This is a genomic window from Pseudodesulfovibrio pelocollis (genome assembly GCF_030282845.1).
GTDB lineage: Bacteria > Desulfobacterota > Desulfovibrionia > Desulfovibrionales > Desulfovibrionaceae > Pseudodesulfovibrio > Pseudodesulfovibrio pelocollis.
Map to the genome: position 1 here is coordinate 112,180 of NZ_JASTWE010000001.1, position 89,062 is coordinate 201,241.

General features: G+C 63.7%; 83 protein-coding genes and 2 tRNA genes (1 of these 85 cut by a window edge). 43 read left to right on the forward strand and 42 right to left on the reverse strand.

What is annotated here, in order from left to right; all coding sequences use genetic code 11:
• Positions 1-1,457 carry the 3' portion of a response regulator gene (locus QQS14_RS00595; protein WP_285904936.1) on the forward strand. Its footprint begins 1,153 nt before the window's first position, so the window shows 1,457 of its 2,610 coding nt (coding positions 1,154-2,610); the start codon falls outside the window, past its left edge; the stop codon is at positions 1,455-1,457.
• A gap of 17 nt (positions 1,458-1,474) precedes the next feature.
• On the opposite strand, the gene QQS14_RS00600 is transcribed toward QQS14_RS00595, so the two are convergent.
• From QQS14_RS00600 to QQS14_RS00615, 4 genes are all read right to left on the reverse strand, one after another.
• Complete coding sequence (locus QQS14_RS00600) at positions 1,475-2,239, reverse strand: flagellar motor protein MotB (protein ID WP_285904937.1); 765 nt, start codon at positions 2,237-2,239, stop codon at positions 1,475-1,477.
• Between the two features lie 13 nt (positions 2,240-2,252).
• The gene (locus tag QQS14_RS00605; RefSeq protein ID WP_285904938.1) at positions 2,253-3,017 is read right to left on the reverse strand and encodes an OmpA/MotB family protein; all 765 of its coding nucleotides are present in this window, start codon (positions 3,015-3,017) and stop codon (positions 2,253-2,255) included.
• Positions 3,018-3,100: 83 nt separating this feature from the next.
• Positions 3,101-3,853: a motility protein A gene (locus tag QQS14_RS00610; protein WP_285904939.1), complete on the reverse strand. Its 753-nt coding sequence runs from the start codon at positions 3,851-3,853 to the stop codon at positions 3,101-3,103.
• 8 nt (positions 3,854-3,861) lie between these two features.
• Complete coding sequence (locus tag QQS14_RS00615; protein ID WP_285904940.1) at positions 3,862-4,980, reverse strand: FapA family protein; 1,119 nt, start codon at positions 4,978-4,980, stop codon at positions 3,862-3,864.
• A gap of 243 nt (positions 4,981-5,223) precedes the next feature.
• Here QQS14_RS00615 and QQS14_RS00620 point away from each other — a divergent pair, with 243 nt between their 5' ends.
• The 3 genes from QQS14_RS00620 (at position 5,224) to QQS14_RS00630 (ending at position 6,673) form a co-directional block, all read left to right on the forward strand.
• Positions 5,224-5,601 (forward strand): flagellar protein FlaG, encoded by a 378-nt coding sequence (locus QQS14_RS00620; protein ID WP_285904941.1) that lies wholly within the window; start codon positions 5,224-5,226, stop codon positions 5,599-5,601.
• Between the two features lie 153 nt (positions 5,602-5,754).
• A complete protein-coding gene (locus tag QQS14_RS00625) occupies positions 5,755-6,036 on the forward strand; it encodes a hypothetical protein (protein ID WP_285904942.1) in 282 nt (93 codons plus the stop codon).
• Positions 6,037-6,058: 22 nt separating this feature from the next.
• Entirely contained in the window at positions 6,059-6,673 is a 615-nt protein-coding gene (locus QQS14_RS00630; RefSeq protein ID WP_285904943.1) for an FMN-dependent NADH-azoreductase, read from the forward strand.
• Between the two features lie 70 nt (positions 6,674-6,743).
• Here QQS14_RS00630 and QQS14_RS00635 read toward each other — a convergent pair whose 3' ends face one another.
• The 3 genes from QQS14_RS00635 to QQS14_RS00645 form a co-directional block, all read right to left on the reverse strand.
• On the reverse strand, positions 6,744-10,334 hold the full coding sequence (locus QQS14_RS00635; protein WP_285904944.1) for a PEP/pyruvate-binding domain-containing protein: 3,591 nt from the start codon (positions 10,332-10,334) through the stop codon (positions 6,744-6,746).
• A 233-nt stretch (positions 10,335-10,567) separates the two neighbouring features.
• Positions 10,568-14,269, reverse strand: coding sequence for a pyruvate carboxylase (locus tag QQS14_RS00640; RefSeq protein WP_285904945.1), 3,702 nt, complete (start codon positions 14,267-14,269; stop codon positions 10,568-10,570).
• Between the two features lie 75 nt (positions 14,270-14,344).
• Complete coding sequence (locus QQS14_RS00645) at positions 14,345-15,244, reverse strand: biotin--[acetyl-CoA-carboxylase] ligase (protein ID WP_285904946.1); 900 nt, start codon at positions 15,242-15,244, stop codon at positions 14,345-14,347.
• A gap of 75 nt (positions 15,245-15,319) precedes the next feature.
• On the opposite strand from QQS14_RS00645, the gene QQS14_RS00650 reads away from it, so the two are divergent.
• From QQS14_RS00650 to QQS14_RS00660, 3 genes are all read left to right on the forward strand, one after another.
• Complete coding sequence (locus QQS14_RS00650; protein ID WP_285904947.1) at positions 15,320-16,429, forward strand: HD domain-containing protein; 1,110 nt, start codon at positions 15,320-15,322, stop codon at positions 16,427-16,429.
• A gap of 105 nt (positions 16,430-16,534) precedes the next feature.
• Complete coding sequence (locus QQS14_RS00655; RefSeq protein ID WP_285904948.1) at positions 16,535-17,446, forward strand: BTB/POZ domain-containing protein; 912 nt, start codon at positions 16,535-16,537, stop codon at positions 17,444-17,446.
• A gap of 18 nt (positions 17,447-17,464) precedes the next feature.
• Positions 17,465-17,869, forward strand: a complete 405-nt coding sequence (locus QQS14_RS00660) for a response regulator (RefSeq protein ID WP_285904949.1) — start codon at positions 17,465-17,467, stop codon at positions 17,867-17,869.
• Positions 17,870-17,878: 9 nt separating this feature from the next.
• On the opposite strand, the gene QQS14_RS00665 is transcribed toward QQS14_RS00660, so the two are convergent.
• Positions 17,879-18,646: a hypothetical protein gene (locus QQS14_RS00665; protein ID WP_285904950.1), complete on the reverse strand. Its 768-nt coding sequence runs from the start codon at positions 18,644-18,646 to the stop codon at positions 17,879-17,881.
• A gap of 114 nt (positions 18,647-18,760) precedes the next feature.
• Between QQS14_RS00665 and sucD the strand changes: the two genes are divergently transcribed.
• Positions 18,761-20,836, forward strand: coding sequence for a succinate--CoA ligase subunit alpha (sucD, locus tag QQS14_RS00670; RefSeq protein ID WP_285904951.1), 2,076 nt, complete (start codon positions 18,761-18,763; stop codon positions 20,834-20,836).
• 74 nt (positions 20,837-20,910) lie between these two features.
• On the opposite strand, the gene QQS14_RS00675 is transcribed toward sucD, so the two are convergent.
• The 4 genes from QQS14_RS00675 to QQS14_RS00690 form a co-directional block, all read right to left on the reverse strand.
• Positions 20,911-21,366, reverse strand: a complete 456-nt coding sequence (locus tag QQS14_RS00675) for a metal-dependent hydrolase (RefSeq protein WP_285904952.1) — start codon at positions 21,364-21,366, stop codon at positions 20,911-20,913.
• A gap of 16 nt (positions 21,367-21,382) precedes the next feature.
• Positions 21,383-21,970 carry a TetR/AcrR family transcriptional regulator gene (locus tag QQS14_RS00680; RefSeq protein WP_285905020.1) on the reverse strand — a complete coding sequence of 196 codons (588 nt, stop codon included), beginning with the start codon at positions 21,968-21,970 and terminating at the stop codon, positions 21,383-21,385.
• 209 nt (positions 21,971-22,179) lie between these two features.
• The gene (locus tag QQS14_RS00685; RefSeq protein ID WP_285904953.1) at positions 22,180-23,340 is read right to left on the reverse strand and encodes a SufB/SufD family protein; all 1,161 of its coding nucleotides are present in this window, start codon (positions 23,338-23,340) and stop codon (positions 22,180-22,182) included.
• 22 nt (positions 23,341-23,362) lie between these two features.
• Entirely contained in the window at positions 23,363-24,133 is a 771-nt protein-coding gene (locus tag QQS14_RS00690; protein WP_285904954.1) for an ABC transporter ATP-binding protein, read from the reverse strand.
• Positions 24,134-24,284: 151 nt separating this feature from the next.
• Here QQS14_RS00690 and QQS14_RS00695 point away from each other — a divergent pair, with 151 nt between their 5' ends.
• A complete protein-coding gene (locus QQS14_RS00695; RefSeq protein WP_285904955.1) occupies positions 24,285-25,019 on the forward strand; it encodes a Smr/MutS family protein in 735 nt (244 codons plus the stop codon).
• A gap of 85 nt (positions 25,020-25,104) precedes the next feature.
• On the opposite strand, the gene QQS14_RS00700 is transcribed toward QQS14_RS00695, so the two are convergent.
• Entirely contained in the window at positions 25,105-25,644 is a 540-nt protein-coding gene (locus QQS14_RS00700; protein ID WP_285904956.1) for a chemotaxis protein CheW, read from the reverse strand.
• A 287-nt stretch (positions 25,645-25,931) separates the two neighbouring features.
• On the opposite strand from QQS14_RS00700, the gene QQS14_RS00705 reads away from it, so the two are divergent.
• Both QQS14_RS00705 and QQS14_RS00710 read left to right on the forward strand, forming a co-directional pair.
• Positions 25,932-26,008: transfer RNA gene (locus tag QQS14_RS00705), tRNA-Pro, on the forward strand.
• A 61-nt stretch (positions 26,009-26,069) separates the two neighbouring features.
• Positions 26,070-26,145: transfer RNA gene (locus tag QQS14_RS00710), tRNA-Thr, on the forward strand.
• Positions 26,146-26,208: 63 nt separating this feature from the next.
• On the opposite strand, the gene QQS14_RS00715 is transcribed toward QQS14_RS00710, so the two are convergent.
• The 3 genes from QQS14_RS00715 to ilvB form a co-directional block, all read right to left on the reverse strand.
• The gene (locus QQS14_RS00715) at positions 26,209-27,054 is read right to left on the reverse strand and encodes a flagellin (protein ID WP_285904957.1); all 846 of its coding nucleotides are present in this window, start codon (positions 27,052-27,054) and stop codon (positions 26,209-26,211) included.
• Positions 27,055-27,169: 115 nt separating this feature from the next.
• Positions 27,170-27,448 (reverse strand): acetolactate synthase small subunit, encoded by a 279-nt coding sequence (ilvN, locus tag QQS14_RS00720; protein WP_285904958.1) that lies wholly within the window; start codon positions 27,446-27,448, stop codon positions 27,170-27,172.
• Positions 27,441-29,114, reverse strand: a complete 1,674-nt coding sequence (gene ilvB, locus QQS14_RS00725; protein WP_285904959.1) for an acetolactate synthase large subunit — start codon at positions 29,112-29,114, stop codon at positions 27,441-27,443. The genes ilvN and ilvB overlap by 8 nt, the downstream gene beginning before the upstream one ends.
• Positions 29,115-29,472: 358 nt before the next feature.
• Here ilvB and QQS14_RS00730 point away from each other — a divergent pair, with 358 nt between their 5' ends.
• A complete protein-coding gene (locus QQS14_RS00730) occupies positions 29,473-30,072 on the forward strand; it encodes an NAD(P)H-dependent oxidoreductase (protein WP_285904960.1) in 600 nt (199 codons plus the stop codon).
• Positions 30,073-30,164: 92 nt separating this feature from the next.
• Here the strand turns inward: QQS14_RS00730 and QQS14_RS00735 are convergent, their stop codons facing one another.
• The 5 genes from QQS14_RS00735 to QQS14_RS00755 all read right to left on the reverse strand — a co-directional run bounded on the left by QQS14_RS00735 (position 30,165) and on the right by QQS14_RS00755 (position 35,911).
• On the reverse strand, positions 30,165-30,332 hold the full coding sequence (locus QQS14_RS00735) for a hypothetical protein (protein WP_285904961.1): 168 nt from the start codon (positions 30,330-30,332) through the stop codon (positions 30,165-30,167).
• A 92-nt stretch (positions 30,333-30,424) separates the two neighbouring features.
• Positions 30,425-32,977 (reverse strand): Lon protease family protein, encoded by a 2,553-nt coding sequence (locus tag QQS14_RS00740; RefSeq protein WP_285904962.1) that lies wholly within the window; start codon positions 32,975-32,977, stop codon positions 30,425-30,427.
• A 14-nt stretch (positions 32,978-32,991) separates the two neighbouring features.
• Positions 32,992-33,402: an Hsp20/alpha crystallin family protein gene (locus QQS14_RS00745; RefSeq protein WP_285904963.1), complete on the reverse strand. Its 411-nt coding sequence runs from the start codon at positions 33,400-33,402 to the stop codon at positions 32,992-32,994.
• Between the two features lie 151 nt (positions 33,403-33,553).
• On the reverse strand, positions 33,554-33,736 hold the full coding sequence (locus tag QQS14_RS00750; RefSeq protein WP_285904964.1) for a hypothetical protein: 183 nt from the start codon (positions 33,734-33,736) through the stop codon (positions 33,554-33,556).
• A 39-nt stretch (positions 33,737-33,775) separates the two neighbouring features.
• Positions 33,776-35,911 (reverse strand): putative bifunctional diguanylate cyclase/phosphodiesterase, encoded by a 2,136-nt coding sequence (locus tag QQS14_RS00755; RefSeq protein WP_285904965.1) that lies wholly within the window; start codon positions 35,909-35,911, stop codon positions 33,776-33,778.
• Positions 35,912-36,101: 190 nt separating this feature from the next.
• On the opposite strand from QQS14_RS00755, the gene QQS14_RS00760 reads away from it, so the two are divergent.
• The 5 genes from QQS14_RS00760 (at position 36,102) to epsC (ending at position 40,490) form a co-directional block, all read left to right on the forward strand.
• Positions 36,102-36,362, forward strand: a complete 261-nt coding sequence (locus QQS14_RS00760; RefSeq protein ID WP_285904966.1) for a DUF493 family protein — start codon at positions 36,102-36,104, stop codon at positions 36,360-36,362.
• Between the two features lie 212 nt (positions 36,363-36,574).
• A complete protein-coding gene (gene nifU, locus QQS14_RS00765) occupies positions 36,575-37,426 on the forward strand; it encodes a Fe-S cluster assembly protein NifU (RefSeq protein ID WP_285904967.1) in 852 nt (283 codons plus the stop codon).
• Positions 37,427-37,429: 3 nt separating this feature from the next.
• Complete coding sequence (nifS, locus tag QQS14_RS00770) at positions 37,430-38,626, forward strand: cysteine desulfurase NifS (RefSeq protein WP_285904968.1); 1,197 nt, start codon at positions 37,430-37,432, stop codon at positions 38,624-38,626.
• Between the two features lie 2 nt (positions 38,627-38,628).
• Positions 38,629-39,573 (forward strand): cysteine synthase A, encoded by a 945-nt coding sequence (gene cysK, locus QQS14_RS00775; RefSeq protein WP_285904969.1) that lies wholly within the window; start codon positions 38,629-38,631, stop codon positions 39,571-39,573.
• On the forward strand, positions 39,570-40,490 hold the full coding sequence (gene epsC, locus QQS14_RS00780) for a serine O-acetyltransferase EpsC (protein WP_285904970.1): 921 nt from the start codon (positions 39,570-39,572) through the stop codon (positions 40,488-40,490). The genes cysK and epsC overlap by 4 nt, the downstream gene beginning before the upstream one ends.
• 69 nt (positions 40,491-40,559) lie before the next feature.
• Here the strand turns inward: epsC and QQS14_RS00785 are convergent, their stop codons facing one another.
• The gene (locus tag QQS14_RS00785; RefSeq protein ID WP_285904971.1) at positions 40,560-41,192 is read right to left on the reverse strand and encodes a tetratricopeptide repeat protein; all 633 of its coding nucleotides are present in this window, start codon (positions 41,190-41,192) and stop codon (positions 40,560-40,562) included.
• A 231-nt stretch (positions 41,193-41,423) separates the two neighbouring features.
• Here QQS14_RS00785 and ileS point away from each other — a divergent pair, with 231 nt between their 5' ends.
• The 7 genes from ileS to QQS14_RS00820 all read left to right on the forward strand — a co-directional run bounded on the left by ileS (position 41,424) and on the right by QQS14_RS00820 (position 47,713).
• Positions 41,424-44,252, forward strand: coding sequence for an isoleucine--tRNA ligase (ileS, locus tag QQS14_RS00790; RefSeq protein WP_285904972.1), 2,829 nt, complete (start codon positions 41,424-41,426; stop codon positions 44,250-44,252).
• A 4-nt stretch (positions 44,253-44,256) separates the two neighbouring features.
• Positions 44,257-44,745 carry a signal peptidase II gene (lspA, locus tag QQS14_RS00795; RefSeq protein WP_285904973.1) on the forward strand — a complete coding sequence of 163 codons (489 nt, stop codon included), beginning with the start codon at positions 44,257-44,259 and terminating at the stop codon, positions 44,743-44,745.
• Positions 44,746-44,771: 26 nt separating this feature from the next.
• Positions 44,772-44,999, forward strand: a complete 228-nt coding sequence (locus QQS14_RS00800) for a PLD nuclease N-terminal domain-containing protein (RefSeq protein ID WP_285904974.1) — start codon at positions 44,772-44,774, stop codon at positions 44,997-44,999.
• Positions 44,996-45,925, forward strand: coding sequence for a tetratricopeptide repeat protein (locus QQS14_RS00805; RefSeq protein WP_285904975.1), 930 nt, complete (start codon positions 44,996-44,998; stop codon positions 45,923-45,925). Before QQS14_RS00800 ends, QQS14_RS00805 begins: the two co-directional genes overlap by 4 nt.
• Before the next feature lie 53 nt (positions 45,926-45,978).
• A complete protein-coding gene (locus QQS14_RS00810) occupies positions 45,979-46,419 on the forward strand; it encodes an NIL domain-containing protein (RefSeq protein ID WP_285904976.1) in 441 nt (146 codons plus the stop codon).
• An 86-nt stretch (positions 46,420-46,505) separates the two neighbouring features.
• Complete coding sequence (locus tag QQS14_RS00815) at positions 46,506-46,961, forward strand: PilZ domain-containing protein (RefSeq protein WP_285904977.1); 456 nt, start codon at positions 46,506-46,508, stop codon at positions 46,959-46,961.
• 14 nt (positions 46,962-46,975) lie between these two features.
• The gene (locus QQS14_RS00820) at positions 46,976-47,713 is read left to right on the forward strand and encodes a protein phosphatase CheZ (protein WP_285904978.1); all 738 of its coding nucleotides are present in this window, start codon (positions 46,976-46,978) and stop codon (positions 47,711-47,713) included.
• An 80-nt stretch (positions 47,714-47,793) separates the two neighbouring features.
• On the opposite strand, the gene mgtE is transcribed toward QQS14_RS00820, so the two are convergent.
• A complete protein-coding gene (gene mgtE / locus QQS14_RS00825) occupies positions 47,794-49,125 on the reverse strand; it encodes a magnesium transporter (protein WP_285904979.1) in 1,332 nt (443 codons plus the stop codon).
• Between the two features lie 173 nt (positions 49,126-49,298).
• On the opposite strand from mgtE, the gene nadC reads away from it, so the two are divergent.
• The 3 genes from nadC to nadB are packed head-to-tail and all read left to right on the forward strand — an operon-like array spanning position 49,299 to position 52,833.
• Positions 49,299-50,168, forward strand: coding sequence for a carboxylating nicotinate-nucleotide diphosphorylase (nadC, locus tag QQS14_RS00830; RefSeq protein ID WP_285904980.1), 870 nt, complete (start codon positions 49,299-49,301; stop codon positions 50,166-50,168).
• Positions 50,169-50,179: 11 nt separating this feature from the next.
• Positions 50,180-51,217 carry a quinolinate synthase NadA gene (gene nadA / locus QQS14_RS00835; RefSeq protein WP_285904981.1) on the forward strand — a complete coding sequence of 346 codons (1,038 nt, stop codon included), beginning with the start codon at positions 50,180-50,182 and terminating at the stop codon, positions 51,215-51,217.
• 14 nt (positions 51,218-51,231) lie between these two features.
• A complete protein-coding gene (gene nadB / locus QQS14_RS00840; RefSeq protein ID WP_285904982.1) occupies positions 51,232-52,833 on the forward strand; it encodes an L-aspartate oxidase in 1,602 nt (533 codons plus the stop codon).
• Positions 52,834-53,005: 172 nt separating this feature from the next.
• On the opposite strand, the gene QQS14_RS00845 is transcribed toward nadB, so the two are convergent.
• The 6 genes from QQS14_RS00845 to QQS14_RS00870 all read right to left on the reverse strand — a co-directional run bounded on the left by QQS14_RS00845 (position 53,006) and on the right by QQS14_RS00870 (position 59,216).
• Positions 53,006-54,463: a TrkH family potassium uptake protein gene (locus QQS14_RS00845; protein WP_285904983.1), complete on the reverse strand. Its 1,458-nt coding sequence runs from the start codon at positions 54,461-54,463 to the stop codon at positions 53,006-53,008.
• Positions 54,464-55,828 (reverse strand): Trk system potassium transporter TrkA, encoded by a 1,365-nt coding sequence (gene trkA / locus QQS14_RS00850; RefSeq protein WP_285904984.1) that lies wholly within the window; start codon positions 55,826-55,828, stop codon positions 54,464-54,466. It abuts the gene before it with no gap.
• 167 nt (positions 55,829-55,995) lie between these two features.
• Positions 55,996-56,643 (reverse strand): nitrite/sulfite reductase domain-containing protein, encoded by a 648-nt coding sequence (locus QQS14_RS00855; RefSeq protein ID WP_285904985.1) that lies wholly within the window; start codon positions 56,641-56,643, stop codon positions 55,996-55,998.
• Positions 56,644-56,733: 90 nt separating this feature from the next.
• A complete protein-coding gene (locus QQS14_RS00860) occupies positions 56,734-57,051 on the reverse strand; it encodes a cupin domain-containing protein (protein WP_285904986.1) in 318 nt (105 codons plus the stop codon).
• A gap of 15 nt (positions 57,052-57,066) precedes the next feature.
• Positions 57,067-57,864: an ATP-binding protein gene (locus QQS14_RS00865; RefSeq protein ID WP_285904987.1), complete on the reverse strand. Its 798-nt coding sequence runs from the start codon at positions 57,862-57,864 to the stop codon at positions 57,067-57,069.
• A 26-nt stretch (positions 57,865-57,890) separates the two neighbouring features.
• Positions 57,891-59,216: a 4Fe-4S binding protein gene (locus QQS14_RS00870; RefSeq protein ID WP_285904988.1), complete on the reverse strand. Its 1,326-nt coding sequence runs from the start codon at positions 59,214-59,216 to the stop codon at positions 57,891-57,893.
• Between the two features lie 83 nt (positions 59,217-59,299).
• Between QQS14_RS00870 and QQS14_RS00875 the strand changes: the two genes are divergently transcribed.
• Positions 59,300-59,980, forward strand: coding sequence for a Crp/Fnr family transcriptional regulator (locus QQS14_RS00875; RefSeq protein WP_285904989.1), 681 nt, complete (start codon positions 59,300-59,302; stop codon positions 59,978-59,980).
• A gap of 94 nt (positions 59,981-60,074) precedes the next feature.
• Here QQS14_RS00875 and rpsT read toward each other — a convergent pair whose 3' ends face one another.
• The 9 genes from rpsT to QQS14_RS00920 form a co-directional block, all read right to left on the reverse strand.
• Positions 60,075-60,341, reverse strand: coding sequence for a 30S ribosomal protein S20 (rpsT, locus tag QQS14_RS00880; protein ID WP_285904990.1), 267 nt, complete (start codon positions 60,339-60,341; stop codon positions 60,075-60,077).
• 102 nt (positions 60,342-60,443) lie between these two features.
• On the reverse strand, positions 60,444-62,555 hold the full coding sequence (gene glyS / locus QQS14_RS00885) for a glycine--tRNA ligase subunit beta (protein ID WP_285904991.1): 2,112 nt from the start codon (positions 62,553-62,555) through the stop codon (positions 60,444-60,446).
• A gap of 39 nt (positions 62,556-62,594) precedes the next feature.
• Positions 62,595-63,464 (reverse strand): glycine--tRNA ligase subunit alpha, encoded by an 870-nt coding sequence (gene glyQ / locus QQS14_RS00890; protein ID WP_285904992.1) that lies wholly within the window; start codon positions 63,462-63,464, stop codon positions 62,595-62,597.
• Between the two features lie 13 nt (positions 63,465-63,477).
• Entirely contained in the window at positions 63,478-64,236 is a 759-nt protein-coding gene (gene recO, locus QQS14_RS00895) for a DNA repair protein RecO (RefSeq protein ID WP_285904993.1), read from the reverse strand.
• A 30-nt stretch (positions 64,237-64,266) separates the two neighbouring features.
• On the reverse strand, positions 64,267-65,265 hold the full coding sequence (locus QQS14_RS00900) for a helix-turn-helix domain-containing protein (protein ID WP_285904994.1): 999 nt from the start codon (positions 65,263-65,265) through the stop codon (positions 64,267-64,269).
• Positions 65,266-65,293: 28 nt separating this feature from the next.
• On the reverse strand, positions 65,294-66,232 hold the full coding sequence (locus QQS14_RS00905; protein WP_285904995.1) for a SurA N-terminal domain-containing protein: 939 nt from the start codon (positions 66,230-66,232) through the stop codon (positions 65,294-65,296).
• A 91-nt stretch (positions 66,233-66,323) separates the two neighbouring features.
• A complete protein-coding gene (locus QQS14_RS00910) occupies positions 66,324-67,469 on the reverse strand; it encodes a peptidylprolyl isomerase (protein ID WP_285904996.1) in 1,146 nt (381 codons plus the stop codon).
• Between the two features lie 13 nt (positions 67,470-67,482).
• Positions 67,483-70,959 carry a transcription-repair coupling factor gene (gene mfd, locus QQS14_RS00915; RefSeq protein WP_285904997.1) on the reverse strand — a complete coding sequence of 1,159 codons (3,477 nt, stop codon included), beginning with the start codon at positions 70,957-70,959 and terminating at the stop codon, positions 67,483-67,485.
• Positions 70,960-71,060: 101 nt separating this feature from the next.
• Positions 71,061-71,561 (reverse strand): chemotaxis protein CheW, encoded by a 501-nt coding sequence (locus QQS14_RS00920; RefSeq protein WP_285904998.1) that lies wholly within the window; start codon positions 71,559-71,561, stop codon positions 71,061-71,063.
• A gap of 296 nt (positions 71,562-71,857) precedes the next feature.
• Between QQS14_RS00920 and QQS14_RS00925 the strand changes: the two genes are divergently transcribed.
• Positions 71,858-72,073, forward strand: coding sequence for a hypothetical protein (locus QQS14_RS00925; protein ID WP_285904999.1), 216 nt, complete (start codon positions 71,858-71,860; stop codon positions 72,071-72,073).
• Between the two features lie 81 nt (positions 72,074-72,154).
• Here the strand turns inward: QQS14_RS00925 and QQS14_RS00930 are convergent, their stop codons facing one another.
• Complete coding sequence (locus QQS14_RS00930) at positions 72,155-73,492, reverse strand: UDP-glucose dehydrogenase family protein (protein ID WP_285905000.1); 1,338 nt, start codon at positions 73,490-73,492, stop codon at positions 72,155-72,157.
• A 166-nt stretch (positions 73,493-73,658) separates the two neighbouring features.
• On the opposite strand from QQS14_RS00930, the gene QQS14_RS00935 reads away from it, so the two are divergent.
• From QQS14_RS00935 to cimA, 7 genes are all read left to right on the forward strand, one after another.
• The gene (locus tag QQS14_RS00935; protein WP_285905001.1) at positions 73,659-74,384 is read left to right on the forward strand and encodes a pyridoxine 5'-phosphate synthase; all 726 of its coding nucleotides are present in this window, start codon (positions 73,659-73,661) and stop codon (positions 74,382-74,384) included.
• Between the two features lie 22 nt (positions 74,385-74,406).
• Complete coding sequence (locus tag QQS14_RS00940) at positions 74,407-74,790, forward strand: holo-[acyl-carrier-protein] synthase (RefSeq protein WP_285905002.1); 384 nt, start codon at positions 74,407-74,409, stop codon at positions 74,788-74,790.
• Between the two features lie 102 nt (positions 74,791-74,892).
• Complete coding sequence (locus QQS14_RS00945; protein WP_285905003.1) at positions 74,893-76,467, forward strand: NAD(P)H-hydrate dehydratase; 1,575 nt, start codon at positions 74,893-74,895, stop codon at positions 76,465-76,467.
• Complete coding sequence (locus QQS14_RS00950; protein WP_285905004.1) at positions 76,461-76,913, forward strand: CBS domain-containing protein; 453 nt, start codon at positions 76,461-76,463, stop codon at positions 76,911-76,913. Before QQS14_RS00945 ends, QQS14_RS00950 begins: the two co-directional genes overlap by 7 nt.
• Positions 76,914-76,923: 10 nt before the next feature.
• Positions 76,924-77,433: a tRNA (adenosine(37)-N6)-threonylcarbamoyltransferase complex ATPase subunit type 1 TsaE gene (gene tsaE / locus QQS14_RS00955; protein ID WP_285905005.1), complete on the forward strand. Its 510-nt coding sequence runs from the start codon at positions 76,924-76,926 to the stop codon at positions 77,431-77,433.
• The gene (locus QQS14_RS00960; RefSeq protein ID WP_285905006.1) at positions 77,430-78,662 is read left to right on the forward strand and encodes an aspartate kinase; all 1,233 of its coding nucleotides are present in this window, start codon (positions 77,430-77,432) and stop codon (positions 78,660-78,662) included. The genes tsaE and QQS14_RS00960 overlap by 4 nt, the downstream gene beginning before the upstream one ends.
• Positions 78,659-80,263 carry a citramalate synthase gene (gene cimA / locus QQS14_RS00965; protein ID WP_285905007.1) on the forward strand — a complete coding sequence of 535 codons (1,605 nt, stop codon included), beginning with the start codon at positions 78,659-78,661 and terminating at the stop codon, positions 80,261-80,263. The genes QQS14_RS00960 and cimA overlap by 4 nt, the downstream gene beginning before the upstream one ends.
• A 69-nt stretch (positions 80,264-80,332) precedes the next feature.
• Here the strand turns inward: cimA and QQS14_RS00970 are convergent, their stop codons facing one another.
• The 3 genes from QQS14_RS00970 to surE form a co-directional block, all read right to left on the reverse strand.
• Positions 80,333-81,580, reverse strand: a complete 1,248-nt coding sequence (locus QQS14_RS00970) for an EAL and HDOD domain-containing protein (protein WP_285905008.1) — start codon at positions 81,578-81,580, stop codon at positions 80,333-80,335.
• A 211-nt stretch (positions 81,581-81,791) separates the two neighbouring features.
• Positions 81,792-82,775, reverse strand: a complete 984-nt coding sequence (gap, locus tag QQS14_RS00975) for a type I glyceraldehyde-3-phosphate dehydrogenase (protein WP_285905009.1) — start codon at positions 82,773-82,775, stop codon at positions 81,792-81,794.
• Positions 82,776-82,854: 79 nt separating this feature from the next.
• A complete protein-coding gene (gene surE, locus QQS14_RS00980) occupies positions 82,855-83,616 on the reverse strand; it encodes a 5'/3'-nucleotidase SurE (protein WP_285905010.1) in 762 nt (253 codons plus the stop codon).
• Positions 83,617-83,784: 168 nt separating this feature from the next.
• Between surE and QQS14_RS00985 the strand changes: the two genes are divergently transcribed.
• The 7 genes from QQS14_RS00985 to QQS14_RS01015 all read left to right on the forward strand — a co-directional run bounded on the left by QQS14_RS00985 (position 83,785) and on the right by QQS14_RS01015 (position 88,955).
• Positions 83,785-84,813: a 3'-5' exoribonuclease YhaM family protein gene (locus QQS14_RS00985; RefSeq protein ID WP_285905011.1), complete on the forward strand. Its 1,029-nt coding sequence runs from the start codon at positions 83,785-83,787 to the stop codon at positions 84,811-84,813.
• Positions 84,789-85,430, forward strand: a complete 642-nt coding sequence (tmk, locus tag QQS14_RS00990) for a dTMP kinase (RefSeq protein ID WP_285905012.1) — start codon at positions 84,789-84,791, stop codon at positions 85,428-85,430. Before QQS14_RS00985 ends, tmk begins: the two co-directional genes overlap by 25 nt.
• A gap of 134 nt (positions 85,431-85,564) precedes the next feature.
• On the forward strand, positions 85,565-86,413 hold the full coding sequence (locus QQS14_RS00995) for an amino acid ABC transporter permease (protein ID WP_285905013.1): 849 nt from the start codon (positions 85,565-85,567) through the stop codon (positions 86,411-86,413).
• A 139-nt stretch (positions 86,414-86,552) separates the two neighbouring features.
• Complete coding sequence (locus tag QQS14_RS01000; RefSeq protein WP_285905014.1) at positions 86,553-87,395, forward strand: transporter substrate-binding domain-containing protein; 843 nt, start codon at positions 86,553-86,555, stop codon at positions 87,393-87,395.
• A gap of 76 nt (positions 87,396-87,471) precedes the next feature.
• Positions 87,472-88,299, forward strand: a complete 828-nt coding sequence (locus tag QQS14_RS01005; RefSeq protein WP_285905021.1) for an amino acid ABC transporter permease — start codon at positions 87,472-87,474, stop codon at positions 88,297-88,299.
• A 69-nt stretch (positions 88,300-88,368) separates the two neighbouring features.
• Positions 88,369-88,620, forward strand: a complete 252-nt coding sequence (locus tag QQS14_RS01010) for a glutaredoxin family protein (protein WP_285905015.1) — start codon at positions 88,369-88,371, stop codon at positions 88,618-88,620.
• Between the two features lie 2 nt (positions 88,621-88,622).
• Positions 88,623-88,955, forward strand: coding sequence for a ferredoxin-thioredoxin reductase catalytic domain-containing protein (locus QQS14_RS01015; protein ID WP_285905016.1), 333 nt, complete (start codon positions 88,623-88,625; stop codon positions 88,953-88,955).
• Positions 88,956-89,062: the final 107 nt, after the last annotated feature.

An 89,062-nucleotide genomic window follows, 5' to 3' on the forward strand; every position in this document is an offset into this window, starting at 1 on the left:
GCCCGGCCTACGAAACCATCTGGGGCCGTACACGGCAGTCGCTCAAGGACAACCCCGAGTCGTTCTTCCTGGGCATCAGGCCGGACCACCGGCTGACCGTCATCGAAGCCTTCAACGCCCTTCGACTGGAAGGCGTTGAAGTGGATGCGGAATTTCTGATCGTCCTCCCTGGCGGCCGGGAGCGTTGGGTTCGCGCCCAGGCCTTCCCGATCTACAACGACCAGGGCGTCAGGGTGCGTCTGGCCGGCGTTGCCGAGGACATCACCGAGCGCAAGGCGGCGCAGCACGCCCTGCTGGAGGCCAAGCAGGACGCCGAGGCGGCCAGCCAGAGCAAGACCGAGTTCCTGACCAACATCAGCCACGAACTGCGCACGCCCCTGAGCGGAATCCTGGGCATGCTCCAGCTCACGCGCGAATCGCGGCTCACCCGGGAGCAGGCGGAGTATATCGACACAGCCATCAGTTCGAGCAAGGTACTGCTCAACGTCATCAACGACATCCTGAACATCGCCCAGATCGAGGCGGGCAGACTGACCCTGAACAGCCAGCCCTTCCTGACCCACGAGGTGCTCAACACCATCTACCGCTTCTTCAGGCACAACGCCAAATCCAAGAACATCGAACTGACCATTGAGACCGAGTCGGATTTTCCGCCCATCCTGGTGGGCGACGAGGTGCGCATCCGTCAGATCCTCTTCAATCTGGTGGGCAACTCGGTCAAGTTCACCGACAAGGGCCACATCCGCGTCTGGGCGGGCGCCCTGCCCCGGCGACGCGACGACGGGACCGTGGACATGCTGCTCATGGTCGAGGACACGGGCATCGGCATCCCCGCAGACAAGCTCGACTATGTCTTCGAGTCCTTCACCCAGGTGGACGGCACCTACACCCGCCAGTACCAGGGCACCGGGCTCGGCCTGGGCATCGTCCGCAGCCTCGTGCGCTCCATGCACGGCAGCATCACCGTGGACAGCGAGGAGGGCTCGGGCACCACCATGTACGTCACCCTGCGCCTGAGGATGCCCGCACAGGAGACCACGCCGCGCACCCGACGCGTGGCGGCCCACAGCAAGCCGGAGCGCACAGGGCTGGCCTTTCTTCTGGTAGAGGACGATCGCGTCAATCAGATGGCCATCAGCCGGATGCTTGAAAAGCTGGGCCACCACGTCACCTGCGCGGACAACGGCAGGGCCGCCCTCGACCTGCTCAAGGCATCCCGATTCGACGGTGTTTTCATGGATATTCAGATGCCCGAGATGGACGGCATGGAAGCCACCAGACAGATCCGCACCGCCCCGGAAATGACCGGGGTTGCCGATATTCCCATCGTGGCCCTCACAGCCCACGCCATGCCCAAGGACAGGGACGCCTTCCTTGAGGCGGGCATGACCGACTACCTGTCCAAACCCGTGACCTTCGAGGAACTGGCCCGGCAGATCGACCGGCTGCCCCTCTGAGCCGGGGGCGCACATCGTCACCAGTCGGCGCGGCCTGCCGGGAGATAGAAAAACTCGACCCGCCTGTTGATCCGCCTGTTCTCCTCGGAGGTGCTCGGCACCAGCGGTTTTGCGCTGGCATAGCCCACGGCCTTCATCCGTCTGGCCGGGACATTCGAGTGTTCGAGGATGAAGCGCAGGCAGGCGGCGGCCCGGGCAGCCGAAAGCTCCCAATTGGAGGCATAGAGGCCACTCTGGGGCCGTTCGCCATCGGTGTGGCCGCGGATGACCAGGTTGAAGTCGCTGCCCTCCATCCCGGCGATGACCACGGCCAGGGCCTCGCGCGCCTGGGGAGTCAGTTCGGCCGACCCCTCGCGGAACACGGTGCTGTTGTCGAAGCGGAGCATGACCCCGGACTTGTCCGCGCTGACCCGGGCCATGTGGGTCAGGTCCCTGGCCCGAATGAAATCCTTGAGCCGCGCACCCACTTCCACGATTTCCCGATTTTCGCGCACGCTGCGGCGCTCGGCAAAGGAGGCGTCCGCAAAGGGCGCGGAGAGCGCGCCGCTGTCCTCGTACTGGACACCCAACGCTTGCTGGATGGACCCCATGAGCAGGCGGAAGTTGGTGACGTCCATGTTGGTGAAGGAGAGCAGGAGCACGAAAAAGCACAAGAGCAGCGTCACCATGTCGGCAAATGTGGCCATCCACGGCGGAATGCCCGGCTCCTTCTTCGGCGGGGCGGGCTGCACGCCCTCTTGCTGAGCTTGCTGCGGCTGGGCTTCATTCTTATTTCTAGTCATGGCTTAAGCCGGACTACCAGGCATCGCGCTGGGGCATGTGCAGGTAAAATTCCACGCGCTGGTTCATCAGACGGTGCTCGTCCGAGTCATTGGGCACTGCGGGGCGCGTGTCGGCATAGCCCACGGCCTTGGCCCGGTTGATGTCGATGCCGCCCTTGCGCAGGATGTAGTCGAGGGCCACGGCCGCCCGGGCCGATGACAGCTCCCAGTTGGAAGGAAACTTGACGGAGGAGATGGGCCTGTCGTCGGTATGGCCCCGCACCACAAGGCTGAGCTTGTATTCCTTGAGCACGTCAATGACCTTGTCGAGCACTTGCTCGGCCCCTGAGGCAAGGTCTGCCGTGCCGGAACGGAACAGTATGGCCGAATCCGCGGTGAACACGACGCCGTCGCGGTCCGCGCTCACTCCGGTGCCTTCCTGAATCATCCGGTCCTCGTTTTCCATCAGCGACTTGATGCGCATGATCACGCCGAGCAGGAGCCTGTCGTCCGGGGATATCCGGTCCACCATCTCCTTGGCGGCCTGGCTGGTGTCGAACCGGGCCATGGTGTCTGACACCGTGCGCAACTCCCTGACGCCAAAGGCCCCCTGAAGGGAACCAAGGGCGTCGCGATACTTCTGCTCGCTCTGCTCGGCAAAGGAGAGCAGGAGCACAAAAAAGCAAAGAAGCAGGGTCATCATGTCGGCAAAGGTGGCCATCCACGGCGGAAGCCCCGGTGCTGGCGGCGGCTCCTGCGGCGGTTTTCGCCTGATGACGGGTTCCTCTTTCCTGGCCATGCCCTACCGTGCCCGTTGTTTCTTTGCCATGGGTTGCGGCCTGCCCCGGAAGGCCCTTGGCCGCATCTCGCCCCGCCGCTTGATCACGCCTGATCACGCATGGCGGGCGCCAGGAATGCCTGGAGCTTTTCCCTGACCACGCTCGGGTGGTCGCCCCGCTGGAGCGAGGCCACGCCCTCGATCATAATCTGCATGAACAGGGCGTCTTCGGCCGAGCGCTCCTCCAGCTTGGTGGCCATGGGCAGAAACACGCAGTTGGCCAGGACCGCGCCATAGAATGTCGTCAGCAGGGCCACGGCCATGGCCGGGCCAATGGAGGAAGGGTCTGAAAGGTTGGAGAGCATATTGACCAGCCCTATCAGGGTGCCGATCATGCCGAACGCCGGAGCCATGGTGCCCATGCCCCGGAATACGGACTGCCCCTGGCGGTGGCGCTGCTTCATGAACTCAAGCTCGATTTCCATGACCGAGCGGACCAGAGTCTCGCTCGACCCGTCCACCACCAGCATGACGCCCTTCTTGAGGAAAGGGTCCTCGATGGGTGCCTTCTCCAGGGCCACAAGGCTCTGCTTGCGCGCCGTATCGGCCAGGGAGGAAATGAGCCGGATGATGTCCTGGGGATCGTTGGACTTGAACATCAGCGTCTTCAGCCCCACCTTGATGGTGCCGATGACCACGCCCAGCGGGAACATGACAAAGGTGACCGCAAAGGTCCCGCCGATGACCACCGCCACCGACGGAATATCAATGAATCCGGCGGCATTACCACCCATGAAGATGGCGGTGAGGACAAGCCCGAACGCACCGAACAGGCCAATCAGCGTTGCGATATCCATACAGTCTCTTATCTCATGAATTTGTGAGCCGATGCGCCAATCCTGACCTCATCGTTCTCGTGGTAGAAGTACACGTCCTCAAGAAAGTCATCCACCTTCAGGAAGGCCGAGCCGATGCTGATCTCCACCCCGGGTTTGACCACTCCGGGCACCAGTATCCGGCACCTGTCCACCTGCCCGGTTCCCCGGATGCCTTCCCACAACTTGACCTTGAGGGTCTTGAGCAGTCCGAGTTCATGGCTGACCGCCGCGAGCCGTATCCCGCACTGGCGCGAATTCTCGCCCCGCTTGATGGATTTTTCGCAGGCGACCATCTCCTCGTGCAGCCCATGGATGCGCCTGTCATATTCGGCGTCGGTAAAAAGCAGCCCGGGATCGTATCCCACCACCAGCGAGGTGTCGGTGTCCAGGCCGCCGCCGAGTTGCTCGCCCACATAGACATACTCGTGGCAGTGGATGCGGCCGCCCGTGAGCCTGCCGCCCACGGCCAGCCTGCGGCCCGCGTACACATCGCTGTGCATGAGGGCACCCTTGACCAGGATGTCCTCCTGGGCCTTGAGGGTGGCGTATTCGCAAAAGGCGAGCTTCATGGTCCGCCCGGCCTCGAGAAAGGCGGTCTTGCCGCCCTTGACGCCCCCCCGGCAGTTGAGCCCGCGCAGCGCCTCGACGCGCGCCCCTTCGACCTGCCCCTGGATGGTAACCTCGCGTCCGCGCACGGCAAACCCGCCGCGCGCCGAGCCGCCGATGATCACGTTGCCGATGAAGTTGATGTTTCCAGTGCGAAAATCCACCTCCGACGGCAGGGTCAGGGTGTCGAGCACGACGATCTTCCCATCCTGGTAGCACACGTACCCGTTCACCGCCGCAAAAAGTTGATCGGGACTGGCGCGTTTGATGCCCGTCCCCTTGCCTGCGGGAAAGATCTTGTCCTCGAAAACGAATCGCGGATCAGCCCCGCCTTCGGGCATATCGGCCAGATCAACCCACTGGGCGATGACATCCCCAGTCTCCACGCTCTGAACGAAGTTCAGCTCGTAGTGATCGACGCTGCCGTCGTCCTGATGCTCGGGCCTGAGGATTTGCTGGTCCAGATCGGGATTGAAGTGGTGTTTGAGCCAATAAGGCATCACGCCTCGGTGCGGAAACCCTTGATAAAAATGGAATGGCTCGCGCTGAGCGAGCCGCAAGTCACCAAATTGAAACACTTTTATACTAAATCAAATTCTATTTCATTTTACGCCCTGCGTCAATGATTTTGCCCGTTCCGGTCGCGGGCCAGACTCCCTAAAGATTATCAAAAAAATGACGATAAGAATGTCGAGACAGGTGTAAAGGCCTGGAGTATTCGTGCAACACCAGGGAGGGAGACCATGAATTTCTCCGAAATATCAAGAGAGCGGGATCTGCGCCTGGAGGGCGTCACCCCCGCCAAGACAGTGGCCAGGCCCCCGGCCCGCGACCCGGAGACCAGGGAGACGCCGCCCATCCGTGACGGCAGCGCAAAGGACGAGAAGCCCGCCCCCCTCTCCAGGGAAGACGTGGCCGCCCTGGCCGCCGGAATGGAAAAGACCCTCGAAGCGAGCAACGTCAAGCTGAAGTTCAACATCATCGAGGACAACGACACCGTCCAGGTCGAGATCGTCAACGGCGAGGGAAAGACCATCCGCAAGATCCCGAGCGACGACATGATCAAGCTCTCCAAGTCCCTCGAAAACCTGGAACGGGGATTCCTCGACGCCCGATCCTGATCGCAGAGACTCACGTCGCAACACGAGCCGCCCCCGTCAGCCAACAGGCGGCGGCGCTTCCGCATTGCCCTTTTCCCCATTCCCTTGCCAACCGCATCCGCATCATGCATATTGTCATCAGGACACCAGAAACCGGAGGCAGCCATGTCCGGCATGAGCATTTCCACCGAGTCCGTGTCCGCGCTGACCGAGAATCTGATGCGCGGCGCTGACACCGTCAAGGAGACCACCAGCACCGTTCTGTCCGCCGCCAACCGCATCGGGCCGGACACCGGCGAGCAGGCGGTGGCCGGGGCTGAGGTGGCGTCGCGCACCAGCGATTTCTTCGGCTCGGGCACCGATCTCGGGTCCACCGGCACCGACTACGACACCGCGCAGGCGGTCAACAACACCATCATGAGCGGCCGGGGTGCCGTGGCCGACCTGACCATCTGAACCCTGTCCAAGGAGATTCCCCATGACCAGGATCATGTACATCAAGGCGTCCCCCAGAGGCGCACGCTCCCACTCCATCGCCGTGGCCGACCGCTTCATCGAGGCATGCCGGGCCGCCGACCCCGGCGTCGAGATCCTTGAGCGCAACCTTTTCGCCATGGACCTGCCGCCCCTTGACGGGCCAACCCTGGTGGGCAAGTACAACATCATGCACGGTCGCCCCTTCTCCGAGGCGGACAAGAAGGCGTGGCGCGCTGTGGAAACAGTCATCGAGGACTTCAAGAGCGCGGACAAATACGTCTTCGCCATCCCCATGTGGAACTTCTCCCTGCCCTACCGCCTCAAGCATTTCATGGACATCGTGGCCCAGCCCACCTACACCTTCGTGCCCGAGGGCGGCGGCTACAAGGGGCTGGTCAACGCCCCGGCCTTCATCGCCTATGCCCGGGGCGGCGACTACCCCGATGGCTCGCCCTACAACTTCCAGGAAGACTACATGACCTTCTATCTCGGCTTCATCGGCATCACTGACGTGAAGAGCGTGGCCGTGCAGCCCACCCTAGCTGGCGACGGTCCGCGCGACGCCTCCAAGGCCCAGGCCATCGAAAAGGCCCTTGAGATCGCCCGGAGCTTCTGATTACGACCCCACGCAAGAAGGCCCCCGCCATGTCATGGCGGGGGCCTTTCGTCGTTGTGGCGTATGCTCTCTACCAGCTCTTGGCGCGCTGCGCCTCCAAGGCCGCTTCCTGCTCGTCGAAGGAGGCGAACCCGGCGTGGCGCATGGCGTCTTCCACGGTGTGGTGCCAATCCCAGCTGGCATAGATGACCGGCTTGTGGAACATGCCGCGGAACTGCTCCATCTCCTGGCGGTAGAACTCTTCCTTGGGGGTCTCCATGTGCTCGCGCAACTGCTCGCTGAAACGGTCCAGCTCGCCTTCGTACCACTCCATGAAGTCCTCGGGGGACTTGTATTTCTTGAGGATATGCCCGTAGCTGTTCTCTTCGAGCAGCTTGCGCAGCCCGTTCATGTGCTGCTGCTTGAGCCACTTGCCCAGATCACGGGTCCTGATGTTCTCGGCCTCGACCGCAGCCATGTCGAACTTGGTCTGCTGATAGGTGTCGGGCACCACCGAAGCGGAGACGATGCCAGCCACGGCCACCAGCCCGCGCAGGATGAGGCTGTTGCTGACGCCCTGGCCGCAGAAGCCCACCTTCTTGCCCACCTTCTGGCCGGCGAAGATGGCCGCGAGGATGGCCCAGACCACGGCCGGGTCCTCCTCGTCGTAGATATGCTGGAGGCTCGCGTTGTCACGGTCCGTGGCCAGCACCATCTGGGTCATGTCGTTGGAACCGATGGAGAAGCCGTCCACCTCATGCAGGAACTCCTTGCACAGGATGGCGTTGCTCGGAATCTCGGCCATGAGGATGACCTTGAGGTTGTCGCGGCCGGATTCCAGGTTGTGGACCTGCTTGAGGTAGCGCTTCATGCTCCGTGCCTCTTCCAGGGTGCGCACGAAGGGGAACATGATGCTCAGGTTCTTGCCGCCGTAGATGCCCCTGGCCAGCTTGAAGGCCTCCAGCTCCCAGTCGTGAATGTTGCGCGACACGCCCCGGTAGCCGATCATGGGGTTGTCCTCGTGCGCCTCGAAGAGCAGGCCGCCCAGCAGGTTGCGGTACTCGTTGGACTTGAAGTCCGTGGTCCGGTAGATGATGTTGCTGCCGTAGAAGGCCATGGCAAAGAGGGCCAGCCCCTGGGCCAGGGTCTGGATGTAGTTTTCCTTGCCCGAGGTGTAACCGCGCGCCTCAAGCAGGTTGCGGATGCGGTCGGGCAGCGTGGCCACCTCGTCCATCTCGGACTTGAGCCCCATCTTGAGGGCCACCTCTTCGCGGAGGGCCGTGACCTGATCGAGGTAGGCCACGATCTCGGGGTGGTTCTTGAGGCGCTTGACGTACTCGGCCACGATCATCTCGTGCTCCTGACGGCTCTTCCACGCCTCGCTACGCTGCTCGGGCATGGGTTCGAGCATGTCATGATAGCCGAGAATGACCGCCACGTGGGCCTCAAGATCAATGGAGGTCTTGAGCACGTCAAGCCGGTCTGTGGAATAGGAGATGTGCTCGTCGAGCTTGTGGTCCATCTCGCGAAGCTTACGATGCATGGCCAGCACCTCGTCGGTGCTGCGCGACCCTTCCTGCTCGGCCAGTGAGTCCATCTTGACGGAAAGGCCGGTAACCAGCCCGACGTATTCGCGCAGCTTGAGCGGCATGCGGATGAGGCCGGCGGCGAGCTGCTCCTTCATCACCTTGGTCAGATGGTTGTCCATCTGCTGGATTTTTTCCTCGACCAGATCATTGAGGGTGTCCTTGTCATAGGCCTCAAGGGCCATGGGATGCACCCCGATGTTGCCGAGCATGAATTCGGCGCGCAGCAGGCCGATCTCGAAATCGGGCACGGTGCGCAGGCGGGAGAGGAAGAGGGCCTGCCCCACGTCGGCCAGGATGAGGCCCACCTTGGTCTTGGTGGCGGGCAGTTCGGCGAGGTTGATCTCGCCGCCCACCTGCACCAGGGGCAGTTCGCCGCGGTAGACCTTGCCACTTGTGCCGTCCACCGTGATCTGCTGGCCATCAAGGGAACGCAAAGCCTCAAGCCGCTGAATGCCGATGATGGCCGGGATACCCAGCTCGCGTGAGGTGATGGCCGCGTGGCTGGTGTCGCCGCCCACGTCGGCCAGGATGGCCGAGGCAATGCGCATGCCCGGGACCATGTCCGGGTCGGTGCGCTCGGCGGCCAGGATGTCGCCCTTGTTGATCTTGTTCAGTTCCAGGGCGGAGCGCAGGTATTTGACCGTACCCTGCCCTGCCCCGCGCGACGCGCCGTTGCCTTCGAGGATGACTTCGGCCGAATCAACGGCCTTTTTGTCCACTTCGAGGCGACGCATGAAAATGGTGTCCGGGTGCTGCTCAAGCTCCTCGTTCCAGCGGGTCTCGGGCCGCGCCTGGACGAACCAGAGCCGGTCGGTCTTGTCGATGCAGAACTCGGTGTCCATGATCATGTCGCCATAGGCCTTGGAGATGGCGCGCACGCCGTGGGCCACCATCTCGGCCTGGGCGATGGAGAGCGCCCAGCGGGTGACCTCGTTGTCCGGCACCTTGACCACATGGGTGCCGCTGCCGTCCTCCTTGTAGACGATCTTCTTCTCCTTGCAGCCCATGTAGCGGATGACCACCTCGCGGCCGCCGTTGCGCTGGAAGACGTAGAATTTGTCGGGGGTGACCATGCCACCCACCACGGCCTCGCCCAGGCCGTAGCTGGCGTCGATGGACACGAGATCGTTGCGGTCCGTGCCCCGACAGCCCGTGGCGGTGTCCGCGCTGAAGGCCGTGCCCGAGATGACCGGATTGATCATGCGCATGATGCACACCGAAAGGGAGGTGTGCTCGATGGCCCACTCCTTCTTGGCGGTCTCGGCGATGGAGTCGTCGCCGGTCTCCTCGGCCTTGGTGATGGCGTCGAGGATCGCCTCGCGGCGGTAGGTCATGGAGCGCAGGTTGTAGGCCGAGGCGCAGTCCCAGTGATAGGCTTCGAGGCACTCGTCAGCCCCGATGATGTTCAGGTAGGTGTCCTGGAGTCCGGCAAAGGCCTTCTTGCGGCTGTCCTCTCCGGCGGCGGAAGAGCGCACGGCCACGGGCACGTCGTCCATGCCCGCCTCCTTGCAGATGGACTGGTAGGCGCTCATGACCTCGGCACCGATGGCTTCAGGAATATCAACGGATAAAATGGCGGACTGGACCAGCACCGAACGCTTGCGCAGCTGGTCGATGCCCTCGGGCGAGGTGGCAAAACCCTCGACGACGTTGTTGATGAAGGTGCGCAGCTTGATGGGCGTACCCGACTGCTTGGCCGATTGCTCGCGAATCTTGCGACCCACATGGCGCACGAATTTCTGGAGGAACTCGGAGTCCTGGTTCACCTCGTCGGAGTGCCAATCGACCTGATTGTACTCCTTGTCCACGGTGGACCGGACCACGGCGGCGTTGACCTTGGTCTCGTCAAGGATGGTATGGAAAGCGTGCGAGGAAATGGCCCGGAATTCCGGAGTCCTGATGCCCTGAACCTGGCTGATGATGGCGGTATTGTAGTTCTTGCCGCCGACGAGAAGCTCGGCCTCTTCGCCTATCAGGGTGATTTCGGCACCGTTGAGAACCAGCTTCTCTTCGAGACTCTCAGTGTTTGCCCCCGTATTGGCGGCCTTGGCGTTTTCAGCCTTCTGGGCGGGCTTTTTCTGGGTCTTGGCCATCTCTTCCTCCTGGAAAGTCCGTGCAGTTCAAGGCGGAATCCCAATCCCCCCCGATCCGAGGCCCACGGCTCCCTGCTGATGATTAGTGAACAATCAAAGAGCGATCCCGATTCTGTCCTGGACTACCCGCTTACAGGGTAATCCCACTCCCCGTCAATGATACAGGGGGAAACGGGTCGCATTTATCACCTGACCGCGCGAAAATCCCCCCGCTCGCGCAGGAGGGACGCTCCCTACATCTTCTGCCCGCAGTTGGGGCAGAAATTGCACTCCTCTCCGGGTGCCTCGAACTTGCAGGTGGGACACACCCCGGCCGACGGCCCGAGCACCACCAGCAGTTCGCCCTCGACCACCGGCACCATCTTGCGGTCCTCGGTGTAGTTGGCGGACTTGATGACCCTGCGGACCACGCCGTCTATGGGCGCGAGGATGGACTTTTCCTGCTTCATGATGGAGATGTTGAACAGCTCCTCGCCCACCTTGACCTTGTCGCCGGGCCGCACGTGGGTGACCCAGAGGTCGCCGTTGCTCGGCGAGCCCACATGGTAGATGTTGGATGGGTCCGCCATCTCGCTGCGCTCCTTGCCTCCCACCTCGGGTTCGGTCACCCGCACCTGATGGCTCATGATCTCGGAGTCGAGCACATAGCGAACCACGGCCATGCCGTTCTCGTCCGGCTCGGATATGTCGAGGATGCGCATCATGTGCGGCTTGCGGCAGTTGCCCTGGAAGTTGAGCACCACGCCCTTCTCCAGCCCCTCGAACCAGACATCCACTGGCAGGTTGTTGATATTGCCGTATTTTTCGCAGAACTCTATGGTATTGATGGCATCGCCCGGATGGTTGAGATACATGATGAACTCTTCCTCAGTGGGCTGGCGGTGCAGCCGGGCCTGGAGGGCCTCCCGCTCGGCGGCGAGGTCCACGTCGTCCAGGGTGGTCAGGGGCGAGGCCTCGGTGCGCTCGGCGATGGCGGTTTCCCACCCCTTGCCAAAGGCGGACTGGTAGACCCAGTCGGCCGGGAAGCCGAGCGGCAGCTTGCCGAACTTGCCCAGCAGCAGGTTGCGGAAGGCGTCGTTGGAGTCGCGATAGAGATCAAGCCGGGCCTCGCGCTCAAGGTCGGTCAGGTCCGCCTCGTTGCAGAGGTTAACGATGTCGAGGACATTGAGCAGGCGGCGCACCTCGCGCTCTCCGCCGCGCTTGAAGGCGCCGGTCACGGCCAGGAACGCGGTGTTCCAGGTGATCTGCGAGCCCGGGGTGACATCGTGATAGCGCACCACCTTGCGCGTGCCCTCAAGGAACTTGAGCATGTAGGGCAAAAGCCTGATGTACCCCTGCTTGAGCGCCCCCTCCTGGGATGACGAGGTGGCCCCGCCGGGCATGCCGTGGCGGACCACGTCGTGATCGATGCCCTGGAAATACGGGGCGGTATAACGATCATAATAGGGCATGACCTGCTTGAGCAGGAAGTTGGTCGAGCGGATCATGTCCTTGTCGAGATGGGTCTTCAGGCCGATCTCGTCCTCGATGTAGGCGGCGGTGGAGAGCACCTCGCCCTGGCCGTACCAGCGCACGGCAGCGCCCACGGCCACGTCCACGATGTGCGCGCCAGCCTCGGCAGCGGCTCCCATGGTGGGCACGAACAGGCCGTCGGTGTAGTGGCGGTGGCTGTGGATGACCAGCTCCGGGTATTTGGCCCGGATGGTCCCGATGAGGTCGCGCATGAACCGGGGCGGGCACACGCCCGCCATGTCCTTGAGGCCGAGGATGATCATGCGCTCGGCCTTTTTGGCGCTCACTCCGGCCACATCGGCGCACATGGCGATGATCTCGTCGGTGACGGCCAGGTAGCGATCGACATCAAAACCCTTGGCCCAGGACAGGGACAGGGCGGGCTCGAAGATGTTCCTGGTCGAGGCGAGCGCCACCTCGGCGAATGGCCGCATGTTCTCGATGTGATTGAGGAAGTCGAAACAGCGGATGACGTCGTAGTGCTCGTTGATCATCTCGCCAGTGAGGCGCATGACGTTCTTTGGCTGCGGCTTGTAGCCAAGGACATTGGTGGAGCGGATGAGAATCTGCTTGAGGGTGTGCGGGGCGAACCTGTTCCACTCGGCAGCCTCGGCAAAGGGATAGGTCATGTTGGCCAGCATGGCCACGTGGAAATGCGCCCCGCCGCCGTTCTCGATGGAGAAGAAGCCGCATTTGTCCAGGGTCGGGCCGATGATGCTGTCCTCGGCCATGCGGAAGCGGTTGCCGCTGTTGGACTGGGTGATGTCGCGGGTGGTGGTGTCCGTCATGTGGACGACGCCCGCCTCGCGATCGGCGCGCAGGGTGTCCAGGATGGTGTCGCGGTCCATGCCGCGCGTGATGCGCGGCTCGAACCAGGTGACCGCCTCGGGCGGGTCCGCCAGTTCGAAGCGGCCGACTCTCCTGTCGTCGCGGCCCCGGTATTCGCCAAGGCGCACGTACTTGTTGTACCCCAGGGCCGATATCTCGGCCACCAGACGGGTCAGGCGCAGGGAGTCGGGCTCGCGGTCAGAGTAGTCCATGAGTTCCGCGTAGTTGTGGCGCACGAAATTGGTGTCGTATTCCGCCTCGATGAACTTCGGGTGCTCCACGATCTTGCGGTGGAACGGAACCGTGGTCTTGACGCCGCTGATCATGTACTCGCGCAGGGCGCGGCCCATGAGGGCCACTACCTTGTTCCACGAGTTGCCGTAGGCGATGAGCAGTGCGGCCGCCGAGTCATAGTTGGAGGGGAAGCGGTAGCCGTCGCCCACGCAGGAGTCGATGCGGATACCCTGGCCACCGGGCGACACGTAGCGGGTGATGCGCCCGGAGTTGGGCTCGAAGTTCTTCTGTGGGTTCTCGCAGTTGATGCGGCACTGGAATGCCCACTGATAGGGCTTGTTGGTCTCCTCGGAAAAACGCAGGGTGGAGCCAAAGGCGATGGCGATCTGCTCTTCCACCAGATCAACGCCATAGCGACATTCGGTGATGCCGTGCTCCACCTGGAGCCGGGTGTTGACCTCGATCAGGTAGGGCTCGCCGTCAGCACCCACAAGGAACTCCACCGTGGCCAGGGAGTAGTAGCCCACGGCCGTGACCAGCCGCCGGGAATACTCCTTGAGCTTCTCGCGCAGGGCCTCGGAATACCTGGGCCAGGGCGAGGGCGTGATCTCCACGAGCTTCTGGTGGTTGCGCTGCACCGAGCAGTCGCGCTCGTCAAAGCAGAAGACATTGCCGTAATGGTCGGCGATGACCTGGATCTCTATGTGGCGGACAGAGGTGAGCAGCTTTTCCACATACAGGCGCGGGTTGCCGAAGGATGCCTGGGCCAGGGCCGAGGCCTTGGCAAAGGCGTTTTCCAGCTCCTCGTCGCGATACACCTCGTAGATGCCGCGTCCGCCGCCGCCGCCCTCGGCCTTGAGCATGACCGGAAAGCCGATCTTGTGGGCGATCTCGCGCGCTTCGGGAATGGAGACCGCGCCGTCGGAGCCGGGCACCACGGGCACTCCCTGCTCGATGGCCAGCTTGCGCACCGCCACCTTGTTGCCCAGGATGCGCATGGGCTCCTGCCGGGGACCGATGAAGATGAGCCCCGCCTTCTCGCACTTGGCCGGGAAGGAGTCGTCCTCGGCGCCGAATCCCCAGCCGGGATGAATGGCGACGATGCCACTGGCCTTGGCCTCACGGATGATGCGGTCAAGGTCGAGATAGGCGCGGGGGTCGGCACCGAGCATGAGCAGCTCATTGGCCCCCGATGTGGCCGGAGATGTCTTGTCAACGTCCGTGGCGGTCATGATCGCCTTGGCGTTGAACATCTCGGTGATGGAACGGCAGATGCGCCTCGCGGGAATGCCCCGGTTGGCGACAAGAATCCGTTTTCCCTTGACCTCTTCCAGAACCTCTTCAAAGGTCTTCGGCTTCATGGAATTCACTGATCTCCTTGCGCATGTGTGACCGAAAAACATCGTACCGGCCCGTCCGGCCTCGCCAGACAGAGCCTACAGGGGAAATATGGAACCGGAGTAGAGAACAACTTCCCTGCCCGCCCGCCGCAGGACAAGCCCTCCCTTGGATGAAAGGCCCGCTATTTCAGCTTGATAGGATTCCTGCCCTCCCTCCGTGACACGGACTCGCCGACCATGCCAGGCCAGGCGGTTCGTGACGGCGGACAGGAACCGTGATGGCTCCAACTCGTCGAACAAGGTTGCATACACATTTCTTCCACGGTTCACAAGGGCTTCGCACAGGACCAGCGCGCCGCCCGGGGGGTGCGCAATTCCCAGAGTTCCGGCCGGGACAGAATGATCTTCGCGCATCAGCCCATCGGCCGGAGACTCGACGAGATTGAGGCCGACACCCAGAACGACCAGCCCATTTCGCTCCTCGATGAGCATGCCGCCCACCTTGCGTCCGTTGCGCAGGAGGTCGTTGGGCCATTTGATCTCGATGCGACAGCCCAGTGGCTCCAGCACCTCGGCGCAGACATGCCCGGCCACCAGGGGCAGCAGGTCGGTAGCGGCCTCGCGCCACGGTCCATCGCTCGGCGACGCGGGCATGATCACCGAGACATGGACGTTGCCCGCCGACGAAACCCAGGGGCGACGCATCTGGCCACGCCCGCCGCGCTGGCGCACAGCCGTCACCGCGTCCCACGGGCCAAGCACACCGGCCCCGGCCAGCAGCCGCGCCGCCTCCATGGTCGAGTCGCACTCTCCGACCACCACGATAACCTGCCCCGGCTCCGTCTTTCGCGAACGTTCTTCGGCGCTCCCTTGGGCGGCCACGAATCGACCCAAGCCGGCCACTTCAACGGCGTCTGTCCACGGGCCAAAGGCGCTGATGTCGGCCTCCCAGGTGGGGTGCGCCCGGGCCAAGTCATCGGGCGTGGTCGGGGCCACGCTCTCGCCATGGCCCGATATCCATGCAAAAATTCCTGGTGGCAGCATGAGTTACCTTATGATAAAGTCCATGAAATGAATGTGTATCTGGCAGGCGGCGCGGTCCGCGACCTTCTTCTGGGCAGACCCGTCGCCGACAGGGATTACCTTGTCACGGGCGCGACCAGACAGGAGTTCGCACAGCGCTTCCCCCAGGCCAGGGAGGTGGGCCGGAGCTTTCCGGTCTTCCTGCTGGACCGGTTGGAGTTCTCCTTTCCGCGCAAGGCCCCCCTGGACGAAGAACTACGGTCGCGCGACCTGACTGTCAATGCCATGCTCATCGACCAGGATGGCGACCTGATCTGCCACCCGGACAGTCTGGACGATCTGGCCTCGCGCACCCTGCGCCCGGCCTCGCGCCAGTCGTTTCTGGACGACCCCCTGCGCGTGTTCCGGGCCGCCCGGTTCTGGGCCAAGATGCCCGACTTCAACCCCCACGACGAATTGGTGGAGATCATGCAACTGGTGGCTGCCAGGGGGTTGATCGCCACCCTACCCCCCGACCGCATCGGGCAGGAGACCCGCAAGGCGCTGCTTTCCGAATCCCCTGGCAACTATTTGAGATTGCTTGCCAAAGCTGACTGCCTTGACCCGTGGCTCACAGAGTTCAAGCAAAGCATTAACATTCCGGCTGGACCTGCGCCCTATCACGACACCGACGTGCTGGAGCACACTTGCCGGGTCATGGACAGTCTGGCCGGAGACGGCGTGGCCGTGTGGATGGGGCTATGCCACGACATCGGCAAGACCGTCACCCCGAAGGAAAAACTGCCCAGCCACCACGGCCACGACAGGATCGGCGCGGACATGGCCGACACCCTGGCCCGGCGCATCCGGCTTTCCAACACCCTGGCCCTGGCCGGGCGCAAGGGCGCGCAGTGGCACATGACCGCCGCGCGGTATCGCGAGCTGCGCCCGGGCACCAAGGTGGACATGCTCATGGACCTGCACCGCTGCGGCCTGCTGCGGCGGCTGTTCCGGCTGGTCACCGCCGACCAGGACGTGGACGACTGGCATCTGGCCGCGCGCGACATCCGGCGCGTCCTGGCGGTCCGGCTGCCCAGCGAGCAGCGCGGCCTCGGCCCTGACTCCGGCACCCGGCTGCGCCAATTGCGCGCCCAGGCCCTGGCCCCGCGCAGAAAATAATCGCTTTTTCGATCAGCCCTCTGGAAAGGCACAAGCTTTGGTGGTATGCGAAAGCAACCGGTCCGCGTTGCGGGCCAGCCGAACCCCGCCAACACGGAGCACTGCATGAGACTTGTCACCCGATCCGACTTCGACGGCCTTGTCTGCGCCACCCTGCTCAGGCATCTTGATCTCATAGACGACTATCTCTTCGCCCACCCCAAGGACCTTCAGGACGGCAAGGTGGAGGTCACGGACAACGACGTGCTCGCCAATGTGCCCTATGTGGCCGGATGTGGGCTGTGGTTCGACCACCACACCAGCGAGCGGGAACGGCTGGGCGACATTGACTTCGAGGGCGACAGCCGCCCTCTGCCCAGTTGCGCCAGGGTCATTCACGAATATTACGGGGCGGACAGGTTTCCGGCCTCCTTCGGCCCCATGCTCGACGCCGTGGACAAGGTGGACTCTGCCGCCCTGTCCGCCGACGAGATCGCCAACCCCAAGGGCTGGGTCATGCTCGGTTTTCTCATGGACCCGCGCACAGGCCTTGGCCGCTACCGGGATTTCCGCATCAGCAACTACCAGCTGATGCTCGACATGATCGAATACTGCCGGACCAAATCGGCCGAGGAGATTCTGACCATCGGGGATGTCAGGGAGCGGGTGAGCAAATACGAGGAAGACTCCCCGGCCTTTGTCCAAATGCTCAAGGACAACAGCCAAGTCCACGGCAACGCTGTGGTTCTCGACATGCGCAGGCTGGATCGGATTCCCTGCGGCAACAGGTTCATGATCTACCCCCTGTTCCCGCAGTGCAACGTCAGCGTACGCATCCTGTGGGGCTTCAAGCGGCAGAACGTGGTCTTCACCGTGGGCCACTCCATCCTCAACCGGACCAGCAGGACCGACGTGGGCAGCCTGATGCTCTCCCTGGGCGGCGGCGGACACAGGGCCGTGGGCACCTGCCAGGTTCCCGAGGGAGAGGTTTCACAGACCCTGACCAGGATACTCGATCAACTCAGCGCCGACGGCTGACCCGGCCTCAGGGATGCCATGACCAGAAAGCGGCTCCTCATCGTTGACGACGACACGCGCTTCGCCGACCTTGTGGTGGCGAAACTCTCGCCCCGCGCGGACTGCGCCGTCTCTGCGAGCGGAGAGGACGCGGTCCTTCGCTTCCAACATCAGTTGAGGAAAAACGAGCCCTTCGACGCGGTGATCATGGACATCGTCATGCCTGGCCTGTCCGGCCACGAGACCGTGGCCAAAATGCGCGAGACCGAGAGGCGCAACTCCATCGACCCGCGACAGAGCTTCAAGCTGATCATGCTCACCGCCCACCGGGACATGAAGAACGTCAGCAGCTCCTTCTTCCGAGGCGGGGCCGACGCCTTTGTTCCCAAGGAAAATTTCTCGGACAGGCTGCTGGAGGAACTGCGCAGGCTCGGGCTGACCTGAGCCTGCCGGTCAAGGGATGAGCAGATCGGCCATGGCCGCCCGCGCCTCGTCGGGCCGCTGACGATACAGCGCGCGGCACATCCGCCCTATCTCGCTCCCCACCTCGCGCAGCGGCGGCAGTTCCTGGACCTCGGGCAGCCCCAGTTCGTCAAACCCCACCGGGACGAAGCGCAGGGCCTTATCCAGTCCCTCCCCATCCACATAGGACACATCACCAATGATTCGCTCGCGCTCGGCACTGGCCGGGTCCATGTCCTTGACGTAGCGCAGGGTGCCGGTGGGGGTGCGGTTGCGGTTCACCCGGATCACCTCGGCGTCGATCATGGCCGCGAACTGCCTCAAGCCGAGGTAGTTGACCGTCAATTGCTTGCGCCCCTTGTCGCCATCCCTCACATAATAATGACCATGCAGGTAGTCGTGCGCGGCCCGCTGCAAGAGATCGTAGCTTATGCGCACGCACCTGACGTAGCGCCCGACCCGGGTCAGGGCCATAGGCAGCCGGGGGAACAGCGGCACGGGCGCGTCGTGACCAAAGGGGACGCAGGCCGGGTCCACCTCCAGGGCCAGGTAGAACGACGGCTCGCTACCCAGCAGCAAGTGATGCAGGCGCAGGGCGGCCCGCTCGACACCAGGGACCTGCTCACGTAACGTCCCTGTCATGCTCTCGAAATCCGCCATGAGGTCGTCGAGGCGCCGACGCTCGCCGAAATAGCTCTCTGCCATCTCCGAGACCACCTCATTTTGCAGCTGGTCCGCATACTCCTTAAAGTCTGCCATGGGAACTCCTGGCGCAATGCCCGTTTATGAGGTATATACCCCCTATTCCCGCTTCCCGCAACGTGGCGGACAAGCGGATCGGGCTCCCAACCCCTTCTCCATAGAGGATACCGCATGCTGTTGAACGAGCACATGAGCAAGGCCCTTTTCGCCAAGGCAGGTATTCCCGTCCCCCAGGGGCTGGCGTTCTTTCCCGGCCAGGACCCTTTTGACCCGCCCTTTGCCCCGCCATGGATACTCAAGGCCCAGGTGTTGACCGGCGGCCGGGGCAAGGCCGGAGGCGTGCAGCGAGTGGACTCGCCCGATGCCTTCGCCCCCACGGCCAGGAAGCTATTCGGCCTGACCATCGCGGGCCACGCCGTGCCCTTCATCCGGGTGGAACCGGTGGTGACCATCCAACGCGAGATGTACCTGTCGCTGACCGTGTCCCGCAGCCGCGGCTGCATCCTGCTCACCGTGGGCCGCGAGGGCGGCGTGGACATCGAATCCGGCGGCAAGGGCAATCTGCTCGTCCAGGAAGTGCGGCTCCCGGCCGGGCTCTCGGCCAACCAGGCACGGGCGGCCTTCTTCCACCTCGGCCTGGACCGGGACCGCTTTGCCGTTTTTTCCGCCCTGCTCGCCGATTTCTTCAAGGCCATGCTCGACAACGGCCTGCTCCTGGCCGAGATCAATCCCCTGATCATCACCGATGATCACCGGTTTTTGGCCCTGGACGGCAAGATCGAGATGGACGACAATTTCGCGGAACTCAATCCGGCCATGGAAGCGTATTACCAGCCTGAACACGCCAGCCCCGTGGAGAACGCGGCCCGTGAGGCCGGGCTCTCCTATGTCAGCCTCGACGGCTGGGTGGGGCTGATGGTCAACGGGGCCGGGCTGGCCATGGCCACCATGGACCTGCTCAATTTCTCGCGCCTTCCGGCCCGCAACTTTCTCGACCTGGGCGGCGCGGCAGACCACGCGCGCATGCGCACCGCCCTGGACCTGCTTTTTGGCGATGCCCGGGTCAGGGTCGTTTTCATTAATCTTTACGCGGGAATCCTCTCCTGCCGCAACGTGGCTCTGGCCCTGCGCGAGGCCCTGGGCGGCCGCGAACCGGAAAAACCCATCGTGGCCCGCATGGCGGGCAATGACGCTGCCGGTGGCGTGGAGGTGCTCACGGCCATGGGCTGCGCCAATCTGCATCTGGCAGACGACATGGCCGATGCCGTCCGCATCCTGGAATCCATCCGCCCGGCAGATGCCCCGGTCATCGAGTTTTCCGCCCCGGGCACAGCCGCCCCCGGCACCATGCCCGCGCCCACCGGCCACGTTTCCACAGCCCACCTCGGCATCGACGCTGACACGCCCATCCTGGTCCAGGGCATCACCGGCCGCGAAGGCCAGCTGCACACCCGGCTGATGCAGGCCTATGGTGCCAATGTGGTGGCCGGAGTGACGCCCTTCAAAGGCGGCCAGGAAGTCCTCGGGGTGCCGATCTACAATTCCATTGCCGAGGCCATGCGCCGCCACCAGATCGGTGCGAGCATCATCTTCGTGCCGCCGCGCATGGCTGCAGACGCGGTGCTCGAAGCGGCCTGCAACGAAATCCTCTGGGCCATGTGCATCACCGAGGGCATCCCCCAGCAGGAAATGCTGGCGGTCTTCGAGCAGATCAGACATTCGCCCACCCGTGTGGTCGGCCCCAATACGCCGGGCATCATCGTGCCCGGCCGGACCAAGATCGGCATAATGCCCACCGATCCATTCAGCCCCGGCCCGGTGGCAATCCTCTCGCGCAGCGGCACTCTGACATACGAGGTAGCGTCACGCCTCACGGCGGCGGGCATCGGCCAGTCTGTGTGCATCGGCATAGGCGGCGATCCGTTCATCGGAGTCGATTATGTGGATGCCATTGAAATGCTGCGCAATCACGATGAAACCCGGGCCGTGATCATCCTCGGCGAGATCGGCGGCCGGGCCGAGGAAAACCTGGCCGAGCACGTGATCCGCACCGGGTTCGCCAAGCCGGTGACCGCCTTCATCGCGGGCCGCACAGCCCCGCCCGGCAAGCGATTGGGCCACGCCGGGGCCATTCTGGAAAAGGGCGGCGGCGTGGACCGCAAGCTCGAAACCATGCGCAAGGCCGGATTTGCGGTCTGCGCAAGCCTCGAAGAGGTCGCGGCCACGGCCGCCCGGACACTCGACTGACAGGAATCCGCCATTGAAAATACTGCTTATCGATCTCGGCATGGTCATGCGCGGCGGCCAGCGATAAGAAGCGTCTAGCGGAACTCGCCGTCCAGCAGCAGGTGGGAGAAATAGCCCGCGCAAAAGGCCGCATAGAACGGCACAAAGCCTCGCGCCGCCTCGATTCCGACGACAAAGGCGGGAATGAGCAGGATGGGCAGCGGCACCACGAGCATGGCCCACCAGCTATGGGTCCACCCCCGGTGCGAGCCCATGGCCGGAAACATGGCCAGCAGCCCGAGCCACGCGGCCCAGACGTAGTGTTCGCGAAGGATCAGGCCGAGGTCCACGACCGCCAGGACCATGTAGTAGAGGTTCTGCCCTTTGGAGTCCGTGTCCACATCGGGAAACAGCGCACCCATGAGGCAGAACCCGGTCAGGCCTGCCGCAGTGATCGGGTCCAGGGTCAGCCAACCCAGCAGTGATACGCCCACAAGGCCCATGACCGCGAAGAAGAGGCCCCCGGCCAGATGTCCCTTGTAACCGGGCATTCCCTCGCCGCCGGGTTCAGGACTCGCAGGCGGTGCGGACGCAGACGCTGCGCAGCACGAACTCCCTTGCCTCCTCGAACAGGCCGGGAATGTTGTACGGGGTCAGGAACCGGGTGCGCACCGCACCCACGATGTTGGCGTAGACCATGAAGGCGGTCTGGGTCACGGGCAGGTCCATGATGGAGCCGTCCTCGATGCCGCGCCTCAGGATCTCCTCGATCAGGTCGGTCAGGCCGCGGAATTTGGCCGCGATCTTCTTGCGATCAAGGTCCGGGTTGTCGTCGCTGAACGGCGAGCAGCGGATGATGGTCGGAAAGGTGGTCTCGTGGGCCAGGGTGAAGTCGAGGTACGCCTTGACAAAGGTCCCCAGGGCCTCACATCCGTTTTCGGTCTCGGCAGTCCGCTCGCGCAGCTCGAAGATCATGGTGTCCACAAGCTCGCTGCCTGCGGCCATGAACAGATTCTCCTTGCTGTCAAAGTAGTGGAAGACCAGCCCGGAGGCGACCCCTGCCTGCTCGGCCACCATTTTCATGGTCGTTCCCGCGTATCCGTAGCGGGCGAACAACTCCTGGGCCGCCTTCAAAATGCAGTCCTTTTTCGGTATCAAAACACTCCCCCTTCTTGATCATGGAATCGGAACCGCAACATTCCGAGCCCCAATGCCGCAAGGCTTTCAGGGCAGCACATTGCTTAGTACGGTCAGGACCATTGTTCAAGCGCAAATGTGCAATCCGCCGCCAGGTCGGACGAACAGGACAAAAAAAAGCGGCGGAGTCCCACGACCCCGCCGCCAACGATCTTGCCTGGTCTCCCCTACATGGCATCGGACGCCTGCAACTCCTCGATCTGCTTGTCTATCTCGCGCTGGAGCCTGTCGGGCAGGCCCATGATGTCGGTATTGAGGAAGCCGCGCACGATGGTGGATGTTGCCTCGGCCTCGTCCAGACCGCGGGCCATGAGGTATTCAATCTCGTCCTGGGCGATCTTGCCCACCGACGCCTCGTGGGACAGTTCCACGCCCTCGGCCGTGCCGTCCAACTCGGGAATGGCCCAGATGCGGCCATCGCCGAGGATAAGCCCCTGGCATTCCAGGTGGCCCTTGCTGGGCACGGCATGGGCCCCGATGTGGCCGCGATTGATGATGGTGCCGCCGGTGGCGATGGTCCGGGCGATGATCTCGCAGCGGGTGCCCGGCGCGTTCATGATCACGCGGTTGCCCAGGTCCAGGTGCGATCCCCTGGGTGCCACCACCACGGAATTGAAGCGGGCCACGGAGTTGGCGCCGTTCATGGTAATGGACGGATACATCTGGAGGTCCTTGACCGCCTTGAGCAGCACATAGTTGGAGAGGAACTTGCCCCCCTCCTCGACCACGCCCGCCGACCGGGGCCGCACGGCCACGCTCTCGCCCCAGTTGTGGACCATGGTGAAGGTCAGCGAGGCGTTTTTCTTGACGAAAAATTCCGAGATGCCGAGATGCGCCCCGGCCTTGGTGCCGTGGGCCACGGAGCAGCCGGTGATGATGTGCGCCTCGGCCCCTTCCTCGATGATCACGAGATTGTGGACGTTCTGGCCGACGTTTTCGGCCTTGAGCATGAGACAGGACTGGATGGGGTCCTTGATCTTGGCCCCGGCCCTGACCCGGATGAAGTAGCCGCCGTGCAGGTTGCCGTCTGCCGCCCGGGTGAACTCGTCCTTGTCCCTGTCCACCAGCGTCCAGTAGTATTCCTTGAGGCCGTCGTACTTCTTGAGGGCGTCCTTGATGTCGAGGATCTCGACCCCCTCGTCGTGGGACCGGCAGTGCACGGCCGAGTGGTCCATTTGGAGGTAGGAGGCGGACCGCATGGACTCGTCGGCCACCACGCCCGCCAGCAGAAGCTGGTCCTTGTCCTCCTGCGAGAGGGTGTTGAGGTCGTCTATGGCCTCGCGGTTCAGCCCTTCAAACGTGAATTGCGAAAGATCAACAGTGCTCATATCTCTGCTCCCCGGGGAGTTGCTAGTTCATGCAGCGCACGCATTCCTGGTAGCCGTGCTGGCGAATGTGATCGAGGATGTCCCTGGGGCGGCCCTCGCAGCACAGATGGCCCTTGTAGAGCACCTGCCCACGGTCCGCGTTGACGTAATCAAGGATGTAGCCGGTGTGGGTGATGATCAGCCCGGCGGTCCTGGTGCTCTCCTTGCGGGCCTTGAGGGTCAGGTCCGACGAGAGGTCTGGCGCGATGTTAAAGTTGCCGTCGAGCACGTCGCGGGCCACCTTGCCCACCAGCTGCATGTTCTCCATGTCCACCCCGGACTCGGGCTCGTCAAAAAGGACCAGCTCCGGCTGCTGGGCCATGAGCTGGAGCAGTTCCGAACGCTTGATCTCGCCGCCGGAAAACCCCGCGTTGATGTCGCGGTCCAGGAATTCCGTCATGTTGACCCGTCCGGCCAGCAGTTCGGGGTTGACCTTGCCCTTGCGCGAACACATCTGCACCAGATGCCGGGTGCGCAGGCCATGGATGGTCGGCGGCCGCTGGAACGACATGCCGATGCCAAGGCGCGCCCGCTCGTACATGGGTGCCTGGGTGATGTCTTCGCCCTTGAACAGGATGCGGCCCCGGGTCACCTCGTAGCCCGAAAAGCCCATCAGGGCCATGAGCAGCGATGTCTTGCCCGAGCCGTTGGGGCCGAACAGGATGAAGGTCTCGCCCTTCTTTATTTCGAGATTGATCCCCTGCAGCACCGGCTTGTCGCCGATGTTGACATGCAAGTCTTCAATGGTCAGCATGGTGGTCCTCGCTTTGAATCGATATGCAGACAGACTCATTACTGAAGCCGGGGGGGGAAGTCCAGTCATTCGTCCCCGGTGCCGAAGGGCGGCAGGCCGCCGCTCCCGGCAGCAGCCAACGACACGGCCGATCCCGGCCTCGGAGAGACTCATGGGCAAGAAACGCCGCCTGACTGATTTGACGGAACTCAAGGGAATAGCCTCCCTGGCCAAGGCAAAGAAAAAGGACGCCTACACCCTGCCCTATGACAAGCCCAAAGCCCCGCCCGAGGAGCAGGCCCGGCGCGACGAGGCGGCCGAAGCCGACCTGTTCGAGGGTGCCATGCAGGGAGTCAGGCCCATGAGCGGCGGCGGACGCAGGGTCGTGCCCAAGCCCGCGCCCGCCCCGTCGGCCGCAGCCATCCCCGAAGACGCCGAGGACGCCTATCTGAGCCGATTCCTCCGGGGCGAGGTGGAATTCGAACTCGAATACACCGACGAGTTCATGTACGGCTACGTCCGGGGGCTGGACATCAAGACCTTTCAGCAGCTCAAGGCGGGCTCCCTCAGCGTGGCTGCCCACATGGACCTGCACGGCATGACCTCGGTCCAGGCGCGCGAGGGCCTGCTCTTCTTCATCCGCGAGAGCTATCTTCAGGGGCACCGCTGTGTGCTGGTGGTCACCGGCCGGGGCATCAACTCCCCGGGCGGCCAAAGCGTGCTGCGGCGCGAGACCGAGACATGGCTGACCCACGAGCCACTCAAACGGGTCGTCCTCGCCTTCTGCACGGCCCAGCCCAAGGACGGCGGCGCTGGAGCCATCTACGTGCTGCTGCGCAAACAGAAGAAAACACAAGGCAAGATCGCCTGGGAAACCATGCCGAACCAGGACGACTTCCAGCGATGATGGAATAGCCGCGCCTCCTCGGATCATGAATGAAAAACCTCCGCCCCATGGGGACGGAGGTTTTTCTTTCGCTTCGTATGACGGGCTAGGCGGTGGCCTGGGCCGCTTCCTCGACAGGGGCCTTGCCCGGCCCGCCCTTGAGGTTGGTCAGTTCCTTGGCCATGGCCAGTTCCTCGGCCGAGAATATCTTGTTGATGTCGATGATGATGATGAACTGCTCGTTCTGGCGGCCCATGCCCTTGATGTATTCCGCGTTGATGGCCGCACCCATCTTGGGGGCGGCTTCGATGGAATCGGGCATCATCTCGAAGACTTCGCGCACGGAATCGACCAGAGCACCCATGACCGTGTACTCGCCGTCGAACTCGATCTCCACGATGATGATGCAGGTGTCCACGGTGTCCTCGCTCTTGGACATGCCGAGCTTGAGGCGCATGTCCACCACCGGGACGGCGTGGCCGCGCAGGTTGATCACCCCGCGCATGAACTCCGGCGTGCGCGGAATCTTGGTGATGGAGGTCAGCTCCAGCACCTCTCTGACGGTTCCGATGTCCAGGGCGAAAATCTCCTTGCCCAGGGTGAACGTCAAAAACTGGTTGATATCCTTCAGCGCGTCTTCTGACATGACAACTCCTCCGAAAAATTGAGGATTATTCTCCACCCCACACCGAGTCGGCATTCGACCCCGGGATATTCAGGCCCGGTCGGCGACCGTGACTGATTCTTCCGATACCCCTGTTGAAAGAAGAAAACCATTATAATTCCCGTCCGCTCACAATGAAACATACGCGACCACCGTCGAAAAGAGAAGTCCGCTGACCGCGATTTTTCAAAAACTTCACGCCATTGGCTTTTTCCCGGAAAAAGGGATTGACAATCCACCCTTCTCGCGGATAGTAACACCCTTCGCGTCGGGATGTAGCGCAGTCTGGGAGCGCACTTGAATGGGGTTCAAGGGGTCGGAGGTTCAAATCCTCTCATCCCGACCAAACGACGAAACACCCCGGTGGACCGGCAATCCGGTCCGCCGTTTCGTTGAAAGCTCAAGAAGCTGTCGTAGCTCAATTGGTAGAGCGCATCCTTGGTAAGGATGAGGTAGGCAGTTCAATCCTGCTCGACAGCTCCATATATCGCGAAGGCCGGTCAGATCACTGACCGGCCTTCGTCGTTTCCGCATGGATTCGCCGCCCTACCCCTGACCGTCGAAAATCGTTCCGGATTCCTTGAGGATAAGCTCGGCCAGCAGTTTTTCCAGCGTGTAGCCGGGGTCCGAGGGCTTTCTGAGCTGGGCGGCGTTGTCCAGAATCTGCGCCTGGCTTTGCAGGGCCAGCTGCTGCGAGTGCAGGCTGTCCTCCTTGCTCTGGTACATGCCCTGGACCGACTCCATCTCGCTGGCCAGGGTCTGGACAAAGCCGAGCTGGGTGGCCCTGGTTCCGTCATCGCCCAGGGCAGCACCCGAGAGATCGGCCCAGGCCACGCCGCTGGCCGGGGTGTCCACGGCGTAAAAAGATATGTTGAAACCGCCGCTTTTGTCCGACTGTATGAAGACCTTGCCGTCCGAGTCGATCTGCGAGGTGCCCCACTTGGTGCTGTCGAGCATGGATATGCCGTTGAAGTCCGTGCCCGAGATGGTTCCGATGATCTTGTCGCGCAGGGCGTTGTAGTCGCCCTGGACCACGCTGCTCGACCCGCTGAGTTCGCCCGCATTGATCTTGTCGATGATCTCCTGCATGTCGCGCAGGGCACCGGTGATGGTGGCCATGCCGGTCCTGGCCACGCCCATCATGGAGGCGGCCTCGCCCACGTTGCGCGCGGCCTGCCGGGTGGCTCCGGCATCGGCCCGCAGGGTGCCGCTGATGGCCTCCTCAAAGGGATTGGTGAAGGTCTTGGCCCGGAGGGGTTCGCCCAGCACGAGGCTGCGCAGGTTCCGCCCCACCGCCGACCCCGCGAACAGCTGATTGGTCAGCATGTCGCGCTCGAGCAGCCGCGCCGAGTACTCGTAAAGGAAGCTCTTCTCGATGTCGCTGAGGGCCATGGGGTCTCCGGAGTCTGAACGTGGGTATCCGTCGGTTTTATCGGCTCCCTGGCGCACAACTTTAGGGCCGGCCGCAACATTTCGCGCGACCGGCCCCATTGCGGACGACTGCCCGTCAGGCCACGAATTCGGCCATCCGGGTAAAGACCGCGTGCCCGCCGTCGTGGCGCTCGACCATGAGCACATCCTCCAGCTTGTCCACCTGCTTGATCATCTGATTGAGCCGTTCGTCGGCATCCACCAGCAGCCAGATGCGGCTGGTGCTCCCGCCGTTGACGGGCATGCAGGCGATGCCCTCCACATTGTAGGCGCGCCGGGCGAACAGGCCGCAGATGTGCGACATGACACCGGGATGGTTGTTCACCGTCAGTTCGATAACCGTCTGTTTACACATGAACTTTTCCTCCGATCATCTGGGAGTTGGCGGCTCCGGGAGGAACCATGGGGTACACGGGGTCATCAGCGCTGACCGGCACATGGATCAGGCAGGGGCCGGACTGGGCCAGGGCCTCGGCCAGCGCGGCCCCGGGATCGGCGCTGCACCCAAGGTCGATGGCTGGCAGTCCGAAGCCCTCGGCGATCTTGAGAAAATCCACCCGCCGGGCATAGTCGGACGCGAAGTAGCGCTTGCCGTAAAACAGGTCCTGCTGCTGGCGCACCAGCCCCAGGGCGTTGTTGTTGAGCAGGATGATCTTGACGTTGACATGGTGCTCTGCGGCCGTGGCCAAGTCCTGGATATTCATCATGATCGACCCGTCGCCGCTGAAGCAGAGTACGGTGCGCTCCGGCGCGGCCAGGGCCGCGCCGATGGCGGCCGGCATGCCGAAACCCATGGTTCCCAGCCCGCCCGAGGTCAGCCACTGGCGCGGCCGCAGGAAGGGATAGACCTGGGCCGTGCGCATCTGGTGCTGGCCCACGTCGGTGCAGACGATGGCCTCCTCCCCGGCCAGTTCCGCAGCCTTGAGAATCACCCCATAGGACGAGCACGGATCGTCGGCCCCGGGAATGATCACGGGATGCTCGCACCTGAGCCCGGCCACCTCGCCCAGCCAGGGCGAACGGTCTGCGGGCCTGACCAGCTCAAGCAGCGCTGCCAGCGAATCGACCAGATCACCCGCCACAGGCACGTGGGCGCTCTTGATCTTGTCCAGCTCGCTGGCGTCGATGTCCAGATGGATGATCTTTGCGTCCGGGCAGAATTCAGCCACCTTGCCCGTGGCCCTGTCGTCGAAGCGCACCCCGGCCGCGATGAGCAGGTCGCACCGCTCCATGGCCAGGTTGGTGTGCCGCGCGCCGTGCATGCCGAGCATGCCAAGACACAGGGGATGGTCCACAGGCAGCGCGCCCAGGCCCATCAGGCTCAGGGCAGCCGGAATCGACGCCTTCTCGGCCATGGCCCGTGCCAGGGCCGACGAGCCGGACTGGACAACGCCCCCGCCCAGATAGAGGATGGGCCGCTGGGCCTCGTCGATGATCCGGGCGGCGTGGGCCAGTTCCGGGGCCATCAGCTCGGGGCCGAAACCGCAGCCGCCCGGCTCGGGCCAGGCGTCGAATTCGAGCATGGCGGTCTGGACATCCTTGGGCACGTCGATGACCACCGGCCCGGGGCGGCCCGAGGACGCGATGCGGAAGGCATCCGGGATGACGCACAGCAGCTCGTCCACGCTGCGCACCAGATAGTTGTGCTTGGTGATGGGCACGCTCAGGCCGTAGGTGTCCACCTCCTGGAAGGCATCGGTACCGATCATGGCCAGGGGAACCTGCCCGGTGATGCAGATGATCGGGATGGAGTCGAGCTTGGCATCAGCGATGGCGGTCAGGGTATTGGTCGCGCCCGGCCCGGAGGTGGCGAAAAACACGGCGGGCCTGCCCGTAACCCGGGCCATGCCTTGGGCGATGAACCCAGCGCCCTGCTCGTGGCGGGTCAGGATGTGCCGAATGGGGCTGGCCGAGAGCGCGTCGTACATGGGCAGATTCGCTCCCCCCGGAATTCCGGCAATGATCTCTATGTCCTGCCGCTCAAGCAGTTTGATGATGATTTCCGCACCACTGAATTTCATGATGGAGCCTCCTGGTTGCCCCGGGCGGTCGGCGGGAACGGAAAACCCCCGCCGGTTCGCACCGGCGGGGGTTGATGTGTACAGTCCTTGAAGAATGCAATCCCGCTATGGCGCGTCCCTATGGGCACGACCTACTACGACGTCAACGACGACTACGGCGACCGCTAGGCGGGCGTCGAAAAGAAGGGAGTCGTGGTCGAAGTTGCGCATAAGCGGCTTGTTCCTTTCATTGAATATTGATTACGCATAATCAAGGCGCAAGGCGGCGTCAACATCTTTTTCCACCCATGCGACCCCTTGCCACCATCCAGGAAAAGAACCATGCTGCTGGCGCACACGCCGTGCTCAGGAGTCATCCATGCGCATCCTCATCGTCCTGGCCCACCCCGACCCGTCCAGCTTCAACCACGCCATCGCCCGCCGGGCACAGGCCACGGCCTTGACCAACGGCCATGACGTGACCCTGCGCGACCTGTACGCCGAGGGATTCGACCCCATCCTGCCTGGCCCGGAAATCCCCCGGAGCGCCCCCCTCCCGGCCAAAATTGCCCGCCACTGCGAGGAGGCGGCCAGCGCCGACGGCATCATCGTGGTCCACCCCAACTGGTGGGGCATGCCCCCGGCCGTGCTGACCGGCTGGGTCGATAGGGTGCTGCGGCCGGGAACAGCCTATGAATTCGTGGGCGAGGATGGCGGCGAGGGAGTGCCCGTGGGGCTGCTCAGGGCGCGCACCGCCCTGGTCTTCAACACGTCCAACACCGAGGCGAACCGGGAGAACACCATTTTCGGCGATCCGCTGGAACGCATCTGGAAGGACTGCGTCTTCGGCCTGTGCGGCGTGGCCGAGACCCGGCGGCGGATGTTCCGCATCGTGATCACCAGTTGTGCGGAAGAACGGCACCAATGGCTCGGCGAGGTCGAGGCTATGGTCAACGCGAATTTCCCCGCGCACCAGTGACCCTTCAAGCAGGCACCAATGTCCTGAAGAGATGCCGCAAAGGGACTTAATCCCTGTAGTTGCGGTGATCAGGCCGTGATCGGCCAAATGCCTTAGAACCGGTCCACCACCACCCAGAAGGCCATCGCACCCACGGCCAGCCGCACCACATGGCGGATATGGAAGGCATAGCCCCAGTCTATGGTGAACATGGCGACCACACTGGCCACGAACACAACCAGGATGAGTTTTCTCCAGACATTGAGCTTGAGCAGATCCATGGCGTTCACTCCACCTTGCAAGGCAAAGGGTTGCGGTTTCATCCGCAACCCTTTGGCATGGTTCATGGTTTGTCAAGGAATAATACGCATTCCTATTTCTTTTTGGGTGGGGTCTTCCGACCCGGAGTCTTCTTGGCCGGAGTTTTCTTGGCCGGAGCCTTTTTGGCCGAAGCCTTCTGGCTCCCCTTATCGTCCTTGTTCTCACCCTTCTTGCCGAAGGCGACGAGGGTGTTCGCGAGCTCGCGCAGCCTGTCGTCGACCAGCCGGTTGATGGTGTCCTTGGGATACGTGCCGTTCTTGCTGCGCTCGCCCGCCTTGACGCCAGTGAGAATCTCGATGCCTTCGTCGATGGTCCGCACGGCCCAGATGTGGAATTCGCCGTCCTTGACCGCCTGGATCACCTCGTCGCGGAGCATGAGGTCCTTGGTATTTGCCTGTGGGATCATAACGCCCTGCTTGCCGGTCAACCCGGCGTGCTTGCAGCAGAGATAGAACCCCTCGATCTTCTGGTTCACTCCGCCGATGGGCTGGACCTCGCCGTACTGGTTCACCGAGCCGGTGACGGCGATGTATTGCCTGATGGGCTTGCCTGAAAGGCTTGAAAGCAGCGCGTACAGTTCCGTGGACGAAGCCGAGTCGCCGTCGATACCGCCGTAGGACTGCTCAAAGGCGATGCTGGCCGCCAGCGACATGGGCTTGTCCTGGGCAAAACGGCTGCGCAGATAGCCCGCCAGGATGAGCATGCCCTTGTTGTGGGTGGGGCCGGACATGTCAGCCTCGCGCTCGATGTTGATGATCCCCTCCTTGCCCAGGGAGGTCACGGTGGTGATCCGGCTCGGCTTGCCGAACATGTAGTCGCCCATGGTGTAGACGGCCAGGCCATTGACCTGCCCCACCACCTCGCCATCGGTGTCCACAAAGAGGCTGCCCCGGTCGATCATCTCCTGGATGCGCTCCTCGATCTGGTTGGAGCGGTAGACGCGCGCGTCCACGGCCGCCTTGACGTGAGAGGCACCCACCATGGCCGACTCCTCGCGTGAGGCAAAATGATCGGCCTCGCTCAGGAGATCGGCCATGGCCGGGAAGGAAGTGGATATCTTCTCCTGCCGCCCAGCCCAGCGCACGGCCTCCTCCAGCACCGCAGTCACGCCCGAGGCATCAAAGGGCCGAAGCCCTTTTCGGTCCACCTCTGCACGAATGAACCGGGCCACCTGCATGACCGTGTCGTCGTCGCGGTTCATGCTCGACTCGTAGTCGGCCCAGACCTTGAATATCTTGGACACATCCTCGTCGTAATACTTGAGCATGGCATAGAGATAGGGGCTGCCCAGCACCACCACCTTGACGCGCATGTCTATGGGCTCGGGCTTGAGGCCGGTGGCGCTGATGAAATAATACGGGTCAAAGGTCTCGATCTCGATCTGCTCCGTCTTGAGCGAGCGCTTGAGGGTCTGCCACACGCCCGGCTCGAAGATGGCGTCCATCAGGTTGATCACGAGATAGCCGCCGTTGGCCCTGACAAAAGAACCAGCCTTGATCTTGGTGTAATCGGTGTGCCAGCCGCCGTTGCGGTCCATGACCCGCTCGATGCTGCCAAAGAGATTGCGGTAGGTCGGGTATGACTCCACGATGACCGGCGGCCCCTGCTTGTCCGCATTGTCCACCAGCAGATTGATCTGATAGGGGTGAAAGACCACCTCGGGCGGCGGCCCGCCGAACATCATGCCCGGCAGCGGCCCCTGCTTGGGCGGACTGCCCAAGGCCTTGATGCTGTCAAGCTCGTCGCCCATGTGGTCGAGGACTGAATCGAGATACACCTGGACCTTGGGATCGTCATACCGCTCGCGAAGCGGCTTGATGAAGTCCTGGGCCAGGGCCATGAACATGAGGCGGTCCACCTCCTCGTGCTTCTTGCCCACCTCCTTTTGCAGTTCCTTGAGCTCCAGGACTATCTGGTCGATCTGTTCCTTGAGTTCCAGACGCTTGGCGTGCAGGCGCTCGAACTCCTCCCTGGGGAAACGCTTGTTCTCGACCATCTCCTCAAGTTCGATCATGCGCTTGGGCTCGCCGTCCACCAGGGGGACCACATCAGGCCGCTGGATCGGCCCCATCTGCATGCGCACCACCACCAGCCCGGTGTCCTTCACCTGATCCTCGATGGCCTTGTAGAAGCTCATCACCTTCTTCTCGTGGGCCTCGGCGATCTGGTTCTTGCGGGCAATGTATTCCTCGCTCTCGAAGAGCTGCGGGGCCTCGCGCTTCACCGTGTCCAGAAACTCCTGCATGTCACGCTTGAACTCGCTGCCCTGCCCCGAGGTGAACCTGAGCAGTATCGGCGCTTCCGGGTGCTTGAAATTGTTGACATAGCAGAGATCGCAGGGAACGTGATTCTTGTCCGCCATCTCGGCGAGAAGCTTCTTGACCGTGGAAAGACGCCCCGTGCCGGGCTGGCCAGTGACAAAGATGTTGTACCCCTTCTTGAGCATCCCCATGCCGAAGCGGAAGGCCTCCACGCCGCGTTTTTGACCGATGATCTCGGTCTGGGGCTCCAGTTCGTCCGTGGTCGTGAAGGTCATGATCCCGGGATCAAGGGTCCACTTGAGCTTGTCAGTGGGAACTTCGTGCGATGGCTTCTTGCTGGGCATGATGGCAACTCCGTCTATTTCTTGATTATCCGGACAACCTGGTGGCGGGGGCATCGGGGCAGGCGGACCACGAGAACCCCCTCGACAAAGGCGACCTCGACATCGTCGGCCCTGATGGCGCAGGGCAACCGGACCTCTTTTCTGAAGGCCCGTGAACGGCGGTTGTTGCCAGCCGTCTCGAACACCTCGGCCGTGACCACCAGCAGCCGCCCAAGGGCCATGACCGTGACATCTTCCTGGTCGATGGCTCCAAGCTCCATCCGGCACACCAGGGCATCACCCTCCTCCCAAAGCTCGATGTCGCCCGGCATGCGGCAGACCATGGCGGGCAGGTCGAGATCACGGCACAACTCGTCGAAAAGCCTGTCTATCTCAAGGCGCATCCTGGTGATTTCGCCCCGGCTCCAACGTTTCAGATCAGCCATTGGCGCGTTCCTCCTGAGCGTGTCGGCCCGCCGCCTGGGCAGGCGGTGCAGACATATGTATTCAATGATTACACAATCCGGAGAGGCACGACAAGGGGCCTGCCGCATTTCCACGGCAGGCCCCTGGGAGCAATCAGAGAATGTGCTGCGATCAAAGCCCCCTGAAAACGTTGGACACGGCAAGAATGCCAAACCCGGCGGACACGAGCCAAAAGGGCCGGACAAGGCCCTCCAGGGCGGGCACGGACATGACGTCAAGATGAATGAGGATGCCCATCAGACCCAGGATGACGCCTATGACCCAGGTGATGAGTTGCGGTGCGCTCAGATTCATACGCAGAAGATCTCCCTTGGCTTGTCTCGAAGAAAAACGTCACTCCTCGCTGGCGAGAAACGCCTCGGCCTCGCTGCCCGGAAGCGGTCTGGAATAGAGATAGCCCTGACCGTAATCGCATTGCAAGGAATAAAGCAGATCGCGCTGGCGCTCGGTTTCTATGCCTTCAGCCACCACCCGCAGGCGCAGGCTGTGGGCCATGTTGACGATGGCCCTGATGATTTCGATGTTTTCTGGCCCCTTTTCCATGAGCCGCACGAAGCTCAGGTCGATCTTGAGCTGGTCCACGGGAAATTTCTGCAGATAGCTCATGGAGGAATATCCGGTGCCGAAATCGTCGATGGAAAGCATAATACCGAGCGATTTCAAGATATTGAGACGGACTGACGACTCCATGGCGTCGAGCATGACAACCGTCTCGGTGATCTCAAGCTTGAGCAGGCTGGCGGGCAGGCCCGTGCTTTCGAGAATCTGCTTGACCATGTCCACGAGGCTGGCTTCGCCAAACTGCCTGGCAGAGATGTTCACGGACATGATCAGCTCGGCTGCCGCCGGATAGAGGGAGCGCCAGCGGCTCAGGGTACGGCAGGCGTCTTCGAGGATCTGCTCGCCCAATTCGACTATGAGCCCTGTCTCCTCGGCCACCGGGATGAACTCGCCCGGGCAGATCAGCCCCCGCTCGGGGTGGTGCCAGCGGGCCAGGGCCTCGAAGCCATAGAGCTGGCCGTCGGCCAGGGTGACGATGGGCTGGAAATGGGCCCTGAACTCCCGGGCGCGCAAGGCCCGCTTCAGATCGGCTTCCATGGCCAGCACACTGGCCGCGCCCTCGCGCATGCCCACCTCATACGTCACGCAGCGGTTCTTGCCGGCCCCTTTGGCCTTGTACATGGCCAGTTGGGCGTTATGCACGAGATTGTCCCGGTCCTCGCCGTAGCCCCTGGCTATCTCCAGGCCCATGCTCGCCGTGATCGGGAATTCCATCCCGTCGATCTCAAAAGGTTCGGCAAAGGAATCCCTGACGGTCTTGACCATGTCGCGGACATCAAGCTTGCGGCGCATCTCCTCGAAAACGACCACGAAATCATCCCCGCCGAACCTGGCCACGGTATCCATCGGACGGACGATGCGGCGCAGACGCACCCCGATCTCCACCAGGATGCGGTCACCCACCATGTGGCCGAAATGGTCGTTGACCACCTGGAATCTGTCGAGATTGATGAAAAGAACGGCGAAATAGTCCCCGCTGCGCATCGAACGTTCCACCGCCTGACTGAGCCGGTCGAGCAGCAGTGCCCTGTTGGGCAGGCCGGTGAGGGTGTCATGCAGGGAACTGTGCTTGAGCCGCTGCTCCATGCGCTTGCGGCCGGTCACGTCGCGCACGCTGATGCGGACGCCAAGGGGCTGCCCGGTCTCGTCCTCCACCGCGTGCCTGACCATGCTCACCCACCGGACCCGGGCGTCGCGGTGGTTGATGCGGTAGTCGATGCCCTCCTCCACCGAGGAAGAGCCGATCATGTAGTTGTGCCAGGCGGCGAAGTCGTCGGGATGGACGATGCGCTGCATCAGCTCCGGGTCTTCGACGAAACGGGCCGGGGAATAGCCCGTGATGCGCTGACAGGAGGGAGAGATGTAGATGGCCTCGCCGCCAGGGCCTATCCAGCTTTCCCAGTCATAGATGTAGTCGGCCACCATTCTGTATCGCTGCTCGGATTCCTTGAGCGCCGCCTGAGAACTCTCCAATTCGGCCACGACCTTTTCCAGTCGCCGGGTGGCTGTCTCCAGGGACAGATTCTTCCTGTGCAATTCCGCAAAAATGCCCACCTTGCCGCGCAGAATTTCCGGCTCCACGGGCTTGAACAGGTAGTCCACCGCGCCCAGCTCGTAGCCGCGAAAGACATTGCGCTGCTCCTTGCTGATGGCGGTGATGAAAATGATGGGCACGGTGCGGGTGTGTTCCGAGGCACGCAGCCTCTCGGCCAGTTCAAAGCCGTCCATGCCCGGCATCATGACGTCGAGCAGGGCCACGGCCGGATTGCTTTCGGCAGCCTTGACCAGCGCCTCTTCACCGGACATGGCCGTGATCACGCGCATGTCCTGGCCGCGCAGGATTCCCTCAATCAACTTCAGGTTGATCCGGTCGTCATCGACCACGAGTATTTCGACTTCACCGCTCATCGTCGTCCGCCATGCCGCCCTTTCTCCGGCGCCCCCGCATGGCGCGAAGACAGCCCGGAATTTCCGCAAATGGAACAGGTGCTTCAGGCAGTAGATACATATTGAGCCAATATGTCAACGCCCTCTGTCATTTGACATGGGGCCACACCGGATATACATCCGGCGCAGCCAAGGAAATCCGGAGACCACCATGACCGACCGCAACAACCATTTCGAGAGCATTCTCGACGAACATCACCAGTGGCCCTGCCCCTATGTCTTCAAGTTCATCGTGCCCACGGGCAATCTCCCTTTGCTCGCGGCCCTGTTCGAATCCGAGCGGCTTGTGACCCGGGAGTCCAGTGGCGGCAAGTACACCAGCGTCACCCTTGAATCCACCATGTGCTCCGGCAGCGAGGTCATGACGGTCTACCGCAAGGCATCGGAAATCCCCGGACTGGTCGCCCTGTAGCGCCAGCGTGACAGGGAGGCCTGCCCTGACCCGATGCTGGCATTGACACGGAAAAAATCTTGACTGATTTGATCGGATTTATTGCAGCCAACGCCTTTACAGGGCGGCCGGACATACTTACATATGCAAAACAATGTGCTATGATCTTTCCGGTGTACTGACGCAACCATCGCCCCGCACTCCGGAACAAACCAAGATTACAGGAGATCGCCATGTGGGAATACACCGACAAGGTCAAGGACCACTTCCTCAACCCGCGCAACGTGGGCACCATTGAAGACGCCGACGGCGTGGGCGAGGTGGGTTCCCTGGCCTGCGGCGACGCGCTCACCCTCTATATCAAGGTGGACGGCGACGTGATCGCCGATGCCAAATTCCAGACCTTTGGCTGCGCCAGCGCCATCGCCTCCAGTTCGGCCCTGACCGAGATGCTCAAGGGCAAGACTGTGGCCGAGGCGGAAAAGATCACCAACAAGGACATCGCCGAATACCTGGGCGGCCTGCCGCGCGAGAAGATGCACTGCTCGGTCATGGGCCAGGAGGCCCTTGAGCAGGCCATCAGAAACATGCGCGGCGAGGTGCCGAGCAAGATGGAACATTCCCACGAGGGCACCCTCATCTGCGAGTGTTTCGGCGTCTTCGACGAGGAAATCCTGCGCGCCATCAAGGAAAACGACCTCAAGACCGTGGAGGACGTGACCAACTTCACCAAGGCGGGCGGCGGCTGCGGCAAGTGCGTGGAAGACCTGGAGCGCCTGCTTGGAGAGGCGCGCGGTGAGGGTGTCTGCCAAACCCCGTCCGAAGAGCCAGCCCACCCGGCCCAGGGCCTGACCAACATCCAGCGCATGCACCTCATCGAATCGGTCATCGATAACGAGATCCGCCCCATGCTCCAGCGAGACGGCGGCGACATCCGCCTGCTGGACATCGACCGCCAGATGGTCCTGGTCCAGTTCATCGGCATGTGCTCCAACTGCCCGTCGAGCCAGCTGACCCTGCACAACCTGATCGAAGCCAAGCTCAAGGAAAAGGTGGACCCCGAAATCACGGTCCGCGAAGGATAGGCCATGAAGATTATTTACATGGACAACAACGCCACCACCCGGGTGGACCCGGCGGTGTTCGAGGAAATGAAGCCCTATTTCTGCGATCTTTACGGCAACCCCTCGTCCATGCACCGCTTCGGCGGACAGGTGGGCATCAGGCTTCGCGAGGCGCGCGCCCGGGTGGCCGCCCTGCTCCACTGCGAGCCAGACGAGATCATCTTCACCTCCTGCGGCTCGGAGTCGGACAACACGGCCATCCGCTCGGCCCTGTCGGCCCAGCCCGACAAGCGGCACATCATCACCACCCGCGTGGAGCACCCGGCCATCCTCAGCCTCTGCAAGTTCCTGGAGAAAAAGGAAGGCTACGACGTCACCTGCCTCGGCACCGACGAGAACGGCCGCCTCGACCTCGACGAATACCGCGAGGCCATCCGGCCAGACACTGCCATCGTCTCGGTCATGTGGGCCAACAACGAGACCGGCAACATCTATCCGGTGGAGGAGATGGCCGCCATCGCCAGGAAACGCGGCGTGGTCTTCCACACCGACGCGGTCCAGGCCGTAGGCAAGATCCCCATCGACCTCGGGGCCACACCCATCGACATGCTCTCGCTTTCGGGCCACAAGCTTCACGCGCCCAAGGGCGTTGGCGCGCTCTTCGTGCGCAAGCGGCTACCGTTTCGCCCCTTTCTCATCGGCGGCCACCAGGAGCGCAGCCGCCGGGCCGGAACCGAGAACACCACCGGCATCATCGCCCTGGGCAAGGCGTGCGAACTGGCCATGGCCCACATGGACGAGGAAAACACCACGGTCAAGGCGCTGCGCGACCGGCTGGAAACCGGGCTGCTGGAGCGAATTCCCGACGCCATCATCAACGGCGACAGGAGCAACCGGCTGCCCAACACCACCAACATCTCCTTCGGCTATGTGGAGGGCGAGGCCATCCTGCTGATGATGGACCAGATGGGCATCTGCGCCAGCTCCGGCTCGGCCTGCACCTCGGGCAGCCTGGAACCCTCGCACGTGCTGCGCGCCATGGGCGTGCCCTTCACCTTTGCCCACGGCTCCATCCGCTTCAGCCTGAGCCGCTTCAACACCGAGGCCGAGGTGGACTCCGTGCTCGTCACCCTGCCCACCGTCATCGAAAATCTGCGCAAGCTCTCGCCCTTTTCGGCCGGAAAGACTGCGCCAGCCTGCACCAAGTCGTTTTCGGAGTAGCCATGAAAATAGCCCCCAAAATAGCCAATGACATGACAGAACTGGTGGGCCGAACCCCGCTGGTGCGCCTGAACCGCCTCGGCAGCGACCTCGGGGCCACCCTGGTGGCCAAGCTCGAATTCAACAACCCCTGCGCCTCGGTCAAGGACCGCATCGCCAAGAGCATGATCGAGGCGGCCATGGCCGATGGCCGCGTCACCCGGGAAACGGTCCTGGTGGAACCCACCAGCGGCAACACCGGCATCGGCCTCGCCTTCATCTGCGCGGTCAAGGGGCTCAGGCTGATCCTGACCATGCCCGAGAGCATGAGCGTCGAGCGGCGCAAGCTTTTGACCGGCTTCGGGGCCGAGCTGGTGCTCACCCCGGCCGACCAGGGCATGAAAGGAGCCATCGCCAGGGCCGAAGAAATCGTGGCCGCCACGGAAAACGCCTTCATGCCAATGCAGTTCGAGAACGAGGCCAACCCGGCCGCCCACCGCAGGACCACGGCCGAGGAAATCTGGGCCGACACCGACGGTGCGGTGGACATCTTCGTGGCCGGGGTCGGCACCGGCGGCACCATCACCGGCGTGGCCGAAGTGCTCAAGGAGCGCAAGCCCGGCGTCAAAGCCGTGGCCGTGGAGCCGACCGACTCGCCTGTGCTCTCCGGCGGCAAGGCCGGTCCGCACAAGATTCAGGGCATCGGCGCGGGCTTCGTGCCCGGGGCGCTCAACACGGCCATCATAGACGAGATCATCACCGTGGACAACGACACCGCCTTCGGGACCGCCAGACGGCTGATCCGCGAGGAGGGCATCCTGTGCGGCATCTCCTCGGGCGCCAACTGCGCCGCGGCCCTTGAGCTGGCCGCCCGCGAGGAGAATGCGGGGAAGATGATTGTCTTCATCGTCTGCGACACGGGCGAGCGCTATCTCAGCACTGCCCTCTTCGAGCAGGAACAATCATGACCGAACACGACTACACCCTGGCCGACGTGGTGGCCCTGCTCACGGAGTCCGGCGACAACGGCCCGGCCTCGCACCGCTACGCCGACGACGTGCCCATGCCGTCCATCGAGATCCTCACCGAGATTGTTCAGGACCTGCGCTGCGTCCTGTTCCCGGGCTATTTCGGCCCCTCCGAGATCACGCCGGACACCATGCCCTACTACATCGGCTCCACCCTGGACCGGGTCAAGCGGCGACTGGCCGACCAGATCAACCGGGGCTACTGTTTCGTCTGCGACAAGACCCAGGTGGACGCCTGCCAGGACTGCGAGGCCAAGGCCAAACGCATGGCCCACCAGTTCATCACCACCCTGCCGCGCATCCGCAAGCTCCTGCTCATCGATGTGGAGGCCGCCTACGACGGCGACCCGGCGGCCAAGACCCACGGCGAGACCATCTTCTGCTACCCGTCGGTACGCGCCCTGACCAACTACCGGGTGGCCCACGAACTCTACAAGCTCAACGTGGACATCATCCCCCGCATCATTGGCGAGATGGCCCACTCGGACACCGGCATCGACATCCACCCCGGCGCCACCATCGGCAAGGGGTTCTTCATGGACCACGGCACGGGCACGGTCATCGGCGAAACCTGCGTCATCGGCAACAACGTGCGCGTCTACCAGGGCGTCACCCTGGGGGCCAAGAGCTTCCCCAAGGGTGACGACGAGCGGCTGATCAAGGGATTGCCCCGCCACCCCATCGTGGAGGACGACGTGATCATCTATGCGGGAGCCACCATTCTGGGCCGGGTGACCATCGGCAAGGGCGCGGTCATCGGCGGCAACGTCTGGATCACCCGCGATGTGCCGCCCGGCTCCCAGGTCGTCCAGTCGCGTGTGCTGCAACAGTCCTTCGTGGACGGCGGCGGCATCTGATCCACGCAGTCAAAATGAAAAGAGGGCGACACGGGTCGCCCTCTTTTTTTCCGTGTCGGCTCCGTCGGTCTATTTTTCCAGCTCGGAAACCAGCGAGGCCACGGGACGGCCCGTAGGCGTGGTGGCCGACGGGTCGATGGCCAGCACCTGGCGCCACGCCTTGAGGGCGTTCTCCCTGTCGCCGAGGTCGTGCAGGTAGACCACCCCCATGTTGAAGCGCGCCGTGACATGGGCAGTGTCCAGGCTGGCTGCATGGCTGAAGGCGTCGATGGCCTTGTCGAATTGCTCCATGCGTCGATACATGACGCCCAGGTCCGACCAGACGCCGGGCCGCATGGGCGCGAGCTCCACCGCGCGCTCATAGGCAGCGGCGGCCTTGGCGGGCAGGTCGTGGTCGAAACAGTAATTGCCCAGCGCCACCCAGGCGTCCGCGTTGGTTGGGTCCGCAGCCGTGTCCGCCTCAAGCCGGGCCAAGGTGGCCGGGTCGGCCGCGTGGGACTCGGTCTGGGAAGCGGCCGGGCCGGGAGCGCCGGACATGATCGCCTGCCGCCCGCCGCGCTGCTCCACATAGATCATGGTCAGCGCGTTGCCCAGGAAAGCGCCCGCAAGCAGGGCCACGACCACCAGCAGAATGCATGATGACCTCCTGACATACTGCTGCCGCGCCTCATCCGCTTCCCGTTCTTTCTTGTGTTTTCCCATGAATTCTCCTGATCGCGTGGGGTTGTCGGGTTCATCCGCCAGGACGGACCCATCCCCTACCAGATTCGCAGCCGGGAGACCAGCGCCAAAGGCCATCGCAACCAGCCACCGGCAATGACGAAATCCTTGCGAGACTTGACTTCCGGGCCGGGTTGTACCACTGTACCCCGACTCATTTGAGGGGACCACATTCTTTCATAGAAATATATCGCGTCGGAGGACCGAAGACCCATGAGCGACTACAAAGACACCCTGCTCCTGCCCCAGACCGCCTTCCCCATGAAGGCCAATCTCAAGCAACGCGAGCCAGAGATGCTCAAGTTCTGGGAAACGATCGGGGCCTACGAGCGCATGGTCGCCGCCGGAGACCCCGACGACACCTATGTCCTGCACGACGGTCCGCCCTACGCCAATGGGCACATCCACATGGGCACGGCCCTGAACAAGGTGCTCAAGGACATCGTGGTCAAGTCGCGCAACATGCAGGGCCAGACCGCCCACTATGTGCCGGGCTGGGACTGTCACGGCCTGCCCATCGAACACAAGGTGGAACAGGAACTCAAGAAGAAGAACAAGGAACTCGACACCCTGACCATCCGCAAGATCTGCCGTTCCTACGCGGCCAAATGGCTCGACGTGCAGCGCGGCGAGTTCAAGCGACTGGGAGTGCTCGGCACCTGGGACGCCCCGTACATGACCATGGACCCGCAGTACGAGGCGGCCACGGCCCGCGAACTGGGCCGCTTCATGGAGCGCGACGGCGTGGTGCGCGGCAAGAAGCCCATCTACTGGTGCTGCGACTGCCGCACCGCCCTGGCCGAGGCCGAGGTGGAATACGAGGACCACAAATCGCCGTCCATCTATGTCCGCTTCCCCATGGCCGACCCAAAGGCCCGAGAGCTGGCCGACCTGGACGTGAACAGGCTCTTCATCCTCATCTGGACCACCACCCCCTGGACCATCCCGGACAACATGGCCGTGGCCGTGCACCCCGAGTTCGACTACGTGGTGGTCGAGGCGGGCGGCGACTTCTATGTCCTGGCCGAGGGGCTGCTCGAAGACTGCGCCGCCAAGTTCGGCTGGACCGACCATAACGTGCTGGCCACGGTCAAGGGCGCGCAGCTTGAGGGCCTCAAGGCCAAGCACCCCATCTACGACCGCCAGTCCCCGGTGGTGCTGGCCGATTACGTCACCCTGGAAACCGGCACCGGCTGCGTCCACACCGCCCCGGGCCACGGCCGCGAGGACTTCGAGACCGGCCTCAAATACGGCCTGGAGGTCTACTCGCCCATGAACGACCGGGGCGAGTTCCTGCCCGAGGTGGAGCATTTCGCCGGGCTCAATGTCTGGGGCGCCAATCCGAAGGTCATCGAAAAACTTGAGGAACTTGGCAACCTGATGACCTCGCGCCAGATCGCCCACTCCTATCCGCACTGCTGGCGCTGCAAGCAGCCGGTCATCTTCCGCGCCACCACCCAGTGGTTCATCGGCATGGACGAGAACGACCTGCGCACCCGCGCCCTGGACGCCATCCGAAACAAGGTGCAATGGATTCCGGCCTGGGGCGAGGAGCGCATCCACAGCATGATCGCCAGCCGCCCTGACTGGTGCATCTCGCGCCAGCGCAACTGGGGCGTGCCCATTTCGGCCCTCATCTGCGAGGAATGCGACGAGACCTGGTTCGACGCCAAGTGGGTCTACGCCATCTGCGAGAAGTACGCCACGCACGAAACCGGCTGCGACTACTGGTTCGAGGCCCCCATCGAGGACCTTGTCCCGGCCGGGTTGACCTGCTCCAAGTGCGGCGGCAGCCACTGGAAGCGCGAGACGGACATCCTCGATGTCTGGTTCGACTCCGGCACCAGCTACGCCGCCGTGGTCGAGCGCCGCGCCGAAACCCGGTTCCCGGCCGACCTGTACCTCGAGGGCTCGGACCAGCATCGCGGCTGGTTCCACAGCTCGCTGCTCGCCTCGGTGGGCACCCGCGACCTGCCGCCCTACAGGGCCGTGCTCACCCACGGCTACGTGGTCGATGCCGATGGCCGCAAGATGTCCAAATCCATCGGCAACGTCATCGCGCCCCAGGAGATCATCGACAAGTTCGGCGCGGAAATCCTGCGCATGTGGGTCTCGGCCTCCAACTACCAGGAGGACATCCGCATCTCGGACGAAACCCTGAACCGGCTGGTGGACGCCTACCGGCGCATCCGCAACACCTGCCGCTACCTGCTCTCCAACCTCAACGACTTCGACCCGGCGAACCGGGTGGCCGTGGCCGACCTGCTGCCGCTGGACCGCTACGCCCTGGACATGGTCGCCAGGCGCCACGCAGCCATCGGTCAGGCCTACGTCAAATACGAATTCCACAAGGTCTACCACACCCTGCACAACCTCTGCGTGGTGGACCTCTCGTCCTTCTACCTCGACATCATCAAGGACCGACTCTATGTCGAGGAGCAAGGCGGCCTCAAGCGCCGCTCGGCCCAGACCGTGCTCTGGCAGACCCTGCTCATGCTCCTTGAGGACATGGCCCCGGTCCTCTCCTTCACCGCAGAGGAGGCGTTCCAGACCCTGCCAGAGGCCATCAAGGCGGACCTGGACCAGACCGACACGGTCTTTGCCCTGCGCTTCGCGCCCGACGAGGTCAATCTGCCCGCCGACGAGCGCGCCCGCTGGGACATGCTGGCCACCGTGCGCGGCGAGGTGAACAAGGCCATCGAACCCAAGCGCAAAGACCGCGTCATCGGCAAGTCCCTTGACGCCCATGTGACCCTCCATGCCACCGAGGCGGTGCGCGAACTGGTGGCGGCCGAGGATCTGGACGCGCGCGAGTTCTTCATCGTCTCCAAGATCACCCTGGCCGATGTGGCCGACCTCGCGGCTGACACCCCAATAGGCGTCTTTGTCGCCGAGGACGTGAAAGATCTGAAAATCGCGGTGGAGCCCGCGCCCGGCGTCAAATGCGAGCGGTGCTGGCGCATCAGCGAAGACCTGGGCACCGACCCGGCCCACCCGGCCGCCTGCCCGCGCTGCACCGCGGTCCTCAAGACCCTGGTCTAACCGCATGGACAGGTATCGTCTCGCGTCCCTGTGGGCGGCCCTGGTGGTCATCCTGGATCAGGCCACCAAGCTGTGGGTGGCCGCGACCATTGACCTGTGGACGGGATTTCCTGTCATCCCGGGCTTCTTCAACCTGGTCCACGTCACCAACCGGGGCGCGGCCTGGGGTTTTCTGGCCAGCGAGAGCATCGACTGGCAGCGCCCGCTGTTCATCGCGGTGACCCTCGTGGCCCTGGGGCTCATCGGCTACATGCTGCGCACGACCCCGGCCTCGGACCGCTGGATGATCACCGGCCTCGGGCTCATCGCCGGGGGTGCCGTGGGCAACCTCATCGACCGGATCCGGCTCGGCGCGGTCATCGACTTTCTGGACTTCTACCACGGATCGTTTCACTGGCCCGCCTTCAACGTGGCCGACTGCGCCTTGACCATAGGCGCGTGCTGCATCATTGTGTCCATGTTCTTCAACCGACGAAGCGCCGACTCCGCCTGAACCGGCACGCGCCAAGGAGTGTTTCGATGTTTGCCGACTTCTCCGCCTTGACCGCCACCCAATGGACCGTGATCCTGTCCATTCTCGGCATCTGCTTCGCCTTCAGCGCCTGGAGCATCCTCGACACCTGGAAACGGACATTCGAGTCCGCCAACGAGAAGATGCTCTGGATACAGCTGTGTATTTTTGTTCCAATTATCGGCTCTGTGGCGTATCTTTTTATCGGAAGAAAAAGAGGAAGCTCACGGTCATGACAAAAATATTCAAGATTATCCCGGCCCTTGTCGCCGTGCTGGTCATGCTCGCCGCCCTTGGCTGCGCCTCCAAGACCGACATGGAAACCCTCCAGGTCGAACGCCGTCAGGATCGCGACCGCATCAGGCAGTTGGAGGCCGAGCTTGAGGAATCGCGCCAGCAGATCAAGGCGGAAATCGAGGATTCGCAGTCTCCGGTACGTCAGCGTGCGGCGGACATGTGGGCCGAGATCCAAGCCATGCGCACGGACTTAGCCCGGCTCAGGGGCGATCTTGAGACCATGAACATGCGCCTGGACAGACAGGTGGGCGAGTCCAACTCCACCATGACCCTGTCCACCCTGGCCGGGCAGCTCGACGAAATCGAATTCGTGCTCGAAAACCAGCTCATGGTGGACCTCTCCAAGATTCGGCGGGAACGGGCCGCGAGCCTTGCCGCCACGGCCGTCCCTCTCGCGACACCTCTCGCGACAGGTCCTGTCACCACAGGACCGGCAGCGGCCGGACCGGAGCACGACGACGAGCCCGGCGAGACCAAGGGAGCCTCCGCCGATCCGGCCAAGGCCCTCTACGACAAGGCCTACGCCCTGTACAAGGAGAACCAGTTCGAGCGGGCCCGCTCCTACTGGGCCGAATTCACAGATACTTTCAAGAACCACACCTATGTCCCCAGCGCGGTCTTCTGGCAGGGACAATGCTACTTCCAGCTCAAGGACTACGCCCGTGCGGTGATCCTCTTCGAGGACGTCATCGAGAAATTCCCCAAGAGCGCCAAGTTCAAGTCCGCCCTGCTTCGGGCCGGTTTTTCCTGGGACTATCTGGGCAAGCCCGAGCTGGCGAAGATGCGCATGAACGAAGTGGTCAAGAAGTTCCCCGACTCGGTCGAGGCGACCCAGGCCAAGCGCTATCTGGAAAAGGCCAAATAACATCGGCGTCCACGACGACCATCTCAAACAGAATCAATCATGCAGGATCAATCATGCAGGATATAGTCAAGGGTTTCAGGAAGATAGTCTACCTCTCCTTCCCGCCGGAAGTGTCGGGACGGCCCGTGGTCTGCAACCTGACCCGGCTTTTCGACCTCAGCTTCAACATCCTCAAGGCGGACATCAGCCCCCGCCACGAGGGGACCATGACCCTGGAGGTCTCCGGTCTTGAGGAGTCCTTTCACAAGGGCATCGGGTATCTCAAGGAAAACGGCATCCGCATCACCCCGGTGGCCCACAAGATTTTCCGCAACGAGGAATCGTGCATCCACTGCGGCATGTGCACGGCCATGTGCCCCACCGATGCCCTGATGCTCGATCCGGGCACCCGGCTGGTCATCTTCGATGTGGACAAATGTTCGGCCTGCGGCATGTGTACCCGGGTCTGCCCGGTCAAGGCCATGACCCTCGACCTCAAGGACGACAGAAACTAGACCGCCCACGGGAGGACGCCGCCATGAGCGACCAAAAGCGAACATTCTCGCGCGTACCGGTACGTCTCAAGGGATATGCCAGGATCATGAGGGACATTAAGTCCCCGCCAATGTTCACTGGCGACGGCCCTGGCGACGCGGCCAGTTGCGATACCCTCTTTCGAGGAAGCAAGCTACCGGAAGACCTGACGAACTTCCTCCTCGAAATGAACCGCAAGCTCGACAGGATTCTCGGCGTGCTCAGCCAGAAGGGCCTGCGCGACGACTTCCCCCTGGACCTTGAGATCCTGGAGCTTTCGGCTGCGGGGATCAAGTTCCGCTCGCCCACCTCCTTTGCCATGAACACCCCCCTTGAGGTGGTGCTGATCCTCGGCCAGGTCCCCCTGCGCATGGCTGGCAGCAAGGGCCGCATCCGTGGCCTGGAGGAGGATACAGGCCTCTACCGCTTCGAATTCATAGACACCATGGGCTCAAGCATGGAAACCATCGTCCAATTCGTCTTCCAGCAGCAGCGCGAGCACATCCGAAAATCCAAAATGTAAACGCGGGAGAAGCAATGACCGGCAACGAAGAACTCGTCAAGGAGCTGATGGAAAAGGTCACGGACCAGCTTGTGGTCAGCCTGAGGGACACCATCTCCGCAGCGGTCGAGAGGGAGATCGCCAAAAGTCTCTCGAAATCCCTGCTCGAAGGCGAGTTCTACCGCAGAGTCAACGAGGACCTTCAGGAAGGGCTCAAGAAGATATATCATGAGGTCAAGGCGGCCAGGGGCGGCAGGGAAATCACCAGCATCGAGGCCGACTTCAATCCCGAGGAGCTGTTCAGCGAGACCTCGGACCAGCTCGACGCCGTGTTGCGGACCACCGAGAAGGCGGCCGTGGACATCATCGACATCGTCGAAAAGCTCCAGGACATGCAGACCACGGTGGCCAGAATCGTCAAGGGATTCGAGTCCGGCGGCGTCACCAAACAGGACCGCGTCCGGCTCAAGGAGATCAACGAGACCCTGGGCAACGACCTCTCCACCATCATGGTCACCCTGAGCTTTCAGGACCTTACCGGCCAGCGCATCAAGATCATCATCAACTCCATCCGCGAGGTGGAAAAGATCGTGCGCGAGGTCATACTCTCCACGGGGCTGATGATCCGCCAGCGGGAACAGGAGCCGGACAAGGACATAGACTCCCTGTCCGAGGACGCCAAGATTCAGGCCACCTCGAAGCTTCAGGGCCCCAGCGAAGGTGCCAGACAGGGCGACGTGGACGACCTGCTCGCCTCCCTGGGGCTTGACTGATCACCCGGCGACAGCACACAAAAAGGGGCCGCTCCGGAATCGTCCGGGGCGGCCCTTTGCCTTTGCGGGCAGGGGCTTCTTCACGTCAGCAGAAAAATGCCAGCCAAGCCGAGCAGGATGAAAAAGCCCATGGAATCGGTGATGGTGGTCAGGAAAATGCTCGACGCCTGGGCCGGGTCGCGCCCCATCTCCTTGAGTATCAGCGGTATTGACGCCCCGGCCAAGGCACCAAGGAGCATGTCCACGCCCAGGGCCAGCCCCAGGACCGAGGCCAGGTCGGCCTTGCCCGTGATGGCGTAGGCCACGGCAAAGACCAGAATCGAGATGATGACGCCGTTGAGCAGGCCGATGCGCATCTCGCGCAGCACGGCCAGCCATGCACGCTTGCGGTCGAACCGCTCCATGGCCATCTGGCGGATCATGACAGCCAGGGCCTGCTGCCCGGTGTTGCCCGCCTGATTGGCCACCAGGGGCATGAGCACGGCGAGCACGGCCATCTCGGCGATGTTGCCCTCGAAGAGATGGACAACCCAGGCCGAGACAGAGGAGAAAAGCACGTTGATGATCAGCCAGGGCAGGCGCATGCGCACGGAATACAGCCACGGGGAGTCCGTGGTCTCGTCCGCGCCCGCGCCGACCATGGCCTGCATGTCCTCGCTGGCCTCCTCGTGGATGATGTCGATGACGTCATCGACGGTGACCACGCCGAGCAACCGGTTGCCGAAATCGACCACTGGCACGGCCAGCAGGTTGTATCGGGCGATGAGGTGGGCCACCTCTTCCTTGTCCATGTTGTACCCGGCGGTGATCAGGCTCTGGGTCTTGACCAGATCCTTGAGCACGGCCCCGCGGCGGGCCAGGAGAATGTCGCGCAGGGAGACCACGCCCACCAGCCGGTCCTTCTGATCGGTGAGGTAGGCGTAGTACGGAATTTCCTTGTCCTCGACCTCGTCGCGGATCTTGGCGATGGCCTGATCCACGTTGAGGTCCTGGTCGAGGATGACCACCTCGGTGTTCATGACACCGCCGGCGGTATCGGGATCAAAGGTGAGCAGGGTCTTCAGTTCGGCCCGTTCCTCGGCCGGAACGCGGCTGAGCAAGGACAGACGCAGTTCCTCGTCGAGCCCCTTGAGCAGCGCGGTGGCGTCGTCGGGCGACATTTGCTCGACAATGAGCGCGCCAAGCCCCCGGTTGAGATTCTTGAACAGCTCGACCTGATCGTATTCGTCCATCTCCGCAATGGACTCGGCAGCGTCCCGAATGGGAAGCTGCTTGATGAATTTCACCTGCTCGGCGATGTCGAGCCCCTCGATGGTCTCGGCGGCGTCGGCCGGGTGCTGGACCTCGATTTCGACCGTGGATTCGGCCGGATTCGCGTCCTCGCGGGGGCGGATGTCCTCTTCGCTGCTCATGGGGAGGATTTCTAGCCCAATTCCCGGTTCAGGTCAAAGCGTTCGGGAAAAAGTCGTGTTATATCTTTGTGAATTCTTTCATCAGAGACCCCGACCTTGACGAAAGTGCGGCCGTGCCTTACTTGCGTTTCACGCCCCATGAACAACCCGCACCGAGCGAACCGGACACGATCATGCCCACGACCCTCTTTGATGAATTCTTTCAGGCAGAAGCCAGGATGTTTCTCCTGGCCACCATCCGCATCGCCCTGGCCGAGGACGGCTCGGACCTGACCTCCCTTGGCCTCTTTACCGAGGGAGACATGGCCCAGGCCATGATCGTGGCCAAGCAGGACACCGTGGTGGCCGGGCTGCCCATCATCCCCATGGTCCTTGAGTTCGGCGGCGATCAATGTCAGGTCCATCTCAACGTGGACGACGGCGAACGCGTCTCGGATGGCGCGATGGTGGCCGCGATGCGCGGCCCGGCCATCCAGTTGCTCAAGGCTGAGCGCGTGATCATGAATTTCCTGTGCCACCTCTCGGGTGTCGCCACCCTCACGGCCAAGTATGTGGAGGCGCTCAAGGGCACCAAGACCCAGCTCCTCGACACGCGCAAGACACTACCGGGGCTGCGCTTTCCAGAAAAATACGCCGTGCTCGCGGGCGGCGGCAAGAACCACCGCCTGACCCTCTCGGACATGCTCATGCTCAAGGACAACCACATCGACCGGGCCGGGAGCATCACCCGGGCCGTGGACGCCCTGCTGCGCGCCCATTCGCCCTGCCCGCCCATCGAGGTGGAGTGCCGGACCATCGAGGAGGTCGAAGAGGCCTGCCAATGCGAAATCCAGCGCATCATGCTCGACAACATGGACACCGAAACCATCAGGACCGCCCTTGGCATCATCCCGGAGACCATCGAAACCGAACTCAGCGGCAATGTCACCCTGGAAAACATCCGCGAGCTGGCAGAACTCGGGCCGGATTACATCTCGGTCGGCAGGCTGACGCACTCGGCCCATTCGTCTGATTTCAGCATGCAATTCGTGCCCTTAAGCTAAAAAGGAACATTGTGGAAAACTCCGTTCGCGATATCCTCGCCATCAAGGAGGCCATGGGCAGCCGACTCGCCATCCTCGGCCATCACTACCAGTCCGACGCGGTCATCGCCTTGACCGACATCCAGGGCGACTCGCTCGAACTCGCCCGCCGCATCGGCGATCTCGACGCCGAGCACATCGTCTTCTGCGGCGTGTTCTTCATGGCCGAATCCGCCGCCATCCTGCGCCGCCCGGGCCAGAAGATTCACATTCCAGACACCAACGCCACCTGCCCCATGGCCGACATGGCCGACGCCGGGCGTGTCGAGGCCGCCCTGAACATCCTCCAGGCGGACGGACGCACAATCATTCCGCTGACCTACGTCAACTCCTCGGCCGCGGTCAAAGGCGTGGTCGGCCGCTTCGGCGGCTCGGTCTGCACCTCGGCCAACGCGGCCACCATGCTCGCCTGGGCCATGGAGCGCGGCGACGGGGTGCTCTTCCTGCCCGACAAGCATCTGGCCATGAACACGGCCAACGCCCTGAACATTCCAGAGGGCGCGCGCGTCATCCTGCCCCAGGGCGTCATCGACGGCGACCCGCGACTGTTCATCGACCCGGCGACCGTGGCCGACAAGCGCCTCATGGTCTGGCCGGGCTACTGCCCCATCCACGAGAAATTCTCCGTGCAGACCGTGGCCGAGCTGCGCACCAGGAACCCGGACATCAAGATCGTGGTCCACCCCGAATGCGACCCGGCGGTGGTCCAGGCGGCTGACGGCAGCGGCTCCACCACCTATCTCATCAATTACGTCACCGAGGCCCCGGCCGGTTCCATCATCTCCATCGGCACCGAGATCAACCTCGTGTCGCGTCTAGCCAAGCGTTTCCCGGACAAGACCATCAAGCCCCTGTCCTTGAGCCAGTGCGACGACATGGCCAAGATCACCACCGACAATCTGGCCGCCCTGCTCAGGGGAATCGAGACCGCCACGCCCGTGGAAGTGGACGAGACGATCAAGACCCCGGCCCGGCTGGCCCTTCAGCGCATGCTCGACGCCTGCGCCTGAGAAAAGGCGACCCCATGGCCGAATCCGCAAGCACACCCCGCCAATCCTGCGACGCCCTGGTCATCGGCTCCGGCATAGCCGGGTCCGTGGCCGCCCTGACCCTGGCCGACCAGGGGGTGGACGTCATCCTCATCACCGCCGCCGACACCCTGACCCGGGGCAATACGGCCCTTGCCCAGGGCGGCATCGTCTACACCAGCGACGAGGACGACCCCAAGACTCTGGAGCGCGATATCCTCACTGCGGGCTGGGAGCAGAACTTCGGCCGGGCCGTGCGCTTCCTGTGCCGCCGGGGCCCGCAGGTGCTCCGCGATATTTTCCTCGACAAGTACAAGATCCCCTTCAACCAGCGAAAGCCCGGCGAATGGTACCTGACACGCGAGGGCGGCCACTCCCTGCCCCGCATCCTCTACTGCGACGACCACACCGGCCGGGACATCATGATCGTCCTGTGCGCCGAGATCGAGCGCCATGACAAGATCCGGGTGCTCACAAGGCGCACGGCCATCGACCTGCTGACCACCCAGCACCACGGCAACCACCTCGACTTCAAATACAATCTCGACAACCGCTGCGTGGGCGCCTACGCCTTCAACGAATCCACGGGCCAGGTGGAAACCATCATGGCCAAGTCCACCCTGCTGGCCACCGGGGGCATCGGGCAGGTGTACCTGCACACCACCAACACCTCCGGGTCCATCGGCTCGGCCATCGCCATGGCCCACCGGGCCGGGGTGCGGCTCATGAACTGCGAATACGTGCAGTTCCACCCCACGGCCCTGTATGGCGGCTCCCGGCGCGACGAACGGCGGTTCCTGGTGTCAGAGGCGGTGCGCGGCGAGGGCGCGGTGCTGGTCAACGCCCGGGGCGAACGGTTCATGCCCGGCTATGACCAGCGGGCCGACCTCGCCCCGCGCGACATCGTGGCCAGGGCGATCATGGACGAGATGCTTCACTCGGGGGACGACTGCGTTTTTCTCGACCTCTCAGGCATCAAGCACGACGTAACCACCCGTTTTCCAACCATCTATGAGCACTGCCGCCAGATCGGCGTGGACATGCGCCGCGACCTCGTGCCCGTGGTCCCGGCCGCCCACTACTTCTGCGGCGGGGTCATGGTGGACAACCACGGCCGCACCAGCCTTGATCGCCTCTACGCAGCCGGAGAGTGCAGCTGCACCGGCGTGCACGGGGCCAACCGGCTGGCCAGCACCTCGCTGCTGGAAGGCATGCTCTGGGGCTACAGCGCCGCCAACGACATGGCCGCGCGCATGCCGCGCAACGGCACGGCCAGCCGAAGGCTCAGCGAGAACATCCCGGACTGGGTCAGCCACGGCTGCATGCAGAACGAGGACCCGGCCCTCATCGCCCAGGACTGGGCCAACATCCGCAACACCATGTGGAACTACGTGGGCATCTCGCGCACCGAGAAACGGCTCATGCGCGCCTTCTCGGACCTGCGCAAGCTGACCAAGGACTTGCAGGACTTCTACCACGAGACCGTGCTCAGCAAGTCCCTCATCGACCTGTTCCACGGCTCCCAGACCGCCTACATCGTCACCCAGGCCGCCCTGCGCAACAAGCGGACCAGGGGCTGCCACTTCCGGGCCGATTGATCAGCCGCCCCGGCCAGACCACCCCTTCCAATCCGCCAAACAACCCCGCAACCGCCACACACCAACGACTCTGGAAAAAGTCTAGAGAATGTCCAGAACGCTGACGGAGGAGGCTGGCGTGCCGACAGCTGCCACCTGTTGACTGTGGAACCTTGCGTGCTCCCCTTCCGGGTTACTTGCGCCAGAATTCCGGGACGAAGAGAACGATGACCGTGTAGATTTCGAGGCGGCCCAGGACCATGCACAGGGTCAGTGCCCACTTGGCGGTGTCTGACAGCCAGGCGTAGTTGTTCATCGGCCCCACCCCGCCGATGCCCGGACCGATGTTGCCGATGCAGGCCAGGGCAGCCGCAAAGGACGTGACCACATCCACGCCCGTGGCGGCCACCACGAAGGCGGCAAGGACGAAAAGCCCGAGCCAGAGGATGAAGAATCCCCACACACCGCGCAACACATCATCCTGCACCGCCACATGGCCCATCTTGACTCGGCTCACCGAGCGCGGATGAATGAGCCGGAACAGCTCCTGGTAGGAATGCTTGCACAAAAGCATGAGGCGCATCACCTTCATGCCCCCGGCCGTGGACCCGGCGCAGCCGCCCACGAACATGCAAAAAACCAGAACCGCCTGGGCGATGCCCGGCCACAGTTCGTAATCGGCCGTGGCGTATCCGGTGGTGGTCAGGATGGAGGCCACCTGAAAGGCGGTGTAGCGCACGGACTCGCCCACCGTGTCGTAGTCACCGGCGGCATGGACGGCCACGGTCAGGACCACGACGAAACACAGGACCATGACCGCGAACACCCGGCACTCGGGATTCCTGAGCATGGCCGAGGGTTTCCCCTTGAGCAGCAGATAATGCAGGGAGAAGTTGATGCCCGCTATGAGCATGAAGACGGTGATGACGCCGTCGATGAAGGCGCTGTCAAAGGCGGCCACCGAGGCGTTGCGGGTGGAGAACCCGCCGGTGGCCATGGTGCCGAAGGTGTGGCACAGGGCGTCGAAGAGGTCCATGCCCCCCAGCATGAGCAATGCGGTCTGCACCGCGCTGAACACGAGATAGACCTTCCACAGGGTCACGGCCGTGTCCTTGATGCGCGGCTTGAGCTTGTCCGGCGCCGGGCCGGGCACCTCGGCCCGGTAGAGCTGCATACCGCCCACCCCGAGAAACGGCAGGATGGCCAGGGAGAGGACGATAATGCCCATGCCGCCCAGCCAGTGCGTCAGGCTGCGCCAGAAGAGGATGCCCCGGGGCACGGCCTCGATATCCGTGAGCACGGACGCCCCGGTGGTGCTGAAGCCTGAGAGGGACTCGAACACGCAATCCACCACCGAATCAAAGGTGCCGCCGAGGTAGAACGGCAGCCCGCCAAAGGCCCCGGCCGCGAACCAGCCCAGGGCCACAATGGCCATGCCCTCGCGATGGGTCATGGCCCCGCGCGAGGCGACCGGATCGCGAAAGGCGAAGAAGAACAACGCGCCAGAGGCCACGGTGATGCCCATGGACTGGGCCAGGGGCCAAGCCGTGCCGTCGCCGTAGTACACGCCCCAGGTTAACGGCAAGACCATGGTCAGCCCGACGCAGGCCACCAGCGCGCCGATGACATGCAACACGTACCGCCAGCGCATCTAGAAGAACTCCACCTTGGTGGTCAGGGCCTTCTCCACCTTGGGGATGTTGGGCCGGGTGGAGATGATCAGCAACCGATCCAGCGGCTCGATGACCGTATCGCCCCGGGGAATGACCACCGTGTCGCCGCGCTGGAAGCAGAGGACCAGACAGCCGCGCGGCAGGTCCAGGTCCATGATGGCCTTGCCCACGATGGGCGAATTCTCCTGGGCGATGGCCTCCAGCGCCTCGGCCTGCTCGCCCTTGATGCTGACCGTGGATATTATCTTGCCGCGCCGGATGAAATGGAGCAGCGAGTTGATGGCCGAGAGCCTGGGGCAGACTGCGTAGTCGATGCCGATTGGCTCGATCAGGGGCAGGTATCCGAAATTGTTGACCCGTGTGATGGTGCGTTTGGCTCCCAGGCTCTTGGCCAGCAGGCAGGAGAGGATGTTGCTCTCCTCGTCGCCGGTCACGGCGATGACCATGTCCATGTCCTGGATGTTCTCCTCGCGCAGCATCTCCTGATCCGTGGAATCGCCCATGAGCACGATGGGCCGGTCGAGCCGCTCGGAGAGGTATTCGCACCGCTTCTGGCTGCGATCCAGCACCCGGGTGTGGAAGAACTTGTTGTCCAGCGCCTTGGCCAGCTTGTAGCCGATGTTGCCGCCGCCCATGATCATGACCTCGCGCACCGGATCGGTCTCCACGCCAAGGCGGCTCAGCACCTCGTCCTGGTCGATGATGTCACAGGCGAAATAGACCACGTCGCCGCGCATGATGCGGTCCTGGCCGCGCGGGATGATCAGTTCGCCATCGCGCACCAGGGCGGCGATGACCACGCGCAGGTCATCGCCCATGACCTCGCGCAACTGCATCAGACGCATGCCCACCACCGGGCTGTCGTCGGGCAGGTTGATGCCCACGAGGCGGATCTTGCCGTCGGCGAAGTCGTTGATCTCCACGGCCCCGGGCACGCTCATGAGGCGCAGCACCGAGTTGACCACCTCCTCGTCGGGATTGATGATCTTGGTGATGCCCGCGCCCTCGGTGAGCAGATGCCTGTAGTTGGCGTACATGCTGCTGCGGATGCGGGCCAGCTTGGTCGCCTTGCTGCCAAGGGTGTTGGCGAAGAAGCAGCTGATGAGGTTGATCTCGTCGCTGTCGGTGACCGCCAGCAGGATGTCCGCCTTGACGATGCCCGCCTGCTCCAGCACCTCGGGGCTGCTGCCCGAGCCCTGAACGGTCTGCACGTCGGCCGACTCGGCCACCCTGCGCAGGGCGTCGGCGCTGCTGTCGATGACCAGCACTTCCTTGTGTTCGTCGGCCAGCCGCCTGGCGATATGGTAGCCCACCTCGCCCGCTCCGATGATGATGATTCGCACCGTGAATTTCCTCCTGCCGCCCCGGGTGTGCGACCCCTGCCTTGTACGCCGGTTTTCCGGCTCCTGCAACATGGCACTTCCCGGAAATGCGAACCGGCACGGCATGACAAAGCCGGAGCCGCCCCGCCTGGCGGGCCAGCTCCGGCTTGTGCAACACATTGATAAATCTATTTTATCGACGATCTCACCATTTCGATGCCCACCCGCTCCACGAACCGGGCGGTGCGCTCGCGCTGCTTGGCCTCCCGCTCGTAGCAGGCCAGGGCCGCGCCGATGACGCGCAGGGCCTCGTCCTCGTCCAGGTTCTCGGCCAGTTCGTCGCCGATACGCACCCGCTTGCCCGCATTGCCGCCAAAGACCACGGTCCAGCCGTGCTTCTTGCCCACCAGCCCGATGTCGCGCACAAAGCTCTCGGAACAGCACATGGAGCAGCCCGAGACCCCGGCCTTGACCTTGGCGGGCAGGCTGAGGGTATTCAGAAACTCCTCAAGTTTGGTACCCATTGCCATGGAATCCTGCATGGCCAGACGACAGGCCGTGGTGCCCGGGCACGCCTGGACATAGTATTTGCAAAACTCGCCCACCGGACCAAGGCGTCGGATGACCTCGTGGAGCCGGTCGGCCGGAACGCCCTGGAGCTTGAGGCGCTGTCCGGCGGTGACGCGCACCCCGGACAGGCCGAACTCCTGGACAACCGAATTGATGATATTCAACTGTTCCAGGGTGATCCGGCCCAGCGCCACACGCGGGGTGATGGAATACAACCCCTCCTGACGCTGGGCCAGAACCCCTTCCGGCAATGGTTCGGTCTTCATCACATCTCCTTGACGCCGTGTTTTCCTCTCGTCTGCCGCGTCGACGCATTCATGCCGACACGTCCATGTTGACTCATCCGGGCCGCCGCATCAGATGGGCGGGGCGATGGTCACCAGCACGCGCATGTCCGTGGTGGCGCGCACCCCGTGCGGCTCGGCGATCAGCGAGACCAGCACGTCGCCGGGCCGGGCGGGCATGGTCGCGCCATCGGCCCCCAGGAACTCGCCTTCCCCTTCGAGGATGACCAGGGTCAGCTCCCCTTCCAGGTCGTGGGAGTGCACGGGCAGCTTTTGTCCGGCCTTGAAGTTGAAGTTGATCACCTTCATGTGCTCGGACTCGTGGGCCAGGTAGTTGGAAAAGGTCAGGTCCTTGAAGCCGTGTTCCTTGAACAGTTCTATCTTCTTCATGAAAGCCTCCCTGGGCTATGCGTTGAACGGCTCGGTACGAAGAATCCGGCCGTCGAGGGACACGATGACGCGCCGGGCGTTCACCGGAACGGACGCGCGCTTGATGGCGTGGGACAGGATGACGCTCATGGACGAGCAGCACGGCACCTCCATCTCCATGACGGTGATGGACTTGAGGTTGTTTGCCGCGATGATTGCCGCCAGCTTGTCCACGTATTCCTGCTGGTTGTCAAACTTGGGGCAGCCCATGAGCACCACCCGGCCGGGCAGGAAGTCCGCATGGTAGGCGGGCAGGGCCACGGGCACGCAGTCGGCGGTCAGCAGGAGGTCTGCCCCGCGCAGGAACGGCGCGGTGGGCGGCACGAGCCGAAGCTGCACCGGCCAATGGGAAAGAGCCGAGCCGCTCCCCTGCGCCGTGCCCGCAGCCCTGGCCGAGGGAATGTTGGCCCGCTCACACGGGGTCATGGTCCGCATGGCCGCGCCTGGGCAGCCGCCCATGGGCCGGGCCGAACCGGGGTCCAGGCGCAGACTCTCGGGCGAAGGCATGTGGTCCGGCACCGGGCGGCCCTGGGCCTTCAGGTGTTCGGCCACGGCCTCGGGGTCAAAATCCTCGGCCTCGCACTCGATCACCTTGAGCGCCCCGGTGGGGCAATCTCCCAGACAGGCGCCCAGGCCGTCGCAGTATTGTTCCTTCACCAGCCGGGCCTTGCCATCCACGATGGCCAGGGCACCCTCGGCGCAGGACGGGACGCACTCGCCGCATCCGTTGCACAGATCCTCGTCGATGCTGATCATTTTTCTCATGTAAGCCATGGTATCACCTCGCATGTTGCAATGTATCATATTCTCGCCACGCCGAGAAACACGGCGTGGAGGCTGACGACCAAAACGATGAACGCGGTCCGGGCCGCACCCGATGAAAGCCCGGGGAATCGATAGCCGATCTGCCCGTGGGCGCAGGCGGACACGCAATCCCCGCACAGGGTGCAGGACAGGGCCGGAGCCCCGGCGGCCACGCGGTCCGCGTCAAGGGCACTGTAGCGGCAACAGGTGAAGCACGCGCCGCAGCCGGTGCAGTCGCGGCCGATGCGCATCCGCCAGGGCGAGAGTCTGCCCAGCACGTTGGCCACAAGCCCCATGGGGCAGTAAGTGGTGCAGTGGACCATCAGCCCCATCCTGCGCGAGGCAAAGGCCATGACGCCCACACCGATCAGGCCGAAGGCCGCAGCCAGGAGCACCGCCGTGGAGCCGGGCACGCCCATGGCCCGCAGCACCAGGGCCGCGCCCACCACCAGGGCCAGGGTCGCACCACGGCCGATTACGCTCAGGCGGCGCACTGCGGCCGACGGGGCCGGACGCGGGCCGCGACGGCTCATGGCGTCGTCCCACGCGCCGATGTAGCACAAATGGCTGCACCAGGCAGGGCCGACCAGGAGTACGGTCACGCCGAAGAGGATGGGCATGAATAATCCTTCGCCTCGGAAGACCGGCCCGCCCGCGATGAGGGCGGGCACAGGCAGGTGGAGCGAGCCGGTCATGAGCATACCCTCCACGCCTGCCAGCCCGAGGGCGAGCTGGCCGAAAAAGACGGCCGAAAACAAGGCCCAGATGCGCGGCCTGACGAATCCGTGCCCGCCGGGGGCGAGCATCAGCCCGGCTATCCACTGGGCGTAGACGCCCAACGCCGCCATCTCCATCCACCCCCAGCCCGGAAAATACCTGTCGGCCAGAAGGATGGGGAACGGCACCTTGGCACGGATCACGGCCAGGGCAACGACCGTGAGCAGAAACACGGCGGCGCGCGGCGAGGCGTGATCGCCCCGGCTGAAGAACCGCCTGCCCGGCCCGGCCGCCACCACCAGCAGCGCCAGCAGGTCAAAGACCACGACGCCGGTCATGATGGCCATCAGCCGCATCCAGGGCGCGCCCACGGCCTGGCGGAATCCGACCAGGTTCATGGCCGTCTCCACCCAGACCAGCGCGCCCCAGGCCAGGACGACCATGAGCACGATACGCACCCAGCCGCGCCGCAGGAACATCAGTCCCGCAAGAGCGACCAGGGCGGCCACCATGCCGCTATCGCCCGCGCGCAGGCTGTGCGCGCCGAGCAGCAGCAGGGCCACCACGGGCAGGATCATCAGGAGGTGTCTTTCTCGCGTCATCATGGTCAAAGCATGGTCTTTCTTTTTGACGACAGCCATGACTTAGGTCAAATTGACATGATTATTCGCGAAAACAGGGAGAAACAATGGCGACAGACAAACTGGCTGCGGTCAGTTCCATCACCTTCTTCGAGGGGTTGCCGAAAGAAAAGCTGGCCAGGATCGCGGACATCGCCGTGGTCAAGCGCTACGACAAGGGCGAGGTCCTCTTCGAGGCGGACATCCCTGCCCACGGCTTTTTCGCGCCGGTCAGCGGCCGGGTCAAGATTTACCGCACCTCGCCCTCGGGCAAGGAGCACATCCTGCATGTGTTCGGCCCTGGCGAGGCCTTTGGCGAGGTGCCGGTATTCGAGGGCAAAACATTCCCGGCCCATGCCCAGACCCTGGAGCCGTGCGAGACGCTCTTCTTCCCCAGGCGCGACTTCGAGAACATGATCAGGAAAGACCCGGACATCGCCATGAAAATGATGGCCATGCTCTCCCAGAAGCTGCGCCTGCTGGTCAACAAGATCGATGATTTAAGCCTCAAGGAGGCCCCGTCGCGCGTGGCTTCCTATCTCCTGCTGCTGCGCTCGTCCCAGGACTCGGACACCTTCCGCCTCGACCTGCCCAAAGGCCAGATCGCCTTTTATCTCGGCACCATACAGGAAACCCTCTCGCGCATATTCAAGCGCTTCACCGACGAAGGCATCATCGCCATCAACGGCAGTGAGATCACCATCCTGGACCAAAAACGCCTTGAGGAACTGGCCGAGGAAGGCCGATGAGCCCCGGGACACGGGAACAACAGCCAGACAACGCAAAAAGCCCGCCGCACGGATCGTGCGGCGGGCTGCTTTCGCGCAGCAAAAAAGGGATGCCCTACTGACCGATCTTGTTGACGGCCACCTGGAGGCGGGCGACGCGGCGCTGAGCCTGACGGGCATGGATGACGTTCTTGCGGGCGGCCTTGTCCAGCAGGGACGTTGCAGCCTTGAGCGCCTCCTGGGCCTTTACGGCGTCGTTCTCCTCGATGGCCATGCGAACAACCTTGACGGTGTTCTTGATGCGGGTCTTGGAGATACGGTTGCGGGCGCGACGCTTCAAGCTCTGACGGTGCCTTTTCAGGGCGGACTTGTGATTAGCCAAGGTGAATACTCCTGATCTTTTATCGTAGTGAAACGTTTTCTTGCTGATTTTCCCGAAGGGAGAGCCTTTTATATGGACTCTCTTTCTTATGTCAAGATTTTTCTACACCTGCAAGGCGTTGAAGTCGGCCAACCGACCCAGCCGGTCCACCAGCGCCTTGAGCAGGTTGAGCCGGTTCAGGCGGACATCGACATCATCGCACATGACCATGACGTTGTCGAAGAATCCGTCCACCGAGGGTCGCAGCTCGCGCAGCAGGCCGAGAAGCCCCGCGAAATCACGGTTTTCCCACAGGGCGTCGAACCGAGGGGCGGTCTGTTCCAGGCGCGCCCCAAAGGCGGTTTCGTGCTCGCCCTCGAAGAGGTCCGGGTCGTAGCCGCCGGTCAGCTCCTGTCCGGCCTCGTCACCCTGCTTGCGGATGATGTTGGCCGCGCGTTTGAAGGTCAGCACCGCCTGCTCGAAATCCGGCTCCCGGCTGAAGGTGTCGAGGGCGTCGAGCCGGGCCTTGAGGGTGCGGATGTCGGTGAATCCGGCCCCCAGAGCGGCATCCACCACCCGGGTCTCAATGCCCTGCCCGGTGAACAGGGCGCGCAGCCGCTGGCTGAAGAAATCAAGCAGTTTGGCCAGGGCCTCTTCCCGCTCGATCTTCCAGGGAATGCCCACCGCATAGGCGTCCTGCGCGGCGGTCAAGACAGTTTTCAGATCCAGGTCCAGGTCGTGCTCCATGACGATGCGGGCGATGCCCAGAGCGCAGCGGCGCAGGGCATAGGGGTCGTTGGCCCCGGTGGGCACCTTGCCCAGGCCGAAGCAGCCCACCAGGGTGTCTGCCTTGTCGGCCATGGAGACAAAGGCCCCGGACAGGCTCGACGGCACGGGCGAGTCCGGCCCGGCGGGCAGGTATTGCTCGTAGATGCCGCGCGAAATGATGTCGCCCTTGCCGGCGCGCTCGGCGTAGATGCCGCCCATCTTACCCTGAAGAGTGTCGAACTCGATGACCATTTCGGACACGAGGTCGGCCTTGGAAAGACGGCCCGCCTGGGCATAGGCCTCGAACTCGCCGGGCAGAATGCCCCTGGATGCGGCCAGGGTCTCGGCCAGCCCCGCGCACAGTACGCCGATGCGGCGCGACTTGTCGCCCACCGAGCCCAGCGGGCCGAGGAAGACCACGTTGTCCAGCTTGTCGAGCCAGGTGCGAAAATCGACCTTGCAGTCCGCCTCCCAGAAGAAGCGGGCGTCCTCCAGCCGCGCCTTGAGCACGCGCTCCCACCCCTTCTTGACCAGGGCGATGTCCGTGGGCTCGATGTTCAGGGTGGTCAGAAAATGCGGCAGCAAGCCGCCGTCCGGCCCCTGCACGCCAAAGCTCTTCTGGTGCGACTGCATGGATGTCAGCAGCACCTCGCGGGGCAGTTCAAGATAGCGGGGATCAATGTCGCCGATGAGCGGGCGCGGGTACTCCACGAGGTTGGCCACCTCGTCGAGGAGCGCCTCATCCCAGACGATGGTGCCGCCCAGGGCCGCAGCCAGCCTGTCGCCCTCGGCCACGATGGCTTCCTTGCGCGCCACGGGATCAATGACGACCCGGCACTCCTTCTCGACAACAGAGAAATATTGGTCGGCTGAGGCCACGGTGAACGGCCCCGGCCCCAGGACGCGGTGACCGCGCGTGGACCGTCCGGCGGTCAGGTTCTCCACGGAAAACTCCACCACCGCCCCGTCCAGCAGGGCCAACAACCAGCGGATGGGACGGCCAAAGGCGAAATCGTAGCCGCCCCAGCGCATCTTCTTGGGGAAGGAAAGGGACTCCACGGCCCTGACGCACAGGGCGGGCAGGATGTCGATGGCCTTGCCGCCGCCCACGCTCCTGGTGACGGCCAGGTATTCGCCCTTGTCCGTCTCCAGACGGAAGATGGCGGATTCGTCCACGCCCTGAGTCCGGGCAAAGCCTTGCCCGGCCTTGGTCAGGTTGCCGTCGCTGTCAAAGGCGATGCGGGCTGGCGGGCCGGTGACGGTCTCCTCCTGCCGCCGCTGGGCATCAGCCATGCCAGCCACATGGGCGGTGATACGGCGCGGGGTGGCAAAGGTGCGCACGCCCCGGTTCTCGATCATCGCCTCGTCGAGCAGCCGGGCAAGGGTCTGCTCAAGCTCGGCCGCCAGCCTGGGCACGAAGCGGGCAGGCATTTCCTCGGTTCCGATTTCCAATATGAATTCGGCCATGTGTGTACTCTTTTCTTCTCGGTTCGCTAGGCTTTCGCCCTATTTCTTCAGCATGGGATAGCCCATGGCCTCGCGCTGGTCGGCATAGAGTCTGGCGATCTTGGAGGCCAGATTGCGCACGCGGCCGATGTAGGTGGCGCGCTCGGTGATGGATATGGCGCCCCGGGCGTCGAGCATGTTGAAGGAATGGGAGCACTTCAGGCAGCAGTCATAGGCGGGCCAGGGCAGCCCTTCCTCGCACAGCCTCAGGCACTCGGCCTCGAACCGGTTGAACAGCTCGAAGAGCAGGGCCGGGTCGGACAGTTCGAAATTGTATTTCGACTGCTCCACCTCGTTTTGGTGATAGACGTGGCCGTAGGTGATCTCGTCGTTCCAGGCAAGGTCGTAGACCGACTCCTTCTCCTGGAGATACATGGAGATGCGCTCAAGGCCATAGGTGATCTCCACAGACACGGGCTTGAGGTCGATGCCGCCCACCTGCTGGAAATAGGTGAACTGGGTCACCTCCATGCCGTTGAGCCAGACTTCCCAGCCAAGGCCCCAGGCACCCAGGGTCGGCGATTCCCAGTCGTCCTCCACGAAGCGGATGTCGTGGCAGGCGGCGTCGATGCCCAGCGCGGCCAGACTCTCCAGGTACAGCTCCTGGATGTTGTCGGGCGAGGGCTTGAGGATGACCTGGAACTGGTAGTAGTGCTGCAAACGGTTCGGATTCTCGCCGTAGCGCCCGTCCGTGGGCCTGCGCGAGGGCTCGACATAGGCGGTCTTCCACGGCTCCGGCCCGATGACCCGGAAGAATGTCGAGGGGTTGAATGTCCCCGCGCCGCACTCGATGTCCATGGGCTGGACAACGGCGCAGCCGTAATCGGCCCAGAAGCCCTGAAGCTTCAGTATCACGTCCTGAAAATTCATCGAATACTCCAACTCAGACCTTTTTATACATGCCGTTATCCCAGGAAAGGCCCAGGTGATAGGCGACAAACAGCTCGACCAGTTGGCTGCCCTGGCGTCTGACCTCGCGGTCCATGGCCACCCGCGCCCAGTCGTCCGGCTCGCTGACGCGAATCCACTCCAGGGCGCGCAACACGCCGGGGGAAACCGGCCGGGCAAGTCCATCTAACGGTTTCCCGGCCGAATGACAAGCCGGACAGAGCACTTGCCCCTGCTCCACTCCGAACAGCCAGCCCTGACCGCCGCCCACGGGTCTCCCGCATGTCCCGCAGTTCTCGAAATCAGGGTCATGGCCCATGGCAAAGGCGAGCCTGGCCCGGAAGAACCAGGGCACAACGTCCGGGCTGCCGCTGCCCGCGTCGAGCATGTACAGGGTCTTGAGAAGCAGATGGTAGACCGGGGCGGCGTCCGATGGGTCGATCTCCACCGCCTCCACGAACCGGACGCAGTTGGCGGCCATGCCAGTGATGGCCGAGTTGGCCCGGATGCCGGAAAAGTTGTGCAACAGCGAGCCCTCGTTCAGCACCGAGTAGGTTCCGCGCCTGTCGGAGCCGATGGAGAAAAGGACGAGGCTCAAGGGATCGAGGCAGCCCACGAAGCGGCGGCGACTGCGGCTGCCACCAAAGGCGAAGGCGTTGAAAATACCGCGCGAGGCGGTGAAGAGTCTGACCCAGCAATCCGCCTCCCGAAAGCAGCCCACCTTGAGGACCAGGGCTTTTTCGGTGGCGTCCATGTCGGCCTTCGGTGCGCGGTCCCGGCTGGGCTAATCCATGCCGAAACGCAGGGTCTGGATGTTCCCCCGGGCGTTTTCGAGGGGATAGGGCTTGCCGTTGTAGGTGACGGTGACACCAGCCACGTTGCCGATGCGGATGCGGCGCGGGCTGTTGAACATCAACCGCAAGGGCTCGCCTTCGCGCAGCACGAAGTCGCGAGACATGTTTGTCTCCTCGCCCTGCCACACGCCGACCCAGCACCCCTTGGACGTAGTGGCGCGGATGATCACCACATGGTCGTATCTCTGTGTACCGGCCTCGACATCGGAGGTGGAGAAGCTCTCCTCCTCAGGCTCGCCGGTCCTGTCCACCACCCTGTCGGCGGTTCGATCAGCCGCAGCCCCGGACGCCGCCGAGGCCCGGGCACCTGATGCGGACTGCGCCCCGGGCGCCTCGCCCGAGGCATCCGAAGACAAGCCCTCCTGGCCGGAAGCGCCGGGCACCGCGTCCTCATCCGGCGGCGTCCCCTCCGGGGGGACATCCGGTACCCCGTCCCCGTCATCGTCGACCAAGGGTTCAGAACCGTCGGTCATGGACTGTTCCACGCCGGTGGGCTGCGACGCCGTGTCCCTGTCGCCCGTGCTGAAGCTGTAGAGCAAAAGCCCCACCACGACGAGGAGAAAAAGCAGGGCCACCACCAGCACCACCCGGGAGCGCCGCCCCTCGGGCGAGACGCACTCCCGGCCGTGAAACGCCTTCTCCGCATTGGGAGAGACATCATAGGCAGGGCCCCTTGGCTCGCATTCCTGTTCGCCGAACTCGCGGTCCACGACCATGCCCAGTTCGTCGGCATCCAGGCCTAGGAGCCGGGCGTAACTCTTGATAAAGCCTTTTGCATATACAGGATGAGGCAGAGTCGAGCGATTCCCGGCCTCCATGGCCTCAATGTTGGTACGGCTGATCTTGGTGGCCTCCATGACTGCTGCCACGGTCAACCCCCGCCTCTCTCGCTCCTCTTTGAGCGTTTTTCCGAGTTCCTCGAAATTCATCGGGATTCTCCGTTGACGAACGATATCGTCAGTCCATGTAGATTATGACGGAACTCTGTTTGAGTTTCTCAAAGTACTCGTCGAAAATTGTTTCCCGCTTGGCCTCCATCAGCCTCTCGAAAATGGAATCGCGCACCTCCTCAAGGGGCACGAGCCTGTCCGAGGCGACGGAAACCGGTGAGAGCAGCGCCGTGTGGCCGCGCACCTGTAGGGGCTGTCCCACGCCACCCTGCTTGACGCCCTCGACGGACTCGCGCCAGTCGTCGGCCAGATCGGCCCAGTTGACCTCGCCGATGACGCCGCCCGAATCCTTGCCAGGGCCAACGCTGTATTTCTCAACCGCCTCGGCAAAGGTCATCTCGCCGTCCTCGATGCGCTTCTTGACCTCGATGGCCGAGACATCCGCCGGGAGCATGATGATGGCCAGGGTGACCATCTTGTCGAGCACGTAGTTGTCTCGCCGGGCGTCGTACTCGTTCTGAATCTCCGTATCGGTGACCACTACCTTGCTGTGGACCATGTAGCCGAGCAGTTCCTGCTTCTCGATGATCCCCCGAAGCTTGTAGCGGAACTCCGGCATGGTCAGCCCGTCGCGCTTGATCGCCTCCTCGAATTCATCGGCGCTCAGGCCGCGCTCCTCACGCATCCGGCGTATCTCTTCATCCACCACTGAGTCGGACACCTCAATCTGGTATTGCCTGATCTCCTGCTTCATGAGCAGGTCGTTGACCATCCTCTCCAGCGTCTGCCGACGCAGGTCGGCCAGCTGTTTCTGCTCGGCCTGGGTCAGCTGCCGCCCCCTGATGGAGGCGAGGATGGGCCGCATCTCCTCATCAAGATCGTACTGGGTGATGATGTCGGTGTTCACCTTGACCAGAATCCTGTCGTATATGTCACCCTGCGCCTTGGACTGCACGGGAAAAATCAGGAATGCCAGAAGGATGAACAAGAAAAAACGTCGTGCCACTGAGTATCTCCCAAAGGCCCCGGGGGGCTTGATTCGCTGATGGTGACGGATTCTAGTCTCTTTACGCATACTATGCAACGAACGCGCCGGGTTATCCGTTTTCGCCGTCATCAGGGGGTTCCTCGCCGTCGAGATCCTCCTCGGGCACGAACTCCTCCTCCGAACTCTCGTCCTCTCCGGCCATGTCTTCTCCGAACACGGCCTCGCCGGACGCATCGGCATCCTGGCTCTCATCCATGACGGGTGATACCGCCCGTTCCGGCTCCGGCCCCTCGGAATAGCCCTGTTCGGGCAGAAGCTCCAACCCGACCGGCGCGGATTCGTCCGAAGGAAGCAGATGGCTGCTGACCGAAATCCTGGCCCGGGCCACAGCCGTCTCAAGCCATGTGTCAAAGGCGTCCTGCAACTTGCGCTCGACCAGGGCGTTTTCCACCAGGGGGTAGGCCTGGGCCGGTTCGAGCACCTTGGCCGGGCTGCGCTCCAACAGAACAAGAGCCTCGAAGCCGAACCGGTCGGTGAGCACCCCGCTGGCCTGCCCCGGAGCGACCCCGGTCAGGGCGTTTTTCCAGGTGGCGGACAGCCGCTCCTCCCGGATCATCACCTCGCGGGTCTCCACCTCGCCAAAGGCGGTGGTCAGGTCCAGTTGATCCCGCTCGGCCAGGAAGCGCTCCACGGCCTTGCTCACAATCTCTCGGCTGGGGCCGCGCACCACCAGGACACGTAACGATTCCGGCAGGTAGAAGTCCGAGATACGGTCGCGATAATACTGCTCGGCCTCGCGGTAGTCGATCTTGATCTGCGGCCGCAGCACCTGATGAAAGAACTTGCGCATGGCCAGATGGTTGCGCAATTGGAGCCGCCACGCCTTGAGGTCAATGTATTCCTCCACCAGCATCTGGTCAAAGGCGCCCTCGGGATAGTCGGCGCGCACCTCTTCCTCGGCCTTGAGCATCTCGTGGTCCGAGACGCCGATGTCACGTTTTTCAAGCTCCTGGACCACCAGTTCCTGCACGATGAGTTCCGTCAGGATCTCGCCGTACTCACTCTTGAGATTTTCCACGCTGGGCACATAGCCGCCCACAGCGTCCACCTGGAACTGGTCGTGCTGGAATTCAAGCTGGGAGAGATAGATGGGCGCGCCATTGACGCGGGCCACCACCCCTATCTCTTCGGCCGGATTGGAACATCCGGCGAACAGGGCCACGGTCAGGAGAAGGATGGCGAGGTTGCGGAACATGGGCTCCCTCGGGCTAGGATTCCCGCGGTTTGGCGGCCGCCGCATCGAGCAGTTCTTCCAGCTCGGCGGCCGTGTTTTCAAGGGCAAGGCGCGTGGACCCGGCATCGGCGTATCTGACCTCAAGCTTGGCCGGGGGCAGCAGCCTGGCCCGGCCGTCGCGCCGGGCCACCCAGTCGAGCAGCGCCTGGGTGCTCACGGCGGGCGCACCGTCGCCCCAGGAAACGACCGCCCGGGCGGGATACAGCTCGGCCCGGGCCGCGCGCAGCCGCGACAGCGTCTGCTTGAGGCGCAGCACGCCCAGGAATGTTTCCAGCTCCGGGGCTGGATGGCCGAACCGGTCGCGCATCTCGGCCTCAAGCTCGCGCAGGGCCGTCTCGTCCCGGGCCGACGAGAGCGCCCGGTAGTAGCGCAGCCGCTCGCGGGCATCCGGGATGCTTGAGGCCGGGATATGGGCCTCGAAGACGAAATTGAGTTCCGGCTCGCTGGCCCTGATCTCGGTCTCGCCGCGCACCCTCCGCACCTCTTCCTCAAGCATCTCCAGGAAGAGGTCAAGCCCGACCTTGGCTATCTGGCCGGACTGGGCCTCGCCGAGGATGTTGCCCGCGCCACGCAGGCGCAGATCCTCCATGGCGATCTTGAAACCTGCTCCCAGATAATCCATGTCCAGAATGATACGCAAGCGTTTGCGCACGGTTTCGCTGAGGTCGTCGATGCTCGGGACGACGAAATAGGCATAGGCCTGCCGCTCGCTGCGCCCCACCCTGCCGCGCAGCTGATAGAGTTGCCCCAGGCCGAAGAGCTGGGCCTGATCCACAATGAGGGTGTTGGCATTGGGGAAATCCAGCCCGGACTCCACGATGGCCGTACACACCAGCACATCCACCTCGCCGTGCCAGAAGCCGCGCATGGCCTCCTCAAGCCCCTTCTCGTTCATCTGGCCGTGGGCCATGCCCACCCGGGCGTCGGGGGCCAGTTCGCGCACGAATTCGACCACCCGCTCCAGGCCGTTGACCCGGTTGTAGACCCAGTAGACCTGTCCGCCCCGGTCCAGTTCGCGGCGCAGCACCCCGCGCAGGGCCTCGGCGTCGCGCTCTGTGATGGCCGTTTCCACGGGCTTGCGGTCGAGGGGCGGCGTCTCGATGACCGAAAGCCCCCGGATGCCCGAGAGGGAGAGCTGCAAGGTGCGGGGGATTGGCGTGGCCGTCAGGGTCAGTACGTCGATGTTCTGCCGGAAATGCTTGAGCCGCTCCTTGTGCTTGACGCCGAACCGCTGCTCCTCGTCGAGGATGAGCAGGCCGAGGTTGGGCAGCTCCACATCCTTGGACAGGATGCGATGGGTGCCGATGAGGATGTCCAGCTCGCCACGGCTCGCGGCCTGGAGCACCGTCTTCTGGCGCTTGGGAGGCACGAATCGGCTGAGCAGCCCGATGCGCACGGGAAAGCCCTCCATGCGCTTGGTGAAGGTCTGGTAATGCTGCTCGGCCAGCACCGTGGTCGGGCAGAGCAGGGCCGTCTGCATTCCCTCCAGGGCGGCGCGGAAGGCGGCGCGCAGGGCCACCTCGGTCTTGCCGAAACCCACGTCGCCGCAGACCAGCCGGTCCATGGGCTCGGGTTTTTCCATGTCGCGGAACACGTCGCGCACGGCCTTGTCCTGGTCAGGGGTCTCCTCGAAGCCGAAGGTGGCCTCGAACTCGGCGTACATGTCATCGGGCGGCCCGTAGGAATAGCCCTTGCCCACCCGGCGGAAGGCGTACATCTCAACCAGATCGTGGGCGATCTTCTCCACCGCCTTGCGCACCCGGGCCGTGGTGGCGCTCCAGCGGGTGCCGCCCAGCTTGTCCAGGGCGGGCTGGCGGGCTCCCTCCGGGCCCTTGAAGCGCTGCACGAGGTTGAGCCGGTCCACGGGCAGGTAGAGCTTGTCCTCGCCCGCGAAGAAGAGCAGCAGGTAGTCGTTGGCCGCGTCGCCGATGTTCATGTGGTGCAGGCCGCCGAACTGGGCCAGACCGTAGTCGCGATGCACCAGCAGGTCGCCGTCGGCCAGGTCCTCGTAGCGGTCAAGGCCCTGGAAGGCCGTGTCACGGACGGTGTGCGCCCGGGTCGGCTCTGGCTGGAGCACTTCCTCGCCCAGGATGCGCGTGCGGCTCCAGGCCAGTTCCATGCCCTTGCGCAACGGCGAGACCAGGGCGAACAGCCCGCCGGAACCCGGGGCGTATTCAAGAGAAATGGGCAGTTGCTCGGGCTCGGCCATGCCCAGGAACTTGGCCCGCGAGCGTTCGGAGCGGAAGCTGAGAATGGTCCGAAAACCCGCCCTGCTCCATTCCCTGAGCCCGGTGACCAGGGCCGACCACGGACGGCGAGACGCCTCGGGCTGCCAGAAGATGTCGGTGAAATCGCTGTAGGGTGTTTCGGCCAGACCGATGCCGTTCTTGTCCCGACCGACGGTCAGTTCCTCGAAAACCAGCTGCGGGGCGTCGCGCCAGGCCGTGCGCGCCCCCTCGTGGGAACGGCAGAAGAAGCGCAGGGGCCAGCGCACCCCCTTCTGGCGCAATTCCTCGTCGATAAAATCGCGCCATGCCTGATCCTGGTCCTCCAGCCGCGCCCGCAGGTCGCCGGAGAGCAGGAAGGCGGCGTCCTCGGGAAAGTGGCGCTCAATGCCCACCGAGTCGGGATAGTACATGCCGGGCCAGTAGTTGCCATCGCCCGCATCGAGCCGCCCGAGCAGCGCGGACTCCTCTGCCGCGCCCATCTCGCCGGTGCGGCGCAGCCGGTTCCAGACCTCGCGCGCCTTGTCCGCATGGTCGCCGGAGGTGATGCCCGGGGCCACGGGCAGCAGCACGGCCTCTGTTAGATCGGCCCGGGATCGCTGGCTGGCCGGGTCGAAGAGGCGGATCTCCTCGATGGCGTCGCCGAAGAATTCAAGGCGCAGGGGCAGGTCGTAGCCCGGGGCGTGGATATCGAGGATATCGCCGCGCATGGCCATCTCGCCCGGCCCGGAGACGATCTTTCGCCGCATGTAGCCCCAGGACACGAGCTGCTCCAGCAGGATGTCCGGGGACATTTCCTCGCCCCTGGTCAGGGCCACCCAGTTTTCGCGCACCACCGATGCCGCAGGCCAGTGCGGCAGGAGGTTGTCCGCGGTCATGAGCACTCCAAGGGGGCGCCTGCCATAGGTCAGCCCGTAGAGCGCGGCCCAGCGCTCACTCCAGGCCTGGGCCTCGGGCTGGCGGGGCAGATACGGAGGCAGGAAGACCCAGTCCCGCTCCCAGGAGGGGGCGTATTTCTCCCCCCCCGAGCGCGAGAAGAGGGTCAGCAGCGCGCGCACCTGCTTGAATTCCTGCACGCCGGGCACCACCACGACCGCGCTGCGGCCCAGGTCGAGCATGGTGCGGGCAATCAGCGCCTGGGTGCCCGGCCCGCCCTTGAAGACGCGCAGGGTCTGGGTTTTGCCCGCAATGAAATCGGTGATTGCACCTGGAAGAATGGATGACATGAATGTGACCGGCGCGGCTCGGGTTTGTGGAATGAAAACTGAAAAACCGCCTCTTCCCTATCGGGAGCAGGGCGGCTTGTCACCATGAAATTTCCCGGGGATCACACGCCGGTCAGGGCTTCCTTCTCGTCGCTGTCGAGCAGGGAATTGAGATCGAGCAGAATGAGCAGCCGCTCGTCGAGCTTGCCCACGCCGTCGATGTAGTCGGCGTCCATGCCCGCCACCACGGGCGGCGGGGGCTGGACGGCGTTGGCCGGAAGCCGCAGCACCTCGGACACGGCATCGACCACGAAACCGACGATGATCATGTCTATCTCGATGACGATAATGCGGGTGTACTTGTCGTGCTCCTTGGAGCGCAGGCCAAAGCGGCTGCGCATGTCCACGATGGGGATGACCTTGCCGCGCAGGTTGATGACGCCCTCGACAAAGACCGGGGCGCGGGGAACCTTGGTGATCTCCATGGTGCGGATTATCTCCTGCACCTGAAGGATGTTCACCCCGAACTCCTCCTCGCCGATGCTGAAGGTGACGAGTTGGATGAGTTCCAGATCGGCCTCGACCTCGTCGGCATCGTACTTGGACTCGACTTGTATGTTCATTGCGACCTCGTCGGCAGCCCTCATCAAGGGCACAGGCTGTTTTTTTCAGTCAAAACAATCTGTCAACCGGCGTCAGCTTTGTCAATGGAAATATCCCGGCAACCCCCGCAGGACGCCCGGCCGCGCCCATCGGAACCGTCCCGCCACCCGGGCGCGGCCCTGCGTCGATGCGGTTATACCGTGTCGCGGGCAAAGTCTTGTTGACGAGGCTGGCATAAAGGACTAACTTAGTCCAAACGAAACACCTATAGGGTTGATTTTTTTAATAATTCTTACACAAGGAAGGACCGCGCAGCATGGGTCAGTACGCCTCCTTCAACGACCAATGTTCCCTCGAAGCCCAGGTGAAGAACCTGGCCGACGAGGAGCTACTCGACTTCTGGGAAGAAACCCAACAACTTGCGAGAATGCAGGATCAGTCGGAACAACTGGATGTCGAATACAACCCGGAATACGAGCGGGTCATCCTCCAGGAGTTGCAGTACCGCACCTGTTTCAAAGGTCAATTCTGATTCCGCCCGCCCAGGCAGAAAAAAACTCCCCGTCCCTCAGTTGAGGAACGGGGAGTTTTTTATCGTCCTGCTGATGCCGGACTACAGGACCGGCGTACGGCCGATGCTGAAGTAGGCGAACCCCTCCCGGCCCATGCGCGCGGGCTGGTAGAGGTTGCGGCCGTCAAAGACCACCGGGGCCGCGAGCAGGGCGCGTATCCTCGCGAATTCCGGGTTGCGGAACTGGTTCCAGTCCGTGACCACGGCCAGGGCGTCGGCCCCGGCCAGCATCTCGTACTGATTGTCCACTATCTCCAGATTGGGCAGATGGCCCAGTTCCTCCCTGGCGCGCCCGCCCGCCACCGGGTCAAAGGCGCGGACCCGCATGCCCAGGCCGGTCAGGTCCTTGATCACCTCGATGGACGAGGCCTCGCGGATGTCGTCGGTATTGGCCTTGAAGGCGATGCCCCACAGGGCCAGGGTGCGTCCGGCCACACCGCCCTGCTCGGCGAAGTAGGCGATGATCTTGTCGGCCAGCACATGCTTCTGGGCGTTGTTGACCTCGTCCACCGAGCGAATCAGCCGGGCGTCGTAGCCGTGGTCGCCCGCAGTACTGATGAGGGCCTTGACGTCCTTGGGAAAGCACGAGCCGCCGTAGCCCACGCCAGGATAGATGAAGCTGTAGCCGATGCGGCTGTCCGAGCCGATGCCCATGCGCACTTCGCTGACATCGGCCCCCACCCGCTCGCAGATGTTGGCGATCTCGTTGATGAAGGATATCTTGGTGGCCAGCATGCAGTTGGCCGCGTACTTGGTCATCTCCGCGCTGCGCACGCCCATGACGATGAGCTTGTCGCGGCTGCGGGCAAAGGGGGCGTAGAGCGCGCCGAGCACCTTGGCCGAGTTCTCGTCGTCGCTGCCCACGATGACCCGGTCGGGCTTCATGAAGTCGCCCACCGCGTCGCCCTCCTTGAGGAACTCGGGGTTGGAGACCACGTCAAAGGGAATGTCCACGCCACGCTTGCCGAGTTCTTCTGCGATGATGGCGCGGACCCGGTCTGCCGTGCCCACCGGGACGGTTGACTTGTCCACCACGATCTTGGGCGCGGTCATGCGCTGGCCGATCTCGCGGGCCACGGCCTCGACATAGGAGAGATCGCAGGTGCCGTCATCGGCCTGGGGAGTGCCCACGGTGATGAAGAGCACCTCGGAATCGGCCATCCCCTCTTCGAGACTGGTGGTGAAATGCAGCCGGTCCTGCTCGGTGTTGCGGCGCACCAGTTCCTCAAGCCCCGGCTCATAGATATGGACCTTGCAGGCCTTGAGGGTCTCGATCACCTTGGGATTGACGTCCACGCAGGCGACCCTGTTGCCCATTTCGGCGAAGCAGGCGGCGGAGACGAGCCCCACGTAGCCTGTGCCGACGATGCATACGTTCATTGAAGAATGACTCCCGTGATAAGGGTTTGCTCGTTTTCAGGCCAAGGCGATACCTTTAGTGCGCTTTTGCTGTCAACTCGAAGGAGCGACACCACAGGTTGCCATTTGCGGCCGGAAAACGTAATCAACGGGGATAGCACGACATCATTCACCGGAGGAAAGACGAATGCCGTCACTCACCGTCAACGTCGATCATGTGGCCACCTTGAGGCAGGCCAGAATGGGCATCGAGCCCGAACCCGTGACCGCCGCATACATGGCCGAACTGGCCGGGGCCACCGGCATCATCGTCCATCTGCGCGAGGACCGTCGGCACATCCAGGACCGCGACGTGGAACTCATCCGCAGGACCTGCAACACCCGCCTGCACCTGGAGATGGCCGCCACCGAAGAGATGCGGACCATCGCCCTGGACATCGCCCCGGAGATCGTCTGCCTCGTGCCCGAGAAACGGCAGGAGCTGACCACCGAGGGCGGGCTCAACTGCGTGGGCCGCGAAGGCGAGCTGGCCGACTATCTCGTCCCCCTGCACGAGCGGGGCATCCGCTCCAGCCTGTTCATCGACGCCGACCCGGCCCAGATCAAGGCCGCAGCAGCCACGGGCACCGAGTTCGTGGAGATCCACACCGGCCACTACGCCGACGCCAAGGACATCCGCGACCGGAACAGGGAGCTGGCCTCCATCCTGGAGGGCATCCGCATCGCCCGCTCCCTGGGACTCAAGGTCAACCTCGGCCACGGGCTCAACTACCGCAACGTGCTCGCCTTCAGCCATGTCGAGGGCGTCAGCGAATACTCCATCGGCCACGCCATCATGGCCAAGGCCATCTTTGTGGGCCTGGACCGCGCCGTGCGCGACATGGTGGCCATCATCCGCACCTTCGCGGACTGACCGACGGACACCGGGAGCATCCATGATCAAGGGACTCGGCCTCGACCTGACCGAACTGCACCGCATCCGCGAGACCTGGAACCGGTTTGGCAGCAGGTTCGCGGAAAAGATACTGACCGAGCGCGAGCTGGCGCAGCTGCCCCGGCACGATCCCGTGCCCAGGCTGGCCGCCCTGTTCGCTGGCAAGGAGGCGGCGGTCAAGGCGCTGGGCACCGGCTTTGCCGACGGCGTCCATTTCAAGTGCGTGGAAATCCTGCACGCCGAGAGCGGCAAGCCGGGCATCAGCTTCCTCCACCGGGGACGCGAGGTCTGCGAGCGGCTCGGCGTCACGGCGGCGCACATCTCCCTGACCCACTCCCGCGACACGGCCGCCGCCACCGTGGTGCTGGAGGGCGATTCCCGCTGACCCAGGACAGGTCGTTGACAATCTCTCAACCGCAGGTGCTTCAAAACAGTGTTACGCCACGCAGCAGATCGCCGTTTTTCAACAACCTGCCAAGGAGGCCCGATGCTGCTCCCCCTGCCCACCCCGGCCGAGATGGCGGCCTGGGACCGGGAAACCATCGAGACCATCGGCATCCCGGGCGTCACGCTCATGGAGTCCGCCGCGCGCGAGGCCGTGGCCGTGCTGCTCGAAGAGTACGGGGCGGCCGATCAATGCGGCCTCTCTGCCGGGCATGGCCCCCTGGACGGGCTTGAGGTCTTCTGCTTCGCCGGGCCGGGCAACAACGGCGGCGACGCCTTTGCCGTGGCCCGCCACCTGATCGACCTGGGCGCGGACGTGACCGTGTTCCACACCCGGCCCAAGAAGGGCTACCGGGGCGAGGCCAGGGCGCACCTGGAACTGGCCCGCAGGGTTGGCGTGCCCATGCGCCATCTCGACGCGGCGGACGCGGCCGGACTGTCTCAGCCGGACATCATCGTGGACGGCCTGCTGGGCACCGGCTTCACCGGCCAACTCAAGCCCGACTTCCTGACCCTGATCCGGGCCGTGAACCGGCTGGGGCGGCGCGCCTTTGTCCTGGCCATCGACATTCCCTCGGGCTTAAGCGGCCTGACCGGGCAGCCCCAACCCGAGGCGGTGGCAGCCGACGCCACCGTCACCTTCCAGGCGGTCAAGCTCGGGCTGGCCATGCCCGGGGCCGCGCACTTCACCGGCGTGGTCCATGTCCGGCCCATCGGCATCCCGGCCCGGATCATGCGCGACAATCCCGCTCGCCACGCCCTGCTGACCGAAGCCATCATGACCCTCATCCCCGAGCCAGACCCGGCCATGCACAAGGGGAGCGCGGGCAGCGTCCTGATCGTGGGCGGCTCGCCCGGACTGACCGGCGCGCCCCGGCTGGCCGCGCTGGGCGCCCTGCGCGCCGGGGCCGGACTGGTCACCGTGGCCTGCCCCGGCGGGCTGGCCGACAGCGTCAAGGGCGGCTCGGCGGACATCATGACCCTGCCCCTCGGCTCCGGCACCGAGTGGACCCCGGAGCTTGCGAACATTCTTCAGGCGCAACTGGACCGCTTCGACGCCGTGGTGGTCGGCCCCGGCCTGGGACGGACCATGAAAACAGTTGATTTTCTCAAGTCCTTTATTGCAGAGTGTCCGACGCACGCGGTTCTGGACGCGGACGCGCTGTTTTGTCTGGCCCAGATACCGGATGCGGTCCACGGCCTCCCTGGCACGACCGTTCTGACACCACATCCAGGCGAAATGGCACGGCTTTTCGGCACTACCACGGCCGAAATCCAGGCCGCGAGGCTCGATGCGGCCCGAACATTCGTCGAGTCGGGCGGGACCGTCCTGGTCCTCAAGGGGGCCGGAACCCTGGTGGCCGACAGGCACCGGGTGTGCGTCAGCCCGCACGCCGAGCCCAACCTGGCCGTGGGCGGATCGGGCGATGTGCTGGCGGGTGTCATCGCCGCCCTCATGGCCCGGGGACTGGCCCCGGCCGATGCCGCCGCCCTCGGTGTTTACTGGCACGGCGCGGCCGGGCGGCTGCTTCGTGAAGACTATCCGGCCAGGGGCAACCTGGCCTCTGAAATCGCAGACATGCTGCCGCGAGCGGCAAAGGAGTTCGCCACGTGCTGAAAGCCAAGGACATCATGACCAAAGAGTGCATCACCCTGACCCCGGACACGGACATCGCCACCGCAGCCCGCCTCCTGATCGACAGGAAGATCAACGGCGCGCCGGTGATCGACGAGGACGGCCGGGTCGTGGGCGTGCTCTGTCAGGCCGATCTCGTGGCCCAGCAGAAGAAGATCACCCTGCCCTCCTTCTTCACCCTGCTCGACGGCGTGTTCCCCCTCTCGTCCCACGAGGACCTGGAGCGCGAGATCACCAAGATTTCAGCCCTCAAGGTGGGCGACGCCATGACCCCGAAGCCCACCTCGGTCACGCCCGAGACCGGCATCGACGACATCGCCACCATGATGGCCAACAAGAAGCTCTACACCCTGCCGGTCATCGAGAATGGCCAGCTGGTGGGCGTGGTGGGCAAGGAGGACGTGCTCAAGACCCTGCTGCAGGGCTAGCACGACGGCAATGGACCGGGAACTGCACCTCGCCGATCCGGCGGCCACCCTCGCCCTGGGCCGCATCCTGGCCGAGGCCCTGGCCGGAGAGAGGCATCCGCCCGCCCTGCTCCTGCAAGGCGACCTCGGGGCGGGCAAGACCACGCTGGTCAGGGGGCTGGTCGGATCCCTGCCGGGCTCGGAACGGGCAGAAGTGTCCAGCCCGAGCTTCAACATATGCAACCTCTATCCCACGACCCCGCCGGTGGCCCACTGCGACCTCTACCGGCTGGAGGGCATGGGCCCGGACGACGCGCTGCTTGAGCTGCTGGAGGACCGGACCATGCTGGTGGTGATCGAATGGGCGCAGTTTCTCGACCGGAAGCTGTGGCCTGACGAGGCCCTGGTGCTGGCGTGGTTCCCCACACGCACCGGACGCGGCCTCACCATGGGCGCAACGGGAAGGACCGCCCGGGAGCTGCTCGGCTCCCTGGCCCAAGAGCTTGAACACCTTTCAAATAATCCCACAGGGCTCCAATGAACATCGTCGTACAGAAATTCGGTGGAACATCGGTTCGCAACCTCGAATGCCAGCGCCAGGTCATGCAAAAGGTGCTGCGCCCCTACCGCGAGGGGAACAAGGTCATCGTGGTCCTCTCGGCCATGTCGGGCGAGACCAACCGGCTCCTGGCCCTGGCCAGGGAATGGTCGGACAACCCGGACCCGGCAGAGGCGGATTCGCTGGTCTCCACCGGGGAGCAGATTTCCTGCGCGCTCTTCGCCATGCTCCTCAAGCAGCAGGGCATCGCCTGCCGCTCGGTGCTCGGTTTCCAGGCCCCCATCAAGACCGACTGCGCCTACGGCAAGGCGCGCATCGTGGACATCGACGAGAGCCGCATCAAGGCCATGCTCGACGAATACGACATCCTGGTCATGGCCGGTTTCCAGGGCTGCGACAACAGCCAGCGCATCACCACCCTTGGCAGGGGCGGGTCCGACACCTCGGCCGTGGCCCTGGCCGCCGCCATCAGGGCGGACATCTGTGAAATCTACACCGACGTGCCCGGCGTCTTCACCACCGACCCCAACATGTGTACCGACGCGCGCAAGCTCGACAGCATCACCTATGACGAGATGCTGGAAATGGCGAGCATGGGCGCCAAGGTGCTCCAGATCCGGTCCGTGGAATTTGCCAAGAAGTACAACGTAACAGTTCATGTCCGCTCCACATTTTCCGACGAGCCGGGCACCGTAGTCACCAAGGAGGACCCCACCATGGAAGCCGCTCTCGTTTCCGGCATCGCATACGACAAGGACCAGGCCCGGATCACCCTGATCAATCTCGCGGACAAGCCCGGCGTGTCCGCCCAGATTTTCACCCCCCTGGCCGAGCAGCGCATCCTGGTGGACATGATCGTCCAGAACCCGAGCAAGAACGGCAAGACCGACATGACCTTCACCGTGCCGCGCGCCGATGTGGACCAGACCCTCAAGACCCTTGACTCCCTGCGCTACGAGATCGGCTTCGAAGCCGTCGACAGCAACCTCAACGTCTCCAAGGTGTCCATTATCGGCGTCGGCATGCGCAACCACTCCGGCGTGGCCTCGCGGGCCTTCCGGGCGCTTGCCGATGAGAATATCAACATATTGATGATCAGCACCTCGGAGATCAAGATCACCTGCCTGATCGACGACAAGTACACCGAACTGGCCGTACGCACGCTCCACAAGGCCTTTGAGCTTGAAAACGGCCCACTTGGGACAGCATGAGACACGTCACCATATACGACACCACACTGCGGGACGGCGCCCAGGCCGAGGAACTCAACCTGACGGCCCAGGACAAGCTGCGCATCGCCCAGAAACTCGACGAACTAGGCATCCACTACATCGAGGCGGGCTGGCCCGGCTCCAACCCCACGGACGCAAGCTTCTTCGACATGGTCAAGGGCCACCCCTTTGCCAACGCACGGCTGGCCGCCTTCGGCTCCACCCACCTCAACCGCTGCACCCCGGAGAACGACCCCAACCTGGCCGCCCTGCTCGCGGCCGAGACCCCGGTGGTGACCATCTTCGGCAAGGCCTGGGACATGCACGCCACCAAGGCGCTGGGAGTCAGCCTGGAGCGCAATCTCGAACTCATCCGCAACAGCGTGGCCTATCTGGCCTCCCGCGTGGACGAGGTCATCTTCGACGCCGAGCACTTCTTCGACGGCTACCGCCACAACCCGGAATACGCCCTCAAGGCTCTTGAGACCGCCAGGGAGGCCGGGGCCGCCCGGCTCGTCCTCTGCGACACCAACGGCGGCACCCTGACCGCTGACCTGTCCAAGGCCGTGCGCGCGGTCATCGCCGCCCTGCCCGAGGCCACAATCGGCATCCACGCCCACAACGACTCGGAACTGGCCGTGGCCAACTCGCTGGAGGCCGTGCGCCTGGGCGCAAGCCAGGTCCAGGGCACCATCAACGGCTACGGTGAGCGCTGCGGCAACGCCAACCTCTGCTCCATCATTCCCAACCTCGAACTGAAAATGGGCATGCAGACCATCGGCCCCGACAACCTCAAACGGCTGCTGATCACCTCCCACTTTGTCAGCGAGACGGCCAACCTGCGCCCCTTCATGCGCCAGCCCTTTGTGGGAGCCTCGGCCTTCGCCCACAAGGGCGGCATCCACGTCAGCGCGATTCTCAAGGATTCCAAGACATACGAGCATATCGACCCCACTGCCGTGGGCAACGCCCAGCGCGTGCTGCTCTCGGATCAGGCAGGCCGCAGCAACATCCTGTTCAAGGCCCATGAGCTGGGCTACGACCTGGACAAGAAAGACACCACCGTGGACGCGCTGCTCAAGGAACTGAAACTCAAGGAGAGCATGGGCTACGAGTATTCGGTGGCCGAGGCCTCCTTCGAGCTGATGCTGCTGGAGGCGCTGGGCATGAAGCCCGACTACTTCAGCTTCCGCCACTTCTTCGTGGTGGACGCCAAGCGCGAGGAAGACGCCGAGCCCTTTACCGAGGCCACGGTGATCATCAACGTCAAGGGACAGGCCGAGCACACGGCGGCCACGGGCATGGGCCCGGTCAACGCCCTGGACCGCGCCCTGCGCAAGGGCCTTGAGCGCTTCTACCCCAAGCTGAGCGAGATTCGTCTGCTCGACTTCAAGGTCCGCGTCCTCTCGGGCGCGGTGCGCGACACGGGCGGCACCGCCTCCTTCGTGCGGGTGCTCATCGAAACCGGCGACAGGCACGAGCGCTGGACCACCATGGGCGTGTCCCACAACATCATCGAGGCCAGCTGGCAGGCCGTGGTGGACGCCATCAACTACAAGCTCCTGCGCGATGACAAGCGCCGGACCGAAGGCATCGAATAATCCACCGGAATCACAAAGAGGCCGGACAGTTCGCTGTCCGGCCTCTTTGTATGGTCACGTTTTCCCACCCTACTTGCGCATGTGCGGAATCTGGCTGGCGGCCCAGGACGAGGCCTTCATGTACTGAGTGGCCGCCTGGGTGAAGCAGGCGCCGTACCGGCTCAGGATTTCGTTGGCCACGGTCCAGTTGCCCAGCTCCACGGCCTCGACCATGAGCAGCCAGTCGCGAAACTCGTTGAGGGTGCCGCACAGGGCGGCCTTGATCTCGTCGTCAAGGGGCACGTTCTCCAGCGCCTTGTCCATGGGATAGGAGAGGAGCGCGTCGAGGAGCGAGAAGAGGCCGAGCATGAACATGGTGCTGGCCGAATGGGGAAATCCCTTGATGGTCCCGGCCAGCTTGCTCAGGAACCGGCCGCGCTGGAGCGCCATGTAGGCCAGCTCCTCGCCCTTGGGCGTGGAGTCGAGATCGGTCATGACCACCACCGTGGCCCAGTGGCGGATCTCGTTGAGGCCGAGCAGGGACACGGCCTGCTGGATGGACTTGATCTTGTTGCGCAGGCCGAAGGACGCGGAGTTGATGTACTTGAGCATGCGATAGCTCAAGGAGATGTCCGAGGCGATGATGGTCGCCAGTTCATCCATCTCGCACTCGGGGTTGGCCAGTTCGCGCAGCAGTTGCAGCTTGGTCGTGGCCGTGGCCGCCAGCCCGGTCTCGCCGTCCGGCAGGGGCACACCGAAGAACGGCCCCTGGAAATACTTGAAGCCCAGGGCGCGCGTGCCCTCGAAGGCCTCCCATCCGGCCACGCCCGTGGCCAGGAGTTCGCCGCCGAAGGTCTTGTACCTGGCGCGCAGCTTGACAATCTCCGGCGGGGTCTTGCCCGACAGGCTGACCTTGACGATGTCCGCCCCCTTGAGCAGCTCCGTGTCGAAGGCCTCGCCCGCATCGACGTCCAGGGCCACGATGCCGCCGCGCTCGCGCAGGGCACCCATCAATTCGCGGCACCGGGGCGATGCCGCCGCCTGTCCGCACAGGCCGAACACGCAGCACTCGATGTCCGCAGGGGTGGCGTCGAATCCGTTCTCCGCGGCGATGGTGAGCAGAAGTTTCTTGTCCCTGACCAGGGCATCGCCTTCCGGGGCCAGGGTGGCCCGGTAGGCGTTCATGATGTCGGCCGGGGTGACTGGTCCCCCGTCCGGCCGGGTGGAACCGGCCCGCAACTCATACCCCCAGACGGCCTTGTTGCGGTCGAATATGGGCTGCCTGACTACGAGCAGCGGCTCGTCAGACATTTCGCACTTGGCAACGGCTTCAGCCATGAAACCAACCTCCTCGACCCGAGTGAGTGGTTGCCGCCATCCTCTATCAAACAGTTGTTGGAAAATCCCCGTCACATTGTTTAATCAAAACTCCATGTCGTGTAAATGATTATAACACTTCGTGACAATCCTTCACACGATCACTGCGCGATGAACAAAAAAAGGGCCACCCCGTAACGGAGCGGCCCTGCGTGTCTTCGCGATTCGTCGCTTACAGCATCCCGGCGACCTTCCTGGTCAGGCGCAGCAGCTGATTGGTGAACCCGGCCTCGTTGTCGTACCAGACGATGAGCTTGAGCTGGGTGGTGCCCATGACCCGGGTCAGGCCGCTGTCCACCACGCCGCCAAAGGTGGAGCCCATGAAATCCACGGACACCAGCGGCTCATCGGTGTAGCCCATGGACTCGCCTGCCGCCGCCTTGAGGGCCGCGTTGACCTCCTCGACGGTGGTAGGCTTCTTCAACTCGCAGACGAGATCCACCAGGGAGACATTGGGCGTGGGCACCCGGATGGCCATGCCGTCGAGCACGCCGTCGAGCTCGGGAATGACCAGACCCACGGCCTTGGCCGCGCCGGTGGTGGTGGGCACCATGTTCACGGCGCAGGCGCGGGCGCGCCGCATATCCTTGTGGGAGCCGTCGAGGATGCGCTGGCTCATGGTGTAGGAGTGGACCGTGGTCATGATGCCGTGCTTGATGCCAAAGGTGTCGTTGATCACCTTGGCCACCGGGGCCAGGCAGTTGGTGGTGCAGGAGGCGTTGGAAATGATCTTGTGTTCGGGCTTGAGGTCGCGGTCGTTGACGCTCATGACCACGGTGGCATCGGCGTCCTTGCCCGGCGCGCTGATGATCACTTTTTTCGCCCCGCAGGCCAGGTGCTTCTCGCAGCTGGCGCGGTCTGTGAACTTGCCCGTGGTCTCCACCACGATGTCGCAGCCCATCTCGCCCCATTTCCACTCGCCGGGTGCATCGCGGGTCACGGTCACGGCCTTTCCGTTGACCTTGAAGCCGGTCGCGGTGGGTTCCACGTCCGGGAACCTGCCGTGGACCGAGTCGTATTTGAGCAGGTGGGCGAGGTCCTCGTTGGAGGCGCGGGCGTTGACTGCCACCAGTTCCAGGTCGTTTTCCTGCGCCAGCAGGCGCGTCAGGTAGCGTCCGATCCGTCCAAACCCGTTGATGCCTATCCTGGTCGCCATGGCGTCTCCTCCTCTGGGGTGGTGTTCAAAGTCACTTTAAGGGCAATGACATCAATAGTACGTCCGCCGACACGTTCCGTCAACGGGGGGTGGCGAGATTTCGCGCCAGCATGTCGAGAGCGACGCGGTCAGTGAAGTCGAAATGCAGCGGCGTCAGGGTGACATGCCCCTGCGTGAGCAGGGCCCGGTCGCGGTCGGGGCTGATCTGCTCGGGCGGGATGGCCCCGTTGAGCCAGTAGTAGGGCCTGCCGCGCGGGTCGGTGCGGGTGTCGTACCAGTCGCGGTAGGAGGCGCGGGTGTGCGGGCAGACCATCAGCTCGCGCGCCTTCTCCATGGGGCAGGCCGGAAAATTGAGGTTCACCACGCATTTTTTCGGCAGCTCTGCCCAGGGAATGCGGGACAGCAGCCGGACGCAATAGCGCGCCTGCCCCTTGAGGTCCACGGGGTTGAAATCGTCCACGGACACGGCCATGGACGGAATCTCCATCAGCGCGCCCTCGGTGGCGGCGGAGACCGTGCCCGAATAGAGGATGTCCACGCCCACGTTGGCACCCGCGTTGATGCCCGAGAGGACGAGGTCCGGCGGGGCGTCCAGCAGGGTGGAAAGGGCCAGTTTGACGCAGTCCACAGGCGTGCCGTAAACGCCCTGCCCCCTGAAGCCGTTCTCGCGGAACTCCTTGACCCTAAGGGGCATGGACAGGGTCACGGCGTGGCCCACGGCCGACTGCTCTGTGACCGGCGCAAAGACGCGCACATCGTGCCCGGCCTCGACCAGGGCGAAATACAGGGAGCGAAGCCCCACGGCCTGAATGCCGTCATCGTTGGCGAGTAGAATCCTCATGAAATCTCCGTCATGGCTCGATTTGACAATCCGAGTGAAATCAGGTTCATAAACCGGAGCGGGTTCGACCGCTCCCCGACCGCCCTCCAGCATCCTTGTCCGGCCACCTCACGGCCGCTTTCGACCTGGGTGGCGAGGTACATCAACATCAAACAGATGGCAAGGCACGTGACCAGAAAGTCGCAATATATCCAAGACCTGACCCCCGGCACCCGGGTGGACGACCGGTTCGTCCTGGCTGCCGCGTCCCTGGCGCAATCAAGGAACGGCCCTTACTGGAGTCTGACATTTCAGGACGCCACTGGCAAGATCGAGGGCAAGATATGGAGCCCCAAGAGCCAGGAGTATCCTATTCTCGAACCAGGCCAGATGACCCGCGTCATCGGCTTTGTGGAGAGCTATCGCGACAGGAACCAGCTCAAGGTCGATCACCTGGAGTTGCTCGACCCGGCCCCGGACGAGGTGGACTACGCCGATTTCATGCCCGCAAGCGCCACCCCGCCCGCCCGGCTCATGGAACAGCTCGAAGACCTGATCACCGAGCACATGCGCCACAAGCCGTGGCGCTCTTTCTGCCGCAAGGTGCTGGGCAGCGAGGATGTCCGGGAACGCTTCATGACCGCACCCGGGGGCAAGACCGTGCACCACGCCTATGTGGGCGGCCTGCTCGAACACACCCTGGGCGTGGCCCGGGCCTGCATGGCCCTGTGCGACGTCTATCCCGGCCTGGACCGGCAGACCCTGCTGGCCGGGGCCGTCTTCCACGATCTGGGCAAGGCGTGGGAGCTTTCCGGCGGGCTGGCCAACGACTACACCGACGAGGGTCGGCTGCTGGGGCACATCCAGATCGGCCTGGACAGGCTCGAGCCTTTCCTCGCGCGCAGCAAACAGCTTGAGGAAGCGCTCAAGCTGCATCTGCGGCACCTGATCACCAGCCACCACGGCGAGCACGAGTTCGGCGCGCCCGTGCGGCCCAAGACGCCCGAAGCCTTTGTGCTCCACTTCGCGGACAACATGGACGCCAAGCTGAACATCATCGATCAGGCTTACGGCGAGATGGGGGGCAGCGACCAGCAGTGGTCGCCCTACCTGCGCTTTCTCGAACGCAACATCTACCGCGCCCCGGCCACGCCGGACACAGCCAAACGCAAGACAGAGACCCCGGAGAACCAATGTTTGTTACCTTTGAAGGCATAGAGGGCACGGGCAAGACCACCCAGATCGCGCGGCTGCGCGACCACCTGGAAAGCCGGGGCAGGGAGGTCTTCCTGACCCGCGAGCCGGGCGGCAGCCGCGTCGGCCGCGAACTGCGCCAAATGCTGCTGCACGTGAACAACTCGGACCTGACCGCCATCACCGAGCTCTTTCTCTACCTGGCCGACCGCGCCCAGCATGTGGCCCAGGTGGTCAGGCCCCAACTGGAAGCGGGCCGGGTGGTACTCTGCGACCGGTTCGCGGACTCGACCATCGTCTACCAGGGCTTTGGGCGCGGCCTGGACATCGACATGCTCAGGCAGCTCAACGAGGTGGCCGTGGACGGCGTCTGGCCCGATCTGACCATCGTCCTCGACCTGGACCCTGAAGTGGGGCTCGAACGCGCCACCCGGCGCAACAGCGAGGACGGCAAGGCCATGGCCGAGGGCCGGTTCGAGGCCGAGCACCTCTCTTTCCATCGCCGCATCCGCGAGGGCTACCTGACCTGGGCCGCGCTGAACCGCGACCGGATCAAGGTGGCCGACGCCTCGTCAGGGTCTGACGAGGTCTTCGGCCGGGTCAGGGCGCTCATCGAATCGCATCTGCCCGGCCTCGCCTGACGCCTTTGCCCTGACGCGTTCCGTCTCACGCGGCCGCCAGCCCTTGACCTGGCTCGTGGACACCCCCGGGGAATGTGCTATGGTGGTTCCGACAGCACCTTTGGCCACGCAACCCGACGACCGACAGGAGAGCAATGGAGCAGCCATCCCGCGCACGGCCCGCCTGGAGCCGACGCATATCCGGCCCCGCGCTGACGGATACCGGCCTGTACCTGTGCCTCATGGCCGGGCTGGTCTGGCTGCTGGCCGAGGGCACCCGGCAGTCGGGCTACAACTGGCAGTGGTACCAGATTCCGAAATACCTGTGGCGGGTCACGGACCAGGGAGTGATCTGGGGGCCGCTGATGCAGGGACTGGGCATCACCCTGCAGATCACCGCCGTGAGCATGGGGCTGATGCTGTGCATCGGCCTGGTCACCGCCCTGATGCGCATGTCCGCCTCGCCCGTGGCGCGCGGCACGGCCCGGGTGTACATGGAACTGATCCGCAATTCCCCCCTGCTCATCCAGCTCTTCTTCATCTATTTCGTCATCGCGCCCATCCTCGACATCCCGGCCTTCTGGGCCGCGGTCATCGCCTTGAGCCTGTTCGAGGGGGCCTACGCCTCGGAGATCCTGCGCGCGGGCATCACCTCCATCCAGGCGGGCCAGTGGGAGGCGGCCAGAAGCCTGGGCATGAGCCCCTTTTCCATGTACCGGCACATCATCCTGCCCCAGGCCGTGCGCCGCGTGCTGCCGCCCATGACCAGCCAGGCCGTGTCCCTGGTCAAGGACTCGGCCCTGGTCAGCACCATCGCCATCATGGACCTGACCCAGCAGGGGCGGATGATTGACGCCGAAACCTTCCTGACCTTCGAGATATGGTTCACCGTGGCCGCCATATATCTGGCCGTGACCCTGGCCCTGTCGGGCGCGGCCAGGCTGCTTGAGCGCCACTATCCGGCCAACGGCCATGACCTTCAACCACAGGAGCGTGTCCCATGACCATCTGGAGAGCGATCAAGACCGACAAGGGCGTCATGATTGCCATTCTGGGCGTATCCCACGTCACCTTTGCCCAGGCATCGTGCAAGAAAGACCAGACCAGCAACCCGGCCTGAGGGCCGGATCAAAGGAGTCCGTCATGAAGATCTTCCGCCATGCAGCCATGGCCGCCCTGCTCTGCCTCGCCCTGCTCGCCCAGGGATGCGGCCAGCCCTCCAGGGAAGCGTCCACCTCTGCCTTGCCAGAAGCCAGAACGAGCCAGCTTGAGGAAATCCTCAAGCGCGGCACCATCCGGGTCGGCTTCGACACCTTCAAGCCCTGGGCCATGAAGGACCGGGACGGCAACTACATCGGCTTCGAGATCGAGGTCGCCAAAAAACTGGCCGAAGACATGGGCGTGGACGTCGAGTTCGTGCCCACCAAGTGGTCGGGCATCATCCCGGCCCTGCTCACCGGCAAGTTCGACATCATCATTGGCGGCATGTCAGTGACCCCGGCCCGCAACCTGAAGGTCAACTTCTCGGCCCCCTACGAATTCTCGGGCATGTCCATGGTCGCCTCTAACAAGCTGGCCCGCGGGCGCGACTCCCTGGACCAATTCAACACCCCGGACACGACCATCGCCGTGCGCCTGGGCACCACGGCCGCAGAGGCCGCCAAGAACTTCCTGCCCAAGGCCAAGATCCTCTTCTTTGACGAGGAATCCCAGACTATCCAGGAACTGCTCAACAACCGCGTCCACGCCCTGGTGGCCTCAAGCCCCCTGCCCGCCAATCTGGCGGCCGAATATCAGGACCGGCTCTATCTGCCCCTTGACGACGACTTCACCAGCGAGCCCATCGCCTTTGCCGTGCGCAAGGGGGATCTCGACTTCCTCAACTGGCTCGACAACTGGGTGCGCGTGACCTTGAGCAAGGGGTGGCTGCAAAACCGCTACCACTACTGGTTCGCCACCGATGAATGGGAAAGCCTGATTCAGTAGCGGACGAGTCGAAGTGAAGGACAAAGGGAGCCCCGCGCGCCGGATCACCCTGCTCGACATCGCCCTGCTGGCGGCGATGGCGGCCGGGATCGGCTACATGGCCTACCGGGCCGCCACCGGACTCAACTACCATTGGCGGTGGGACGCGGTCTGGCATTATCTGGTGCGCTTCGACGAGACGGCCGGGTCGTGGCGGCCCGGCCTGCTCGCCGAGGGGCTGATCACCACCCTGCGCCTGAGCCTGTGGGCCGGAGTGCTGGGAACGCTGCTGGGCACCGCGGCCGGGCTGATGCGCGTCAGCCCGCGCCTGCTCTCCCGGCAACTGGCCTCCACCTATGTGGGTTTGATCCGCAACACCCCGCCCCTGGTGCTGATCTTTGTCTTCTACTTCTTCATCGGCGACCAGATCATGCTCCACCTCGGGGTGGATGAATTCGCCCGCTCCCTGTCGGGCGAGACGCGGGACACCATGGCCTGGCTCTTCGGGCGCATGGACCGCTTTCCGCAATTCCTCTCGGCCGTGATCACCCTGGCCCTTATCGAGGGGGCGTACATCGCCGAGATCGTGCGGGCGGGCATCGGGTCCGTGGAGCGCGGCCAGTGGGAGGCGGCCACGGCGCTGGGCATGAACCGGACCAGGGCCATGCGCCACATCGTGCTGCCCCAGGCCATGCAGCGCATGTTGCCAGCGCTGGCCGGACAGTTTATATCCATCATCAAGGACTCGGCCATCGTCTCGGTCATCTCCATCGAGGAGCTGACCTTCCAGGGCCAGCAGATCATGACCACGACCTACCGCAGCTTCGAGATATGGACCACCGTGCTGGTCATGTATTTCGTCCTGACCTTTGCCTGCTCCCTGGCCGTGCGCAAGCTGGAGGTCGCCCTCTCCGGGCGGCGATAGACCCCGATGGCGTCCGCCCGGCCCGGCGGCATGAGCGACACCCAACCACCCCAAACGGAGGCCTTCACAATGAGCGACGATGTCAAGGTGTACGCCCTTTCGACCTGCATCCACTGCCGCAACGCCAAGAAATACCTGGACGAATGCGGCATCAAGTACAAATGCGTCCATGTGGACGAGCTGACCGGCGACGAGCGCAAGCAGATCGTCAAGGAAGTCAAGGCACACAACCCGGCCGTGTCCTTTCCCACCATCGTGATCAAGGACAAGGTCATCGTGGGCTTCCACAAGGACCAGATCGACGAAGCCCTGAAGGATTGACCATGGACGCGAAGGAACTTTACGAACGGCTCAGGAAAATCCAGGAGCCCAAGGGATATTTCTTCAACAAGGACATGGAGATAACCATGGCCCTCATGGAGAGCCTGATCACCTGCAAGGAGCGCCTGGGCTACATGGCCTGCCCCTGCCGGCTGGCAAACGGCGACCTGGAGAGCGACCGGGACATCATCTGTCCCTGCGTCTACCGCGAGCAGGACGTGGCCGAATACGGGGCCTGCTTCTGCGGCCTGTACGTCAGCCGGGAGTTCAACGACGGCACCATCGATAAGCGCATCGTGCCCGAGCGGCGGCCGCCGGAGAAGATTCTTCTCTGACACGGCGAAGAAAATGCCAATGAAAAATCCCGGACCGCTTTTGCCTTAACCAACCGGAATCCCCCTACTGTGCCAACAGCTAGGGGGATTCTTTGCCCAGCTAGTGT

Excerpts from the sequence above, each read along its gene's own strand:
- tsaE (WP_285905005.1), top strand. The coding sequence starts at position 76,924 with ATGGACCGGGAACTGCACCTCGCCGATCCGGCGGCCACCCTCGCCCTG.
- QQS14_RS00805 (WP_285904975.1), top strand. The coding sequence starts at position 44,996 with ATGACAAAAATATTCAAGATTATCCCGGCCCTTGTCGCCGTGCTGGTC.
- QQS14_RS00655 (WP_285904948.1), top strand. The coding sequence starts at position 16,535 with ATGAGACTTGTCACCCGATCCGACTTCGACGGCCTTGTCTGCGCCACC.
- cysK (WP_285904969.1), top strand. The coding sequence starts at position 38,629 with ATGAAAATAGCCCCCAAAATAGCCAATGACATGACAGAACTGGTGGGC.
- QQS14_RS00870 (WP_285904988.1), bottom strand. The coding sequence starts at position 59,216 with ATGATGACGCGAGAAAGACACCTCCTGATGATCCTGCCCGTGGTGGCC.
- QQS14_RS00810 (WP_285904976.1), top strand. The coding sequence starts at position 45,979 with ATGCAGGATATAGTCAAGGGTTTCAGGAAGATAGTCTACCTCTCCTTC.
- QQS14_RS00755 (WP_285904965.1), bottom strand. The coding sequence starts at position 35,911 with ATGAGCGGTGAAGTCGAAATACTCGTGGTCGATGACGACCGGATCAAC.
- QQS14_RS00900 (WP_285904994.1), bottom strand. The coding sequence starts at position 65,265 with ATGAATTTCGAGGAACTCGGAAAAACGCTCAAAGAGGAGCGAGAGAGG.
- epsC (WP_285904970.1), top strand. The coding sequence starts at position 39,570 with ATGACCGAACACGACTACACCCTGGCCGACGTGGTGGCCCTGCTCACG.
- QQS14_RS00665 (WP_285904950.1), bottom strand. The coding sequence starts at position 18,646 with ATGGCAGACTTTAAGGAGTATGCGGACCAGCTGCAAAATGAGGTGGTC.
- QQS14_RS00740 (WP_285904962.1), bottom strand. The coding sequence starts at position 32,977 with ATGCCCAGCAAGAAGCCATCGCACGAAGTTCCCACTGACAAGCTCAAG.
- QQS14_RS00930 (WP_285905000.1), bottom strand. The coding sequence starts at position 73,492 with ATGAACGTATGCATCGTCGGCACAGGCTACGTGGGGCTCGTCTCCGCC.
- lspA (WP_285904973.1), top strand. The coding sequence starts at position 44,257 with ATGGACAGGTATCGTCTCGCGTCCCTGTGGGCGGCCCTGGTGGTCATC.
- QQS14_RS00635 (WP_285904944.1), bottom strand. The coding sequence starts at position 10,334 with ATGGCCAAGACCCAGAAAAAGCCCGCCCAGAAGGCTGAAAACGCCAAG.
- QQS14_RS00815 (WP_285904977.1), top strand. The coding sequence starts at position 46,506 with ATGAGGGACATTAAGTCCCCGCCAATGTTCACTGGCGACGGCCCTGGC.
- nifS (WP_285904968.1), top strand. The coding sequence starts at position 37,430 with ATGAAGATTATTTACATGGACAACAACGCCACCACCCGGGTGGACCCG.
- QQS14_RS00690 (WP_285904954.1), bottom strand. The coding sequence starts at position 24,133 with ATGCTGACCATTGAAGACTTGCATGTCAACATCGGCGACAAGCCGGTG.
- QQS14_RS01015 (WP_285905016.1), top strand. The coding sequence starts at position 88,623 with ATGGACGCGAAGGAACTTTACGAACGGCTCAGGAAAATCCAGGAGCCC.
- mfd (WP_285904997.1), bottom strand. The coding sequence starts at position 70,959 with ATGTCATCCATTCTTCCAGGTGCAATCACCGATTTCATTGCGGGCAAA.
- QQS14_RS00960 (WP_285905006.1), top strand. The coding sequence starts at position 77,430 with ATGAACATCGTCGTACAGAAATTCGGTGGAACATCGGTTCGCAACCTC.
- QQS14_RS00860 (WP_285904986.1), bottom strand. The coding sequence starts at position 57,051 with ATGAAGAAGATAGAACTGTTCAAGGAACACGGCTTCAAGGACCTGACC.
- ileS (WP_285904972.1), top strand. The coding sequence starts at position 41,424 with ATGAGCGACTACAAAGACACCCTGCTCCTGCCCCAGACCGCCTTCCCC.
- QQS14_RS00620 (WP_285904941.1), top strand. The coding sequence starts at position 5,224 with ATGAATTTCTCCGAAATATCAAGAGAGCGGGATCTGCGCCTGGAGGGC.
- QQS14_RS00730 (WP_285904960.1), top strand. The coding sequence starts at position 29,473 with ATGCGCATCCTCATCGTCCTGGCCCACCCCGACCCGTCCAGCTTCAAC.
- QQS14_RS00615 (WP_285904940.1), bottom strand. The coding sequence starts at position 4,980 with ATGCCTTATTGGCTCAAACACCACTTCAATCCCGATCTGGACCAGCAA.
- QQS14_RS01005 (WP_285905021.1), top strand. The coding sequence starts at position 87,472 with ATGGCGGCCGGGATCGGCTACATGGCCTACCGGGCCGCCACCGGACTC.
- QQS14_RS00715 (WP_285904957.1), bottom strand. The coding sequence starts at position 27,054 with ATGGCCCTCAGCGACATCGAGAAGAGCTTCCTTTACGAGTACTCGGCG.
- QQS14_RS00700 (WP_285904956.1), bottom strand. The coding sequence starts at position 25,644 with ATGTCAGAAGACGCGCTGAAGGATATCAACCAGTTTTTGACGTTCACC.
- tmk (WP_285905012.1), top strand. The coding sequence starts at position 84,789 with ATGTTTGTTACCTTTGAAGGCATAGAGGGCACGGGCAAGACCACCCAG.
- QQS14_RS00695 (WP_285904955.1), top strand. The coding sequence starts at position 24,285 with ATGGGCAAGAAACGCCGCCTGACTGATTTGACGGAACTCAAGGGAATA.
- ilvN (WP_285904958.1), bottom strand. The coding sequence starts at position 27,448 with ATGTGTAAACAGACGGTTATCGAACTGACGGTGAACAACCATCCCGGT.
- QQS14_RS00605 (WP_285904938.1), bottom strand. The coding sequence starts at position 3,017 with ATGGCCAGGAAAGAGGAACCCGTCATCAGGCGAAAACCGCCGCAGGAG.
- QQS14_RS00685 (WP_285904953.1), bottom strand. The coding sequence starts at position 23,340 with ATGAGCACTGTTGATCTTTCGCAATTCACGTTTGAAGGGCTGAACCGC.
- QQS14_RS00610 (WP_285904939.1), bottom strand. The coding sequence starts at position 3,853 with ATGGATATCGCAACGCTGATTGGCCTGTTCGGTGCGTTCGGGCTTGTC.
- QQS14_RS00935 (WP_285905001.1), top strand. The coding sequence starts at position 73,659 with ATGCCGTCACTCACCGTCAACGTCGATCATGTGGCCACCTTGAGGCAG.
- gap (WP_285905009.1), bottom strand. The coding sequence starts at position 82,775 with ATGGCGACCAGGATAGGCATCAACGGGTTTGGACGGATCGGACGCTAC.
- nifU (WP_285904967.1), top strand. The coding sequence starts at position 36,575 with ATGTGGGAATACACCGACAAGGTCAAGGACCACTTCCTCAACCCGCGC.
- QQS14_RS00910 (WP_285904996.1), bottom strand. The coding sequence starts at position 67,469 with ATGTTCCGCAACCTCGCCATCCTTCTCCTGACCGTGGCCCTGTTCGCC.
- QQS14_RS00865 (WP_285904987.1), bottom strand. The coding sequence starts at position 57,864 with ATGGCTTACATGAGAAAAATGATCAGCATCGACGAGGATCTGTGCAAC.
- QQS14_RS00995 (WP_285905013.1), top strand. The coding sequence starts at position 85,565 with ATGGAGCAGCCATCCCGCGCACGGCCCGCCTGGAGCCGACGCATATCC.
- QQS14_RS00820 (WP_285904978.1), top strand. The coding sequence starts at position 46,976 with ATGACCGGCAACGAAGAACTCGTCAAGGAGCTGATGGAAAAGGTCACG.
- glyQ (WP_285904992.1), bottom strand. The coding sequence starts at position 63,464 with ATGAATTTTCAGGACGTGATACTGAAGCTTCAGGGCTTCTGGGCCGAT.
- nadB (WP_285904982.1), top strand. The coding sequence starts at position 51,232 with ATGGCCGAATCCGCAAGCACACCCCGCCAATCCTGCGACGCCCTGGTC.
- QQS14_RS00675 (WP_285904952.1), bottom strand. The coding sequence starts at position 21,366 with ATGCCCGGTTACAAGGGACATCTGGCCGGGGGCCTCTTCTTCGCGGTC.
- sucD (WP_285904951.1), top strand. The coding sequence starts at position 18,761 with ATGCTGTTGAACGAGCACATGAGCAAGGCCCTTTTCGCCAAGGCAGGT.
- QQS14_RS00945 (WP_285905003.1), top strand. The coding sequence starts at position 74,893 with ATGCTGCTCCCCCTGCCCACCCCGGCCGAGATGGCGGCCTGGGACCGG.
- QQS14_RS00785 (WP_285904971.1), bottom strand. The coding sequence starts at position 41,192 with ATGGGAAAACACAAGAAAGAACGGGAAGCGGATGAGGCGCGGCAGCAG.
- QQS14_RS00750 (WP_285904964.1), bottom strand. The coding sequence starts at position 33,736 with ATGAATCTGAGCGCACCGCAACTCATCACCTGGGTCATAGGCGTCATC.
- QQS14_RS00735 (WP_285904961.1), bottom strand. The coding sequence starts at position 30,332 with ATGGATCTGCTCAAGCTCAATGTCTGGAGAAAACTCATCCTGGTTGTG.
- QQS14_RS00845 (WP_285904983.1), bottom strand. The coding sequence starts at position 54,463 with ATGCGCTGGCGGTACGTGTTGCATGTCATCGGCGCGCTGGTGGCCTGC.
- QQS14_RS00630 (WP_285904943.1), top strand. The coding sequence starts at position 6,059 with ATGACCAGGATCATGTACATCAAGGCGTCCCCCAGAGGCGCACGCTCC.
- QQS14_RS00940 (WP_285905002.1), top strand. The coding sequence starts at position 74,407 with ATGATCAAGGGACTCGGCCTCGACCTGACCGAACTGCACCGCATCCGC.
- QQS14_RS01000 (WP_285905014.1), top strand. The coding sequence starts at position 86,553 with ATGAAGATCTTCCGCCATGCAGCCATGGCCGCCCTGCTCTGCCTCGCC.
- QQS14_RS00875 (WP_285904989.1), top strand. The coding sequence starts at position 59,300 with ATGGCGACAGACAAACTGGCTGCGGTCAGTTCCATCACCTTCTTCGAG.
- surE (WP_285905010.1), bottom strand. The coding sequence starts at position 83,616 with ATGAGGATTCTACTCGCCAACGATGACGGCATTCAGGCCGTGGGGCTT.
- QQS14_RS00925 (WP_285904999.1), top strand. The coding sequence starts at position 71,858 with ATGGGTCAGTACGCCTCCTTCAACGACCAATGTTCCCTCGAAGCCCAG.
- QQS14_RS01010 (WP_285905015.1), top strand. The coding sequence starts at position 88,369 with ATGAGCGACGATGTCAAGGTGTACGCCCTTTCGACCTGCATCCACTGC.
- QQS14_RS00640 (WP_285904945.1), bottom strand. The coding sequence starts at position 14,269 with ATGAAGCCGAAGACCTTTGAAGAGGTTCTGGAAGAGGTCAAGGGAAAA.
- QQS14_RS00600 (WP_285904937.1), bottom strand. The coding sequence starts at position 2,239 with ATGACTAGAAATAAGAATGAAGCCCAGCCGCAGCAAGCTCAGCAAGAG.
- QQS14_RS00920 (WP_285904998.1), bottom strand. The coding sequence starts at position 71,561 with ATGAACATACAAGTCGAGTCCAAGTACGATGCCGACGAGGTCGAGGCC.
- QQS14_RS00855 (WP_285904985.1), bottom strand. The coding sequence starts at position 56,643 with ATGAAGACCGAACCATTGCCGGAAGGGGTTCTGGCCCAGCGTCAGGAG.
- recO (WP_285904993.1), bottom strand. The coding sequence starts at position 64,236 with ATGGACGCCACCGAAAAAGCCCTGGTCCTCAAGGTGGGCTGCTTTCGG.
- QQS14_RS00625 (WP_285904942.1), top strand. The coding sequence starts at position 5,755 with ATGAGCATTTCCACCGAGTCCGTGTCCGCGCTGACCGAGAATCTGATG.
- cimA (WP_285905007.1), top strand. The coding sequence starts at position 78,659 with ATGAGACACGTCACCATATACGACACCACACTGCGGGACGGCGCCCAG.
- nadC (WP_285904980.1), top strand. The coding sequence starts at position 49,299 with ATGCCCACGACCCTCTTTGATGAATTCTTTCAGGCAGAAGCCAGGATG.
- QQS14_RS00970 (WP_285905008.1), bottom strand. The coding sequence starts at position 81,580 with ATGGCTGAAGCCGTTGCCAAGTGCGAAATGTCTGACGAGCCGCTGCTC.
- glyS (WP_285904991.1), bottom strand. The coding sequence starts at position 62,555 with ATGGCCGAATTCATATTGGAAATCGGAACCGAGGAAATGCCTGCCCGC.
- QQS14_RS00660 (WP_285904949.1), top strand. The coding sequence starts at position 17,465 with ATGACCAGAAAGCGGCTCCTCATCGTTGACGACGACACGCGCTTCGCC.
- ilvB (WP_285904959.1), bottom strand. The coding sequence starts at position 29,114 with ATGAAATTCAGTGGTGCGGAAATCATCATCAAACTGCTTGAGCGGCAG.
- QQS14_RS00800 (WP_285904974.1), top strand. The coding sequence starts at position 44,772 with ATGTTTGCCGACTTCTCCGCCTTGACCGCCACCCAATGGACCGTGATC.
- QQS14_RS00650 (WP_285904947.1), top strand. The coding sequence starts at position 15,320 with ATGAATGTGTATCTGGCAGGCGGCGCGGTCCGCGACCTTCTTCTGGGC.
- QQS14_RS00745 (WP_285904963.1), bottom strand. The coding sequence starts at position 33,402 with ATGGCTGATCTGAAACGTTGGAGCCGGGGCGAAATCACCAGGATGCGC.
- mgtE (WP_285904979.1), bottom strand. The coding sequence starts at position 49,125 with ATGAGCAGCGAAGAGGACATCCGCCCCCGCGAGGACGCGAATCCGGCC.
- QQS14_RS00760 (WP_285904966.1), top strand. The coding sequence starts at position 36,102 with ATGACCGACCGCAACAACCATTTCGAGAGCATTCTCGACGAACATCAC.